Here is a 113503-nt window from a genome sequence, read left to right on the forward strand (position 1 = left end):
TGCGTTCCTGGGCCTGACAACCCTCATGTATTCGACGGCGCGCTGGGAGCGTGCAGGCGTCTACTTTTTGCCCTTGTTCCAGTTCTTGCTTATGGGGCTGAACGGCGCCTTCCTTACCGGCGATCTGTTCAACCTCTTCGTGTTCTTCGAAGTCTTGCTGGCCGCATCCTACGGGCTCATGCTGCATGGTTCCGGCGAAAATCGTGTGACCTCCGGCATGCACTACATCGCCGTCAATTTGGTGGCGTCACTGCTGTTGCTCATTGCCATTGCACTTATTTATGGCGTTACCGGCACGCTTAATATGGCCGACCTGGCCGCACGGGCGGGCCATCTGGGCGGCGGTGATCGTCGCCTATTTGAGGCGGCGGCAGCTATTCTGGGCGTCGCCTTCCTTATCAAAGCCGCCGCGTGGCCGCTCAACTTCTGGCTGGCGCCTGCATACGCCAACGCTTGCCCCCCAGTTGCTGCCGTATTTGCCATCATGACCAAGGTCGGCATCTATGCCCTGGTGCGGCTGGGTTCGCTGCTATTGCCCACAGGCGCCCCGGCTGCCTTCGGCGGCGACTGGATGTTTCCGGTCGGGCTGGCCACCCTGCTGTTCGGTACCATCGCCCTGGTGGCCGCCTACCAAACCGAGCGCATTGTTGCTTATTGCGTCATCATTTCGTCCGGCACACTGCTATCGGCACTAGGCATGCCCGGCGTTACCATGACCGGCCCGGCACTGTTTTACCTGGTCAACTCGGTACTGGCCACAGGCGCCTTCTTTTTATTGATTGAAATGGTTGAGCGCACCCGCAGCTTTGGGGCCGACGTACTCGCCGTCAGTATGGACTTGTTCGACCTGGACGACCCCGAAGAGTCATTTACCGAAACACAAACGCCTGTCGGGGTGGCTATCCCCGCGGCCATGGCCTTTTTGGGTATGAGCTTTATTGCCTGCGCCTTGCTGATCACCGGCTTGCCACCGCTGTCGGGTTTCGTCGCCAAGTTCTCATTGCTGTCGGCCGCACTGCAAACCTCGGAAACTGCACCCGATATCGAAGCCTGGCTGTTGATGTCCGTCGTGTTGTTATCTAGCCTGGCCGGCATCATTGTGCTGGGCCGCACCGGCATCAGGTTGTTTTGGGCCAACGAAACCCAAACGCCACGGCTGCGCATCAGCGAGGCCACACCGGTTGCCGCGCTTATTCTCGCCTGCGTCGGACTTGCAATATGGGCCGGCCCCGTGCTTAATTTCATGAACGACACGGCTGTGTCGCTCAGCGTGCCCGAAAGCTATATCAATGCGGTACTTAACCACGACACGGTGCGTACGCTAGGCAACGGAGGCAAACCATGAAGCGCATCAAACGCGTCGTCAACTGGTTGATGCTGCCGACCTTGCTGCTGGTGCTGTGGCTGCTGCTCAACCAAACCCTTGCATCGTCGCAAATTGTATTGGGTGCGGTGGTATCTCTTTTACTGGCCTGGGCCGCCATGCGCTTGCGCCCGTTGCGCTCGACCCCGAAAAAACCGTTAACCATTATCCGGCTCTTCTTCAGCGTGGTCGCCGACATCACCCTGTCCAATATCGAAGTCTTCAAAATCATCTGGTTCAAGCCACAAAGCCACACGCCGGGGTTTATCCGCATCCCCCTCGACATGAAAGACCCGCATGGCCTGGCTGCATTGGCGTGCATCCTGACCTACACCCCAGGCACAGTGTGGTCCGGGTACTCCGACGAAAGCGGCGTACTGACCCTTCACGTACTTGACCTTGAAGACGCGCAACACTGGATCGACCTGGTTAAAAACCGCTACGAACGCCCTCTCATGGAGATTTTCGAATGATGGACACCGTACTGATTTGGGCCGGCACTTTTGCCCTGTTCTGTTTTGCGCTGGCGTTTGCCGCCGCCACGCTACGCCTGATGCTGGGGCCGACACCGCAAGACCGCGTTCTGGCCGTCGACACCATGTTCATTAACGGCATTTCAATTGTCTTAGTGCTGGGGGTCCATTTTGCGACCAGCGTGTATTTCGATATCGCCCTGCTGATGGCGCTGTTCGGTTTCATCAGCTCAACGGTCATGGCTAAATTCCTGTTTAAAGGCGAGGTCATCCAACCATGAATTCTCTACCTTTATGGGCCTCTATCCCGGCCACCTTGTTATTGATTGTCAGCGGAGTGCTTACGCTGTCCGGGTCGTTGGGACTACTTCGCTTCAAGCGGTTTTATTCACGCATGCATGCGCCTACGCTGGGTAATACGCTTGGCATTACGTTTGTGTTGTGCGCGTCGGCACTTGTGTCCAGTGCGTTACAACAGCGTCCGGTTATTCACGAATTGTTAATCACCTTCTTCCTTATTGTGACTTCGCCCATTACCGCTATCGTGCTTATGCAAGCCGGTGTGCGGCGCGATCCACGTCAACCGGTATCAGAAGAATAGGTTTCAGGCTGCCTTCCAGGTAGTAGGGCACCCACGTTCGGTTACATTTTTGCTTTACGAGGCGCAAGCCATGTGCAAAGATCAATACCGTGTTCAACTTGCGGAGACACCCATGCGTATCAAACGCCTTTTGCTGATTATGCTGACAGCCGCCGCTGGTAGCGCCCTTAACCCGGCCGCTGCACAGGGCCTTAGCCCCGAGGCGCAATATCAGCAAGATCTGCTGCGTTGCGAACAAGAACAGTCAATGGTCGACATTGAAGCCTGCAAAAAAGAAGCGGGTGCGGCGTTGCAAGCGACGAAAACCAATGCACTAGGCAACGGCCAAGGCGCCAACTATCAGGCCAACGAGCGTGCCCGCTGCATGGCGCTACCCGAGAGCCAGCGCCAAGACTGCCTGTTGTTGTTATCCGGGCAAAACACGCAGGTTAAAGGCAGTGTGACCGGGGGTGGCGTACTGCGGGAAACCACCATTACGATTCCGGCCCAGCCTTCAACGCCCTCGCAGGCGCCCATGCCGCCTGCCGCACCCGAAGCGGCCACGCCCAGTGCTATCCGGCCTTAATACAGTACAACCCATATAAATAGGGCAGGGCCTGCATGCGCAGGCCCTTATAGCTCCAGCTGCATGCCCATTTCAACCACCTGGTTGGGCGGGATTTTATAAAATCGGGTACTGCGCGCGGCATTGCGCGCCATCAGTGCGAACAACAGTTGGCGCCAGCGTGCATACAGTGGCTGCTTGCGCACCACAATAACCGTCTGGCGCGACAAGAAATACGACGTCAGCATGGGCTCGAGCTGGATTTCGGGGTGTTCGCCGGCCAACTGGGCCAATAACTGGGGCACATTGGGCTCTTGCTTAAAGCCCCAGCGTGCAATCACCTCGTACGAACTGCGACTCAGCTTGTTCAGGGTGTAGCGTTCGGTATACGACACGTACGGCACATCGGCGGCGGCTACGGTAACAAACAACACTTGCTCGTGCAGCACTTTATTATGCTTAAGGTTGTGCAACAGTGCCGGTGGCACCGTATTCACAATCATGCTCATGAACACGGCGGTGCCCGGCACACGCGTGGGTGGGTACTGCTCCAACCCTTCCATGAAAGCTTTCAGGGGCTGCTGATCACCGGCCAAAGTCCGATGAATCTGGTCTCGCCCGGTTTTCCAGGTCAGCATCAAGGTCAGCAATACCAACGCCACGCCCAGCGGCAGCCATCCGCCGTCAAAGATTTTCTGGGTGTTCGCGGTAAACAGCAAAATATCAAGCAACAAGAACAGCGTCAGCAATACCAGCCACAACACACGCCGACCACCGCTGGCTTTACCTGGCAACACCGCAAAAGCAAGCAACGACGTCACCAGCATGGTGGCGGTGACAGCAAAACCGTAAGCACTGGCCAGGCTGGCCGACGAGCCAAACCCAATAATCAGCACCAGCACAGCAAGAAACAGGGCCTGATTAACGCGAGGCAGATAAATCTGCCCTTCCTCTCGGGCCGAGGTGTGCAAAATTTCCATGCGCGGCCAGAATCCCAGCTGAATCGCCTGGCGCGTGACAGAAAAAGCACCCGAAATCACCGCCTGCGAAGCAATGACGGTCGCCGCCGTTGCCAACACCACTAACGGAATCAGCGCCCAGGACGGCGCCATCAGGAAGAACGGATTACGAATGGCTTCGGGCTGGGCAATAAGCAAGGCACCTTGCCCAAAGTAGCACAGCAAAAGCCCGGGCAACACCACCATAAACCAGGCACGCCGTATGGCCGGCCGCCCATAATGGCCCATGTCGGCGTACAGGGTTTCGGACCCTGTCAGGGCCAGCACAACGGCCCCCAGCAACAAGTAGGTGGCCAACGGAGCCTCGCCAATCAGATTCCAGGCATAAATCGGGTTGATGGCCAGCAATATTTCGGGGGTTTGTGCAATACGCCAGGCGCCCATCGTGCCCAATACCGTAAACCAGAACAGCATGATGGGCCCGAAAAACTTGCCTATAGCGCCAGTGCCGCGACGCTGCACCATGAACAAGCCCACAATAAGGCCGACAGAAATAGGCACAACCCAATCGTCGAGTGTGTGTGACACAACCCCCACGCCTTCGATAGCGGAAAGTACCGAAATGGCAGGCGTGACGATGCTATCGCCATAAAAAAGACAGGCGCCGAACAAACCCATGACCGTCAATACCCAGCGCTTTCGCCCGGTGGCACCGCGCAAGGCCAGTTCCATCAGGGCCAGCGTACCGCCCTCACCCCGGTTATCGGCCCGCAGCATTAGCGTGACATACTTGAGCGACACCACGAACATCAGCAGCCAAAACAGCAGCGACAGAACACCCAGGACTTCAGTAGCGCCAAAACGGTCAAACCGCGAAACGGATTCGCGAATGGTATATAACGGGCTGGTGCCAATATCACCATAGACAACGCCGAGGGCGCCAATAATAAGCGCGGCGCCCGGCGAGTGCTTGCCATGAGACAAACTTTCTTCTTGAATTGGCTGAGTCATAAATTAAAAACTAGTCGTGACGGCTTAAGTTGGCCCCTTTGCGCGGCCCAGGAAAGACGACCCCGATCCGCGTGCCCGCAAAGTCGGGGCGACTGCTCAGACTCAGCCAGGCGCCGTGCGCAGAAGCAATTTCTCGCACGATGGCCAACCCCAGGCCGGAGCCCTCGGTGGTGGCACTATCAGACCGATAAAACGCCTCGAACACTCTGGCCTGATCGACGAGGGCGATCCCGGGGCCGTCGTCTTCGACAGAAAAAGACGGTGGGTTTGCCGTAACGTGCAAAGTAATCTGGGTTGCCCCTTTGCCATACCGTAAGGCATTATCGATCAGATTCCCCAGCAGCTCTTCAAGCAACAGCGGGTCACCATCAATCCATACCGGTGTATCCGGTGCGTGTAAGTTTAATTCAATTTTATGTTGCAGTGCAGCAGGAACCCATTCGCCCGCCGTTTCACGCACCCACTCGGCCAGGTTAATGCGCTGAAAAGACTCGTGCACGGCCAGCGTCGAATCGGCTCGCGCCAGCACCAGCAACTGTTGACCCAACCGAATCATGCGGTCGGTAACGGCTTTGATGCGTTCGGCGCGCTGGCGAACATCAGGCGGCAATTCGCCCGCCAGCATCAGCTCACATTCGAGTTTAAGCCCACTAAGCGGGGTTCGCAGCTGATGCGCAGCTGAACCAATGAACCGCTTTTGCGCCTGCATCGACGCATTCAAGCGCAACAACAAATCGTTAATGTGATTGACGACGGGTGCAATCTCGGTGGCCACCCCGTCTACCCGTAAGGGCTGCAAGTCGTCTATCGAGCGTTCGCGAATTTCTTCGGACAATGCATTAAATGAGCGCAACCCGCTGCGGACACCCGACACCAGCACCCAGGCAATAAGCGCGACCAGCAACACCTGGCCGGCCAGCATCATCCAGAAAATGTCGCGCAAGACCCATACCGCCAGATTGATGCGGCTGGTAATCACCCAGGTTACGGTAAGGTCGACGGCCACCAGGGCCATGATAGGCGGGAGCAGCCTGAGAGTAAGGTGCCGCGCCAGCGAACCGCGCGGCAAAATACGACGAAAGAGAAGCTGTTCAGGCCGCTTCAACGTCAAGCAGATAGCCGAAGCCGCGTACCGTCTGGATACTGACGCCTGTACCCTCGAAGCGCTTACGCAGACGGTAAATATAGACTTCGACAGCATTTTCGCTGAAATCGGCATCCCAGGCCGACAGCGAATTGACGATCTGGCGCTTGGTCACAACACGGCCGGCACGCGCCATCAGCATTTCGAGTACGGAAAGCTCGCGTACCGACAGGTTGATGCGGTCGCCACGGATGCGTACTTCACGCCCCACCGTATCGAACGTCATGGGCCCAACCTCGAGCTGAGGCTGCGCCTGCCCGGTACGGCGCCGCGCAAAAGCCCTGACGCGTGCGGCCAGTTCAGCCAGCTCGAAGGGCTTGGTCACGTAATCGTCGGCGCCAGCGTCCAGCCCGGCAACACGGTCTTCAAGGCCGTCTCGGGCCGTAAGAATAAGCACCGACACCTGATTGCCACGCGCCCTTAACTGACGCAAAACGTCGAGCCCGCTGATATCGGGCAAATTCAGGTCAAGCAGCAGCAAGTCGTAATCTTGCTTGTCTAGGGTTTCGAGTACCGTACCGCCGGCCGAAAGCCAGTCAACGGCATAACCCTGCCCTGCCAAAAACTCGTGCAGGGCATGACCTAATGTGGTGTCGTCTTCAATTACCAGAACTCGCATGCGCAGATTCTAGCCCTTTTTCGGATGGACGGGTAACGAAACCGACCTTTTGAAGACCTGCTTGCTTGGCGCCCGCCATTACTTTGGCCAGCACTTCGTAGCGTGTGTCAAGGTCGGCGCGGATGTGCAGATTGGGCTGCGGATCTTTGCGCGCCTGCTCGGCCATCAGCTCGGGCAGGGCCTCGAGGCCAACGGGCGACTCGTTCCAGAACACCTGACCGACACCATCAATGGCCAGGTCAATAGCGTCTGGACGCTGCTCTACCGGTTGCGACGACGCCTGCGGTACGTTGATTTTGATCGAGTGACTGAGCAATGGCGCGGTCACGATAAAAATTACCAGCAACACCAGCATGACGTCGATCAACGGCACCATATTGATTTCGGACAGCGTTTGCCCACCACCCTTGTTGTCGAAACTGCCAAACGCCATGATCAGGCTCCTTGGTGACCAGAATGAGAACTGACGAGCGCCATACTTAGATACCCTTGCCCTTGACCTGCTGCCCTGTCGACAGGAATGTGAACAGATCATGTGCGAAAGCGTCGAGCTGTGCCAGATACACCCGATTAGTGCGCACAAATGCGTTATAGGCCAACACAGCAGGGATCGCCACCGCCAGGCCCAGGCCGGTCATGACCAGCGCCTCGCCCACCGGGCCTGCGATACGATTCACCGACACGCCATCAGACAAGCCAATGCCAATCAGGGCGTGGTACACGCCCCATACCGTACCAAACAGACCAACAAACGGCGCGGTTGAGCCAATCGAGGCCAGAACAGTCAGACCGTTTTCCAGTTTGGCGGTCTCTTCGTCGATGACTTTGCGTATGGTACGCGTGACAAATGCGCTGGTCGAACCCTTTTCTTCGAGCCGAACCGCACCGTATTTAACGTGGTGATTACGTGCATGAATGGCATGGCTGGCCAAATGCGAAAACGGCTCGGCGGCACCATGCGTGGCGATCTCGTTTTCGACTTGCTCTAGCGAACTGGCAGCCCAGAACTGTTGCAGGAACCGGCTGGACAACCGACGAATGCGCCAGTTAGACAGCGACTTCACAAAAATAAGATACCAGCTGACCAAGGACATCAACACCAGAATGGCAAACAGCGTCTTGCCGACGACGTCGGTTTGCGCCACAAAATGCAGCATGCCTGGCGGCTCGGCGGCGACCGGCGCGGCACCGCCGCTTTGCAAAAGTTGCGCGGTGCCCTCAATGATAGCGGCCCCTTCTTGTGCCGCCTGGCCCGCACCGGTCACGGTCGCAGCGTCTTGCGCCACCTGCGCAAGCAGTACCCATGCGGTTTGCAGTAAATCAGACATACGTGTTCCTATAGGACAAAATCAAAAGGGATATCGGCCAGCGCCGGCAAAGCAACGCCGTTTTCTTTGTAGGGTTTGAAGCGTGCTGACTTGGCGGCTTGCAAGGCCGCATCGTCAAGCCGGCTATGACCGGAGGACTTCCGCACACTGACCTGATCGACACTGCCGGACGGCGAAATCAGCACCCGCACAATGACGCGCCCCGTTTCACCCCGGCGCACAGAAAGGCGCGGGTAATCGGGAACAGGTCGGCGCCCGGCGTAATCGACCTGGCTGACAAAGCGAGGACGATCTGGATCGACAGGTGCAGCAGGCGCTTTGGGGGCTGCGGCATCGGGCGCTTTGCCTGTGGCAGGCGCAGGGGCTGCGGGCTCAGCCACCGGCTTGGGTTGTGGCTTGGGCTGTGGTTTAGGTTGCGGCTTGGGCTCGGGTTTAGGCTTGGGCTTTGGTTTAGGTTCGGGCGCGACCATTTCAGGCTCAGGAACCGGCTCGGGCTCGGGTTCTGGAATAGGTTCTGGCTCCGGCTCTGGAATAGGCTCCGGTTCTGGTTCTGGTTCTGGCTCCGGAATAGGCTCGGGCTCTGGCTCTACAACGGGCTCTAGTACCGGTTCGGTCATAGCGACGTCTGTGGGCGCAGGCTCGACAAACTCTTCGGCAATTTCAACAAACTGAATCGCTGCCGTATCAGGCAGCTCGATGTCGGGTTCGTGATCGGATGACAGCCATATGGCCGCAGCAACAGCCAAATGCACCCCCACCATACCGCCAATGGCAGCAACTTTCAGAAAAGCAGAGTGATATTCAGGACCAGCGGAACGCAGCGGCATTGGCGACAACAACGGTAAACGAAATGGGAACAACCTAAAAAGTACAACAGGTTAAATCGACGAAAACAGGACGATTCGCACACAAGCCAATAACAATAACAAAAATGCGAATTATTCGCAATAAAAATATCGCCAAATTCCCGTGGTCATCAACTATTTCAATTCATCTTTGACGTGGCGACATCTTGCGCTGAAGACCAAGGCAAACCCATGCGCGCGTCTCTTAACGCGCCAAACACGAAGCCTGCACCGTCCTACTGAATCAACCCGGTCAACCGCTTGACGTCGTCTTCAACACACGCACCAAGCCCTTCAGTTGCGTTTGCAGATGCTCGACCTCTTCATCGCTGAAACCATCCAACATCTCGGCCTCGATACGCGCTACATCATGGTCGCACTGCCGCATTAAGGCTAACCCAGCGTCAGTCAGGCCTATAGGTATCACCCGCCCCTGCACGGCTTCGGCCTGGCGCGCGATCCAGCCTTTATTAACCATGACATTGACCATTTCGTTAGCCGACTGCGGCGAGACCAGCGACCGCTCGGCCAACTGCGCATTGGACAAATGGCCATGAGTGCGAAACACGGAAAGCGCCGTATATTGAGCAGCTGTGATGCCATGGTCTGCCAGACGCTCGCGAATTTTACGGCTTAGCATCCGATCGAGACGACCGATTAAATAAGCAATGCCGGTGGGCCGCTCTGCAGCCCCCAATTTATTTGTACTCATTATTGTTCTTCTGCTGGTTAATGAGAGTTGCCGGTTGGATTAACAAAATGTAGTATAAGACCTATGTCAGGTAATCTGATATACCGCCAACTGGTTTACGCACTAAAAATCAGTTGGCAAGACATCATAAAGCACAGGGACAACCCTGCTCATCCTCGAGGAGACACAACATGAAACGTATGCTTAAAGGCACCCTGCTGGCTACCGCACTGGGTATGGCATTGGCCACTGGCCCCGCACTGGCCGAAATTAAAATTGGCGTCGTATTGTCGCTCACAGGCCCAGCCTCTGGCCTGGGCATCCCCGTAAATACGGGCTTTGCGCTCTGGCCCGACAACATTGCCGGCGAAAAAATCACCTTTATCACCCTGGACGACGGCAGCGATCCGGCCAAAGCTCAGAAAAACGCCGAAAAACTCATCACCGAAGATAAAGTCGACCTGATCATCGGCTCCAGCACAACCACACCAGCTATTGCCATGGGCGAAGTCGCTGCAGCCGGCAAAACGGTTCAGCTGGCAGCTGCACCTGCCGAATTCCCCGAAGGCAAAGGCAGCTGGACATTCCGCCTACCCCAATCAACCTCCGTCATGGCGGGTGGCGTCATCGAGCACATGAAAGCCAATGGCGTTAAATCATTTGCGTTCATTGGCTACAACGACGCTTATGGCGACCTGTGGCTGCGCGACTTAAGCCGCCTAGCCGAACAAGCTGGCATCAAAATCACCACAGCCGAGCGCTACGCCCGCGCCGACACCAGCGTTACCGCGCAAGCACTTAAAGCTATTGGCACTAAACCCGACGCCATTCTTATTGTGGCCTCAGGTAGCGGTGCAGCCATGCCCCACACCACTGTGGTCGACCGCGGCTTTAAAGGCAAGGTCTACCAAACCCACAGCGCGGCCTCGCGCGACCTGATTCGCCTGGGCGGTAAAGCCGTCGAAGGCTCTTTCGTAGTGTCGGGCTTGGCGGTACTGCCCGAAGGCTTGCCCGCAGACCACCCGTCCAAAAAATTGGCCACTGACTTTGTCAACGCCTACGAGGCCAAAAACGGCCCCGGCACACGCAACCAGTTTGCAGCGCACGCCTACGACGCTTACCTTGTCCTGGATAAAGTCGTACCCGTTGCAATGAAAACGGCCAAACCAGGCACGCCAGAGTTCCGTACGGCACTAAAAGACGCCCTTGAAAACTACGGCAGCATCCCGGTTACTCAAGGTGTACTTACTTACACCAAAGACGACCACTTTGGCTTTGACGACAAAGCCCAAATGATGCTGACCATCAAAGACGGCGCCTATGCCGCAGCCAAGTAAGGCGTGCTGGCTTTGCAAGGCCGGAATCAAACCTGGCAACTTGCCGGGCGGTAGTTAAAACCGCCCGACTTTAAAAGGCGTGCTTCGCGCCGCCTAACCACCCCATAAGCGTAATAGCTTATGGGGTTTTTCATGGCCTCACGCGTTTCTTTTCACGTTCGTTGAAGTTGTGCACCAACGCCGTAATATAGGCCGTAAAGATCGGAAACGTCGTCATGCCCACGACCGCCAACACGGCAGTGCAAATCTTGCCTATCGTTGTGACCGGAATAATATTTGAGCCCACCGTGGTCACGGTCATAGACGCCCACCACAAGGCGTCAGGATACGACTTGACCAAGGGGTTAACCCTGGCCTCGAACACATAAAATATAAGCGTCTGGAAGTAGCTGATGGCGAAGAACAAGGCCAAGTACACAATGAACAGGCCAGAAATGCGGTTGCTGACCACCATTTTCACCAATACCGCCAGCGCAATCCCGCCCCGCACTATCGGCAAGAAGTGGATCACATACAGGGTTTCGCTCGAAAAATCGAACGCAAAGTAATCCACCAGCCAGGCATAAGGCACCGACAACAAGATAAGTATGAAATTTCTGGAGAAAAACCGCCACCGATCGCGTGCCGTGACCAGCAATAATAAAAAATCAAGCAGGAAGTAAAGACACACCCCCAACTGAATACGGGTGTAAATAGTCTCCCCCGAGAAGGTGGCATTGGTCAGCGCCTCGAACGAAATACTGGTAATCAAGACCAGCGAGGCCGCTACGCCCAGTAAATTCAACACCTTGGTCATGACGGTTTTCCAGCGAGGTTCTGTGACGTTCATGGCAAGATAAATTTCAAGCGCAAAACAAGCCAAACCGAAAAACAGCCCATGGCTTTGTTGCAAATTAAACGGGCATAAAAAAACCACTTGGTAACCCAAGTGGTTTTATTTTTTACAACGAAGCATTGGTGGGTGCTACAGGGGTCGAACCTGTGACCTACGCCTTGTAAGGGCGCCGCTCTACCAACTGAGCTAAGCACCCCTTTGTGCCTGCCAACTTGCTCAAACTTTACTGCCTGAACCTGCTGGCCTTGGGGCCACTTCACTTCGTGTAACGCGAAAAGAATTATAGCCAACTTTTTTTTGTTTTGCAAATGGCTTTGCCGGCTATTTTCAACAATTAGTTGACGGCATCTTTAAGCGCTTTACCAGGACGGAACTTAGGCACACGTGCTTTCTTGATTTTGATGGCTTCGCCAGTGCGGGGGTTGCGGCCTGTGCGCGCAGCGCGCTCGGAAACAGCAAAAGTACCGAAACCAACCAACGTAACGGTGCCCTTCTTTTTGAGCGTAGTTTTTACCGCACCAATAAAGGCCTCGAGGGCGCGGCCGGCGTCGGCTTTGGACAGGTCGGCTTTGGTGGAAATGTGCTCGATAAGCTCTGTTTTGTTCATTAAGGAGTACCCCTGAAAATTATTATCGCCGGGCGGCAAAATGCCCTGCCCGACACCCCGTTGAAAAAGACAGCACCTGGGCGCTGTTTACCGCATCTGCATACTGCCAGACACCAAAGCACAAGGCTTTGGCAAGGCCAAACTGCATTAGGCCTTTGAAAAATAGGCATGTCAAGAAGAAAATACCCGAAAACCCGCACGGCCATTGACTTTCAGGACAGTATTTATGCACCGTAATATAAAACCAGCCTTCGCCAAATACAAGACCTGAAACGGCCCATACGCATAAAAATTTTCGCAGTTAATTGCCGGCCAATGCCTGCTCGAAATCCTGAATCAAGTCGGCAGTGTCTTCAATGCCCACCGAAATACGCAATAGGTTGTCTGCAATGCCCATCAAGGCGCGCCGCTCCGGCCCCATCTCGTAGTAAATGGTGTGAGCGACGGGCAAAACCAGCGTACGGGTATCGCCCAAGTGGGTCGCCAGGACCAGCACACGCAACCTGTTCAAAAACTCGAACACATCCAGATCATCTGACAATTCGACGGCAAGCAAGGCCCCAAAGTGCTTGCCACCGAATAGGTCGGCGGCCCGATTATGCTGAGCATGCGAGGCCAGCCCAGGGTATTGCACGCGATTGACAAGCGCATGTCCTTCTAAATAGGACGCCAGCGCCATGGCATTGGCACTGGCTTTTTCCATACGCAACGCCAGGGTCTCGGCGCCCACCGCGATACGGTGCGCCGCATCGGACGACAATGTCGCCCCCATGTCGCGCAAACCCTTTTTCTTGATTTGCGTCAGGCCCCACGAGGTCGGGTTACCTTTGCGATAGGGCTCGGCGATGTTGGGGTAGGCAGACCAATCGAACAACCCTGTGTCGGTAACAGCACCACCCAAGGCGTTACCGTGCCCGCCTGTGTATTTGGACAACGAGTTCACCACCAGCGAAGCGCCGACATCGATACCGCGGCACAGCCAGGGCGTTGACAGGGTACTGTCGAGCACGTACACCAAATTCTGTTCGCGACACCATTGGCCAACACCCCTAAGGTCGGCAATTTGAGTGCCCGGGTTGGCAATAGATTCGGTGAATACCATACGAGTCTCGGGGCGGCGCGCAGCCTTGACCTGTTCAATATCGGTGGCGTCAACCAGCGTCACGATGACACCGAGGTCGGACAGCGTCCCCAGCAAGCTGTTGGTATTGCCGAAAATATACTGGCTCGAAATAAGGTGATCGCCCTTTTTAAGCAACGTAAAAAAAGTAGCCGTCAGTGCCGCCATGCCTGTAGCAAACGAAACACTGTTAACTCCACCTTCCATTTGCGTCACTTTGGCTTCAAGCGCTGCGGTCGTGGGCGTACCCTGTCGGGCATACGTGAAGCCCGGCTTACCCTGAAATACGGCCGCCAACTCGCGTGAATCGGCATAAGCGTATTCAGACGACGGGTGTAGCGGCTTGTGCACCCCACCGTGCTCGACGCCACCGCGTCGGTCGGAGTGCAATATGGTGGTGGTGAATCCGTTGCTAGACATGAAAAACACTAAAAAATAAAAAATTATGCAGTGCGCTGGCGTACGGTTTCGTAAAGGCAGACCGCGCTGGCCACACTGACGTTAAGGCTTTCTACCGAACCGGCCATCGGTATGGTGACCAGTTCGTCGCAGGTTTCGCGGGTCAGGCGGCGCATACCCTCGCCTTCGGCACCCATGACCCAGGCCATGGGGCGACGCGCATCGACAGCATATAAATTACTGCTGGCCTGATCATCGGTACCCACAACCCAGATATCGCGATCTTTCAATTGCCGAAGCGTACGAGCAAGGTTAGTCACCATCAAGTACGGCACCGTTTCTGCACCGCCACAAGCCACCCGCTGTACCGTTGCATTGAGCCCGACCGCGCGATCTTTGGGTGCAATGACGGCATGAACTCCTGCCGCATCGGCTGTACGCAGACACGCCCCCAGGTTATGCGGGTCGGTCACCCCATCGAGCACCAGAAACAACGGCGTTTCTCCGCGGTCTTCAAGAATGTCGAGTACTTCGTCGATATCGACGGCCAACGGGTTGTCTTCGGCTAGCGCCACAACACCCTGATGCCGCGTACCTTTGGCCAGGCCATCAAGACGCTCGGCAGGCACAGACACCAGCTTTATTTTTGCAGCTTGCACCTGATCGATAAATGACTGCATGCGCTTGTCGCGCCGAGACGCCTCGATGTAGATTTCTTTGATGGTGGCGGGCGCGTGGCGCAACCGCGCCACGACTGCGTGAAAACCCGCCAAAACCTGATGGGACGCCATAGTATTCCTTGAGTTAGCGACTCAGAACATGTCAGCGTCGGCGACCGGTTTTTTTGGCCGGGGCAGCCGCTTTACGCGCATTTCGTTTAGCGGCGTCGCGGCGCTGGCGGGACGTTGTACCGCGCAACTCGACAGGCTTTGCCGGTGCTGCCTTTTTGGCACGCCGGGCTTCGGTACGTGGTTCGGCCGCTTTCTGCAGCTCTTTGAACGTTGTGCCTTTAACCAGACGAAACTCAATGCGTCGCGCTTCGAGATCGACCCGCGCCACCTGCACCTGCACTGCGTCGGTCAGACGATACCGGATACCGGTACGCTCTCCTCGCAACTCGTGCATGGCCTCGTTGTACTGGAAGTAGTCGGACCCTAACTCAGAAACATGCACCAAACCCTCGACAAACAAAGTGTCGAGCGTGATGAACACCCCAAAAGTCGCCACACCGGTAATACGACCGCTGAAAACTTCGCCAACATGTTCTTTGACAAACCAGCATTTTAGCCATGCTTCGACATCGCGAGAGGCCTCATCGGCCCGACGTTCGCGCGCTGACAACAAAACACCGAGTTTTTCCCAGATACCGTGTTCGCGATCTTTTTGCGGCAACGAAACCGCTGCGGCCACATCGTCAAGGTCGGGAACATAACGCTTGCCCTGCATGATCGACTTGATGACCCGGTGCGTCAGCAGGTCGGGGTAGCGGCGAATCGGCGACGTAAAGTGTGCGTAATGCTCGTAGGCCAGGCCAAAGTGCCCGGACTCTTCGGGGCTGTATATGGCCTGCTGCATCGAACGCAAACACATGGTCTGAATAACTTCGTAGTCGGGGCGCCCCCGCGCGGCAACCAGCAACCGCGCGTAATCATTGGTTGAAGGGTCGCTGCCCCCGTCAAGCGCCAAGCCGATGTTGCGTAGATAATCGCGCAAGGCCTGAAGTTTTTCGGGCGTGGGGCCCTCGTGAACACGGTACAGCCCAATACGCTTATTACGCTTGATGAAATCAGCCGCGCAGGTATTAGCCGCCAGCATGCATTCTTCAATCAATTTGTGCGCATCGTTGCGCTCGTAGGCCACAATTTTTTCGATGCGGCCCAGCGGGTTGCAAATGATCTTGGTCTCGACCGTGTCAAAGTCGATGGCCCCACGCTTGACCCGCGAATCGGACAGCAAATGATAAAGATCATACAAATGGCGCACATGAGGGTAAATGTCACCTAACGCTTGTGCAGCCGGCCCCGACGGCTGCTGCAATGATTCCCAGATATTGGTGTAAGTGGTGCGGGCATGCGAGTGAATAACGGCATCGTAAAACTGATACGCCGATACCGTACCGGCTTTGGCCCCGCTGGCCACAATGACCATATCGCAAACCAGCACCAGGCGATCTACATGCGGGTTAAGCGAACAAATGCCATTAGAGAGCGACTCGGGCAGCATGGGTATTACGCGCCGCGGGAAATAAACGCTGGTCCCCCGTTCGAGCGCGTCGTCGTCGAGCGCATCGCCCGGGCGCACATAATGACTGACATCAGCAATAGCCACCAACAAACGCCAGCCCGGCTTGCGACGTTTTTCGGTACCCAGGTCGACAGGCTCGCAATACACCGCGTCATCAAAGTCGCGAGCGTCTTCGCCATCGATGGTAATAAACGGCACATCGCGCAAATCGACGCGACCTTTGAGTTCGTTGCGCTGTACGGTCGCGGGCAAATTACCTGCCCGCTTCAGGGTCGCATCGGAAAATTCGTGTGGCACATCGAACTTGCGCACGGCAATTTCAATTTCCATGCCCGGGTCGTCGATTTCGCCAAGCACCTCGACAATGCGCCCCAAAGGCTGGCTGTGTCGCGTAGGTTGCTGGATGATTTCTACCGTAACCACCTGACCCGACTCGGCGCCATCGGTTTCGCCCGGCGGTATCAGCACGTCGTGTTTAATGCGCTGGTCTTCGGGCACAACAATATGCGCCCCACGTTCGTACAAAAAGCGGCCCACCAAACGGTTGGTGCGGCGTTCGACAACCTCGACAATGCTGGCCTGCGGGCGGCCGCGAAATTCGCCATCGGTTTTGGCCAAAACGCGGTCGCCATGCAACACTTTCAGCATTTCGCGCGGCGACAGGAACAAGTCTGGGCCGCCGTCGTCGCGTAATAAAAAGCCAAAGCCATCGCGATGCCCCTGCACTCGCCCGGCAATAAAATCCATTTCGTTGTTTACCAACAACTTTCCACGGGCGTTGTACAGCACCTGTCCATCACGCTCCATGGCGCGAATGCGCCGGTCAAAACCCGTAGATACCGGGACCTGCACCCCCATCCCTCGCGCCAGGTCGTCTAGACCAACGGGTTTCGCAACCCCTCGTAAATACTTAAGAATTTCTTCACGGCTAGGTACTTCGGGATCAAAATCCGGCGGCAGCTCAGGCGCATCGCCCACCCCTGTGGGGGTGACGACAGTATCCGGACTTTCGATTTTTTTTCGTTTACTCAAAGGAAAATTTCCCTTTTTAAAATTTTTGAGATATAATTTTGGTCTTGGTTGATGACAACTAACCACTTGGTACCGCAAAGCGCTGCACACCGTAAGGTTAACAGCTCCTAGCTTGCAGTAACGAACCCAAGTACGTTAGCATACAACTGTTAAGCCCAGATGGCGGAATTGGTAGACGCGCATGGTTCAGGTCCATGTGCCGCAAGGTGTGGAGGTTCGAGTCCTCTTCTGGGCACCACCGCTTTACAGAATACCCAGCTAAGCATTTTTGTTTAGCTGGGTTTTTTGTTTTCGGGCGTGCCCTTCGCATCGCGAAGAAACGCCCAACTGGCACAGTTGCCGCCTAAATTAAACGGCTAACCAGCCAGCATATTTACTTAAGTGCTTTCCAAGGCCGCTTTTTCGGCGCGGTCTATCAGCCCATAAACATCGGCAATGCGATTACTGTAGCTAATCGTCGCAAGCTCGCCGGCATCAGAAACGCTACCCAACACTTCGCGCTCCATTTTGGCAATAAGGCCGCGCATGGGGCCGATAATTTGCGGGTTGATGGACAGCATCGCTAAAACCAGGGCATCGAGCGTGACCTGGTTGGCCGCCTGAAGCCCCTCAAGCACGGCATTGATGTCACTGACCTTACCTGCGAAACGCTCTACTTCCTTTTCCATGTCACTTCCTTCGGTTTTTGGCAAAAGTCCGATGGTAATTCATTCGGGCAACGGGATGAACTCGAGATCGTCGCCGGGAATCGCGGCAAAGCGTTGTTCTTTCCAGTCGGCCCTGGCCTGTGCAATACGATCTTTGCGGCTGGACACAAAATTCCAGTCGATGAAACGAGCGGACATGGTTTGGCCACCAATAATGGCGATGCGCGACTCGGCGAGTGCCGTCAACACAATGCCGGGCTCTGCCGAAAACACAGCCATGGCATGTTCAGCAATATGCGTGTCCCCGGCCTTCAGACCGCCTTGCGCCACATACACAGCACGCTCTTGAGCCTGGGGTAAAACGAGCGCTTGACCTGCTTGCATATGCGCCTCGACGTAAAGCGTCTGGGCAAAAGTTTTGACCGGCGACGTCACCCCGTAAGCCTCACCCATCATGACCCGCAGCAACACACCTTCGACAGTAACCGAAGGGATATCTGCAGCCGGATAATGATAAAACGCAGGGTTTATCTCTTCATCGGCCTCGGGTAGGGCCAGCCATAACTGCAGACCATGAAGATTGTGCGCGACCGCTGTCACCTCTGGCCGCTCTCGTTCTGAATGCACAATACCCCGGCCGGCCACCATCAAGTTGATGTCGCCGGGCCGAATAAGCTGTACGCTGCCCACTGAGTCGCGATGGAGAATTTCACCCTCGAATAGATAAGTGACTGTCGCAAGATTGATATGCGGATGCGGCCTGACATTAATGCCCTGCCCCGCCGGAAACCTGACCGGCCCCATATGATCGAAAAAGATCCATGGGCCAACCATTTTGCGCTTGGCCGTGGGCAATACACGTCGCACAGAAAAGCCACCCAGGTCTTTATCGCGAGACGGTACGACCAATTCGACCGCATCACAACCGGCCGAACTCTCGTCATCGTGCTCGTCTCTGTTGGTTTCGATATTCATACGCCTCCCCTTTAATTGCCCCTAACACCAGAAGATCCAAAGCCCGTTCTGGCCATTTTTTTCATCAAACTTAACTGAACGGCTATTTTGCAGCAATATGTCATCGCTGAGGCAAATGACACATAACGCAAAGAAGCGCCTAACTGCCCCCGCTGGGCTCGTCGGAAGGCAAATCGTTCATCGGCTTAAAATATGCTGCACCTAATGTCGACAAGACATCGATAACCCAAACGCATTAAGTACGAGCTTCCCCAGTTCACCGGAGCAACTCATCTTTTTTCTCGACCCCAATACCCCACATCAGGCCTTCGTACACGGTTCACACGATATCGGCCTGGTGCTACTCGCCGTCGTTGTTTCAGTCTTTTCAGCCACCATGGCGCTACAAACCGCCAGCATGGCGGCCAGCACACAAAGCCGGCTGTATCGGCATATCGGCCTTGGCGCAGGTGCCATCGCGCTGGGTGGCGGCATCTGGACCATGCACTTCATTGGCATGCTTGCTTTCGAATTGCCTGCGCCGGTGCGCTACGACACCACCATTACGTTGCTTTCTGTCGTACCTGCCCTGCTTGCGTCGTGGTGGGCGCTGCACTTGCTGAGCCAGTCGTACGTTTCGCGCTCGCGACTGATTGCTGGCGGCGTACTGGTCGGTGCAGGCATAGGCGCCATGCACTACACCGGTATGGCAGCCATGCAAACGCCATTACAAATGCGTTACGACCCGGCCATGTTCGGGCTATCGATTGTGGTGGCGGTCGGTATGGCCATGCTGGCGTTATGGGTCAGGTATGGTTTGCGACGCACTTCGCTTGGCCGCACACCGCGCCTGATAATTAGCGGCTTGGTCATGGGCCTAGCCATTGCAGCCATGCACTTTACCGGTATGGTGGCCGTGCGGTTCATTGGCGACCCAATGCCCACCCAGGGCGGTATCCTGCTCAATACGACCTATGCGTCGTTGGCCTTATCGTCATTTACCATTACCGTAACGGTCATGGTCGTAGCCGTCAACGGACTCATTCGCGCATACGATCTGAACCGTCGCATACAAGAAGGCAGCTCCCGTCTACAAGCCACGCTCGACACCGCCGTTGACGGCATTATCACCATCGACAGCAAAGGGATTATTCACGACTTCAACCACTCGGCCGAGCGCCTGTTTGGCTGGCGTGCAGACGAAGTCATTGGCAGCAACATCAAAATGCTGATGCCCGAGCCTTATCAGTCGGCTCACGATGGCTATCTGCACAACTATCAATCTACCGGACAGGCCAAGGTTATCGGTGTAGGGCGCGAAGTCGTGGGGCTGCGTCGTGACGGCTCTCATGTACCGTTGCGCCTGGCCGTCGGTCGCGTCGACCTGCCCGGCCAGTTGCTGTTTGTAGGCTTTGTCACCGACATCAGCGATCGCCACACGCTTGAGTCTTCGCTACGCGAAGCGGCGCAGCGCGCCGAACAAGCCGCTGCGGCAAAAAGCACGTTTCTGGCCACCATGAGCCACGAAATCCGCACGCCCATGAACGCCATTATTGGCTTCACCGATTTATTGCTGCAAACCAGGCTCGACGCGATACAACGCAGCCACCTCAATACGGTACGCGACTCCTCACGCTCGCTGTTAAGACTGCTTAACGACATTCTGGACACAACCAAAATGGAAAAGGGCCGTCTGGAGCTGGAGCACACCGACTTTTCGCTCAGAGCGCTGGCAATGCAGATCGAATCATCTTTACGACTGAGTGCTACCGCCAAGAAGCTTGCGCTGCACACGCAAATCCAAGATGACATGCCGGAGTACTATCGCGGCGACCCATTACGCGTACTTCAAATCCTGACCAATCTTGTCGGTAACGCCATCAAATTCACTGAAACGGGCCGAGTCGATATCGCGTTCTCCTCAGCGGCGGGGCAAATCCACATCACAGTCAGCGATACAGGTATCGGCATGACGCCAGAACAGGTTGGACGGCTCTTCCAGCCATTCACGCAGGCCGATGCATCCATAAGCCGCCGCTTTGGCGGCACAGGCCTAGGGACAGCTATTTCGCGGCAACTGGTCGAGCTGATGAACGGTACCATCAGCGTCGAAAGCGAACTAGGCAAGGGAAGTACATTTCACGTCACGCTTCCCCTGCCGGTAGGGCAGGCACCCCATTTGGCCGACGAACCGCGCCCCGCCCCAACGCTGCCTAAACTGCATATCCTGATTGCAGACGATGTCCCGCAAAACCTCCAGTTGCTCGGTCTGGTCCTAGAAAATGCGGGACATAGTACGCGTCGGGCCGTCGACGGCAACGACGCCGTCGAGCAATACCGAAGCAACAGCTTCGACATCGTGTTAATGGATGTGCACATGCCTGGCGCCGATGGTCTTCAGGCCACCCGCCTGATTCGTCAGCACGAGCGCGAAACCGGGCAAACCAGGACACCCATCATCGCCCTGACGGCAAGTGTAATGGCCGACGACCGAGAAGCAGCCGCCAAAGCCGGCATGGACGGTTTCGCACTAAAGCCGCTCGACCCGCCCCGCTTGTTTACCGAAATAGCGCGTGTGCTCGGCACCAAACCAGCGCACGACGTCGCCAGCGCCACATTGCAAAAACCGACCACAAAAGCTGTTATTGATACCCAAGCCGGTATAAAGCTGTGGGGTACGCAAGCAGACTATGAGCTCGCCCTTCACAACTTTGTGCGCAATCTGACTCAAACCGAACCGCTGCCTCAAGAAATACCTGAAAACGCAGACTGGGATGCACTACGGTTCCATCTGCACCGCCTGAGGGGTGTTGCCGCTAATCTGGCGCTGCCCGCATTGTCGACCCTGTACGGCCAACTCGAAGACCTGATAGTTCAGCAACAGCATGCCGTTGTTCGACAACGCTTTTCTGAGGTCCACAGTGCGCTTGAACAGCTACGGTCCCAATTGCCCAAAGCCCCCGAGCAAGCCGACAACCACACCAACCTCGCTGCATCGTCAAAAGACATGCAACAAGCCCTCATGCGCTTGCACGGTGTCGCAATGCGCTGCGAGTTCGACGACGCCCTGCTAGGCTTGGTCTGCTCCCACCTTGAGCAGCGCGGTGCCCGCGACGATGCCGGCGCATTGCGAGATGCCATGAACGCCTTCGAATTTACACAAGCCACCGAAATTATCCAAAGACACCTTGGCGCATCGTCCCTCGACGACAAGAACATAGCGGAAACATAAGTATGCAAGACAGCCAAGACCAACGCCCCACCCTGCTTCTGGTTGACGACGAACCGGCCAACTTGCAGGTTTTGCGTCACACCCTACAAGCCGATTACAGGCTTTTATTTGCCCGCGACGGGAAAGCCGCCCTTGATCGCGTGCACGCCGACCGCCCCGACCTTGTGCTGCTTGACGTCATGATGCCCGGAATAACGGGCTATGAAGTATGCACAACACTTAAACAAGACCCCCGGACAACAAACATACCCGTCATTTTCGTAACGGCACTGGCCGATGCCGAAAACGAACAAAACGGCCTGGACATCGGCGCCGTCGACTACATCAGCAAGCCGTTTAACCCGTCGGTGGTGCGCGCCCGGGTTCGCACCCACCTTTCTTTGGTGCAGGCTCAAGAGCTAATGACGACTCGCCTGCAAATCGTGCAATGCCTGGGGCGTGCTGCCGAATATAAAGACAACGAAACGGGCATGCATGTTGTCCGGATGAGCCAATATGCACGCACGCTTGCAAAAGCCATGGGCTTTCCCGATAAAGAGGCCGACGAGTTGCTGCACGCCGCACCCATGCACGACGTTGGCAAAATCGGCATCCCCGATGCCATCCTGACCAAACCCGGAAAACTGTCGGACGACGAATGGGCCGTCATGAAGCAGCACACCATCATTGGTGCCGAAATCTTGGGCCAACACCCTTCGGGTCTGCTTAATCTGGCCGCTACCATTGCGCGCAGTCATCACGAACGCTGGGACGGCACCGGCTATCCTGACGGCCTCAAGGGTGAAGATATCCCGGTGGCCGCGCGCATTGTTGCGGTCGCCGACGTTTTCGATGCGCTGACCAGCGAAAGACCATACAAACACGCGTGGTCAGTCGACGATGCCCTGGACTTTATGCGCCAACAAAGCGGTCAACACTTCGACCCGACGGTGGTCGAAGTCTTTATCAGGAATTTGCCGGAAATTCTGGCTATACGACAGAGATGGGCAGATACGGCCTGACTATTGGCTTAGATGTGTGGCACACCAATCCCATACAGCGCTAGCGGCACTGTTTACATGCATATCGCGCTTGCGTACCAGGTAAAAATCGGGCGCCACGGTTTTGGTGACGTCGGTCATTTGCAACAAGCGGCCCGCCGCCAGATCGGCGGCGACAAAAGCCCTGCAGGCCAACGCCACCCCTTGCCCCGCCATCGCAGCATCCAGCGCGAGTGCGGTCTGGTTAAACACCAGGCCCGGTAACTTTTCTGAGACGCCAAGAAATTTCGGCCAATGATTATGTGCGTCGTGCAACAAAGGCAACGACCGCAAGCGAGCAGACTCAAGCGGCAACCGCAACCCTGTTGCCAGATGCGGGCTGGCCACTGCCACCAGCGATTGCCGGAAGAGCAACCTGGCCTCAAGGTCGGGCGCAAATGGTGGCCTCGTCAAACGCACCGCCAAATCAACTTGATCGCGGTCGAAATCTGACAATGACTCTGTCGCCAGCGTACGCAAATCAATACCAGGCAGGGCCGCATTCAGTTCAGCCAAACGCGGAATAAGCAATTTGGTAGCCACGGTAGGCGTAACACTGATAGTGACCGTGTCGGGCCTGGCCTGCAACTGCTGGGTTGATTCGGCCAACGTGTCGAACGCCCGCGTGACCTCGGCCAGATAGCCTGCCCCTGACGGCGTCAGCGCCAACCCCCGAGGCAAGCGCCGAAACAGCACAACACCCAAATGCGCCTCGAGGCCCCGTACCTGCTGCGCCACCGCGCCCTGTGTGACGCCGAGCTCGTCGGCAGCCGCACGAAAGCTGAGTCGCCGACCCGATACCTCAAAGGCCCTCAGCGCATTCAGCGGAGGCAACTTTCGACGTGATTGCATAACAGTCTCTGGGAGTAGTTTTTCTACACTTTATTGCGTTTATTCTTCGCGCGCAAATTAACGTCATTACACCCATAATTAAAAGGTAAAAACATACTGATGGAGAACAAAATGTCTGTAGAAAAAGTAGCAGTAATTACAGCCGGTGGATCTGGTATGGGCGCTGCGGCTGCCCGCAAGCTGGCGCAAGACGGCTACCGGGTAGCGATCTTGTCGTCGTCGGGCAAGGGCGAGGCGCTGGCACAAGAGCTCGGCGGCATCGGCGTAACTGGCTCAAACCAAAACAATGATGATGTACAACGCGTCGTCGACCAAGCCATGGCGCGCTGGGGACGCATCGACGCTCTGGTCAACTCTGCAGGGCATGGCCCACGCGGGCCCATTCTTGATATCTCCGATAACGACTGGCACAGCGGCATGGACGTTTACTTTTTGAGTGCGGTCAGGCCTGCAAGGCTCGTCGCCCCAATCATGGCCGCACAAGGCGGCGGCGCCATTGTCAATATTTCTACAGCCTGGGCTTTTGAACCTGCTGACATGTTCCCGACATCAACCGTCTTTAGGGCCGGGTTGGCCAGTTTCACCAAGATTTTTGCCGACACCTATGCCGCCAAGAATGTGCGTATGAACAACGTACTGCCCGGCTGGATCGACAGTCTGCCCACAACTGATGCGCGACGAACCAGCGTACCCATGCAGCGCTATGGCAAGGCTGAAGAAATTGCGGCCACCATTGCCTTCCTGCTTTCAGACGGCGCAGGCTACATTACCGGCCAAAATATCCGCGTCGACGGCGGCATCTCGCGCTCAGTTTAATTGAAACCAAAAGTAACTTAAGTGGCTTTATATCCTTATACAGTCCACAGTGTTCGAGGGGATACTTTTCCCTTTTAACTAGGAAATTCAATTGACTACAGAAATCGGTATCGTGAAATGGTTCAACAACGAGAAAGGGTTCGGCTTCATCATGCCTGAATCCGGTGGCAAGGACCTCTTCGCTCACTACAGCGAAATTCAAGGTTCAGGACACAAATCGCTCGAAGAGAACCAGCGCGTGTCTTTCGTTGCAACGCAGGGCCAAAAAGGTCCTCAAGCGTCGAACATCCAGATTCTCTAATTACCCCCCGCGTCTTAACGGGCGCATTGCGGTAATTATGCAGGACCCAAGCCGGCCCCATTGAAACAATCGGGCCGGCTTTTTATTTGCATGGCAAGCAAGCCGCTATAATGAAAGACGAGGACGACCTCACCCATTACGGGCACTTATACCGGGACGACCCGACACTTAAGGAGCCGCCATGGCTTGGGGTCTGTTGATTGTTGCGGGTATTTTTGAAGTCGTCTGGGCTTACTCAATGAAGCTTTCAAACGGGTTCACCAGGTTACTGCCATCTGTGGTCACTCTGGTAATGATGCTCGCCAGTTTTTCGTTATTGGCGCTATCTATGCGTACCCTGCCGCTGGGTACGGCCTACACTATCTGGACAGGCATCGGCGCCATAGGCGCATTTGTCCTGGGTATTGTTATGCTGGGAGAACAGCTCAGCGCCACACGAATTCTCGCCGCTATACTCATCGTCAGCGGCATCGTACTCATGAAGCTTTCTTCGGCCGACTAACCTGCCTTGAAAAGGCGTTTTTCTGAACCTTATGAACACACCATCGTGGGGCTATGAGCGCCCCGACTGTATTGGGGACCACGCCCTGGCCTTGTTTATCGATGATATTCAGCGCGTGCTCGATCATTACATGCAAACATCGGGCGCGCCTGAAACACGTATGTTTCAGGCGCAAGCAACAGCCAATAAATTACTTAAGGCTTACGAGAACAACGCCCGAAAAACGACGGCCTTCACTGGCCAATCTATCGAGATAAAATCGGTCAGCACCGGAGAATCCGCACCCCAATGGGTACCGCTGTTCTCGCCGGGCCTCAAACAAGCACTTAAAAAATTACTTGACCGCAGCCAGGGTACAACAACCCACTAACTCGCTCGGGGCTTAAGTAAGTGTGTATTTGGCCAAAGCCCTCACCAGTACATAAGCCCCTCTTAATCTCTTTATGTCCTCAGATACAGCACCGACACAAATCAGCCCCTACGACCAATTAGGTGGTGAAGACAAAGTAAAAGAACTGGTCGAACGCTTTTACGACCTGATGGAACTGGACCCGGCCTACCTGGCGCTTCGCGCCGCGCACGGACCCGAGCTGGCTCAAGCACGTGAGCGCTTGTTCTGGTTTTTATGCGGGTGGCTGGGCGGCCCAGCGTACTACATGGAAAAAGTCGGCCACCCCATGCTGCGCGCCCGCCATTTACCGTTTTCTATCGGCATTATCGAGCGCGACCAATGGGTCGCATGTATGGCTCAGGCCATGAAAGACGTCGGCATACCCGAAACGCTTAGTGAATCACTGAAAAACGCCTTCATGAGTACGGCAGACTGGATGCGCAACCGGCCCGAGTAATAACAAGTGCCTGATATTAGATTCAACCCTTTGTGTTTCTGATCGTCAGACTAACCCAGGCCACTCCCCCTAAAGTAAGCAACGCCGACACAACGCTGTGCAGGCTCATTGTTTCATCGAGCAGTGCCACACCCATCACGGCACTGATAACGGGCACCGATAACTGCACGGCGCCTGCGCCGATCGCCGTCATCCGCACGCGAACCCAATACCAGACGGCATACCCCAACCCCGATGCCACGCACCCAGACAACAAGGCGTACACGACACCCATTGCATCGGTGTTCAATTGTTGCACTTGGGTCAGTACAAGCACGGCGGCTAGAGGCAACGCCCAGATAAAGCTGCTTGTCGTACTGATAATAGGCGCACCTTGCGAGCGCGCCCCAACAGCGAAAAAACGCCCCACGCCGAGCCGGCCAAAGCCATCAGCACCGCAGCCGACAAGGGAGGTGCCGATGCGGACGGCACCAGAAAAGCGACCAGCCCACCAAACGCGAGTAATAAACCAAGGACGCTGGCGCGTTCGCCTTTATAAAGCCCGTACGAAATCATCAGCAACTGCGCAGACGCGAAAAGAACCAGAGCGCCGGCACCTGTGCTGATGTCGCGATACGCAAAGGAAAACGCGGCCGCATAGATAAAAAGCGTCAGCGCGGACCATCCGCCCGACCGAAACGATGTGGGCTTACTGCCCTGCCATCGCAAAATGACGAACAAGGTCAGTGCCCCCGATGCCAAACGTATAGCCGTAAACGACGCGGGATCGATGTCTGTTGTAGAGAAAGCCGCCCGGGCCAATAAGGAATTGGCCGCAAAGGCCAACATGGCCAGCAAAGTCAATAAACCAACCAGCGGCGTCATGCGGGCTGAACAACCGTGTGCGGCCCGGTTTTTAGATATACCGTCGCACCTTCAGGGCCAGCAATGATGTCGGGGTAGCGACCCGCCGGCAAACGCAACCAGGCGCTTTCACGATAAGTTTGGGCCCCTTCAGTCAATTCACCTTTCAGCACAAAGGCCTCGGCGCCGTCGACTTGGGCCGGCAGCAGAACCGCACCCGCATCGAGACGAAGCAACCTGACCGATTCGATGTCGTCGGCAAACAAAGGACACTCTGCACGATCCGCGCCTTGCTGCCACGCGTTCGGATCGTTGGTATTGACGCGTACAAAGCTTCGCTCAGTGGGCCGCATTTGCCACAGTTTTACAAAAATAACAGCGCCCTCGAGACTGGAGGGCTGGTGCCTGGAGCCGGGCGGGTTGCGCATATACCAGCCCGCTGGGTAGTGATCGTTGTCCTCTGAGAAAACACCAGACAGCACTAAAACCTCTTCGCCGCCCGGATGACTATGCTGAGGAAAAAAGGAGTTGGGGGCATAACGCACAATGCTGGTCGCACGGGCTTTTTCGGCACCGACTCGGTCAAGCATAATGCGTTCGACCCCGCCTTGCGGGGACGCCACCCACTGTTGCTGCTCTGGCAACACCCACGCACGGCATGAAAAATCTGCGTTTATCAGCATAGACAGCAGATTAGTCGCGTGAAAAGGGGCGACCGTTAAAGTCGACCGTAACCAAGTTACCGTCAAGCGCACCCATACCTGGCGCATTGGTGGGCATACCTGGTGCGGCAACGCCTTTTACGTCGGGGTTGAGCAATAACTTGCGTACGGCGTTAACGGGGACATGGCCCTCAATCACCTGGCCCGTTTCTTCGACGACCGCCGTATGGCACGAGCCCAGCGCAACAGGCACGCCTAGTCGGGCTTTATGCGCCGTGACGTCGGGCGTCTTGACGGCAACCACATCAAAGCCCTGTGCTTTCATGTAGTCGACCCACCCGCCGCAACAGCCACAATTCGGGTCTTGATAAACCGTCAGCTTGCCCTGGCCGGCATGTGCCATACCGAAGGCGCTTAATAAAGCGGCTAATGCCATTAATTTTTTCATCATGTATTACCTCGAAATAAGCTGTTCGTGATTCCTGCTAATCATAGGCCGATATTTTCGAAACCTAACCATAGCGTGCAAGTTTACGGGTCATGCAAGACATGCCTACAGAATTCGATTATCGAGGATAAAACCACAATTGACCCAGAAAATTCCAGTACAAACCCTCCAGACTCCAAGACAAAATATATTATTCTGTTTCATTTTCTGCTAGATTGACGACCTGCAAAAATATAAAGATCACCATGGCCCTTCGTTCAGTGGCTCAAAGCATATTGTTCCGGCTGGTCGTTGTGGGCCTGAGTCTGATACTTATCGGTTCGACGGTACGTTACTTTGCCATATCCGAATTCTTGCGCGACGACATGACCGAGGTCGTTTCCTCGCAGCAAATGTCGTTGGCAACCTATGTGGCCAACGACATCGGTCATAAAATTTTGATGCGCCAGTATCGGCTGCAACAACTGGCCAATACCCTGACCCCGACCAACGTCGAACATGACGCCGATCTGGATCGCGCCTTTGGCCGGTCCGCACCCTTTGAAGCCCTGTTCTCGGCCGGGCTGCTATTAACCACCACTGACGGCCGGGTATTACGCGACACCACGACATTTAAATGGCGCGGCAGGCCTTTATCGCTCGTCCCAGACAAAGTACTTCACGGCGTATCTGAACAGGCCGCCCACATCGGCAAACCACTTGTCATCGCCGGGCAGATCAGCCCCATTTTGCCCATGACGCTGGCCCTGCTCGACCAAGACAGGGTCCCTTGGGGTTACCTGACGGGTTTCACTATTCTGAACAGCCCGGACTTTATGGGCAACCTGATGCAAGCCCGCCTGGGCAGCACGGGCAGCGGCTTTTTGCTCATTTCGCCTGACGACCAAATATTTATCGCGTCCTCCAATCCTAAAAAAGTGCTCACGGCAACACCACCGCCGGGCGTCAACCTTTTGCACGACAAGGCCATGCTCGGCTATCGGGGCACCGGCGTGACCATCAACGCCCACGGCGTCGAAGAAATATCCGCCACGGTATCCGTGCCCAATACCCCTTGGTTCGTCGTGTCGGCCATTGCCACTTCCGAAGCGCTGGACACAGTTGAGCGACTTAAAAGTTACCTGTTACGCAACACGCTTCTGACGGTTTTTTTCTTGTTTGCCTCGTTGGCCGTGGTGGTCCCTTTTACCTTGCGCCCGCTAACGCAAGCCACGCGCCAGGCCGACAAAATGTCCAAAGGGTTGGCACCGCTTGCGCCACTCTCTGGGGCCGGCAAAGGCGAGGTCGGCGTGTTGATCTCTGCCTTCAACCGCTTGCTGCTCAAGCTTCAAGACCAGCAAAATGAATTATCACGCGCAGCGCACCATGACTCGCTCACTGGGCTGCCCAACCGGCGTCTGCTGGCCGAAAACCTTAAAAATGCATTGGCGATGGCGCGCCGTAACCGTGACAGCTTGGGGCTGATCTTTATTGACCTCGATCAATTCAAACCCATCAACGACACGCTGGGTCATGAAGCCGGCGACAAAGTCTTGCAATTGGTAGCGCAACGCCTGACTGGCCTTATTCGCGAAAGCGACATCATCGCCCGGTTGGGTGGCGACGAGTTCGTTATCTTGCTTACTCAATTGGGGGCCGAAGCCCAAGCCAGGCAAGCGATAGAAAACACGGCCAACCAGGTCATCAGCACACTTAAGCAACCTTTCGATGTGGCTGGCACCCATTGCGAGCTGGGCGCGTCGTTGGGCGCAGTGATCGGCGATGGGCAAAACAAAGCCAGTGATCTGATGCGCTGGGCCGACCTGTTGATGTATCAGGCCAAGGCCAAGGGTAAAGGCCAGTACATCGTCAAATCCTCCAAAGAAATGTCAGACACCGGCTTGCTCTAAAATGGCGACGACGCCCCGCTGAGCCGGGCCTTTCGTTTACCTTTCAGACATTCATGGCCGCTTCCCACGACATCCGCCCCGACCAGTCGGTCGAGTTGCTCAAGGCGCTTCACATTTTGACGCGCGACGGCAAAATGAACCAGGACAGCCGACGCAAATTAAAACAGGTCTACCATCTGTTTCAGTTTATCGAGCCCCTTTTGAAAGACGTCAAACAGCACCACGAGACCATCAACCTGGTCGACCACGGTGCAGGCAAGTCGTACTTGGGGTTCATTTTGTATGACTTGTTTTTTAAACAGCTCAACGACACGTCTCACATTTACAGCATTGAAACCCGCGAAGACCTCGTCACCAGCGCAACCGACCTGGCGGCACGACTGGGCTTTGACGGGATGTCGTTTCTAAACCTGTCTGTCGCCGAGTCTATTTCGGCCCGTCAATTACCCGAGCGTGTCGATGTGGTTACCGCACTGCATGCCTGCAATACCGCCACTGACGACGCCATTCGATTCGCCCTCGAAAAAAAATCGCGGCACATTGTGCTGGTGCCCTGCTGCCAAGCCGAGGTCGCCAGTATCTTACGTAAAAATAAAGCGGCCATGCTGTCTTCTGGCGCACTGGCCGAACTGTGGCGCCACCCCATTCATACCCGCGAATTTGGCAGCCATACCACCAACGTACTGCGCTGCCTGCAACTGCAAGCACACGGCTACCAAGTCACCGTCACCGAACTGGTAGGCTGGGAGCATTCCATGAAAAACGAACTGATTGTCGCCAGTTACACCAACCAGCCTCGTCGAAAGCCGGCTGAGCGGCTGATGCAGTTGCTGACTACATTGGGGTTGGAAGAGCTGCACGAGCGTTTTTTTACTTCACCTATTCAACACTAAGAAGCCACCATGCGCCTGGATAAATTCCTTTGCGAAAGCACCGACCTGACCCGATCATTGGCGCGACGCGTCTTATCGTCCGGTGAGGTTACCGTTAACGGCGAAGTGGTCGACAAAGGCACTTACATTGTTAAAGAGAGTGATGTTGTTGAATGGGAAGGCGAGACGCTATCGCCTGTCGGGTTGCGTTACCTGATGCTGAACAAACCGGCTGGGTACGAATGCGTATTAAAGAACAGCCAGTACCCTTCGGTCATGGATCTGATCGACGTCGAAAAGCGCGATCGCCTGCATACCGTCGGACGCCTGGATGTCGATACAACCGGGTTAATTCTGATCACCGACGACGGGCAATGGACACACCGGATTATTTCGCCCAAGCACCAATGCGACAAGGTTTACCTGGCCACATTGGCCGAACCCCTGAGCGACGATGCCGAGCGACGCTTTGCAGAAGGCATCTTGCTTGATGGCGAAACCAAACCGACGCTGCCGGCTCAAGTCGAGCGCGTCAGCCCCACCCTGGCCCGGCTCACGATCCAGGAAGGCAAATACCACCAGGTTAAACGTATGTTTGCAGCCCTGGGCAACTTAGTTACTGCATTACACCGCGAACGCATTGGCCCGCTGGCACTCGATGCCGATCTAGCCGAAGGGGAGTCGCGGTTTTTAAGCGCCGAAGAAGTAAAGGCCTTGGCGCCCTAAGTGGTTTTTTGTAGGTCGCAGCGCATAAAGACATGGGTAATGCCCGCTTCCTGATACGGGGCGCCCTGCGGCTTAAAACCAAGACGTTCGTAGAATGACTGAGCGTGACACTGTGCCGATAGTTCAACACTGGCATGACCACGCTCACGTGCAGCACTCATCAGCGCGCGCATCATGCGCTCCCCAATTCCATACCCGCGCAGCGGTTTCAAAACCGCAATACGGCCGATATGACCATCTGGCAGCAACCTTCCCGTGCCAATGGCACGTCCATGGGTATCCTGCACCACCACATGAAGCGACACCTCATCGAAGGCATCGATTTCAAGAGATTCAGGAACGCTTTGCTCGATGACAAAAACAGTGTGACGCACCTCGCGGGCAAGCGCACTAAGGTCGGTCCATGCCCCCATCTTCAGCGTCAGGGACGCTTCCGGGGCTTCAATGACTATATCCAAGATTGAAAGACTTCAAAATAAAGGGACAGGCGCCCCATTGACCAGACGGGACCTGACCGCGTTACTCACGGCTGTCATCATCGTCTGACTCATCATCGGGGCGGCGTTCTGAACCGCTGGGTTCGGGCCTGAACTGCGCGGCCTGCCCAGGCGCAGGCTGCAAACTGTCGGTCGTGTCGTCGGCAAACCCAGACAGTATAAAAAAAGCGCTACGACGTCGCTGATGGATTTGACGCATATGCAAGGGGTAACATTTCATAGGTAGCCTTCGCCCGAAATGAATCGCCTATTATCGTGCCACGTTTAACCGACAATGACCAGCCTGGGTTAAGCTGAACCTATCCTCTTCAGTCCAGTTGCCCGCAACTGGCTCATGAAACAGCGCAGGCTGGCTTGGACTCAACGGAAACACAGGAATTATTTATGCCTCATTTGCTCACCCGTCATACCGTGTTTTATCTGGTCATTCTTGGCACGTTGATATTCAGTCTGCTGGCGCTAATGCATAACCAGGCGTGGTGGGTAGCGGCAGTCATATGCCTCTGGCTAAGCCTGTTGGGCATCTACGACTTGAATCAAACCCGGCATGCCATTCGGCGCAATTATCCGGTTATCGGCAACTTGCGCTATTTCTTTGAATTTATCCGACCTGAAATCCGGCAATACTTTATTGAAAGCGACAAAGACGAGCTGCCTTTCTCACGCGCTGAACGTTCGCTGGTGTATCAACGCGCCAAGCACGATATCGACAAGCGCCCTTTCGGTACGCAAAACGATGTTTACGGTAACAACTACGAGTGGATCAACCACTCCATGAACCCGGTTCATATCGACAACAGCAACTTTCGCGTCACCATAGGCGGCCCAGACTGCAGCAAACCGTATAGCCTTTCAGCCTTCAATATTTCAGCGATGAGCTTCGGCGCCCTGTCGGGCAATGCCATACGCGCGCTCAACAAAGGCGCTCAGATGGGGCAATTCGCTCACGATACCGGCGAAGGAGGCATTAGTCTTTATCATCTCGAATACGGCGGAGATCTGATCTGGAATATCGGATCAGGCTACTTTGGTTGCCGCGATGCAGCAGGCAACTTTTCCGAAGAGGAATTCGTCAAACGCGCCACCCATGACAATGTCAAAATGATAGAGATCAAGCTGTCACAGGGGGCCAAGCCCGGTCATGGCGGCATGTTGCCGGGGGCCAAGGTCACTGCCGAAATCGCACGCGCCCGGGGCGTGCCCGTGGGGCAAGACTGCAATTCACCGGCTCGTCACAGCGCCTTCGACACGCCCACCGAGTTACTTGCATTCATTGCCCGACTGCGCCGCCTGTCGGGTGGCAAGCCCGTCGGGTTCAAACTATGCATTGGTCACCCCTGGGAATGGTTCGGCATCGCCAAGGCCATGCTCAAAACCGGCATCACGCCGGACTTCATTGTCGTCGACGGCGCCGAGGGTGGCACCGGGGCGGCGCCCATTGAATTTGTCGATCATGTCGGCACGCCGCTGCGCGAAGGCCTTCGCCTGGTTCACAACACCTTGGTCGGCATCGGGCTGCGCGACCGCATCAAACTGGGTGCTTCCGGAAAGATCATCAGCGCCTTCGATATGGCCCGCATTATGGCGCTGGGCGCCGACTGGTGTAACAGCGCTCGAGGCTTTATGTTTGCCGTCGGCTGCATTCAAGCCCAGGCGTGCCACACGGGCGCCTGCCCCACCGGGGTCGCAACGCAAGACCCAAAACGTCAAAAGGCCCTGGTCGTTGAAGACAAGTCGGTCCGCGTACAACAATTTCACGACAACACATTAAAGGCACTGGCCGAATTGCTCGGTGCGGCGGGGCTGCGCCACCCTACCGAACTGCGTCCTCACCACATCGCGCGCCGGATCTCCAGCAGTGAAGTCAAGGTTTTGTCGGCTTTGTTTCCCGACCTGGAGCCGGGAGAGATTCTCGAGGGCAAATTCCGCCAGACTATTTTTCGAGTCGCATGGCCCATGGCCCGGGAAGACTCGTTTGACCCGGCCTACAGCCTGAGTGCAGCCCTGTCTGGCAATACGGCCAACACCATTGATTGACAACACCCGCTAGCACGTCGACGCATGTCAGCATGCAGTTACATAAATCAGTAGTAACACTAGGTTGAAGCCACGTAATGACCGCAGTAAAGTGAACTCACTGCCCTCAGGGGGCAGCTTAGCCACTCTCCGAAGCGGCTCTTGAATGCACCTGTTCTATCAGGTGTCACTGCCATCGTGGCAGTAAGGCCCCGCCAGAAGGCGGGGCCTTTGCATTAGTTAGCTCAGCAAGCTTTCAGCTAGCAACAAAGCCGCCTCTGAAGCCGCGACCCGCCCCTCGTCAGTGGCTATTACCCAAACCTCAACCGAACTGTTTGCGGTATGAATTGCGCAGGCCTGGCTGCCGCTGGCTTCTTGGTTAAGCGTAAGGTCAATATCAATGCCAAGCCACGCCAATCGCCCACAGACATCGGCGCGCAACGTGGCGTCGTTCTCGCCAATCCCGCCGCTAAACGCCAATACATCAAGACCACCCAAACACGCCGTAAGTCCACCCGCCTCGCGCACTATCCGATACGTAAACTGCTTTAGGGCCTGCAGCGCATTGGGTGAGCCGTTTGCCCGCAGCGTGCGCACGTCGGCCGAGATACCCGAAACCCCCAACAAGCCGCTTTGTCGGTACAGCAAGGTTTCAATCTGGGCGTGAGTCCAGCCCTGCTCCATCAAGTACAACAACACCCCGGCATCAAGCGAACCACTGCGGGTGCCCATCATTAAGCCGTCGAGCGCAGAAAACCCCATGGTAGTGGCAATACTTTGCCCTTGGCGCGTTGCGCACAGGCTGGCCCCATTGCCCAAATGTGCCATGATGACACGCGCATTGGCGTGGGCCGATTGCCGCTGCAGCACCGACATAATGTACTGGTACGACAGCCCATGAAAGCCATAGCGACGCACCCCTTGATCTAAAAGCTTGCGGGGTAAGGCAAAGGCATAATCGACTTCGGGCAATGTGGCATGAAAGGCGGTATCGAAACAAGCCACCTGCGGCACTGTCGGAAACGCCTTTCGGAAACGACGGATGCCTTCAATGTTATGTGGCTGGTGTAAAGGAGCCAGCGAGTTGAACGACACGAGCCTGGCCAGAATATCGTCGGTCACCAACACACTCTGGGTAAACTGCCCACCACCATGCACCACCCGATGGGCAACGGCCTCGATTGACGCGGCCTCTGCCAAACCTGACAACAGCTGACGCAAGCGTTCCAGAGCCGCCTCGAAGGGGCCGATACCCGCGGGTACGGCCAGCGGCACTTGCTCATTTTTGCCTCGATACTTCCACCGCATGCTGGGGCAGCCATCGGGCTCGAGCCCCTCGATGCAGCCCGACAACACAAAAGGCTGCACCTGACCGTCATGCAGCGGATGCAAAGAAAACTTCAACGACGACGAACCTGCATTGACCGCGAGAATGGCCATAACCCACCTTAAAGAAGCACACACTTAACCCGGTTGGTACGCAAGCACAACCAGGCGTATAAACCCGTTCAGCCAAGCTTCCAGGCATTTTCGGCCCGACGCCGCTTTATGTCGCGCGCCGCCAGTACAGCCAACACGGCGGAAGCGACCCGCGCCATCGGCCCATCGGCCCGACTGGTCAGTGCGATGGGTACACGTGCCCCGAGCACCAACCCAGACCCGCTCGCCCCCGCCAGATATTCAAGCTGCTTGGCCACCATGTTGCCGCTTTCCAGGTCGGGAACGGCCAGAATATCGGCCTGCCCCGCGACCTCTGATGCAATGCCCTTGATACGCACCGCGTCTGGCGAAATGGCGTTATCAAAAGCCAGTGGCCCGTCAAGGCGACCGCCTTTGATTTGCCCTCGATCGCTCATTTTGCACAAGGCAGCCGCGTCGATGGTTGACGGAATAGCGGGCGTGACGGTCTCGACGGCCGACAAAATCGCGACGCGCGGCTTATCTACCCCAAGCACTCGGGCAAAATCGATGGCATTCTGGATGATGTCGGCCTTTTCAAGCAGCGTAGGACGAATATTGATCGCCGCATCGGTGATCAGCAATGGCTTGGGGTACAACGGCACGTCGAAACGAAACACATGCGACAACCTACGCCCCGTGCGCAAGGCGGGCTCAGACAACACCGCCTTAAGCAGCTCGTCCGTGTGGAGACTGCCTTTCATCAAGATATCGACGTCTTGACGAGCGGCCATTGCTGCGGCTTTTTCGGCGGCGGCATGGCTATGTTCGACGGACACGATTTCAACACCCGACACATCGAGCCCTGCCTCTTGGGCGACACGCCTTATACGGCCCTCAGGGCCGATAAGCACAGGCACAATTAAGGCATGGCGCGCCGCGTCAAGCGCACCGCTTAACGACTCACTATCGCACGGGTGCACAACGGCGCAACGCACGGGTCCCCCCCCTTTCACCCGCGCCAGCAAATCATTCAGCCGAGCTTCAGGGTCAAAAAGCTGAATATGGGGTGCGCTGACGCGAGGAACGCGCACCTTCTGATCAGGCGCCAACAAGCGTGCAGTCCCTTTCAGCACAGCGTCTCCGGTCTGATTGGTAACCAGGCAATCCATGACGACGTGCTTTTTAGGGTCGACCTTTTCAAGCACCGTGGCCACGACGGTCAGCGTATCGCCAACACGCACTGGCTTGATGAATTTAAGGTCTTGTCCAAGGTAAATCGTGCCAGCACCCGGAAAATGCGTGCCAAACAGCGCTGAAATCATCGCAGCGCCCAACATGCCGTGGGCAACGACCCCATGAAACATCGACGCGTTCGCATAGTCGGCATTCAGGTGCGCAGGGTTGATATCACCAGACACGGCGGCAAACGCCTGAATATCTTCGGTGGTAACGGTACGTACCAAACGTGCGCTCTGCCCGACCTTAAGCTCGTCGAAGGTGACGTTCTCCATCCATTCAGAATCAGTATCGCGGTGCATAGGCAGACAGGCTCTTACAAAAAGTTGATCAGCAATATAAACGCCACCATACCGAAATCAACGGCTGATTGTAAGAACCCCGCGTGACAAACTGATTGACAAACCTCAAGCCGGTAAGCCAATCTGCCGCAGCCGTCGCCGGTCGTTTATACTGCAGCGCAGCATCAAAACATGCACAAGGAGATACTGACATGACGATTTCAACGGTAGGCATCATTGGTGCCGGCACAATGGGTAACGGCATTGCACAAGCGTGTGCCGTATCCGGTATTAATGTAGTAATGGTCGACATTTCTGACGCAGCCGTCGAAAAAGGTCTGGCTACCATTACAGGCAGTCTCGACCGCCTGATCAAAAAAGAAAAAATTACCGAAGCCGACAAAGCTGCGGCATTGGGGCGTATCAAAGGATCAACGCGCTACGAAGACCTAAAACCGGCGCAAATGGTCATTGAAGCAGCCACCGAAAACTACGAGCTGAAAGTCAAGATTTTGAAGCAGCTCGACGAGATGCTTGAAAGTGACGTCATCATCGCCACCAACACATCGTCCATTTCCATTACCCAATTGGCCGCCGTCACACAACGCGCCGACAAATTCATTGGCATGCACTTCTTCAACCCCGTGCCCATGATGACACTGGTTGAGCTGATTTTAGGCCTGCAAACAGCCGACACGACACACGCCCGGGTTAAAGACCTGGCCGAGCGCCTGGGTAAAACGCCGATCACCGTCAAGAACGCCCCCGGTTTTGTAGTTAACCGTATCCTCATCCCGATGATCAACGAGGCATTTTTCGTACTGGCCGAAGGCCTGGCGTCTCCGGAAGACATTGATGCCGGCATGAAGCTGGGTTGCAACCACCCCATTGGGCCTCTGGCGCTAGCCGACATGGTCGGCCTGGACGTTTGCCTGGCGGTTATGGAGGTTTACCTGAAAGAGTTTGGCGACAGCAAGTATCGCCCGTGCCAGCTGTTGCGCGAAATGGTTGCCGCCGGGCGCCTGGGCCGTAAAACTGGCCATGGTGTGTATACCTACTAAAGACAGTAAGTTTGCCGGGGTCGTTAAGGCCATGACTCCGGCAAATTATTGGGCCCTTACCGCAGGCAACTTTTGATTAAAGGTTGCGCATCAATAAGTAAGCGGCTGTGCCCATCACAATGCTTAGCAATGTGTTGCGGGTCCGCCACTGCAGCACAATCACCAAAAGTACGGCAATACCTTCTTGCCAGATGCCGGCGGGGTTTTCGCGGGTGGCGCCCACCATCGTATGCAGCAACAGCAGCGTCATCACAGACAAGGGCAGTGTGGCCCCCAGTTTATGTACCAAACCCTGACGACGTAACCAGCGGCCCGCTACAAAAGGCAAGGCTCGCAAGGCAAAAGTCACACCGGCCATAACAGCAATCACTGCCCATACATAATCTGTATCAGACATTGCGCTCCTCCGCCCTGCTTGGCGCCGGCTTAACCAACACACCAGCCAGCACGCTTAAACCAATGGCAATCACCAGCGCCTGCCCCGGCGCAAGCACATACGCCACGCCATAACCCAGCACCGCCACCCAAATAGGCCAGACCACGCGCTTTGCGCGCCATTGCTCTACCGCCAGCACAGCGAACAAGGCCGCCAGGACAAAATCAAGACCGGACAAATCAAGCTGCACCACGGCGCCCGCCCAAACCCCTAACGCCGTGCCGCCAACCCACCAACATTGGTTCAAGGCAGACAACAACACCATTTTTTGCCCACGCAATTGTTCGGGCAGCGCCGTCAGCACGGCATACGTTTCGTCGGTCAGTGCAAACATGCTGTACCAACGCCGCCAGCCCGCCAAAGGCACCGCCTTAAGCAAAGAAATGCCGTAGAACACATGACGCAAATTGACGACCAGCGTGGCCAGCGCAATGGCCCCCACCGGCAGCCCAGCCGCCAGCATAGGCACCATCATGAATTGTGCTGCTCCCGCATAAACAAACACGCTGGCAGCAATGGCAAGCCACGGGCTCCCTCCGGCTTCAACAAACAAAAAGCCAAAGACAATGCCCAACGGTATATAGCCCATCGCAACAGGCGTGGTCAGTTCGGCCAGGGTTGGCGCAGTTTGACGTGCAGACATAAACGCTAATTAGCCGTTCAGGCGTTGAAGATGTACCGTGGCCTCACCCGCGTCGGAGGACACCCATAAGGTGTCATCTTGAATATTGATGTTAAGCGTCATTTTTCGCTCGGCCAAGGCAGCCAGGGCCTGGGTGCCGTCTACATCAAACATAAAAGCGCGCACTTTCGGGTTACGGGCCAGTTTATTTTGCACCCCCTGCCACCACAGGGTCGCGTTACGGCCATAAGCCATAAGCACCACCGCCTCAGAACGGCCACACGCCTTGAGCACACGACGCTCGTCGGGTAGCCCGGCTTCAACCCACAACTCAATAGCGCCAGTAAGATCAAGACGCCACAAATCGGGCTCATCGGCTTCCGACAAACCTCGCGTAAACGCCAGCGTATCGGCATCGTCGGCGTACAAGGCGTAGGCCAACAGCCGCACCATCATACGTTCATCCGTTTCCGACGGGTGCCGCGCCAGCGTTACCGCATGGCTGGCATAATACCCGCGGTCATTGTCGGCAATATTAAGGTCGGCTTTATAAACAGTGGCACGCAACGCCATGATGCAACTCGAAAAAACAACGGGCGCCCAGTGTATCGCAAGGCAGCCGTCAATGCCCTTGAGCACGATGCGCAAGGCCTTACGTTTTGGTCACGATACGGCGATTAAAATAGCGAATCGGCCCACCTCAAAGAGATCGTGACCTTGAACCCGCTTCACCCTAAAAAACTACTGCTTACCAAATGGACTGCGGTCAAACCCATCGCCAAAAACAAGCATTTTTTGGTGATTAAAGTCGTTGAGCCCGACCCGCCGGAAACGGCAATAACGTGGGTTGAAATTGAAGCGGTGTACTCAAAAGCCGTAAAAACCATCGCGTGGCGAGACTTGAAAGATACAACTCAATGGCGTCAGGGTTGGGTGTAGCCGCGCAGAAAACAAGACAAACAACCCATTAAAAAATACGGCCCTTAAACACTTTCTATAAAGTTCAAAACGGTGTCCGCAAAAATGTCGGGGCACTCAAAAGGCACCAAGTGCCCGCTTTGCAACTCAACATAGCGCGCCCCAGTAATGGCTTCGGCCAGATCCTGGGCGTGCGCCTTGGGCACCATAAAATCATTGGCACAGCCGATAACCAACGTTCGCGCCCGTATCTGCCCAAGATACTCCCGAACGTCCAGGCGTCGGTCTAAATCAATTTGGCGGGAAATGCCGTCCCAGCGGTTTGACGTGCATATTGCGTCGATCCAACTCTGAATATCGCCGGGCGCCATAGCGTTCAGAAACTGCGGCGAAAACCCGGTAAGCAAAATGACCTTGGCAAATGCGCGCGGGTCGTCTTGTATGAGTTGCAACCAGAGGTCGGACTGCATACCCAACCGGCTTTGCCCCCCATATGCAAACCCCGCTACCAGAACAAGAGAGCGAACATGCTGCGGGTACTGCGCAGCAATATAAATTGCAACCGCAGCCCCCAGCGAATACCCCACCAGATCGAACTTGCCTAGTTCGGCCGCACCAACCCCTGACATGACCTGCTCTGCCAGTGCTTCTACCTGCAATACGCCGCCATGGTCCTGCGTCTTTCCCGACCCAGCGTAGTCAACCCTCACAACCTGTCGACGTGCGGTAAAACGCCCCATGAGATGATCCCAATTGCTGTGCAGATCGCCGCCTGTTCCCGAAATCAACACCAAGCCTTCGCCCTGGCCATCGACCTGATAAGAAATATTGGCCTGAGCAAGCCGCACCATCGCTGTCATTCTGTTAACGCCTGTCAATTGTTTGCCATGCCCGCGCCAGTGGCTTGCAGACACAAAAAAGCATCCTTAAATCACCCTTCTGACCGCCCTTCATTCAGGCGTGTATTATCATCTTGAGCACGAACATCGACAATCTTTAACACAGACTGCCGATAATCGTACTGACAACGACGGCCAAACACAGACTCTCAGCGGTGCCTGGCATGTACCCGCGACCAAACCCAAGCACAAACACCCTGCGCCCCATGGAATCAAAGATCAAGACCGTCGTTCCGATATACGTATCACTTGTCTTGATCTGGGCGCTGACGCCGTTATCTATCGTCTGGAGCGTTGCCGAAATCCCCAAGCTCTGGTCGCTAATGTTGCGCTTTTGCCTGGCCGCACCGATCATTGCCCTGGTTCTGGTCGTGATCAGGGTAAAACTGCCCCTTACACGCACCGCCTTGCACAGTTATCTGGCCGGATCATTCAGCCTGATTGTCTCGCAGACATTTACCTACCTGGCCACGGGCTATCTGTCGTCAGGCATGATTGCGCTGATGTTCGGATTTGCGCCGATTGTGGCCGGCTTGATTGCCTACCTGCTCTACCGGCAACGGTTAACGGGCATACAGTGGCTTGGCATGGCGGTGGCCATTATGGGCTTGTACACCAACACCATGGCCGACGAAGAAGCACGCCTCGACACCGTAGGGCTGGTGCTGATGTTCTGCGCCATACTCACCTACGCGATCTCCATTTTCTGGGTGAAGCACATCAATGCGCGCATCCCGCCTATCGCACAGGCATCGGGCTCCATCTTTGTCTCAACCCTCATCTCGTTCTGCTTTCTGCCTTTTATTTGGGCTGAAATGCCCGCGACCATGCCAGGCGCGCGATCAATGATGGCCATCGGCTATCTGGTCATTGCCTCATCGGTATTGGGGATGTTTTGTTACTTCAACCTAATGCAAAAAATTTCGGCCACCACGTTGTCGCTAGCTACCGTATTGACGCCCATGCTGGCCATAGGCTTTGGTATTTTGCTTAACAATGAACCTTTCAAGATCAACATCGTGATTGGCACCGCATTGGTCATTGCCGGACTACTGCTATATTTTTACCGTGACTTGGCCGCCTTACGGACAAAGCAATAGCGACACAAAATTACATGCCATTGTTAGCCGCCGCCGCTGGCGTATGATGGCTCATCAACCCCAACCGGACATCATCATGTCAAATACACACCAAGACACCGACCCCGACGAAGCCGCCCTGATTGAATGGTGCATTCAAGTTGAAGAATTATTCGTTGCAGCGGGTGTGCCCCGCAAAGACGCACAGCAATACATCGAAGACGAAGCCGATTGGCTGACAGACATGTTCTATGACGGCCTGACCCCCGAAGAAGCCGCTAAAGAAGCGCTGGCGTAAGCCCGGACCGCGCTTCCCTTGCACCGCCCCCTAGCAATTACCTGCCCACGTCTTTTGCGACCACCGATCGCAAAAGCGTGGACTACCGCGCCTTTTGCTATTAAAAACATAGCATTTTATTTGCATCGTCAACACTTTCCTTACTGAATCTAACAGACAGATACCAGGAAGAACTTGAATAAATCGACAGCTGAGTTATAAACACATGCGCAAGCACAATAAGACATTAATCGTATTTTTTGATCTTATCTTGCATTAAAACACTACATTTTGTTGACATCTTCTTGAGCCCGATCCTTTCTGTTCATTTCTATATAAGTTGAAACATGTTGAAAAAACTATTCTTATCTATCCTTGTCATGCTTTCGCTTTCAGCCTGCGAAACCATACAAAGCGCTGGAACCGACAAGTACAGCCCAGCCGCGCTTAAAGAAAACCTGAAAGTTGGCGTGACTACACCTGACGAAGTTCGCCGCATTTATGGCGAACCGGACATGCGCAGCGATGACCCTGACGGCCCACGGCACTGGATGTACTCTGTCGACGATACGAAAAACGCTTTGATCGACTCAGCCATAAGCTTTATACCGGTATATGGCGCATCTACAGCCAAGAATGCTGTCACTGAATCGCGCCAACTATTTGTTTACTTTAAACAAAATCGCGTGAGCGATTACGCGCTGAACGCGTCCAAGCGCTGATTACGTCGCGTCAAATACCCGTGCTTGCACGGGAGTAAGGGTTCAAGAATTCCGATATCCCGCTGCTGATGCAGCGGTTTTTTTTATGACGAAGACAAAAGTACCTGTACCGGGTAACTTGCAGTCTTATGAGCCAGTCCGTTTGACCTGCTCGACCGGAAAGCCAAGGGTAGCCGCATAATCTAGCAGCGCATTGACCGCAGCATCATCCGCCTCTTGCGTACGGGAGAGTACCCAGAGGTACTGACGATCGGGCGTACCAACAAGTGAATACTGGTAATCGCCTTGCAATTTGATGATCCAGTAGTCGCCCCAAACCATGGGTAGCCAAGATGTCCAGTCAGGCGCAAACCGAATTTTCAAGATGGCTGAATTGCGAGGGTCAACCGAACCCGACAACTTGCCTATGCCTTGCACTTTTTTTGTACCGCCATCCTTTGCGCGACATTGATTGGTAACGCTGATGGTCTCATCGGGATTAATTTTGTAATCTGCCCGAACATGACTCACGCAATCTTCTTGAAAACGATTGGGCAAGCGCGCCTGCTCGTACCATGTGCCTGCGTACTTATTAAGATCTACATCCGCCTGGGTCGGCAAACTTTGGTTCGACGTGGCGCATCCAGCTAGCATTAAAACCAGCGACATCGCAAAAATTTTCTTCATTGAGAATCTCCTGTTGCGTACCCTAAAAGAATACCTCACCGGAATACGCCTGGCGCGTGTCGATTAAAGCGGTCGCGACTTATCCACACAAACTGTGAATAACCCAATGGATAACCGCATAACAACTGAAAAAGACGTAAGCAGCACACTGAATTAGGTTGGCGTGATCGATTCGGAGTCACGAGTATTCACTGACCCTTATTCAGCTGGAATACGCCTAAAGTGTGTTGCGAAAATTGCGAAGGCCCAGGCTATTTTGAGTTGGCGCCCGTCAGGCTTTTAATGTCCGCGAGCTCTTGTCGCAAGACTTCAAGCTCTTCACGTTCATGAGTCAGCTTGCGCTCGAGCTTTTTAACTTTATCCAGGCGACCTTCTTTCTCTTTCTCGCGCATGTCGTCGAGAATATCGTTTATGTCGTCCTGCTTCTCATCGATCTCCTTTTCCTTTTCGGAGATCAGGCCCGCATCGGTGCAATGAGCTTGAGCTGCAGACATCGCCCGCTCGAGGCCCATAACGCGCCCCTGATTGCCGGCCTCTTTGGCGTACCTTATCTGGGTTTCGATTTCCGCGATTTTCCGAGCACATGCCGGCTCTGATGCCAACGCAGGCCCAGAAAACCCAAGCACCAAAGATAACGTTATCGTAAGTCTTATCATGACAAGTGCGCCTAAAGTAATGTTGTCATAGACCATAACACTTTAAGGCAACTGCGGCCACGCGAGGCATCGAAAATGAAAGCCCGGCTGAAGCATTTGCATCAGTCACCTGAAATGAGCAGATTCTGTAGGCGATTTACATGATACGTTCACCCAAACATTAAAATTCCCGCCCATGACTACGCTAATTCTCATTCTCGTTATGCTGGTTGCCGTGCTTTTGAGCGGGGTGTTGGTTCGTATATTGCATTTTTCAATTCCACTGCCATTGATGCAAATTGGTTTTGGTTTCTTGATCGCAGCGAACTTTGAGCGTGGCATCGAGCTTGAGCCAGAGGTTTTCTTTTTACTATTTCTTCCACCCCTATTGTTTCTCGATGGTTGGCGCATCCCTAAAAATGGCCTGTTTCAGAACAAAATGGGCGTATTCCAGTTGGCTTTTGGATTGGTTTTTCTGACAGTTTTTTGTCTGGGTTACCTTCTGCATTGGATAATTCCGTCCATGCCGCTGACAGTAGCTTTTGCTCTGGCGGCTATTGTGTCCCCTACGGATCCGGTCGCGGTCAGCGCAATAATGCGGCGAGTCGTTGTGCCTCGAAGGATTATGATCCTGCTGGAAAGCGAGTCATTGTTCAATGATGCCAGCGGTCTGGTTGCGTTTCGTTTTGCGGTTGTTGCTACCGTAACGGGCGTCTTTTCTCTGACTTCAGCAGTTACGTCGTTTGTCTGGCTCGCTGTAGCTGGGCTCGCAACGGGCGTCGTTGTCACGTTGTCGGTTAGCTATGTTCGAAGCGTGTTTGTCAGTCGTCACGGCGAGGAGTCCGGATCTGAAGTTCTCTTAAGTCTTTTGTTGCCCTTCATGGCGTATTACCTGGCAGAGCAGATCGGTGCATCGGGCATTCTGTCTGCCGTGGCTGCAGGGGTAACAATGAGCTATTCGGAAATGTCGGGGCGAGCCTTAGCCCAGACGCGCGTTCATCGACATGTCGTCTGGAGTTCTATTCAATTCATTCTGACAGGGCTGATGTTCGTTTTACTGGGTGAGCAGTTACCAGGCATTATGCGAGGTGCTGCCGAGGTATTAAAACAAGTAGGGCATCACCATTGGGTCTGGCTGGCTGTTTACCCCATAGTGACGTGTCTGGCGCTTATTGCGATACGGTTTTCCTGGATCTTTATCACCGCACAGGTCGGACGTTTCGTGCGGCCAAAACGTGATGAAAATATCCGGGATATGGATTTGCGAATGATGGCCGTCTTGTCGCTTGCGGGGGTGCGCGGCACGATCACGTTAGCCGGTGTGATGACATTGCCCCTGCTTGTTCAAGATGGGACGGCATTTCCAGCCCGTGACCTTGCGATTTTTCTGGCAGCAATGGTCATTATTTTTTCATTGATTATTGCGAGTGTGGCTTTGCCTTTTTTACTGCGCAATGTTGCTGCATCAGACGAGGCCAATGAGGCAGAGCAGTTGGCTTTGCTTAAAGAGGCGGCCCGTGAAGCCGCTATCAAAAGTGTAGGCCAAACATTGGCACGACATGCACAGGCAGATTCGGCTCTGGTAGAGGTTTACACGTCGGTGGCTGGCCGTATGATGGATGAGTTGAAAGGGCCACTTGAGGTTAATGAGGCGGCCGGGCTTAATGGATCCGCTGCACGTGCCGAGGTCGAACGCGAAATCCGTTTATATGCCCTGCGTGCATCGCGCCAGGCAATTTACGATCTGGCACGACGCGGACTGATCTCGGACGAACTTGCACGTGAGGAGGTGCGGCGTCTTGATTTTTACGAGGTTCGGCTAAGTTGATTCGTGACCTTGGGTGCGAGCTGCAGCATTAACCGTCAATCACAATCGGGGTGGTCCAATCTGTTAGATTCCCCGCTTGTTTACACCGTTAGATTCCCCGCTTGTTTACATCAGGCGGCGTCGCCAAAGCTATTCGTCGACAATCGAACATGAAGGCGAGGCAACATCACCCGAGTTACCAATGATCGGCTCAAATCGAGCTCCGTCGGCGGACTGGTTCATGTTGGAAGCATTAACCTCAATTCCAGCAACTTCAGCCAGCAATGGCGATCGCTCGACCACATTGCAGCAACCCAGAAAACGGGTTCTCGTCGCGCTTCTTGGTGGCGCCAGTCAAACGCTGGAGGCTAGACGGATCCAAGCCCAACATGCCACCGTAGGTAGCCATCTGTCTGGCCGCCTCATTCCTAGCCGTTAACGCCGGGTTCTTAACAACGCCACCTTGTGCACCGGGGACAACAATACCGTTCTTAGTGATTTCATCCGAAGCCATCCGGAACTGGTCATAAGCCGCGCAGTAAACCTCAAGGTTCTGAATGTCAGTTGCAGCCAAAACCTTTTCGCGGCACAGCTCGGGGGCACCTGTCGCCCAGAGTTGCGCGCCGTACACGCCCATCCATTCAGGGCATTCAATATTCGTGACCAGATCAAAGTCTGGTTCGTCTTTATTCAGTTTGCGCTTGCCGGGGTTGCCGGCCAGCTGCTTCTTTGCAACCGGCTTAAGCCGACGCCCGGAGCGTCCGGCTACTCCAGCCATTCGGCCTCCGGTCAAATTTCATAATTCGCGGGTGTAAAAATCTGACTAGGCAGCTGGTGTCCAGAGGCTTGCCCCTGCGGTTCCTCGCCCCCCCCTACCCACCCCGCCGCTTCAGCCCCCTGCCAGCCCGCGCTTCAGCTTGAGTCTTCTTGCGATGACAGTCCTCATTGATTGCCCTGAGGTTGGAGTGGTCATCTGTCCCCCCCTGCGACTCGGGGATGATGTGATCCACTTCAGTCGCCACCAATGGAACAAGCCTCTTCTGGCAATCTCTGCACTGGCATAAGTAACCATCGCGCGCCAAGATGTAATCCCTTAGCCGTCGCCATGGCCGACCGCCTCGTCCAGATTTGCCAGGTGTTTTGCGCCATTGCTTGGCTAGCCCGACGTGCTCATTGCAGTAGCCGCTGGCGTTTCGGTGCAGCGCCTTGCAGTGCCTACATGGTCGCTGGGGTCTTTGGGGCATCTTTCATCAGCAAAAACAAAGGAAGGAAGTGGCGCTGTTTTATCTCTCTTTAATATGTCTTACTTCATCACGCGGAATGATAAAAGTGTCATATTAGGAAGGAGAGAAACTGTATGACTAACTACAACGATAGTTTTTTAATTATTTTCGCAACGATCACAACGATCACAACGATCGCAACAACACTCATCACAATCAAGTTGGCTGGCTGGTATAAAAGAACCCGCAGAAAATCGTTCTTAGCCACTCGTCCCGTTAAAGTAAGGAAGACCGAGGAAAGCACACTTCAAGTATGGCAAGTCGTTTACCAACAAGCCTCCGAAACTCTCCGGGAACAAGTAAAAATGCTAGGAAACGTAAACATTGCCGGCGTAGCTGGATCTGTAGCTGTGATTGGCGGAGCGATACCAGAAGCCAACACTCCTTTTGTTATAGCAGCTGTAATTACGTTTACCTTGGGGCTTTTGATATCTCTTATGCCAATCACAGGGCTGGCTGACAAGTTCAAAGAGGACTTGACCGCGGTAATGAAATCAATGACTGACCAAACGGCCGAAAAACTTGAAGTGCGACATGCGTTCGCTCTTGGCAAGAATTTTTACCCCGGGATTCTTTCACTGTCATGCACAGGCTTGGGAATTTCATGCCTAATCATCGCGCTACTCCCATAACAAGCACTTCTAATAGCACAGGACTTACTCTTTTCTCTTGGCAAACGACAAACACCCAACGGCACTCTTTTCTGGCATTTGATATTTCACACCTAGCTGGTACTAATAATGAACATCTTTCTTCACGGTTTAGCGCTTACGAATTACCGAGGCATAGGCCCAATAAGGCAAGAGGCACAAGAATTTACAACAATAAATTTGTTTGTCGGGCCAAATAATTCCGGGAAGTCAGCTTTTTTAGCTTTTATCGCTGAGCAACTAGATTGTTTCTCGCATCAAGCTCTAGGCTCTAGCATAGGGCGAACCCCGAAGAAAATGCTGAAACAAAACGACCCGCACTTGGGTCATAGTCAAGAGTCGGTGCTCTTTGATTTGTACCTACCCAAGAAAAAAATACATGAAGTGATCCGACAAGAGGCGAAAAAGAATAGCAACGAGTATCTTGCATCACCCGAAAATATAAGACTATTCACGGATAATCTTGCGGATGGATCATTCGTCTGGATTCAGTACGGCGCCCATCCCAGAAGGTTTGTGGCAGCTGGGAAAATTACGAACAATCAAAAATATACCGCGCCCGAAATTATCAACGCCACTAGAGCCATTTGGCAGATTTTCAGGCCCTCATACACCGGTGGCACATTTGATCAAAACTGGCTTCCTGAATCGATTGCCCAAGTACTCCAATCAGAATGTCTAAGTCTACCCAGATCAGTCTACATTCCCGCAATTCGACAAATTGGTGCCAAAGGTGAGCAATACGAGGACACATCAGGCAAAGGCTTAATCGATAAACTGGCAGAAATTCAAAATCCGGGGCACTTAGAAAGACATAAACAGGTCGACTTTGATCAGATAAATAACTTTCTGCGCAGCGTCACCGGCGATCCGAGTGCCACGTTAGAAATCCCTCATGATCGAGAGCACATTCTTGTGCATATGAACGACCGCCTTTTGCCGCTTAGTTCCTTGGGAACGGGTATACATGAAATCATCATGCTTGCTGCGTTTTGCACTTTGGCAAAGAATCAAATCGTATGCATAGAAGAGCCCGAAATACATCTTCACCCTACTCTCCAGCGAAAACTCATGCAGTACTTGGCGGCCAAAACTACCAATCAATACTTCATAGCTACCCACTCTGCCGTTTTGATAGACACTCCTGGCGCAGCAACTTTCCACGTTTCTCTTGTTGATGGGCAGACTACTGTGCGCCCAGCATCCACCCCTTCAGAGCGATACCGAATCTGCTCAGACCTCGGTTACCGTGCGTCAGATATCGTTCAGGCAAACTCGATTATTTGGGTAGAAGGTCCGTCAGATAGGATCTACCTAAAGCACTGGATCGCTGCTGTTGCCCCTGAACTAGTAGAAGGACTGCATTACTCCATTATGTTTTATGGCGGGCGCCTCTTGAGTCATCTTTCTGCCAACGATGAAGAGGTCGAAGACTTTATCAAACTACGTCGACTAAACCGCAACCTAGCCATTATTATTGATAGCGATAAAAAGAGCGCTCAATCGAAAATCAACGATACAAAAAAACGAATATGCGAGGAATTCAACACGAGCCCGGGTGTTGCGTGGGTCACAAAAGGCCGAGAGATAGAAAACTACATACCCGTCGAAATCATTCAGTCCGCGCTAAAGAACATTTATAGAGACTCATTTTCCAAGCTTTGCGCGACGGGTAGATACGACCACATCCTGCGTTTTGAAAAAAGTGCGACATCTCGAAAAAGCTCAACGGCTGGCATCAATGAGAACGCGGATAAGATAAAAGTTGCCAAGCACGCCTGCCTGTCTCCCCCTGACTTTACGATGTTAGATTTGAAAGATAGGGTTAATGAGTTGGTGCGAATGATCAAGTATGCGAATGAGTAATTTGATCGTCATACGGCTGACGACTCAGTTGAACGATTTTTCCCTTGATCGAGGGCCGCGCTATCGACCGTGCGCACAGTCGCGCTCAATCCGAGCGGTATAGACCCGAAGGCCAAGTCGTCATGCGTATACAGACAACTTCCGATATCAAGTAAAGCCCATACTCTCTGAACTCAGCCGACATGGGCGACTTTCAACTTTAAGACTGACTCGGTGAGACACAACCTAATAGAGAGCCATTGTGCCCAGAAAACTACAGCCCCATAACAATGGATGACTAGACGATGTCAACAGATAAAGACACAAAAGATAACAGTACGGAGAAAATGGGTGGACTAACAGCCGACACGACTACGTATGTCAAATTAGTAATAGGCGCATTTATTTTGGCACTATCTGCTTATGGCATTTGGTTCGGCGTCATGCAAGGATTCTCCCTTTCAAAAGATCCTGCATATTGGGCTCAGTTCGGCGATTACCTTGGTGGGACTATAGGGCCAATCGTAGGACTGGCGACCATCGTCTTACTGGTCATAACACTGAATCTGCAAAGAACCGAACTGCGAGAGCAGCGAGAACACTTAGCGCAATCCGCCAAAGAGCTTGCAGAGCAAAACCAAATTCTAATGAAGCAATCGTTCGAACAATCGTTTTTTACTTGGCTTGGTCAGTATCAGAAAACACTCGATCAAATAAGCTTCAGCGGGGGAACGACGATTCATTCACCTGAGCCTACCTTAGTCCCTCATGGAAAAGTTTTGACGTCAACCCACGCGCTCAAACGCATGGCGCAGGTATTAGGCACTCAAGGATGTAACCTATGCATTAACGATGCCCTGCGATCTACGCCTAACCCACATACTGAGCCGCATAGAACCAATCTCAAGAATATTTTCATTTCGTCTTGGCTTGCCATATACCATTCAGACTTAGGCTCTCTTAGAGTGGGGCTGCGTACGCTATACGGGCTTGTTCGGTGGATTGACCAACATGAGTTACTCAGTGAGAAAGACAAAAAACATTACATAAGCATAATAAAAGCTCGCCTAACAGAGGCCGAAGCTCTGATACTTTATGCAAATGGACTCACCGAGGATGGCGCTAAATTTGGTGAATTGCTATCCAAGTACTCAATGTTGACAGCCCTAGATCCGCAACAATACGAGATATTGAGATATCTGCCCTTAAATGAGCCTCAAGCTTTGTAATAAGGCGAAAAGTACCCCCCACACTTGGCGTCCCACTTTCCATGTTTAGGAACGGCGGGAGCCACACAAGGCAGTCTCAGTAACACGGGCAACGACGTCCTGCTCTTCCAAACGAGTCAATTGTTTGCGAAGGCAATCGCGCTCGGTTGGGGTTCGTTGTGTACCATTACAGACATGTCGCAAGATCTGAATCATCCTGAACTCGTGCCCGGGATGATCTACCCGCACGGTAGGCGCGTTCGATAGCCCCCAGTCAGGTTGCTTCATTTGTCTTTTCCAGTAAAAAGCCGCCCGAAGGACAGGTGTTTGTTAAATTCCGAGGAAGAGTAAATATAGGAGAACACGTGAATACAAGAAATTTTGCCCTAATCGGGCTACTCAGCCTTGGTATTCAGGCCTGCAATGTTGCTCAGGCGCAGTACTCACTCTCTAGGGACGACTTCAAGAATCTACGAACGACTAATGGCGACTCGTCACACAACGTGACAGCACCAAGTGCTCAGCAATCACCTCAGGAGAAGTCCGCACGAGACTCTGAATTCAGCAAGAAATTCAATAGGGCCCTATCAGACGCCACGCGAAAGGAACAAGAGGCAAAGGCAGATTCGTTACGCACTCAAATGCAAAGTCAGGAAATGCGTAACAGCACTACTCGCTCACAACGTAACAGCAATACCAATACATCGACAGGTCGCACCCAAATTCAGTTTGACGGAAATGGCGCTACCGCATGCCGCAAGATGGAGTCAGGACAAACGCAATGTGCAACTCAAGGCCAGCGGTAAAAGAGGGAGCGTCAAAGAGTCGCCCCGCAAATCCGTATACTCAGTGGGAGGGGAGTAAAGATGATCCTGCAGAACAAGAACAAAGAGCCCGCGAAGCTTGATTAGCTGGCGGGCTTTTTGCCCGCCCCCCGGCGCGAGACAACACCTGTTCGGCCTGGCCAACTACGGTACGGCCTTGCTCGTTGAATGCCCCGAGAGCCCATAGAAAACAAAAATCGGCTTCAATCAGGTGAGCGTGGTCTGGGTTATGCAATGGCCCGTCATCAGCCAAGATCGTGACTTTTACCCAATCAGCAAGATCTGGTGCAGGCGGCAGAGTCGTATAAAGCGATTCAAGCAGATGCTCGGATAAATGCGACCGCCTGGTAGTCATTTCTGCATCGCAAATGAAAAATCGCCCCTTGTGGCGGAGTTACGCGTCAGATAGCCTGTTATTCTTTTCATTACGCTCGAGTCAGAAGCGTTATAACGAGGGATTCTAGGCTCTGGTGATTCCCCATGACCTCGTATGAATGGGCGATAAGTATTGCGCTGTTTCTGCTCGCAATTTCTCTCTTCTGCATTGCGTATGCAATTACCAAAGGTGTTGCGCTCCATCGAAAGAGGTTCTTTCGCGAATCGCGCGATACCTACGACGTACCCGCGCCAGTTCGAGAGCAGGTCGTACACGTATGGATCGCTCTTTTTAACAAAACCATCGACAGGCACGATCAACTCACCAACTATCTGCGCATTACGACCACTGCAGCTATTGGGGCTGGAGTAACCCTACTAGCTCAAGACAGGATCCACCTAGCCAAGCCAAAACTAGATGGGCTATTGACGATGCTCTGGTTCAAGACGGAGTTTTACGAAAATGGACTCTACGCCTTTATAGTTCTTGGCGGCGCTCTTTTCGTATTATTGGGCCCTACAGAGCTTCTTGCGAACCATCCTCGAAATCTTGCCAATAAGATCGCAAAACGCTTCAACGCACGATGCGATGATGTAGACGAGCTCCCATGTTTCACCTTGCCATTTCAATATTTCTTGTGGCAACTCATCGCATTTTTAGCACTAATAGCTGGCAGTGCCATGCTGTTTTCATCTATCAAGCCCAAAGAGCCCCAACCCCAATCAGCCATCCTAGTCCCACAGCATACAAGTACGAACTCATCACCGGATTCGCCAACGCCGCCCCTTTCGCGACGCTCTAATCCCGACCCTCGACCATAGTCAGAGGCTCGCCGTGGGCGCAACAACCAAGAGTAAGGCGCTCCTGGGCGTAGCTGTAAGACAGCATGAAGGTCATCCGCCCCAGCAATCGATGTTTGCGTCTCGGCCCATACTGGACTCAACAAAAGAATGAGCCCCAGCCAGATCAATGAGCCCGGGGGGGCAAAGGCTGCAGCGCCACACGGAATCTTGTAGCGGTGCCATCCTTAAACCGCTCGAGCACCGTGCAAATGCAAAAACCCCGCCACGTGCGGGGTCGGTTTTCTCAAGGCGCAATAGCCCTGGACGTATTGTCACACTTGGCGTCCCACTTTCCAAGCGCTCCATGTCTCACTTTCCATGTGTAGGCATGATGACAGCCACGAGCGGCCGTCTCAGCGACACGGACAACGACGCCCTGCTCTTCCAATGAGTCAATTACCCTCATAATGCCCTTGCGAAGGCGGTCGCGCTCGGTTGGGGTTCGTGGAGCTCCATTACCGACATGGCACACAATCTGAATCATCCTGAACTCACGCCCGGGATACGCCGCCAGCAGATCAATCACCTCTTTCACGTACTTCAAGCAAACCTCCTTTGAACGCGGTCTTTGAACAGGCCCAAGTACAACTTGCATTCATTATCAGACAAATTCACGCCAGTAATTACGTAGATCCAGCGGCGTGCGGCCAATTGGCGGGCATCTGATGCCAAGCCGCCGAACATGCCTTTCTTCTGAGGAAATTCGGCGCTAATGACCATGCCCTCGTGATGGGGAAGCCGCTTGTGCATGCCCCCTACGATCATCGCATGATCGATCTGGATGGGCCTGTAATCGTCTTCCCATGACACTTACCTGGCCATATTCCCCACGGTCTCGCCTGACCAGCACCAGCGCACCCAATGCCAGAGGATATCGTCGGCAGTCAGTGTTCTACCTGTTGTCTGACTCATCTGGCGACTCCTTAAACAACGCTTTCAACTTGCGCGCGGCCTCAGCTTATCGACCTTCTTTGAATAGATCCACTTGGCGTTGGCGCATTTCCTCGAGGCGCTCGGCAACGGCTGACGGATCTCGCATCATCCATTTTGGCAAGTCCATTACGCACCCCTTCCAAATCCGTGTTTGCGCTCCTGGCCGTTTCCAATGCATTTCATTGTTTTTACCGAAGGCTGTGCCTGGCTAATGTCCTGCCCTAGCGGGTGGGGCTTGGCCTTGAATTCTTTTGGCAGGGCCTTGATTCGGGTATTCATCAACCGATCTCCACAACAACCAAGCCTTAACCTTTGATATCTAGGCAGTCATCCAGCGTCCAAAGTCTGAAAATTTTGTCGTCTACGACCAGCGCTTTAGCGAATGCCGTCGACGTAATGCTTGATGGCGCCAATGTAACCATCGATGTCGCGGTTACGCTGATCTGGGATGGCGAATAACGGCGGCGAAACGCCATTCCTTGAATCGATCGGAGACAGCAACCTGCCTGATGGAATTGTTAGCCGACAGATGCACCGCCTGAAGTAATCCAACTTATCCACACAAACTGTGAATAACCTAATGGATAACCCTATGAAAACCAAAAAAGATGCTAGCGACACGTCGAATTACGTTGGCGTGGTCGATTCGGGCCCATTTGCGCCGGTCAAACGCTACGACCTGGGCACACGCTTTTACAACAGCCTGTCGGTACCGGAGATTATCGAAACACCCGACGCCAAGCACACCACGCACCTAGCACCCTTCGCAAACGCGGTCACGTTTTGGTCACACGGGACACCAGAAAACAAAAACGCCACCGGCGAGGGTGGCGTTAGCGTCTTGATAAACAAGGGGAAACTCTGGTGGCGCATCCCTGATTCGAACAGGGGACCTGCGGATTATGATTCCGTCGCTCTAACCGGCTGAGCTAATGCGCCACACTTGAAGACCAAAACTATAGCATAAAAATTTACTACTAAGCAAGAACCTCAATAAAATTTGACGCAAAAAGATCAAATACAAAAAAATACCCCCCGCTGCCAAAACAACGGGGGGTGTCAATACTGGGCCAGCACCCTAAGGTGCCCTGCCCTGATTACTTGCTTTTCATGATTTGAGCCGCTTCGGAAGATGCTGCGGTCAAAGTCGTTACTGCCGGATTATTGCCCTGGAGTGCTTCCTGCAATTTGCGATGGAACATTTCGCGGATTTCGGGGTAATTGTTGATCTTGAATCCACGTGCGGTTTGTGTCGGTGGCTTGGCATAAACCGCAACAAGGCCCTTCCAGTCGCCCAGGTTTTTATAGTAGTCGTCCCCCGTTGCAGCAAATGCTTGCTGGGTTAACGGCAAGAAACCCGTTTTTTGGTACCAGGTTGCTGCGTTATCGGGGCGCGTCAACCACGCCAGAAACTGTGCCGTGGCTTTGTTCTCGGCGTCGGCGTGACCAGACGTTGCCCACAAACCCGTACCGTCAAGAAATGGATTGCCGGGCTGCTTGGTAACCTGCGGGTAATACGGCAAGCCTACAACGCCGAAGCTCAGGGGGCGCGTGTCGATAAACCGCCCCATATTGCTGGACTCGGACATCAGGATCGAGCACTCGTTGTTGGCAAAGCGGTCAATCGCTTTGGGGTCGGCGCCCGGATTGACCAGCAACTCGGTACGCACCCAGCTGATCATGAGCGACAAATGTCGCACAAACGTGATGTCGAATGAGAACGAAGGCACGCCTTTTGTACCGTTGTCACCCGCTGTAAAAAACTGGTTGTTTACAGCCGCCAGGTTCTCAAGGTTGACCGAGACCGACTGGTCGGTGGTTGCCGGGCAATAGCGTGTGGCCTTATTGGCCAGCTCGACCAACTGATCTTGCAGGCCCATCCAGGAACGATCCGGCACTGCGGGCTGCAAGCCGGCCTTTTTAAAGGCTTCGTGGTTGTAATACATGACGGGTACATCGATCATGTATGGGAAAGCCAGCAAGCGGCCTTTAGCGTCGCGCATGCTTAGGTTTTGCGGCGCGACAAACCAATTGGCGTCTTTAATGGGGTACTTGGCCAACAACGTATGCAACGGCATGATGTAGTTGCGATTGGCCAGCGATTCGGGGTCGCGATTATCGTCGATTTGAACCAGGTGCGGTGTTTTGGCTTTAGCACCCACCTGCTTGAGCAGCTCGGGCTCAATTTCTTTGGGGCTCTTGAAAGACTTCAGGTTGACCTTGACATCGTCTTGGTCGCGATTGAATTTCTTGACCAGGTCTTCGAACACCTCGTGGTTATGTTCATTTAAAGAAAACCACACCTGGATGTCTGTTGCGGCGTGTGCTGAACCCGCCCCCAAAACAGATACTGCAACCGCAACTGCTGTCGCGCGCCACGAAGCAGGCGCGCGAAAAAACCGATGTATCGTCATAACGGAATCAACCTAAAAAGGGAAAATCAGGCTCGGGCTTTTGGCCTGAAATAATATCGGCAAGAACCTTGCCAGACCCGACACCCATCGTCCACCCCAGCGTGCCGTGACCAGTATTCAGGTACAAATTGGATATTTTTGTACGCCCGATAAGTGGCACATTAGACGGGGTAGACGGGCGCAGGCCCGACCAAAACTGAACGTTATCAAAATCGAGTGCGGAAGGGAATAGACCCTTCGCCAGAGACACCATATTCTGACACCGATTTGTGTTTAAAGCACGACTATAGCCGGACAATTCGGCGGTACCTGCCATACGCAAGGTATCGCCCAGACGGCTGAACACGACCTTGTGCTCGCTATCGGTGATGCTGACTTCGGGGGCTGCGTCAGGGTTGATGATTTTAAACGTGGCCGAGTACCCTTTGGCCGGGTACACCAGGCACCGTACGCCCACGGGGTTGACCAGGTGTGGCGTAAATGCCCCCAGCGCCGCCACATAGGCATCGGCCGTCACCTCACGGAAAACACCTTCGGCATCAATCACCTCTACGCCCGTAATGCGCCCGCCTTCGGCGCGCAGGCGGTTAACCTGGGTTGAAAACATGAATTCAACACCGGCATGACGGGCTTTTCGAGCCAAGGCGCTGGCAAACATATGAATGTCGCCGCTTTCATCAGTCGCCGTGTAATCGCCACCCACAATGTCATGAATGGCCGGCTCAAGTGCCGGTTCAAGCGCCAGCACTTCATCCACGCTGACTATTCGACGATCAACGCCAAAGTCGCGCATATAGCTGGCCGCCGTCTGCGAAGACTCGAACTGTTCGGGGTCGCGATAAATATTCAGAATACCGCGCGACAAGTGATGGTAATGGATATCAAGGTCGTCGCGCATCGTGCGCAGGGTTTGTAAGCTGTACTCGGCCAGGCTGACCATTGCCCGGATATTTTGCGGCACGCGTTTGGGCAGACATTCGCGTAAAAATGCCAAGCCCCACGCCCACTGGCGCCAATCGGCTTGCGGGCGAAAGACCATAGGCGCGTTGTCGGACATCAGCCACTTGAGTAACTTTAGAGGGGCCTGCGGATTCGCCCAGGGTTCGGCATACGACACTGAAATTTGCCCGCCATTGGCGCGGCTGGTTTCCTGGGCAGGCCCGGGTTCGCGGTCGATAACCACCACCTCGTGGCCCGCCTGATTCAGCCACCAGGCCGTAGAGATCCCAATAATGCCACTGCCCATTACCACTACTTTCATGACGCTTACCTTTGAATGACAGTCTGTTGGCCTTAAACGACGCGCACCCGTAAGGGCAACAAGCGCTTAGCCTTTGTGCGTATCGGCCTGCGACGTAAAGGCGTCGGCGTAAAACTCGGCCTCGGGCAAACCGTTGTCGCGTACAAAATCGCGACGCGCCGATTCGACCATAACCGGCGCACCGCAGGCGTAAACCTGATAACCCGACAAGTCGGGGATGTCTTGCTGCACGGCCTGATGAACAAAACCTGTACGACCCGCCCACTGGTCTTCGGGCTGGGCGTCGGAAATAACAGGCACATAACGAAAGCCCGGCAACGCCTGTTGGAAGCCGTTAGCCAGTTCGTGCATGTATAAATCGGCCGGACGTCGCCCGCCCCAGTACAACACGGCCGGGCGTGTGTTGCCCGTAGCCATCATGCGCTCGATCATGGCTTTAACTGGCGCAAAACCTGTGCCGCTGGCCAGAAACACAATAGGCTTGTCGGTGTCCTCTCGTAAAAAGAACGAACCCAACGGGCCTTCAATACGCAAAATTTCGCGAATCTTCATGCCTGTATCGCCGACCCCGAACACATGATCAGTAAACACACCGCCCGGCATATGGCGAACATGCAGCTCGACACGATTGTTTTCGGACGGCGGATTGGCCATGGAGTAACTGCGTCGTTGCCCGTCTTTAAGAATGAACTCTATGTACTGACCCGCGTAATAACGGAAAGGTTCCGCCGGCGGCAACTGCAGATCAATGACCATGACGTCGTCGCGAATACGATTCAACCCCATGACGCGCGATGGCATTTTGCGGATCTGGATATCACTGGCCATGCGGATTTCTTGCGCCTCGATGAGCAGGTCGGACGTAGGCTTTGCCTGACAAAACAGGGTATAGCCTTCGGCCAACTCTTCGGGCGACAGCATTTGTGCGGGCGACGACCCGGCCTCGAAGGAGCCCGAAACCACCCGCCCCTTGCATGTAGAACACGCTCCGGTACGGCAGCTATAAGGCAAAATGATATCGGCCGCCAACGCGCCATCGAGCACGGTGCTGCCAGGCTCGACATAGAACTCGTGATTCGACGGCTGTACGGTAACTTTGAAACTCATGACGACACAAAAACAGATTAGGTTAGCCCGCTATTTTAAGCCGGGCGAATAAGCGGCTGCTTGACTTTCGCGTCGAGCATCTTGCCCTTGCGCGCACGCTTGCCCACGTATTCGGCCAAGGCCGGTATGTCGAGCACGATATCGGTTTGCTTGTTACGGTAAACCCCGCTGACGCAAACACCCGCAGGCCCGATGGCCGCCCACTGGCTTAGGGTATCACCCTCGTCAAGCCCCATCAAAATTGTTCCCCGGCCACCACCTGACAAGACCTTGAACTCTTCAAGCCCTACGACCAGGAAACGGCCTTTGCGCGTCAGCATGGCCAAATGACTGCTGCCAGACGCAATAGCAAGTGGCTTGAGCATGACGTCTTTGTCTTCAAGCGTGACAAATTGCTTACCTGCACGCTGGCGCGTGCTCATGTCTTTTAACGAGGCGATAAAACCATAACCCGACTGCGTGGCAACAAAATACCGTTGTGCGTCGGGGCCGGCCACCATATGCACCACCCGGCTGCCCTGCTCGATGTCGACCATCGCAGTAATAGGTTGGCCGTCGCCACGCGCCGAAGGCAAAGCGGACACTGGCACTGTATACACACGGCCCGTAGAAGAAAACGCAATCAGGTTCTCAGTGCTACGGCACTCGATCGCATCGTATAGGGCATCGCCCATTTTGAAGCTGAACTGCGCGGGATCGTGGCCGTGCCCCTGCCTTGCCCGCAACCACCCTTTCTGGGAAATAATCACGGTGACGGGCTCATCGACCACTTTAGTTTCAAGCACGGCCCGCTCGGCGGTTTCAATTAGCGTGCGACGATCATCGCCATACTGTTTGGAATCGGCTTCAATTTCGCGAATAATCAAGCGCTTCAATGATGACGGGTTAGCCAGCAACTCTTGCAGCTTGGCCTGCTCTTCTTTTTGCTCGGCAAGCTCTTTTTCTATTTTGAAACCTTCCAGCCGCGCCAACTGGCGCAACCGCATTTCAAGAATATCTTCGGCCTGGCGCTCGCTTAGCGAGAACCGGGTCATCAGCGCCTCACGCGGATCATCGGACTCACGAATGGTCTGGATGACCTCGTCGACATTCAGGTAAACCACCATGCGCCCTTCAAGCACATGGATACGGTCAGTGACCTTATCTAAGCGGAACTGGGTACGACGCGTAACGGTTTGCGTGCGGAACCCCAACCATTCGACAAGCACATCGCGCAATGCGCGCTGGCCTGGACGCCCATCGGTACCAATACACACCAGGTTGACTGAAGCGCTGCCTTCTAGGCTGGTTTGCGCCAATAGGGTGTTGACGAACTCATCGCGATCGATGCGACTGCTTTTGGGCTCGAAAACCAATCGCACAGCAGCCTGCTTACCCGATTCGTCGCGGACCGCATCCAGCAAATTCAGCATAAGCGCCTTGGTTTGCTGCTGCTCGGTGGTCAGGCTCTTTTTACCCGCCTTTACTTTCGGGTTGGTACGGTCTTCGATTTCTTCAAGAATTTTCTGGGCCGATGTTCCCGGCGGCAACTCAGTCACCACCAGTTGCCACTGACCACGCGCCATGTCCTCGAATTGCCAGCGCGCGCGGGCCTTCAAAGAGCCCCGGCCACTGCGATAAACCGCAGCGATGTCTTCCGGAGACGAAATAATTTGCGCGCCCCCGGCAAAATCGGGCCCCGGCACCAGTGCCATCAGTTCATCGTCGTCGAGCTTGGGGTTACGCAACAAAGCCACGCAAGCCTGGGCGATCTCACGCAAATTATGCGACGGGATTTCGGTGGCCATACCTACGGCAATACCCGAAGCCCCGTTAAGCAACATGACGGGCAAGCGCGCTGGTAACAATTGCGGCTCTTTCTGGCTACCATCGTAGTTGGGCGCAAAATCGACCGTACCCTCGTCGAGTTCGTCGAGCAACACCTTTGAAAACGGCGTCAGACGTGCTTCGGTGTATCGCATGGCTGCGGCGTTATCGCCATCGCGAGAACCAAAATTGCCTTGCCCGTCGACAAGCGGGTAGCGCAGGGAAAAGTCTTGCGCCATACGCACCATGGCATCGTAGGCAGCCTGATCGCCGTGCGGGTGATACTTGCCCAGCACATCGCCAACCACACGCGCCGACTTGACCGGCTTGGCGTTGGGCCCCAGCCCCATGGCATCCATGGCATACAAAATACGACGTTGCACGGGCTTTTGCCCATCGGCTACTTCGGGCAAAGCGCGCCCGCGCACCACCGACACCGCATAATCAAGATAGGCTTGTTCGGCGTAGTGGCCCAGCGTGAGCTGTTCGCCGTCGTCGCCGCCGTCAAACAAGCCGGGTTGAGTGTTGTCCATAAAAAGTGTTGTCCTGCTTTATTTAGTTAGACGTCGACATCGGCAAGATTGCCTTTCTCTTCGAGCCAGGCGCGGCGCTGCGCCGATTCGCCCTTACCCATCAGCATGTCGAACATTTCTACGGTGCCTTTCACACCCAGCTCGCCGCACGACACCACCATCAGGCGGCGGGTGTCCGGGTTCATGGTGGTTTCCCAAAGTTGCTCGGCACTCATTTCGCCCAGGCCTTTGAAGCGGCTGATGCTCCAGGACCCCTCGCGCACGCCTTCGGCACGCAACTTATCTTGTACCGCTTCGAGTTCGCCCTGATCGAGACAATACAGCTTGCGCGCCGGGCGCTTACCCAATGCGGGAACATCGACCCGAAACAGGGGCGGCCGGGCAATATAAACGTGCCCCGATTCGACCAGACGGGGGAAGTGCCGAAAAAACAACGTGAGCAACAACACCTGAATGTGGGAACCGTCGACGTCGGCATCCGACAAAATACAAACACGTCCGTAACGCAATCCGGACAGGTCAACGGTGTCATCCGGACCGTGCGGGTCGACACCGATCGCGACCGAGATATCGTGAATTTCGTTATTGGCAAAAAGCCGGTCACGCTCGACTTCCCACGAATTAAGCACCTTGCCGCGCAGGGGCAAAATAGCCTGAAACTCTTTGTCGCGCCCCATTTTTGCAGAGCCCCCGGCAGAGTCACCCTCGACCAGGAACAGCTCGGTACGCGACGCGTCGGAAGACTCGCAATCGGTCAGTTTGCCAGGCAATACGGCAACGCCCGAGCTTTTACGCTTTTCGACTTTTTGCGCTGAACGGGCCCGCGCCTGAGCCTGACGAATAGCGCTTTCGGCTAGTTTCTTACCAGCCTCGACGTTGGCGTGCAAGACCAGTTCGAGCGCGTTCTTAACGTAAGCACTGACCAACCGGACCGCATCGCGACTATTTAAGCGCTCTTTGATCTGGCCTTGAAACTGTGGGTCGAGCACTTTGGCCGACAACACAAAACTGGCGCGTGCAAAGACGTCTTCGGGTAACAGGCGCACCCCTTTGGGAATAAGGTTGTGCAGTTCGGCGAAGGATTTGACCGCATTGAACAAACCGTCACGCAGACCCGCCTCGTGAGTCCCGCCCGCCGGGGTGGGAATCAGGTTGACGTAAGACTCACGCACAACATTACCCTCGGATGTCCAGACCACCGCCCAATGCGCGCCCTCGCCTTCCGAAAAACTGTCGTCGTCGGCGCCGGCATACTGGCGCCCTTCGAAGAGCGGCACAATGCGCTCGGCATCGCCCAGGGCTTCGTCAAGGTAACTGCGCAAGCCATCGGCATATTGCCATTGACGGGTTTCACCGGTTTTTTCAACAGTCAGCGACACTTTGATGCCGCTGAGCAACACAGCTTTGCTGCGCAACGAATGGACCAGTTCGGCCGCCGGAATGACTGCAGAATCGAAATACTGCGGATCGGGCCAGACACGAACGCGGGTGCCGGTTCTTTTTTTAGGTACCGACTGCAGCGGTTGCAAGGGTTCGATAACCTCGCCGTGCCCGAACACCAGACGATGCGTCAACCCGTCACGCATCACATCAACCTCAAGCCGCGTGGACAACGCATTCGTGACCGACACGCCCACGCCGTGCAAGCCCCCCGAGAAGGCATAGGCCCCCCCGGCCTTTTTGTCGAATTTGCCGCCGGCATGCAGTCGCGTAAACACAATTTCAACCACCGGCACCTGCTCTTCGGGATGCAAGCCCACCGGAATGCCACGCCCGTCGTCTTCGACGGAAATGCTGCCGTCGGTGTGCAGGGTCACGCTGATTTGCGTGCCAAACCCTGCCAAAGCTTCGTCGGCAGCGTTGTCGATAACCTCTTGCAGAATATGCAGCGGGTTTTCGGTGCGGGTATACATGCCCGGGCGCTGGCGTACCGGTTCAAGTCCTTTCAGAACCCGAATCGATGCTTCGTCGTAGTGTGGTGTCGTAGCCAAGGTTTCCCCAAAAATCTGGTGGACGAAAAAACAGTATTTTGCCTCAGATCCGCTAACCTGGTAGTCAGCAAAACCCGGCAGATGTTATGCTTAGTATAGTTTTTAGTAACTCAAACCTTTATTTCAATACCATGAGCGAACTCATCAAAAACGTTACCGACGCCAGCTTCGAAGCCGACGTTCTTCAAGCCGACGGCCCTGTCCTGGTCGACTACTGGGCTGCATGGTGCGGGCCCTGCAAAATGATCGCCCCGCTGCTAGACGAAGCGGCCAAGACATACCAAGGTCGTGTTACTATTGCCAAGCTAAACGTTGACGAAAACCCCGACACCGCTGCAAAATTTGGTGTACGAGGCATCCCGACGCTCATGCTGTTCAAAGACGGCAAGGCAGCCGCCACTAAAGTAGGCGCGCTCACCAAGTCTCAGCTTGGCGCCTTTCTCGACGACGCCGTCTAACTCCAACTAACCGTTTTTCACTTGCGCGCAGGCCTGTCCAGGCCTGCCACTAGCTCAACTTCCCTTCTTCCCCTCTCATGCATCTCACCGAACTCAAAGCGCTGCACGTTTCGCAGCTGCTCGAAATGGCTGCCAGCCTGGATATCGACAACGCCAGCCGCCTGCGCAAACAAGAAATCATGTTTGCCATCATGAAGCGTCGCGCCAAACAAGGCGAACAGATCTTCGGCGACGGCGTTCTCGAAGTCCTGCCCGACGGTTTCGGCTTTTTGCGTTCCCCCGACACGTCTTATCTGGCCAGCACCGACGACATCTATATTTCGCCGTCCCAGATCCGCCGTTTCAATTTGCATACGGGCGACTCCATCGAAGGCGAAGTGCGCACACCGAAAGACGGCGAACGCTACTTTGCCCTGGTCAAGGTCGACAAGGTCAACGGCATGCAACCCGAGGCCATCAAGCACCGGATCATGTTCGAAAACCTGACCCCGTTGCACCCCAATCAGGTCATGACGCTCGAACGCGACATCAAAAGCGAAGAGAACATCACCGGCCGTATCATGGACATCTTTGCCCCTATCGGCAAAGGCCAGCGCGCCCTGATCGTTGCCAGCCCCAAATCGGGTAAAACGGTCATGATGCAGCACATTGCACATGCCATTACCACCAATTACCCCGAAGCCACGGTCATTGTGCTGCTGGTCGACGAACGCCCTGAAGAAGTCACCGAAATGCAGCGCACCGTGCGCGGCGAGGTCGTGGCGTCGACGTTCGACGAGCCCGCCACCCGTCACGTTCAGGTGGCCGAAATGGTCATCGAAAAAGCCAAGCGTCTGGTCGAACTCAAAAAAGACGTCGTCATTTTGCTCGACTCCATCACCCGCTTGGCGCGCGCCTACAACACGGTGGTGCCCTCGTCGGGCAAAGTGCTTACCGGGGGTGTCGACGCCAATGCACTGCAACGCCCCAAACGCTTCTTCGGTGCGGCACGCAACCTCGAAGAAGGCGGCTCGCTGACCATCATTGGTACCGCCCTGATCGAAACCGGCAGCCGCATGGACGAGGTCATCTACGAAGAGTTCAAAGGAACCGGCAACTCCGAGGTCCACCTCGAACGTCGTCTGGCTGAAAAACGCGTCTATCCGGCCATAAATCTGAATAAATCCGGCACCCGCCGCGAAGAGCTCCTCATCAAACCCGATCTGCTCCAAAAAGTCTGGGTCCTGCGCAAATTCATCCACGACATGGATGAGGTTGCCGCCATGGAGTTCATCCTCGATAAAATTCGCGCTACTAAAAACAACGCCGAATTCTTCGACATGATGAAGAAATGATTTACCGCCCCTAAGCCTCTCAACCGAGAGGCTTAGTGCATCTTGGCTGTCTTGCGCATCCGGGGTGTATCCACGGGCAGCTTGCCAACAACAATAACAGTCAACAAAAACAAAACGTTTCTTTCTCTCGTTATCAATCACAAAGGCAAACCCTTTGGGTGCGTCTGCGTGAGCAACTTAAGAAAAACAGCCAATGAAACTACCCAGTCTTAACCAGTTCCTGGATCAGGTCCAGGCGCGTGACCCTCACCAGCCTGAGTTTATGCAGGCCGTCAAAGAGGTCATGATTTCGCTTTGGCCTTTCATCGAACAAAACCCCCGCTATGCCGAACAGGGCTTGCTGTCGCGTCTGGTCGAACCCGAACGCGTCATTCAGTTCCGTGTGTCCTGGGTCGACGACAAGGGCCAGGTCCAAACAAACCGCGCCTTCCGCATTCAACACAGCTCAGCTATCGGTCCCTTCAAGGGCGGCATGCGTTTTCACCCCTCAGTGAACCTGTCTATCCTGAAATTCCTGGCATTCGAGCAAACTTTCAAGAACGCACTGACCACGTTGCCCATGGGCGGCGGTAAAGGCGGCTCTGACTTCGACCCCAAAGGCAAGTCCAATGGCGAAGTCATGCGTTTCTGCCAGGCGCTCATGATCGAACTGTATCGCCACCTTGGCCCCGATACCGACGTACCGGCTGGTGATATTGGTGTTGGCGCTCGCGAAGTCGGCTTCATGGCCGGCATGATGAAAAAACTGTCGAACTCGTCGGCCAGTGTTTTCACAGGCAAAGGTCTGACATTCGGTGGCAGTCTGATTCGCCCCGAAGCCACCGGCTACGGTACGGTTTACTTCGCTGAAGAAATGCTCAAGCATGCGGGCAAATCGCTCGACGGCCTGACTGTTTCGGTGTCCGGCTCGGGCAACGTCGCACAGTACGCCATCGAAAAATGCATGCAAATCGGTGCCAAGGTCATCACTGTCTCCGACTCCGACGGCTGCGTAGTAGACCCGGCAGGTTTCACACCCGAGAAACTCGCGTTGCTCATGGACATCAAGAACAACCGCCGCGAGCGACTGACCACCTACGCCAAAGAGCTTGGCCTGACCTACGAACAAGGCAAGCGCCCATGGCACGTGCCCGTCGACGTTGCTCTGCCCTGCGCAACCCAGAACGAGCTTGAAATCGACGATGCTAAAACGCTCATTAAAAATGGCGTCTTGTGTGTTGCCGAAGGTGCGAACATGCCCTCAACCATCGAAGCCGCAGATGCCTTCATCGAAGCGGGTGTACTGTACGCACCGGGCAAAGCCAGTAACGCCGGTGGTGTCGCGGTATCGGGCCTCGAAATGAGCCAGAACGCCGCCCGTTTGTCGTGGCCCCGTGAAGAGGTCGACCACAAACTGCACGCAATCATGCGCGACATTCACGAAAACTGCGTCCGTTATGGCCAGAATGGCAATGCGGTCAATTACGTCAATGGTGCGAACATCGCTGGCTTCGTCAAAGTCGCCGACGCCATGTTGCAGCAAGGTGTTTATTGATCGGAGTCTGACATCGTGAACCGCAAGATTGGGTTGGCCAACGCATAGCCAAGCGCTGCGAAGGCCAACCCCTTCTTTCATTTACGACTGTGGTTTTTATTCGCCCGCTGCGCTTTTTATATTGCCGTTACCGGCGCTTTGCTTGTCGGTAACTTCTTGCAGCCGGGGTTCGTCCCATTTGCCCGTTACCTGGTAATGCAGGGTCATTGCTCGCGATAACGGCGCCTTTAATAGCCACTGCGTCAAAAACGCGCCTACCCCGACAATGGGGTTGATGGCAATGCCCGCCAATGCGGCGCCACTCATATCCAGGTTGGGCACAACCATAGCCTGCAAGTTCAGGGTTTCGTCGACCAAATTAACATCGCCCCCCAGGCTGATATTACCGACAGGCCCTTCGACGCGATAGTTGTTGGTCGTCATCACGCCACGCTCGATGGCCAGCGTGCCCCCAAAAGAGTCGAATGGAAACCCCTCACGGAACATACCGTTGGGGTTCAGATCGAACGTCAACAGACGTTGGATAGACTGGAATGACAATAACTCCAGAATTCTTGCAGATCTTGAATTAACCGAACTGAACCGCCCTTTGCGCAAGTCGAGCTGCAACTGGCCACTGATGTCAGCGCGACTGAAGCGCCAGGGCATATTGCCCCAGCGAATGTTCCCGCTCATCGACCCATTGCCACCCGAGACCGTATCGGGCATGCCCAGACGCTCAAGCAATCCACCGAGGTCGGCAACTTTAAGCTCCGCATCCAGCGACAAACCACGGTCTGGCCCCGACAATTTCCAAAGCCCCGTTCCTTCGAGCTCGGCTGACTCATTCTTGATACTTAAACGATTCAGCTCCCACTGCTTCGTCTGCGGCGTATTCAGGCCCGAGACCATCAGCTGACCCAACGGTTTGCCATACAAGGTGAAGTTGCGGACCTCCAGCGCAAGCTCCGGGATATCGAAATGCTCCAGGCCGGTTTCATCAGGCGCCTGATCGGCCTTAGATGCCTCACCGTCTTGCCCGGCACGTCCCAGGGCTAGGCGCTCGAATTTGCCGTCTACCGCTTCACGTTGGTCCCCATTGGCCTCTTTCCAGAACAAGGTCCCGGCTGTTTCAGTTGCGCTGACATCAATACGCCACTGCGCCATGGGTTGATACGCGGCGGTTAACGTCGCCTTTTCAAGCTCAAGCCCATACACTTTAAGCTGCCCCGCCTGCACTCGAAGTTGGCGTAACGAAGGCAATAAAGGCAGTTTGCGCGAGCCCGTTGTCTTTACAGACGCGCGCCCCGATAGACTGCGATCGAACTCGTCCACGATATCCATCCAGATATCGGCATCAATTTCGGGATAACGGGCATCTACTGCAAGGCCGCGGGCGGGCAACACCGGTGTCTGCCCAACGCCAATGGCCACCGCATCGAAATAAGCCTGGGCGTCGCGAGCGACACGCCGCAACAGGCGCAAGCGGATGTCGTTGGGCAAACTAACGTCAAGACGCGCCGAACCGCCGTCCAAAGGTACCCATTCGGCACGCAACGTACGCTGCTGCTGCGCATCTTTACCCACCGGTTCTGGGAAATCGGCCGACAACCCCTGCAATGTCGATTGGACGGCCATGGCGTAACGACGGGTGGGTAAGCGTCGGACGGTGCCGGTGTAATCTATAGCGCCAGACAACCGCTTCATGCCTTCGAGATCTACAAACTCAGCCAGCGCATTGGCTGCAATGCGCCCCTCAAGAGCCAAACCCTTGCGCCCTCCCCCTATGCCGCCTCGCGCCGCCAACGGCCCACCCAAAAAAGTAGCTTTTAGGTTATCGGTGTCCAGCCCCGTGTCAGAGAAGTTCAGATGCCCGCTCACTTGCTGCAATGCGGGGACGTCCGGATCAAGCACGACCTGACCGCCATCAAATAAAATTTGCCCCTGGACTTTGGTGTCGTCGGTATTCAACAAGGGGACGCGCAACTTCAAGGGTACCTGCCACTGCCCGTCGGCCTGGGCCAGGTCTAGGGCGTTATCAAGCAAGCCACCAAGCGGAGAGTGATGTGCCAATGCCAGATAGGACGATGCTGGTGCCACCGATGCCCCCTGCACCGTCAGTACCGCATCGAACTCGATATTTGGAATGCGCGCCTTCACCTCTGTCAAAGCAATCGCAACATTTTCGGCAGGGCTGACTTGGGCAGATTCAGCAAACAAACGGAGGTCGACCCGATCGAGCATCACCAAGCCTTTCACGTCCGTCAGTCGAGGCCAACCGGGCCCGTTTGCATCAGCCGGCGCATAATCAATATCGGTATCTTCAAAACGACCGGCAATCTGAAACTTGCCCTGATCGGGGGCTTCGCCGAACGGAAAATAATCGAGCGGGCCGGCCAACACGATATCGGCCGATAGCAACTGCCCGGAAATCAACCCATAGCCCAACCATTCGCGCGCGTCAGGGTCGACCGATTTTGGCAAATGCGCGCCAATTTGATTCAGACTGGCCCGATTGAACCGCCCTTTAAAGTCTGCGACACCCGCCGTACCCGCATCACCCTGCTGCCATTGCCCCTGAAGCACCAAATCCATGGCGTCGCTAACCACATGAGCCTGCCGTACCGGCACCACAAAACGTTGCCCGGCGTCTAACTGAAATGCCCCGTCAAGAGCAATACGCTCAAAAGACAACGCGCTCTCGAAGACGTCGGGCATCGACAATTGCAGCTGTTCGGCCCGAAGCCGCCACTGCACTTCATCGCCTTCCACAGCAGGCGTAGGCCGGCTTTGCTCGACACCCAGCGCTTCAAAAATGGCTTTGATGGCAGACCATGGCCCGCCCGCATACACCTGCACATTTCCAGCCTGAATATAGTGGGACTCAAGCTCATCAAGCTGCCATCGGCCTTCGTTGATATGCACATCGGCCGTGATGACGGGCGACTGCCCCGGCAGCACATCAATCCACCATTGGCCCGAAACCTCGCCTTGGGTTAGATGCTGCGGAATATCGATCCAGGGCGCCCACGCCTGTGGCTGCAACTGAGTCATGCGTGTGTGAAGACGCCCGGACCAGGCATCCGGATCCGTGAGTTCTAGGGTTTGATCTTTATACTGAATTTCAGCCGACAAGCTGAGCGCCCCTGCCAGCGCCGCCGGTGCATTAAGCGTCAACGATGCCTGATACCCCTGGCCCGCCTTCATGAACTGCAAGGTCACATCGTCAAGCGTCAAGGGCCGGCCATCGCGCATTTCGTCGCGCCAGCGCAGTGTTGCGTGATCAAGGGCAATGTAGCGTTGCGCCAACAACCATTGGGCAAACGGATGCGGCGTGTCAGATGTACTACCATCATCGGCTTCAAGGGGTTGACCCATAAGCCATATACGGCCATCGGGCCCACGACGGATGTCGAGCGTCAGTCCAGTGGCTTCGAGACCCAGCAGCCTGATCTGCCCGCCCAGCAAACCCAGCCAATGCAATTGCGCGTTAACCTGGGGCAAAGAAAACACCTGCCGCCCCTGGGCGTTGTTCACGGCCAGTTGCTCGACCTGCAGGGATGGATTAAGCCCCGACCACGACGCCGACACCTTGCCTAGCGTGACAGGACTGCCCAGGGCGCCCGACAACTGCTGTTCGATGTAAGGACGCCAGTTGTCGATATTAGGCAGAACCCAGTAACGTACCCCTAGCACCAGGGCGGCCAGCACAAAGTAAAGCACCAGCGCCGTGCGGCCCAGCCAACGGATATAGGGGTAGATCTGACGCACGTGGGAGTATGTTTACCGGAACAGGGGGTTTTGTTGTATCTTTTGGAGTCTTATACCCGAATTATGCCTTAGCGTCTTCAATTACCCCATACCTGGCTGCAATCATGTCCCGTATTTCACTTGCACCGGCATTGCGCTGGTCGGGCGCTTTGCGCCGCAAAACCAGCGCCCACCCCGGCTTCGAATCATGGCTTGAACAGGCCAGCGGCCAATCTGTATCCGCGTCACTTATCGACAGCTGGTTTACCGAGCTGGCAGGGCACGAACTGACGGCCCCTGCCCCAACGCTCGACGTGCTGCGCAAAGCACTGCGCCAGACACGCGAACGGGTGTTCTATACCCTGCTGGTGCGCGACCTCGCCGGCCTGGCCCCACTCGAAGAGGTAGTCGGCGCCATGAGCCACTTTGCCGACCTGGCCATTGCTCAGGCCTACCGGGCAGTGGCGGCAGACCTGGCAGGGGTACATGGCATCCCCCTTGATCCCGCCACAGGCAACCCTCAAGAAATGCTGATCATCGGCATGGGCAAACTAGGCGGACGCGAACTGAATGTCTCGTCAGACATCGACCTGATCATGCTGTACGGCGAAGAGGGCGAAACCGACGGGCGCCGCCGCATCAGTCACCACGAGTTTTACGGGCGCCTCACGCAGCGCATGATGCCGGTTTTGTCAGAACCCGACGCCAATGGGCAAGTTTTCCGCACCGATTTGCGCCTGCGCCCCGATGGCGACTCAGGGCCTCTGGCCTGGAGCCTGGACGCCCTTGAAAATTACCTGATTACGCAGGGTCGCGAGTGGGAACGCTATGCGTGGCTGAAAGGTCGAGTGATTCCTGCCCAGGCATTTGCCGGCAGCAATATGCGCCAGCAAGAGGCCCAGCTCGAGGCCCTTCGCAAACCTTTCGTCTACCGCAAGTACTTCGACTTTGACGCATTGTCGTCGCTTCGGGCCCTGCGCGAACGTATTCGCGAAGACTGGAATCGGCGAGCCAGCCAGCGCAACGGCATCGACGCCACACACAATATCAAGCTCGGCGACGGCGGCATTCGCGAAATCGAATTTGTGGTGCAACTGAATCAGCTGATTCGTGGGGGACGTATCCCATCGCTGCAAAAGCGGGGACTGTTAAAAGCACTACAGCAACAAGTCATTACCGGAGTTATCGACGAAACGCTGGCCAAACGGCTTGAGTCGGCTTACGTATTTTTGCGCCGCACAGAACATTTGTTGCAGTATCGCGAAGACGAACAAACGCATTTACTGCCTCACAACCCGCAGCTTCGCGAAGACTTGGCCACCGCCATGGGGATGACGGTCGGCGAATTTGAAGAAACCCTGGCCGCCCACCGTGCCTTCGTCAATGGTACTTTCCGCAACGCCTTCCGGCTTGCTGGTATGGGGGACGACGGCGAAACTACGGCCAAAGCGCCCGAGCCCGAGCCTGGCACCGCTACCGCAGCCGACGATGCCATGGCCCGACATATCGAAACTCATTTCGGCAGCCCGAACGAAACACTGCTTCAGCGTATCGACAGCCTGCGCCAAAGTCACCGAGTGCGCAGCCTGCCCACCACCAGCCGCCGACGTCTCAAGGCCCTGTTGCCAGCCATTATCGAAACAGCCGCCAAGACCGCCAACCCCGAACAAACGGCGCTGCGCCTGCTCGAACTGATCGAACAAATCGTGCAGCGCAGCCCGTACCTGGCGCTGCTGGCCGAATACCCCGAGATTCTGGCCCGCGTCGCCCGGATTGTGGGTGCCAGCCCGTGGGCGGCGCAATACTTGCGTCAGTATCCGCTTCTGCTCGACAGCCTGATCGAGTGGCACTCCCTCATGGCGCCACCCGACTTCGTCGAACTCGCGCAGCATATGCGTAGCGAACTCGATGCCTGCATGCTGCCGACCGGGCAGCCCGACGTCGAACAGCAAATGAACCTGATGCGCGACATCCAGCGTCAGGTCAGTTTTCAGTTACTAGCGCAAGATCTGGGCGGCGTACTCAGCGTCGAACAACTGGCCGACCAGCTCTCGGCGCTAGCCGATATGCTGCTGGCGGAAACCATTCAACGCGTCTGGCCGCTGGTTCAACCCAAGGGTCAGACCGTCTCCCCCCTGCCGGCGCCCCGGTTTGCCGTCATTGCCTATGGCCGGCTAGGGGGTAAAGAAATCGGTTACGCGTCTGACCTCGACCTGGTCTTTGTATACGACGACGATCGCGACGATGCTGGTGAAATATACGCCAAACTGGGCCGCCGCATGGCCTCGTGGCTATCTACCATGACCTCATCGGGCCGTTTGTACGAAATCGACCTGCGCCTGCGCCCCGACGGCGACGCCGGCGTGCTGGCCGTGTCGCTTGATGCCTTTGAACAGTATCAGCTTGAACATGCCTGGCCTTGGGAACATCAGGCTATTACGCGCGCCCGTTTTGCCGCCGGAGACCCGACCGTAGGCGCACGATTCGAAGAAATCAGGCAGCGTGTTTTGCTCTTGCCGCGCGACCCCAACAAACTGCGTGACGAGGTCAAGGTGATGCGCGAAAAAATCGCGGCCGGCCACCCCAACCCCACCGAGCTGTTCGACCTCAAACACGATCGTGGTGGCATGGTTGATATCGAATTCATTACGCAATACCTGGTGCTCTCAACATCGACCGCCCACCCCGAGCTGCTCGACAACCTGGGCAATATTGCCCTGTTAGGTCTGGCCGCACGCGCCGGCCTGATACCGCAACAACTGTCAGCCCAAGTTGCCGATGCCTATCGGGTGTTTCGAAAGGCGCAGCACGAAATGCGACTGCAGGGTAACGATATTGCGCGAATTCCTGCTGATCAGTTCCTGCCTGAACGCGAGGCCGTATGCGCGCTCTGGAAGGCGGTCATTGGTGATTGAACCCAAGCCCCAGGGTAAAACACGCCCGTCGGCGCTGGCCCTTTTGAATTTCCGGCAGCCCGCTTAAAATAACGGTATGACTGACATTAAACGCCCCATCCTCGATCTGCCCGAATCACGCAAGAAAGTCTTGCTGCATTCTTGTTGCGCCCCCTGTTCCGGCGAAGTCATGGAAGCCATGACAGCGTCAGGGATTGATTACGCCATTTACTTTTACAACCCCAACATCCACCCTGACCGCGAATACGACATTCGCAAAAACGAAAACATCCGTTTTGCACAAGAGCACGGTATAGAATTCATCGATGCCGATTACGACCGCGACAACTGGTTTGAACGCGTCAAAGGCCTGGAAAACGAACCCGAACGCGGCGAACGCTGTACGCAGTGTTTCGATATGCGCTTCGAGCGCACCGCCCTGTATGCCTACGAAAACGGTTACGACACCATCACCAGTTCGTTGGGCATTTCTCGCTGGAAAGACATGAACCAGATCAACGGGTGCGGCGAACGCGCAGCAGCGCGCTACCCCGGCATGTTGTACTGGACATACAACTGGCGTAAAGGCGGCGGGTCGGCCCGCATGATCGAAATCAGCAAACGCGAAAACTTCTACCAACAAGAATACTGCGGCTGCATCTATTCGCTGCGCGACACTAATCGCCACCGCAGGGCCCAGGGCCGCGATCCCGTGCAAATCGGCGTCAAGTTCTACGGTCGCGAAGAAATCCTCTAGGCCAAATCGCTATCGACCTCAGCCGAGGTCTGTATCGCACTCGAACGCTGCCGGGTCGGGCCGCTCAAACGCCCTCATTCAGCCGGTCATATTTATGCCAAAAACATCGGGCGCCCTGGGGCGCCCGATGTTTTTGGGTAAAGCCGGTGTTACTGCAACGTACGTTCGAACACAAACTTGTCATCCTGCCAATCGACCGGAATCACGTCTTTGGGTCCGAACTTGCCTTCCAGCAACAAACGTGCCACCGGGTTTTCAATGTGCTGCTGAATCGCCCGTTTCAACGGCCGGGCACCAAACACGGGATCAAAGCCTGTTCGAGCCAACTGCGCCAACGCCGCATCCGACACCTCCAGACGCATCTCTTGCTGAGCCAAACGCTGCTGCAAGCGCTGAATCTGGATCTTGGCAATAGACTCGATGTGTTTGGCATCAAGGCCATGGAACACCACAACTTCATCGATACGATTCAGAAACTCGGGACGAAACGACGTTTTGAGCTCCTCCCAGACGACCTCTTTAATGACCTCATAGGGCTGCCCGGCCATACTCTGGATATGTTGCGATCCTAGGTTCGACGTCATCACGACAACCGTATTACGGAAATCGACTGTACGCCCCTGACCATCGGTAAGACGACCGTCATCGAGCACCTGCAACAACACGTTAAAGACATCCGGGTGGGCCTTTTCTACCTCATCCAGCAATATCACACTGTAGGGTTTGCGACGCACCGCTTCCGTCAGATAGCCTCCCTCTTCGTAACCGACATAGCCCGGAGGCGCACCGATAAGGCGAGCCACCGAATGCTTCTCCATGAACTCGCTCATGTCGATACGAATCAGATGCTCTTCAGAGTCGAACAAAAAGTCGGCCAATGCTTTGGTGAGCTCGGTTTTACCCACCCCCGTCGGCCCCAGAAACAGGAACGAACCGTAAGGACGCGACGGATCGGACAAACCCGCACGCGAACGGCGAATAGCGTCGGCCACCAGACTGACTGCTTCGTCTTGCCCAACCACACGGCGGTGCAGATGGTCTTCCATACCCAGCAACTTGGCGCGCTCGCCCTGCATCATTTTAGACACGGGTATGCCGGTGGCGCGTGCCACCACTTCAGCGATTTCTTCGGCGCCCACCTGGGTGCGCAGTAAGCGTGGCTTGTCTGTTTCGGCGGTCTTATCGCCGTCGCCGCTAGCCTCGGCCGCCTTCAGCCGTGCTTCCAGCTCGGGCAATTTGCCGTACTGCAGCTCGGCCAGCTTGTCGAACTGACCCTTGCGTTGCAACTCGGCCATCTCGGCGCGCGTACGCTCGATTTCCTCTTTCACCGACTGTGATCCCTGAACGGCCGCCTTTTCGGCCTTCCAGATTTCTTCGTAATCGTTGTACTCGCGTTGCAGCTTTTCAAGCTCGTCTTCAATCGCTTTCAGGCGGCGCAACGAACCCTCGTCGGTCTCTTTCTTGACAGCCTCACGCTCGATTTTGAGCTGAATAATGCGACGATCCAGCTTGTCCATGACCTCTGGCTTGGAGTCGATCTCCATACGGATGCGCGCCGCCGCCTCGTCGATCAGGTCGATGGCCTTGTCCGGCAGGAAACGGTCGGTAATGTACCGGTGGGAAAGTTCGGCCGCCGCCACAATAGCCGGGTCGGTAATGGCAACACCGTGGTGCAGCTCGTAGCGCTCTTGCAAACCGCGCAAAATGGCAATGGTCGACTCGACGTCGGGCTCGTTAACCAACACCTTCTGGAATCGACGCTCCAGCGCGGCATCTTTTTCAATGTATTTGCGATATTCGTCGAGGGTGGTCGCCCCAATACAGTGCAACTCGCCGCGCGACAAGGCCGGCTTGAGCATATTGCCCGCATCCATGGCACCCTCGGCCTTGCCGGCACCCACCATGGTGTGGATCTCGTCGATAAAGACAATAATGCCGCCTTGGTCTTGCGATAGCTCTTTGAGCACTGCTTTCAGACGCTCTTCGAACTCACCCCGGTACTTGGCGCCGGCCAGCAAGGCCGCCAAATCAAGAGAAAGCACCCGCTTACCCTTCAGGGTTTCGGGCACTTCATTGTTAATAATGCGCTGGGCCAGGCCTTCGACAATCGCCGTTTTACCCACGCCAGGTTCACCGATCAGGACCGGATTGTTTTTGGTGCGACGCTGCAGAATCTGGATGGCACGGCGGATTTCGTCGTCGCGGCCAATCACCGGGTCGAGCTTGCCTTCGCGCGCGCGTTCCGTCAGGTCGGTCGTGTATTTTTTCAGGGCTTCGCGATTAGACTCGCCTTCAGCGTCGGATACCGTTGCGCCACCCCTTACGGCCTCAACTGCGGCCTCGAGCGGCTTGCGTTGAAGGCCAGCCTCGCGCAGCAAACGCCCAGCTTCACCTTTGTCATCGACCAGCGCCAATAAAAAGAGCTCGCTGGCAATATAAGTGTCGCCGCGATTAGACGCCTCTTTGTCGGTACGCGCCAAAGCGGCCTGAAGTTCGCGGCCAACCTGCACATTGCCGCCGGCCCCTTTGACCTGAGGCAGTGCCTTTATGGCCGTATTCAGGCTAGAAGTCAGGCGACTGGTGGCCACACCGGCTCGCGCCAGCAAACTGCCAGTGCCGCTATCGGTATCGGCCAGCAAAGCCGCAAGCACATGCACCGGCTCGATATACTGGTTGTCATTTTGCACAGCCAAGCTTTGCGCGTCGGCAATCGCTTGCTGAAATTTCGTGGTCAATTTGTCGAATCGCATAATCGTCTTTCACTGTAGGGTAAGAGCATCTGCTCGAATGATGATTAAATAAGGCCTGCCAAAGAAATTTCAAGATGTGAAATGGATAAGTTCAAACAACTGGAAAGTTTTGTCGCGGTAGCTGCGCTGGGTAGCCTGTCGGCGGCGGCCCGAGCCCAGGACATCGCCCCCACCATGATGAGCCGACGTCTGGACGCCCTGGAAGCCCGTTTGGGGGTCAAGCTTTTTGTACGATCGACACGCCGCCTGTCGTTGACCTCTGAAGGTGCGCTTTTTCTGGAAGAAGCCCAGCGCATTTTGCGCGACCTGGCCGAAGCCGAAGCCCAAGTGGCCCAAGGCGGGACGCGCCCCAGCGGCCCGCTGCGAATCAGCGCCCCGGCAGGGTTTGGACGGCGCCACATCGCCCCCCTGCTGCCCGACTTTCTGCAACGCTACCCTGACATCAGCATTACGCTTGACCTGAGCGACCGACTGGTCGACCTGATCGACGAACGCTATGACTGCGCCATTCGTATTGGCGACCTGGACAATTCGCAATATGTGGGCATACGGTTGGCCGACAACCGCAGGGTGATCGTCGCCTCGCCCGACTACCTTAACCGTTTCGGCCGTCCCAACACGCCCGACGATCTGGTCAACCACAATTGCCTGTCGTTCGGCACCCAGGGCAACCAATCGCGCGGGTGGCTGCTGAAACAAGAAGGCCACGTCAAAGCATACCGGGTCAAGGGCACCATGAGCAGCAGCGATGGCTCGGTACTGCACGCATGGGCGCTGGCCGGATGCGGCCTGGCATGGCGATCGTTGTGGGAAGTACGCCAGGACATCGATGAAGGCCGCCTGGTCACCGTGCTTGACGAATTCGCCGCTCCGCCCAACGGTATCTTTGCTCTTATGCCCGAACGCCGACATATCCCCCCCCGATTGCAGGTTTTTACCGACATGCTTAAAGTCACGTATGCGCAAACCAGCTACTGGGATTCACACTAAGCATTAATTTTTAAAGCATGTACAATGATCAGACAATCTGCCCATTAGCTTATGCCATAGAGCTATGTGCATATGCCAGCCGCGCATAATCAGTCTGTTTCCTGTATGCAGAAAAAAATCCCGCTGACATCCGATTCCCATCGCTGTTCGACCTGCATGCTTAATAGCCTGTGCCTTCCGGTGGGGATGTCAACTGTCGATATTGCTCGTTTCGAAGAAGTCGTCCAAGAGCGCATACGTATCCCAAAAGGCGACACCCTGTTTGCAACAGGCGATCCAGCCCATGCCATTTACGGCATTCGGTTGGGCTCGATGAAAACCCAACTCGAAGACGCAACCGGCCATATCCAGGTCACCGGCTTTCTGTTGCCTGGCGAAATCGTCGGGCTCGACGGCTTCCTGGAAGGCAAGCAGCTTTCGCACGCCATTGCTCTTGAAGACACCGAAGTCTGTGTTGCCCGGGTCAATGAAATTGACCGCGTTATTGCACATGTGCCGGCGTTACAGCACCAGTTGCGCAGGCTGACCAGCCAAGAAATCAAAAGGTCGCAGCAATTAGTCATGGCGTTGGGCGTGCTGCGCTCCGAACAGCGCCTGGCCGCGTTTTTGGTCAATATGTCGCAACGGCTTTCCATTTTGGGGTATTCGTCAACCGAATTCATTTTGCGCATGAGCCGCGAAGAAATCGGCAGTTACCTGGGCCTGACTTTGGAAACCGTCAGCCGGCTGTTTTCGCGGTTTGCCAAAGAAAACCTCATTCGTATTCATCAGCGCGAAGTCCAGTTGCTCGACTTGCCAGCCCTGCGTGAACTTGCCGGCAGCGACTGCGGCTAAGCGAAGGCAGGCTTCACAAACCATCGTCTTTTAGTTTGGCCGGCCCCTCGGGGGGTGCCATGTACAGCGTCAGCGCACTCGACAACGCCGTGACCACCCAAAAAATAAAAAAGCCTGCGGCATAAACAACCTCGCGGCTGAAATGCATTGAACCGAACACGGCGATGTCTAAAGGGTCGATCAGCGCAAATACTGCGGCACTGCCCGCCCCGGCCAGCAAAAAAGACGGCCATAAAATCCACATTAAAGAATAGCGGTTCATGGCTTGCCCCTTACGTCGTTTTGCGTGGCTGCCGGCGGTGTCTGCAAGGTGCGGTCTGGGCCTACCCGCTTGACGACCAAACCCTGCCGAACGCCCCCATCGGTAATAGCTTCGCCGCTAAAGTGTTTGACCGCCAGCGCAATAGTGATGGCACACCCCACCAACGCCAGAAACGGCCCGGCCATAATGATCCAGGGCCAGGGTTCTTTCCACCAGGGGTTTGTTGTCTTGTTTTGCTCAGTCATGGCTCCACCTGATTATTGTTCGAGTTTACTGAGGTACGTAAAAGCTGGTTTTTTCAGCAACGTTGCGCGGTGCAATTTCCGGGTTTAGGTCGGAAACGATAATTGAAATATCGTGCATGCCCGGCTGTACCTGACCGGCCGGCGCGCGCACGATAACCGGCACCAGTCGGTTGGCCGACCCCTCGACGTAAAAATAAGAGCGTTGTGCGTTTTCGGCCAGCGCAATCGATAACCCTGGCAGGCCATCAGCCCGCAACTGCAAGGTCAGCGGCGCCTCGCTGGTATTCATGATCTGCAAACGGTAAACGTTTTCTATCAGTCCGCCAGCCACTTCTCGGCCCAGCGCCCCACGGTCACGGATGACATCAACCTTAAGCGTCTCGCGAACCACCAGCGCATACAAGAAGCCCGCCATAATGACAACCAGTAAGCCGATGTAGAACAGCACGCGCGGGCGAAACACGCGCTTGCGCGCTTCGGCTTGAGTCAAGCGTTCGGTGATTGCCGAGCCCGATGTATAACGTATCAGACCCTGCGGGTATTCCATTTTGTCCATCACCTGATCACAGGCATCGACACACGCCCCGCACCCTATGCACATATACTGCAGGCCGTCGCGAATATCGATGCCCGTGGGGCAAACCTGCACACACAGACTACAGTCGACGCAGTCGCCCATCCCGGCCTCTTTATGATCGATACGCCGCGAGCGCCCGCCGCGCGGCTCGCCTCGGACGTGGTCGTATGTGACCACAAAGGTATCGTCGTCGACCATAACGCTTTGAAACCGCGCATAAGGGCACATGTACTTGCACACGGCTTCGCGCATAAAGCCGGCATTACCCCACGTGGCAAAAGCGTAAAACACCATCCAGAACCACTGCCAGGGCCCTAGCGACAGCGCCAAAAGGCCTGCGCCCAGCTCGCGGATAGGCGCAAAATAGCCAATAAACGTAAAACCCGTCCAGAAGGCAATAAGTACCCAGACCAGATGCTTGGCCGCTTTCAGCCTGAGTTTTCGCAGTGTCCAGGGTTGCTCATCGAGACGGATGCGCGCCAGGCGATCGCCCTCGATTTTGCGTTCGACCCACATGAAAATTTCGGTGTAGACGGTTTGAGGGCAGGCATACCCACAAAACAACCGACCTGCGATGGCGGTAAACAAAAATAGCGACAACGCCGACAAGACCAGTAAAACGGCCAAATAAACGACGTCTTGCGGCCACAGCACCATGCCAAAAATGTAAAACTTCCGCGCCCCCAGATCGAACAATACTGCCTGACGCCCACCCCACTCCAGCCAGGGCAGCCCGTAGAAAATGATCTGGGTAAAAAACACCATGATGATGCGCCAGCGGGCAAAAATACCGCTGACCGAACGCGGGTAAATTTTGCGACGCACATCGGCCAGCGCTTGCTCGACCTGGGGCGACGCCCCTTTGGACACCGTCGCCTCGACCCTGGGCGGCTGCCATGCCGGGATCGGCTGATCCCCGGTCAGGGGTTCAGTTGAGACGACGGGTTTCTTGTCCATGATGCTTCCGGTTAGTTATTAGACAAACCCCAGACATATGCTGTCAGCATACGGATCTGCTCTGGCGTCAGGATGCCCTCTTGTGCAGGCATCTGGTTGTTCCGACCGTTCATGATGGTTTGGACGATAGTTGCCGCCGAACTGCCGTATAGCCAAACGTCGTCGGTAAGGTTGGGCGCCCCCAGGGCCTGGTTGCCCTTGCCGTCAACCCCATGACATGCAGCACAGAACGTTTCGAAGCCACGCTTGCCGGGGACCACCATCAGCGGATCGCTGGCCAGCCCCGACAACGACCTGACATATTGTGCGATAGCTGCGGCCTCGTCGGGCTTAACCTGGGCCGCCATGGGCGGCATGATGCCGTGACGGCCTTTGGTAATGGACTGCATGATTTGCTCGGGAGAGCCGCCGTACAGCCAATCGTTATCGGTCAGGTTGGGAAAGCTGGGCGCCCCCTTGGCGTCAGAGCCGTGGCACTGGGCACAGGCATTCAAGAACAGACGCTGACCGATCTCGCGGGCCTGCTGCTCTTTGGCGATCTCGGGAATCGACATGGCTTCGTAACGCTGATACACGGGCCGGATTTTTTCGGCCAGCTCGGCTTGCGCCTGCTTCACGGACTCGGCGGATGAGTAATTCAGTATCCCCGGGAACGTGCCCAAGCCGGGGTACAAAACCAGATAGCCCAGGCTGAACACACAAAGCAAGACATAAAACACCGTCCACCAGCGCGGAACGGGGTTGTTAAGTTCGGTTAGATTGCCATCCCAGACGTGGCCGGTATCGTCTACCTGCTTGACGTCTTTGCCAAGCCACCGACGTTGCGTAAACAAGAGCCAGACGCAAAAGGCGATACCCAGCAAGGTAACGCTGGTAATGAAATACCCCCAGAAACCACTGAAAAAGTCACTCATGAGAATCCCCTTTTGACTGACGGCCCAACGGTGGCGTGCTGCCGTTGTCTTCGGTGGCAGCCTCATCGGGCAGCGCAAATGGCAGCATGGCCGCTTCTTCGTTGGCTTTGGCGCGACGCTTGGAAAACGCCCAGAACACAATGCCTATAAAGGTCACCAGTGCAATTAAAGTAACAATGCCGTTAAGAACGCCCATGATCAGCGACTCCCTTCTGCCACGGCCTTGGCGGCAGCTTCGCGACCGGCAACGCCCAAACTCTGTAAATAAGCCACCATGGCATCTTCTTCGGTCTTACCTTTAAGTTGCGCCGGTGCCGCTTCGATTTGCTCATCGGTATAAGGCACGCCAAGCACACGCAGGGCGCGCATACGTGCCTGCACATCGACGCCTTCCACCTTGTTCTGGGCCAACCACGGGTACGCCGGCATGTTCGACTCTTTGACCAGATCTCGGGGGTTACGCAAGTGCACACGGTGCCATTCGTCGGAATAACGACCGCCTACACGCGCCAGATCGGGCCCTGTGCGCTTGGAGCCCCACAAGAAGGGATGGTCGTACACGAACTCGCCCGCCAAAGAGTATGGGCCGTAACGCTGAACTTCGGATTGCAGCATACGGATTTGCTGCGAGTGGCAACCGACGCAACCCTCACGAATGTAGAGGTCGCGCCCCACCAGTTGCAGGGCCTCGTAGGGCTTGACGCCCTCGGTAGGCTGCGTAGTGGAATGCTGGAAGAACAACGGGACGATCTGAACCAGACCGGCAATACTCACCACCAGAATACTTGCGATGATCATCCAGCCAATATTGGTTTCGAGGGTGTCGTGACTGAAAAATTTCTTTTTCTCGTTGGCCATGTTGTTTCTCCTTATGCCGATGCAGCGCCAGTCACGGCTTTGTCTGAAGCGGGCCCAACCAGCGCAGGATCAGTGCTGTCTGGGTTGTACAGATAAACCCGAGGATTTGGCCTGGGCTGGCCCACTACCGTTTTGAACGTGTTCCAGGCCATCAACAACATGCCCGACAAGAACATGATCCCACCCAGCAAGCGGATGAAATACAAGGGATAGGTTGCCTTGACCGACTCGACGAAGCTGTAGGTCAGCGTGCCGTCATCGCCGGTGGCGCGCCACATCAGGCCCTGCATGACACCCGCAACCCACATCGATGCGATATACAGCACAACACCAATGGTGGCGAGCCAGAAGTGCAGCTCGACCTGCTTCATGCTGGCCATTGCGGTGCGACCATACAAACGAGGGATAAGGTAATAAAGCGACCCGAAAATCGTCATGGATACCCAGCCCAGCGCACCCGAGTGCACGTGGCCGACTGTCCAGTCGGTGTAGTGCGACAGGGCGTTAACCGTGCGGATCGACATCATCGAACCTTCGAAGGTGGACATCCCGTAGAACGAGAGCCCCACCACCAAAAACTTGAGGATCGGGTCAGTGCGCAACTTGTACCAGGCGCCAGACAAAGTCATGATCCCGTTGATCATGCCGCCCCACGAGGGCGCCAGCAGAATCAAGGAAAACACCATACCCAGGGCTTGGGTCCAGTCGGGCAGCGAGGTGTAGTGCAGATGGTGAGGGCCGGCCCACATATAGGTAAATGCCAGTGCCCAGAAGTGCACAATCGACAGACGATAAGAGTAAATGGGGCGTTCGGCTTGCTTGGGCACAAAGTAATACATCATGCCCAAAAAGCTGGTGGTTAGGAAAAAGCCCACCGCATTATGACCGTACCACCACTGCACCATGGCATCTTGCACGCCCGCATAGGCCGAATACGATTTCCACATCGAAACCGGGATTTCGATGTTATTGAAAATGTGCAAAATGGCGATGGTCAGAATGTACGAGCCAAAGAACCAGTTGGCCACGTAAATATGGCGCACACGGCGTTTGACAATCGTGCCAAAGAACACCACCGCGTAAGCCACCCAGACCAGGGTAATGAGGATGTCGATGGGCCATTCGTATTCGGCGTATTCTTTGGTGCTGGTGAAGCCCATGGGCAAGGTTAAAAAGCCCGCCAACAAACAGGCCTGCCAACCCCAAAATGTAAATGCCGCCAGCTTGTCGGAAAACAGCCTGACCTGACAAGTACGCTGCACCACGTAATAAGACGTAGCGAACAGGGCAGTACCGCCAAACGCAAAAATGACGGTGTTGGTGTGCACCGGCCGCAAACGGCCATAGCTAAGCCATGGCGTATTGAAATTGAGTTCCGGCCAGAAAAGCTGCGCCGCAATCAATACACCCACCGCCATGCCAATAACCCCCCAAAATATGGTCATGATGGTGAACTGCCGCACCACACCATAATTGAAGGTCTCGGCCTGTTTCCCCAGCGTGCCGGAAGTGCCCATGAGAATCCCCTAGTTGCGAAAAGTAAAACGAATATTGTTGTTAATTAAATTTTGTCGTCCGTCTGGCCGGCTTCGTCAGGCGGCGCAGTCGCATCATCATCTTCGAGAATTGACCGCGCAGCCTCGTCGGCATCGTCGAACTGGCCTGAAAAAATAGCCCACCAAAATGCAATACCGATGACAACCACCAAAACCAGCGAAATGGGCAATAACAAATACAACGCCCCCATGGTATGGCCTTAACCCTGAACTGCAGCTGACAGCGGCAATACCGGCGGCACCGACATTCGTCGGTAAAGGCGCCAGGCATTGGCGGCAACAGCAAGCGATGACACCAGCATGGTGATCGCGGCCAGCCAAGGCTGGACATAGCCCATGGCAGCCAACGGCGTCAACAACAGATGCCAGGCCATAGACCCGTAAAGACTTTGATTGGCGGTGCGACGGGCGGCCTCTACCAGAGCGTTGAGTTCGGCCGGGGTCAGGTCAGCGCGTTCGAGGGCGACGGCATGGGCGGCCGATACGGCCGTGGGTACCGACATGGCCAAAGCGCACGGGCAACTGATGACCAGTAAAGCCACTGTGACAGCCACCGCGTGTTCGGGCGCATAAGAAATCCAGATGGCGCCCACAACAAAAGCCAGACCCAGTTGCGCAATGGTGAACCACAATGCAACGCGATCGGCCCCCACCGACATCAGTGCGCGGGCCGATTCGATGCGCTGATGAGCAGGCGCTGTTTGCCTGCCCGCCGGGCCAGCCGTCTGACGAGCGCAGAATTCGAGGTAGCGGGCCGTTAACAAAAAGGCCACAAACATGGTGACCGATTCGAAGTAGACCTCGCCTCGGTTGACCCAGGTTGCATAAGCGCTGGGAATGAACGCAGCCAGAATCCCCAGAGCGACAGGGACATCCATGCTGACCGACGCCTGGCGCAACCGCGAAAAAGCCCCCCGCCACACAGGCCAGGCGCAGTACAAGACGACAGGAACGGTCAGAACCAGGCTAAGCCAATTGAGCAGCACAATGGCCTCATCGAGGAACGACAAGTCTTCGGGTGACATGGGCCGATGACGCACATAGCCCGGGAAGGCGAACATCATGACTTGCATCATGCCCAGCCAGGCCAGGCCCAGACGCGCAAGCATATGACGCCGATCGTTGCGATCGGCATCGGACAGATTTTTAGGCGGTGCAAATAACGTCCAGGCTGACATGTTTAAAACTGTACATGAAAGATAGGTTTAGATGCTTGATCAAAATCAAGACCCGCTACAATGCAAAAACTTCGGCCTATAGGGGCCTGATCACTGTTTTTATATTGTCACCATGAGCCATTCCGACCTTGTTAACGCGCCGCTGGGCCATGACGTTGTCTACCCCACAACTTACGATGCCTCTTTGTTGTTCCCGATTGCGCGGGCCAACAACCGCGAAAGCCTGGGTAATCTACCCGCCTGGCATGGCGCAGATATCTGGACGGCCTACGAATTGTCGTGGCTAAACGCAAAAGGCAAGCCCGTTGTGGCCATGGGACGCTTTACCCTACCCCACAGCACGCCGTTTCTTATCGAGTCAAAATCTTTCAAGCTCTACCTGAACTCGTTCAACGAAACCCGCTTTGAAAGTATTGATGACGTCAAGAAGCTGATGCAAAAAGATCTGGATGCGGCCAGCGGCGGCGAAGTGCAGATCGAGATAGCGCCTTTACAAGCCGGGCTCGAGGTTTCTTGCCGCGCCATGGCGGGCGACAACATCGACGATATTGATGTAGACATTACCCGCTACCAGCCCGCCCCAGACTTGCTGCGGTGCAACCCAGAGCAAATCGTAACTGAAACACTGACTTCCGACCTGCTGAAGTCAAACTGCCCTGTAACCGGCCAACCCGACTGGGGTAGCGTGCAAATAGAATATACGGGGCCCCAACTAGACCGCGCCGCCCTACTGAAATATATCGTATCGCTGCGTCAGCACAACGAATTTCATGAGCACTGTGTCGAGAAAATGTACTGCGACCTTTGGCACCTGTGCAAACCCAGTGCATTACAGGTTTATGCACGCTACACGCGCCGAGGCGGGCTAGACATCAACCCCTGGCGCAGCAGTCACCCAACGGCACAGGTTTCGGTGCAGCGCACACCGCGCCAATAACTCCCGCTTTATTTTTAGCGCCGACGTTTAGCCGCTACGTGCTGCGGTCGAGCGGCCAATAACAAGGGCTGCTGCGGCCGCAATGACAAATGCCGCTGCACCGCCTATCCAGGGGCCTTTGACAAACCCCAGGTCGAGCATAATACCGAACGCAAGCGGCGCCAGCGATGCGCCGACATCCATGCCCGAGTAGACCAGGCCATAAACGGTGCCGGTGGCCCCTTTGGGCGTAATTTTTCGAATGAGCATATCGCGCGAAGGCGTGGACACACCGGCGCAAAACCCACCTATCGCCACAACCACCATGGCCATCCAGGGGGTGACAAGGCCCGAGGCCAACACCACGAGCAATACACCAGCTAGCACCAGTGACCCGGCAATAGTAAGTTCGGTACGCGGATTGGCACTGACCAAGAAGCCACCCGCGATCATGCCCAAGGCCGAGGCCAGCATATAGGCAGACAGCGCCGTACCGGCCAGAACGGCATCAATATCGTAGACATCGCCCAGCATGGGGATGCTGTAATTCTGAACCGCAGACAAAGACACGGACGTGAGCGCAAAAAAGAAAAACGCACCCCACAACGCCGGCTGCCGGGCCAACGTTGCCAAAGTTTGACCTACCGACTTGGACGCCAGCGACCCCTCTTTGTGCGCCTGACCGACCACGGTCTGTTCAACATTTTTACCCGCCAGCAATTCGCGGCCACGCCAAACAAACACCAAAACAATCGCTACCAGCACGCCGGCACCAATGGCCGCGACACGCCAGTTGGCCAGATAAATAAGCGCCGACATGAAGAGTGGCGTGAGTGCCCAGCCCAGGTTGCCCGTAAAGCCGTGGGTACTGAACGCATGACCCAATCGGCGCGCGCTGACCCGATGGTTCAGGATAGAGTAATCAACGGGATGAAACACTGAGTTGCCAAACCCGCCGATGAGCGCCGCCAGCACCAACATGGCGTAACCATTAGCCAGCCCGATAAGCACGCCAGCCACCACAAAACTGGCCAGCCCGAAACGCAGCACGGGCGTAGGGCCGATGCGGTCGACAATAAACCCGGACGACGCCTGCCCGATGCCCGACGCCACAAAGAAAATCGCCACCAGCAGGCCCAGTTGGCTGTAACTGAACCCGAACTCAGTATTCAGTGCAATGAATAATGTGGGAAAAACAAGCTGGAAAAAGTGCGAGCAAGAATGCGCCGCACCGATAAGCGTGATGATTTTCCAGTCGCGACGCTGAATTTGGGGCGAGTCGGCGAAATGCTCGACGGTTGTGGTGGTCATGACGTTAACTGAAACGATAAAAAATGATTGTGCTCGATCGGGTCATGCACCCGACTTGGCGCGAATTTGCGGCCAGGCACGGCGCAAGTAATAAAACATTGACCATACCGTAAGAATGGCGGCCACAATAATCAGCACCTGGCCCGCCCAATGTAGTGGCAAGCCATACAAGGGTTGCCAGAATAGTAGACACGGTATGGCGACCATTTGCGCTGCGGTTTTGAATTTACCCAACCAGTGCACGGCGACACTACCGCTCGCGCCGATTTTGGCCATCCATTCGCGCAGGGCCGAAATCGTGATTTCGCGGCCAATGATGATCAGCGCAATAAACACGTCGACTCGCTGCAGGTCGAGCAAGACCAACAACGCCGCAGATACCATGAGCTTGTCGGCGACCGGATCGAGAAAGGCGCCGAATGACGACGTTTGATTCCAGCGGCGCGCCAGCCAGCCATCGAACCAGTCGGTCAGGGCTGCGACAATGAACACGACCGCCGCAGCGGTATCGCGCATGGGTACCGACAGCCAGCTTTCGGGCACATAGTAAAACGCAACGAACAGCGGGATCATGACGATCCGCAGCCACGTCAGCATCATTGGGAAATTGGTCGGCATAGGCTCAATACTAACTTATCGCAGGGCGAAATAAATGCGTTCGGCTAACTCGTCGGAAATCCCGTCGACTGACCGCAGGTCATCGATACTGGCGGCGGCAACGCCCGAAAAACCACCAAAACGGGCCAGAAGCTTTTGTCTGCGCTTGGCCCCGACCCCTTCGATCTGTTCCAGACGCGAAACATTACGTGCTTTGGCACGCTGCGCACGCATACCCGTAATAGCAAAACGGTGCGCTTCATCGCGAATTTGCGCAACCAGCATCAATGCGGCAGATTCTACCCCTAAAGCCACGGGTGGGCGGCCGTCGACAAAAACCAGTGTTTCCAGGCCCACCTTGCGCCCCTCGCCTTTGGCCACACCGACCAACACCTGAGTATCAAGCCCCAACTCGGCAAATACCTGCCGGGCGACCTCGACTTGCCCCTTGCCACCATCGATTAATACCACACTGGGCATCTCGGCTTGCCCGTCAGCCACACGGGTAAAACGCCGCGTCAGCACCTGGCGCATGGCGGCATAATCGTCGCCCGGCGTAATGCCGGCAATGTTGTAGCGCCGATACAGTGATGGCTGCATTTCGTGATGACGAAACACCACGCAAGACGCTTGTGTCGCCTCGCCTGCCGTATGACTGATATCAAAGCACTCGATATGCAAGGCGTCCAGTGCTGTTTCGTCCGTGTCCAGGCCTAACGCCTCGGCGAGCGCCAGGGTGCGTGCCGCCCGTGCGCCGGATTCGGTCAGCATACGGGCCAGCGCCATTTCGGCATTTTTAGTGGCTTGCTCCAACCACGATTTGCGCACGCCTTGCGGCCGAGTCAATACCTTTGCTTTCGTTCCGGTTTGCGCTTGCAGCAAAGGCATAAGGTCGGGGTCTGACAACGCATGAGAACAAACAATAACGGCAGGCATGGGGCGATCGAGATAATGCTGAGCCATAAACGCCGACAGGACTTCGCCGGGCGCATCGCCGTCGGTATGCGTAGGGAAAAAAGCCTTGTCTCCCAAGTGGCGACCACCACGCACCATCGCCAGATTGACACACACACGCCCCCCGGCCGCGACTACTGCGATCACATCAACGTCGTCAGTGCCAATCTCTTCCATGGTTTGCTGCTGCAGCACCCTGGCCAACGCGCCCATCTGGTCGCGTAATACGGCCGCTTCTTCAAACGCCAATTGCTCGGACGCCGACAGCATGCGGCGCTCGATGTCGGCCATGACCTCGGAAGCCTTGCCGTCAAGGAAACGCACGGCGCGCTCGACATCGGCCTGATAGGCGTCAATGCTGATGGCACCGACACAGGGTGCCGAACAACGACCAATCTGATTGAGCAGACACGGGCGCGACCGATGGGCATAAACACCGTCTTCGCACGTACGCAAGCGAAACACCTTTTGCAGGATCTGAATGGTTTCGCGTACGGCCCAGCTGTTTGGGTAGGGCCCGAAATACCGCCCTTTTCCGGCCGTGCTGCCCCGGTAATAGGCAATACGCGGCGCCTCATGACCGCTGACATGCAGGTACGGATACGACTTGTCGTCGCGGAACAAGATGTTATAGCGAGGGTGCAGCCGCTTAATCAGGTTGTTTTCAAGCAGCAGCGCTTCGGCCTCGGTGCGCGTCACCGTGACTTCGATCCGGCTGACCCGCGCCACCATATGGGCAATGCGCGGGCTGGCCAGATTTTTCTGGAAATACGACGACACCCGCTTTTTGAGGTCGCGCGCCTTACCTACGTACAACACCTCGTCGTTTTCGTCGATGTGACGATAAACGCCAGGCAAGTTGGGCAGGTCAGCCAGAAATGATTTCAGATTGAAGGTCTCGGGCATACTGATAACGGGCCTGACTTTGCAACGTAGCCCAATCGGGCGACACAACACGGGGCATCAGCGCGCGAATGCGTGCAATGGATGATTCTGACGACGTATGCTCAAGCCGCCCCAACAGCTCGTCGGCCAGGTCTGGGCGATTACACACCAGCACCATATCGCAGCCCGCCGTCAGTGCGGCATTTGCCCGCGCCAGAATATCGCCAGCGACGGTAGCCCCTTCCATTGTCAGATCATCAGAAAACACCACACCGTTATAGTTCAGATGCTCGCGCAAAATGGTGTTGATCCAGAACGACGAAAAACCTGCGGGGTTCGGGTCAACTTGCGAATAAATGACATGTGCCGGCATGACAGAAGGCAGCACCATATCGCCCAGCCAGCCATACGGAGCGGCGTCTTCACGCATGATGTCTTCCAAGGGCCGGTCGTCGACGGGAATTTCGTGGTGCGAATCGGCTTGCACGTAACCATGACCCGGGAAGTGCTTGCCGCAAGCGGCCATACCCGACAGCATCAAGCCCTGAATAAGCGCGCGCGCCAGCATAGCCACAATTTGCGGTTCGCGATGAAACGCGCGGTCGCCAATAACCTGGCTGCCGCCATAGTCGAGGTCGAGCACCGGTGTGAAGCTCAGGTCAACACCACAGGCGCGTAACTCGGCGCCCAGCACATAGCCTGTTTCGGTAGCCAAACGCATGGCAGCCAACGAGTCATCCATCCAGATTTCGCCCAGGCGACGCATGGACGGCAACGGCGTAAACCCGTCGGACTTGAAACGCTGTACACGCCCGCCTTCGTGATCGACGGTAATGAGCAACGGTTCGTTGCGTGCGGCATGAATGGCCTGACATAACGCCGTCAATTGCTCGCGACTTTCGAAGTTGCGCGAAAACAAAATAACCCCGCCCACCAGCGGATGCTGCAAACGCTCAAGTTCGTGGGCTGTCAGGGCACACCCCTGAACATCGACCATCACTGGGCCGGGAGGCAAAATCACTGCCATTATGAAGACTCCTGCTGCCTGGGGGCAGATTGTGTTTCGACCACCACAAACGCAGTGACCATATCTTTTTCATCGCTGACCGACACATGGGCCGCGCCAAAACGCGCCGCATACCACGATGCCAGAGGTTCGTTCAGCAACACCTGAGGCTTACCCCCCGGCGCGTTAATGACCTCCATTTGTCGCCAGCTCATGGGGCTGTGCATACCCAGCCCGATCGCCTTTGAGAAAGCCTCTTTGGCTGCAAAACGCGTGGCCAGATAACGAATGCCACGCTGAGGATCGCGAGATTTTCTTCGCTCAAACACCGGCAACTCGTGCTCGCCCAAAATACGCCGGGCAAAGCGCTCGCCGTGGCGGCTATACGCCGCGGCGATGCGATCGACCCGAGCAATGTCGGTGCCAATGCCGGCAAGGGCTGTCGGCGCGCCGGTTCCGGCCACGTTCAAACCTATTGCCCCTTGAATACCGGGGTGCGTTTGGCCATAAACGCCGCTACGCCCTCGGCGTAATCATCGGTATAACCCAGCTCACGCATCAGGTCGCGTTCTAGGTCAAGCTGCTGATCGAGCGTGTTGTTAAGGCTTTGGTTAATGGCCTGCTTGGCAGATGCCAGACCTTTGGTGGGCGCCGCAGCAAAATGAACCGCCAGAGCATCAAGACGCGCGTCGAAATCTTCGTCGGCCACGCACTCCCAGATGAGCCCCCACTGGTCGGCCTTGCGGGCGGTGATTTTATCGCCCAGCAACGCCATACCCATGGCGCGCGCACGCCCCACCAGGCGCGGCAAAATGTAGGTGCCGCCCGTGTCGGGCAGCAGCCCCAATCGGCAGAACGGTTCGATGAAACTGGCCGACTCGCGGGCAATGACAATATCGCCGGCCAATGCCAGATTGGCACCCGCGCCAGCAGCCACCCCGTTTACACCCACAATCACCGGCATGGGTAAAGCCCGCAGGCGCCTGACCAACGGCGCATAATTCTTTTCAATGCTTTCACCCAGATCGACCCTGGCCTGACCCGGCGTTGCCACACGCGCTGACAGGTCTTGCCCGGCGCAAAAACCGCGGCCGGCACCCGTGAGCACCAAGACCCGGGCCCCCTGAGTTTCAACAACAGTCAGCGCCTGACGCAAGGCCTCATGCATCTCGGCCGTAAAGCTGTTGAGCTTGTCGGGGCGGTTTAACGTGATACGGGCAATGCCGTCTTGCAACGTAAAGAGAATGCTGGAATCACTCATAAACGATATCCGTCAGATCTTGATAAAGTGTTCGCGGTAGTGTTTAAGCTCTTCGATAGACTCGTAGATATCGGCCAGCGCCTCGTGGCGGCTTTTCTTGACAAAGCTTTTATACACTTCGGGCTTCCAGCGCTGCGCCAACTCTTTCAGAGTCGAAACGTCGAGGTTCCGGTAATGGAAAAACGCCTCGAGACGTGGCATATACTTGACCAGAAAACGGCGGTCCTGGCCCACCGTGTTGCCGCACAGGGGCGACTTGCCCGGGCTGACATGCTTGGCCAAAAACGCCAGAAGCTCGGTTTCGGCCTCTTCTTCGTTAATCGTCGACGCCTTCACCTTGTCGGTAAGGCCGCTTTTGCCGTGAGTCGCTGTATTCCATTTGTCCATGGCATCAAGAATCTCGGTGCTCTGGTGTATAACCATGACCGGGCCCTCGGCCACCAGGGTCAAGTCGGCTTCGGTCACCACCACTGCCGCTTCAATAATGCGTTCTTTCTCAGGGTCGAGACCTGTCATTTCCAGGTCGAGCCATACCAATCGCTGATCTTTATTAACCGCCATATAATCAATCCTTAAAACGCTGATTTTCGCATACCTGCGCGGAGCCTATGTTTACACTGCTGTTTCTGGTCTTTCTGTTTGCCGACATCACCCTGCGGCTGTGGTTGGGCATACGCCAAATCCGGCATGTCGCGCGTCATCGCGGCGAAGTGCCCCCCGAATTCTTCGACCGCATCAGTTTGCGCAGCCACCAACGTGCAGCCGACTACACCCACGGCAAAGTTCAAATCAGCCTGGTCGAAACCATTACCGAGGCCGCCGTACTTATTGGCCTGACGCTTTTGGGCGGGCTGCAGTTCATCGACCTCAAGCTCGGGCAACTGATCGACCACGAAATGTGGCGTCAGCTGGCGCTTATCGGCAGCATCTTACTGGTTATGGGCATCGTCGGCCTGCCCTTCACATTGTGGCGCAAGTTCGGCCTGGAAGCCCGTTTTGGCTTCAATCGCATGTCGTTCGGGCTATTTGTCAGCGACACTCTAAAAGGCCTGTTGGTGGCCGCTGTCTTGGGGCTGCCGCTGGCTGCCGGTGTGTTGTGGCTTATGGGTAATACCGGCGCCTACTGGCACTGGTGGGCCTGGGGTGCCTGGGTAGTATTCAATGTCCTGGTGATCTGGCTATTTCCCACCGTTATCGCGCCACTGTTCAACAAATTCACGCCACTCAACGACCCCGATCTGTCGCAGCGTATTCATGCGCTGGCGCAGCGCTGCGGCTTTGCCATCAGCGGTCTGTTCGTCATGGACGGATCAAAGCGATCTGCACACGGCAACGCTTACTTCACTGGTTTCGGCCGGTCACGGCGCATTGTCTTCTTCGATACCCTGCTGTCAAAACTTACCGGTGACGAAGTCGAAGCCGTGCTCGCACACGAACTGGGTCATTTCAAGTACCGGCATATTGCAAAGCGCCTGGTCGTCAGTTTTGTCCTGGCTCTGGTGTTTTTTCAAGTACTGGGCTGGTTGTCGCAACAAGTCTGGTTCTATACCGATCTGGGCGTCATCCCTCAGCTGGGTCGCCCCAACGATGCGCTGGCACTCATTCTGTTCTTCCTGGTCATGCCAGTCTTCACCTTCTGGATCACCCCACTGGTCAGCCTGATGTCGCGTCGAGACGAGTTCCAGGCCGACCAATTCGCCGCGCAGCAATCTTCAGCGCAGGCCCTTATTTCGGCCTTGGTCAAGCTTTACGACGACAACGCCGCTACGCTTACACCCGACCCGGTCCACTCTGCGTTCTACGACAGTCACCCACCCGCCGCCCTGCGTATCAAAAAGCTAAAGCATGCCCACTGAACCCACTGTCCAGGGGCGCGTCGTCGCCGTACATGGCCGCCATTTCGGCGTCGAACTGCCCGACGGCCAGGTCCACAAATGTTTCCCCCGCGGGAAAAAGGCCGATGCCGCCGTGGGCGACTATGTACTCGTGCGCTTTCAGGGTAACGAAGAAGGTGTGATCGAAAAGCGGCTGGATCGCAAGAATTTGCTGTATCGGTCCGACGAAATGCGCACCAAGCAATTCGCCGCCAATGTCGACTTGCTATTGCTGGTCGTCGCCACAACACCGGCCTTTTCCGATGACTTGATCGGGCGAGCCTTGGTAGCGGCGCGGGCAGCCGATATTGACACAGTCATCGTTCTGAACAAGGCCGACTTAACCGAAAGCCTGGCCGAGGCGCGTGCGCGCCTGGCACCGTTTCGCGATGCAGGTGTCCCCATCATCGAGCTCAGCGCCCTTGACGCTGAACAGACCAAAACAAAATTGCTAGACCATATTGGCGGCAAAACCGCGCTGTTGCTGGGGCAAAGCGGCATGGGTAAATCTACCCTGCTCAATGCCCTGGTACCCCATGCGGCGGCCCACACGCAAGCACACTCGGTAGCGCTTGACGCTGGTAAGCACACTACTACGGCCACCCGGCTTTACCATCTACCGCAAGGCGGCGACCTGATCGACTCGCCCGGCTTTCAGAATTTTGGTTTGTTTCATCTTGACCCCACGGCCATCGAAGGCGGGTTTGCCGAATTTGAGCCTTTTCTGGGGGACTGTCGTTTTTATAACTGCACGCATCGCCACGAGCCGGGTTGCGCTATTTTGGCGGCCAAAGCCGCCGGCAACATCAAGCCCGAACGCCATGCGCTTTACGAACGCATTTTGGCCGAAAACGAGGCACAGCAACGGTATTAGCCTGACTGGCTGCGCCAGATGCCTAACGCCCCGCAAGCAGTTTATGCGCCGCAGCCAAATGATGGTACAGGTTACGCACCAATGCGGCGGTTGCGCCCCAAATAAAATATTGCCCCCAGGGCATTGAATAATATAAACGCTGGCCACCGCCGGGCAATTCGGCCCGATGCAGGCGATGATTGGCTGGGTCCATCAGAAAGGCCAATGGCACTTCGAAGACTTCAGCCACTTCGGTGGCGTCAGGTTTGAATACAAAGCCCGGTTGCACCAAACCAATGACCGGCTCCATCGAAAACCCAGTCGCCGTCAAAAAACACGGGTGCGTGCCTATGGTTTGAACAAAATGCGGTTCGACGCCGATTTCTTCATGGGTCTCGCGCAGGGCAGCCGCCAGCGCATTGGCATCGGTAGTTTCGATACGCCCGCCTGGAAAACTGATTTGCCCTGCGTGATCGTACAAATGAGCTGCCCGACGTGTAAATATTACATTCAGGCTGCCGTCTCTTTCTACCAGTGGCATCAGCACCGCCGCTTGCACCACCTGGCTAAGCACATCGGCATCGATACGAAAAGCATCGGAAAACACCGGCTCGACTTCCCACGGAACGGACTGTGAAAAAGCAGCCTTGATGAAATCGGGATGGAGTGCCTGCTCGGGTAAGGAACCGAGCGCCGAAAGCGGGGGCAACACCGGCTGGATTTGAGGATCAAACCCCGGCGTAATGATTTTGCGCTTGCGCGCCGGCAATGGCGGAGGATTTTCTGACATGACAAAAAACAAAGGCACCGCTCGGGTGCCTTTGCTTGACTGGCTTTACGCCAAAACTGACTTGCCTGCTTAAGAAGCAGCTTTGTCGGCTTTGCGAACCAGCTTTTCTTTGATGCGAGCAGACTTACCCGAACGGCTACGCAGATAGTACAGTTTAGCACGACGGACATCGCCACGACGCTTGACTTCGATAGAAGCGATTTGAGGCGAATACAGCTGGAACGTACGCTCGACGGCTTCGCCGGACGAGATTTTACGTACGATGAAAGAAGAGTTAAGGCCACGGTTACGACGGGCGATAACAACGCCTTCGTAAGCCTGTACGCGCTTGCGGTTACCTTCGACAACGTTAACGTTGACGACAACGGTATCGCCAGGGGCAAATACGGGTTTGGCTTCGCCGTTTGTCAGGCGGGCGATTTCTTCTTGTTCAATTTGTTGGATGAGATCCACGGTAGGCTCCGATAAACATCATGAAAGGCGCATTGTTGTTTGGTACGGGAAAAAGACCAGCCTTAACCTGTAAAACAGGGGCTGCCAGCCAACTTACCCAAGGTGCTGCTAACGCCGCCAGAGGATGCAAGTTGCAAAGCCCACGATTATATAGCCTTAGGTGAAAATTTGCAAAATAAACAGCAGCTTGCAAAGCCACACCTAGAAGCCGCCGGCCGCGCCCAACCACATTAAACCCGGAATTGTTGCGCCCCAAAGAGCCACCAGAAAAATGTCGGCCAATATGGCCCCACGGCTAAGCCCGGCACCGCGTTTAAACCGCGCCGTACTACCCTGACTAAACCGAGACACGGACGTTTTTGATACGTTGTTCATGCTGACCCCCTGATATGGACACATGATGCAAAGCCTATTTGCATGCACCGAATACTGTTTTTTTGTACAGCTAAATTTACTGTACAAAAAAACAGCTTAGTGCGCAAGCAGTTTTACAACCCTGTGCCGTAACGGGTGGCTGAACATTGGGGGATACCCACAAGCCTCTGTCGCATTTACACCAAACACGCAAGAAAAAACCCCGCCGGGCATACGTGCCAGACGGGGCTCAAGGCTTGGCAGCCGCAGGACAAGCCTGCCTGCTGCCGGGCAAAACAATTTACAGCGCGTTGGCTAATTCGGGGACCGCCTGGAACAGGTCAGCCACCAGGCCGTAATCGGCCACACCGAAAATCGGTGCTTCGGCATCTTTGTTGATAGCCACGATGACCTTGGAGTCTTTCATGCCGGCCAGATGCTGGATAGCCCCGGAAATACCGACGGCCACATACAACTGAGGCGCGACGATTTTACCGGTTTGACCCACCTGCCAGTCGTTAGGCGCATAGCCTGCGTCGACCGCAGCGCGGGATGCACCCAATGCGGCACCCAGTTTGTCGGCTAAGGGTTCGAGAATCTTGAAGTTCTCGGCGCTGCCCATACCACGACCACCTGACACTACAGCGGCTGCACCGGCCAGCTCAGGACGATCGCTCTTGGCCAATTCGCGACCTACAAACGACGACAGTCCGGAATCGGCTACAGCAGCAGCCGATTCGACGACAGCCTGGCCACCTTCGGCAGCCACAGGATCAAAAGCTGTCGTGCGCACCGTGATGACTTTGACAGTATCTTGCGACTGCACTGTAGCGATGGCGTTGCCGGCGTAGATTGGGCGCGTGAAGGTGTCGGCAGATTCGACAGAGATGATGTCGGAGATTTGTGCGACATCGAGTTTGGCCGCAACGCGAGGCGCAACGTTTTTACCATTGGCCGTTGCGGGGAACAAGATGTGCGAGTAGGACGAAGCCAATGCCAGCACTTGTGCGGCCACGTTCTCGGCAAGCGCCTCGGATAACGAGGCGCCGTCGGCGGCAATGACCTTGCTTACGCCAGCCGCTTTGGCAGCCTGCTCGGCAACGGCCTGAACGCCCGCGCCAGCAACCAGCACATGGACGTCACCGCCGATTTTCTGGGCCGCAGCAATCACGTTAAGCGTTGCGCCCTTGAGTTGGGCATTATCGTGTTCAGCAATAACAAGTACAGACATGATCAAACCACCTTCGCTTCATTCTTGAGTTTATCGACCAACGCAGCCACATCAGCCACCATCACACCAGCGGAACGCACGGGCGGTTCGGTGACTTTCAGTGTCTTCAGACGCGGCGCAACGTCGACACCCAGTTCTTCGGGCGTGACGGTGTCCAGCGGCTTTTTCTTAGCCTTCATGATGTTGGGGAGTGTTACATAGCGTGGCTCGTTCAGACGCAGATCGGTCGTCACGATGGCTGGCAGTTTCAGCTCGATGGTTTCGAGACCGCCGTCGATTTCGCGCGTTACCTTGACTTTGTCGCCTGCGATCTCAACCTTGCTGGCAAACGTGGCCTGAGGCCAGTCGAGCAGCGCGGCCAGCATTTGACCGGTTTGGTTGGCGTCGTCGTCGATAGCCTGTTTACCCAAAATCACCAGTTGCGGCTGCTCTTTATCGACCAAGGCCTTGAGCAGTTTTGCCACAGCCAGTGGCTGCAGTTCGGCGTCGGTTTGCACCAACACGGAACGGTCAGCGCCAATCGCCATTGCGGTACGCAAGGTTTCTTGTGCCTGCTGAACGCCGCAAGAAACGGCCACAACTTCTGTCGCTGCACCGCTTTCTTTAAGCCGTGTGGCCTCTTCGACGGCGATTTCGTCGAAAGGGTTCATCGACATCTTGACGTTGGCAATATCAACGCCGGTTTGATCAGACTTGACGCGTACTTTGACGTTGTAATCAACCACACGCTTGACAGGTACTAACACCTTCATCGAGCTTCCTCCGGGGAATTGAACATAGACCGCCCTGTTGCTATGCGCTATTTGGCACAGTGACACCGCAGCACTACTAAAAAATAATAAAAACCGAACTATTCTACAACTTTGCCAAAACCTTCAAGTGGGCGACTACACTTCGGCCCAAAGCCGACAGACTGTAGCCCCCCTCTAGGAAGCTGACAATACGGCCCTGCGCGGAATGCTCAGCAACCGACACAATTTGCTGGGTGATCCAAGCATAGTCTGCTTCGACCAGCCCCAACTGAGCCAACTCATCTTCTCGGTGGGCATCGAAACCCGCCGAAATAAATACAAACTGCGGCTCGAATGCGAACAAATCAGCCATCCAGCGATCTTCGATCAGTTTCCTGACCTGCTCGCCAGACGCATAAGCCTCGACCGGTATATTTAACATATTTTTGGGCTGATTTTGAGTGTGTACGTTAGGAAAAATTGATTCCTGGAAAAAACCACACATCAAAACCCGATCGTCACCAGCGAACATTTCTGCGGTTCCGTTGCCATGATGCACATCGAAATCGATAATTGCAATACGTTCAAAATCATATTTTTCGAGCGCATACGCTGCAGCTACCGCAATATTATTGACAAAACAAAACCCCATCGCCAGGCCTGGGCGCGCATGATGCCCCGGCGGACGGACGGCACAAAACGCGTTCTGAGCATGACCCGCCATGATGCTGTCGACGGCTAGAATGCCCGCCCCTGCAGCCTTGCGCGCCGCATCAAGCGTATGCGGATTCAGGAGTGTATCCGGGTCAATCTCGAAATACCCGGTATCGGGTACGCTTCGCTTTAAAAACGACCAGTAATCAGTGGCGTGCACACGCAAAATGTCGGCATCGGTGGCATCGATAGCATGTTCGTGCAAAAGCAGACCATCTATACCGCTGGACAGCAACTGATCGTTGATAGCGTCCAGACGTTGCGGACACTCTGGATGCCAGTCTCCCATTTCGTGCAGGTGGCAAGCAGGATGAGTAATATATAGGGTCTGCATAAGGATGATTATGTTCAAAGCCGCAAGACTTTTGCAAGCCGCCCCCATTTTCGCATTTTTTACCGGCTGCGCTTCTGTACCCCCCGCTATCAATACCGCCCAGGCCGACGCAACCACATCACGTCAGGAAACCTTAGCCACCGCGCCGTACGCTGTACAACTTAGGGCGTCACTGGCGCCATCCATTAAAGCCGGTCAGTCGGTGCCTGGTTCGGGCCCCTTCATCACGCCCGAAGGCCAGTTGCAGCCGGATATTCAAGCGTATGCGCGCGAAGTCGCTGCCACGCGGAACGTCCCCCAAGAACACGTCGAGAAACTATTGCTTCTGGCGCGCGTCGACCCGCAGGTTGTGCGCCTCATGACACCTTCGGGCAAACGCATCAAGCGCAGTTGGGTAACGTACAGGCAACGCTATGTCGAACCCGTCCGCATCAAACAAGGCGTAACGTTCTGGCAAAGTCACAAAGCAGAAGTCGACCGAGCTGCAGCGCAGTACGGCGTACCGCCATCGATCCTCGTTTCAATTATTGGTGTCGAAACCCTATACGGGCGCTATACCGGAAATTTTTCGGTGCTCGACGCGCTGGCAACACTGGGGTTTCGCCACCCCGACGTCAATCGTCCCGAGCGCAGCCAACTGTTTCGCGACCAACTGGCTGATCTGATCGAGCTCGATTACCGTGGTGAATTGAATGCCACCACAGCAACAGGCTCTTTTGCCGGCGCCATTGGGTTGCCGCAGTTTATGCCAGGCAGTTTGCGCCGGTTTGCCGCCGACGGCGACAACGATCGACGCATCGACCTGCACGACAGCATTCCCGACGCGTTGGCATCAGTAGGAAAATTTTTGCGTCTGCATGGCTGGGAGCCCGGTTTACCCGTGTTTGCGCCCGTGCAACTACCGCAAAACGCGGCTCAGTGGGTTGACGGCGGGCTTAAACCCACGTTGCGCTGGCAGCAACTTGAACAAGCTGGCGCCTACGTTGCCCGAAGCCCTCGCACAACCATGGCCTGGACCCAATACCCGGTAGGCGTGATCGACCTGCTCGACGAACCTCGCGGCATGGCAGAATACCGCGTAGCCACGCCCAACTTTTTCGCACTGACCGAATACAACCGCAGTTATTTTTACGCCACCTCGGTGGCCGAGCTTGCGCAAGAGCTGGCCGACAGAATGGGCTATGGCGCCCCCGACGGCACACCCGCGCAGTAAACAAAAACAAGCGCGGGTGCTAACGCAAAGACATGGGGCTAACGCTAAGGCGCTGGGTTGAATACGCCCGTTGATAAATAGCGGTCGCCCCGGTCGCACACAATGAACACAATGGTAGCGTTTTCGACACGGGCGGCCACCCGCAAAGCGGCCACCAGCGCACCCGCTGAAGAAATACCACCAAAAATCCCCTCTTCGGCGGCCATGCGCCTTGCCATGGCTTCAGCTTCGGCTTGTTCGATCAGCTCGAAGGCATCGACCTTAGCAGGGTCGTATATTTTGGGTTGATACGCTTCGGGCCATTTGCGAATACCCGGAATTTGCGAACCAGGCGCAGGCTGTGCACCCACCACCTGGATGGCTGGGTTTTGGCTACGCAAATAAGTTCCCACCCCCATAATGGTGCCCGTCGTACCCATTGCGCTGACAAAATGCGTGATTTCGCCGCCTGTTTGCTCCCAGAGCTCGGGGCCTGTGGATTCGATGTGCGCACGGAAGTTGTCGGGGTTGGCAAATTGATCGAGCACTTTGCCCTTGCCTTCTGCCTGCATCTGCATGGCAAGGTCGCGGGCATATTCCATACCACCTTCGCTGGCCTTGGTCAGAATAAGCTGCGCCCCATATGCCGTCATAGAGGCACGGCGTTCGAGCGAAAGGTTGTCGGGCATGATGAGAATCATCTTGTACCCGCGAATAGCGGCCGTCATGGCCAGCGCAATGCCGGTGTTGCCACTGGTCGCTTCAATCAGCGTGTCGCCCGGCTGAATTTCACCGCGCTCTTCGGCACGACGGATCATTGAACTGGCGGCACGGTCTTTGACCGAGCCCGCCGGGTTATTACCCTCGAGTTTTGCCAGAATGACATTACCGCGGCTGTCGCCCAATGCACCCGGAATACGCTGCAGACGAACCAGGGGGGTGCGACCGATGGTGTCTTCGATGGTCATGTATGTTTTCATAGCCGAAATCATACACCGGCGCCCGAACCCCGCCAAAAGGCTATTAACGGATTTTATGTCCCGGTTTCAGGGCCACGGTGTTCACCGTGCTTTTCTCGCGGTCTGCAACTTCAGAGGCATTCAGGCCACCCTGCACCGTCAGGCCGGCCGACCTTAGCGACGCCACTTTGGCTGGACCGATGCCTTTCACACGATCTGACAGATCCTCGAACGATTCATAACGACCACCACGGGTTCGCTCTTCAATGATCGTACGCGCTGTTTTAGGGCCTATCCCCTTGATGCCTTCGAGCTGTGCAACATCGGCCGCGTTCACATCGACGGCATAAACCGTATTGGCAAAGGCCGAGCCCAGCAACACCAGGCACACCCCAGCCTGCATGACAGCCTTTCTTAGCGTCGTACCAGACGGCATCGGCGACCCGGCCTCTGGTTCAGACCAGGTCCCGCACTGATCGGCTGCAACCGGCACCGCAACGGTAGATTCTATAAACGGATTCATGACACCCCCAATAAAAAATAGACACTGAAGCGAAACTTCAGTGTCTATCGTGGGGCCTATGCGAAAAAACGGGCAGACGTACTGAACGAAAATATCAGTGCGTAAAACTACGCCATTACCTTTTACTCAGGTGTCTTGAACGCACGGCAACCCGCCTGCCGACTAGCGGCTTTTACTACAGGCGGCCATTCTTGAGCATCGAACGAACATAAGCCGACACACCAGTTTGTACATCGGTGAACGGCTTGTCGTAACCCGCCGCACGCAATTGCGATAAATCGGCCTGGGTGTGGCTTTGATATCGCCCTTTAAGGTCTTCGGGGAAAGGGATGTAATGGATGTATTGCTGGTCAACCAAGTCGCGCAACGAAAGCTCGGCCTCCCCTCTTTCGGTACGCATGGTATTGACCACCGCTGCAGCAACATCGTTGAACGGCTGCGCCCGCCCGGTACCACAATTGAAAATGCCAGACACTTCGGGATGATCGAGAAAGTGCAAATTGACAGAAACGACATCGTCAATAAAGATAAAGTCGCGCTGTTGACCGCCATCAGGATAGCCATCCCAGCCGCCGAACAGCCTTACATGGCCCTCGGTACGGAACTGGTTCATATTGTGAAAGGCCACCGACGCCATGCGCCCTTTGTGCTGCTCTTGCGGGCCATACACGTTAAAGTAGCGCAACCCAACCACAGGCGCCTTAAGGCGCTCGAGGTGGCGCCGCAATACTTGATCGAACAAGAACTTTGAATAACCGTAAACGTTAAGCGGCGACTCGTACAACGGGTTCTCGGTGTACACCGGCCCGGCACCGTACACTGCCGCCGACGACGCATAGATAAAAGGCACCTTGTGCTGCTGGCACCAGCCAAAAAGCTCAAGCGTGACCTTATAGTTGTTGTCCATCATGTAGTGGCCGTTGCGCTCGGTGGTATCTGAACACGCGCCCTGATGGAAAACGGCCTCGACGCCGGCAAGACGCCCGGCCTGCAACTGCTGCCGGAAATCGTCTTTGTGCAAATAGTCGGCAATATCAAGGTCGACCAAATTACGGAATTTATCGCCTTCGGTCAGGTCATCGACCACCAAAATATTGGTAATGCCGCGCGCGTTAAGGCCTTTGACAATATTGCTGCCGATAAAGCCGGCGCCGCCTGTGACAATAATCATTCGAGTTCTCCTGCGGTAACTACCGATGTCCCTAGTTTGCCGACGGCCACGCCGCCAGCCCGATTTGCCCAGCGCACGGCGTCGTCCCATGCCAACCCGGCCGCCCGCATCACCGCCAGCGTCGCCAGTACAGTATCGCCGGCCCCGGAAACATCAAACACCTCGTGCGCCATGGCCTCAACGTGAAAGCGATGACCATCCTGAAACAAGGTCATCCCTTGTTCGGAGCGCGTGACCAGCAACGCCTCTAGGGCGAGATCCTGGCGCAACTTCTGTGCCCGAGTCTCAAGTTCGTGCTCCGACGACCAGCGCCCGACGGCATCTTGCATTTCGGCACGGTTAGGCGTGATGATGGTCGCCCCTTGATAGCGCTGGTAAGCATGCCCTTTGGGGTCGACGAATACGGGTATGCCTTTTGCACGGGCCGCCTGAATCAACAACTCGACTTGCGCTAGCACCCCTTTGGCATAATCTGACAACACGACAACATCGTGATGCGCCAGTTGTGCCGCAAACAGGGCATGGATTTGGGTCAGACTGTTGGCCGAAGGCTGCTCTTCGAAGTCGATACGCAATAATTGCTGCTGACGGCCTAGCACACGCATTTTAAGCGTGGTGTGCAGCAAAGGGTCGACCACTAACCGGGCCGCAATCCGGTCTTCAGCCGCAAGCGCCTCGACCTTTAGCCCGGCCTCGTCGTCGCCCACCACGCCCAGCAACGTCGCCTGGGCACCGAGTGCAGCGATATTCCGGGCGACGTTTGCCGCACCGCCCAACCGGTCTTCACGGCGGGCGACGCGCACAACGGGCACTGGAGCTTCGGGCGAAATGCGCTCGACCTCGCCAAACCAGTAGCGATCAAGCATGATGTCGCCAACAACCAGCACCCGTGCGCGCTGAACATCGGCCATGGGAAATGTAGTCATCGAATTTCTTCCAGACGTCGGGGCGGGTAGGTCTCCCAAGCATTACACCCCGGACATTGCCAATAATAATGACGCGCCTCGAACCCGCAATGGTTGCAGGCATAACGATCGAGACGCTGGGTATGTTTGTGAATCAAGCTGCGCAACAGGCTCAGGTCGGCATCGGGCGCAATAGCGGTACCTGTTTTGGGGGTATCGTCGCTCGCGAGTTCGGCCTCGAGCAGCCGGTCTAGCCCCAACAACGAAGGGTGTGCGCGAAGCGCCTCGCGCGCAAACGCCCAAGCAGGCACGTACCCTTCTTGAACGCGCAACTCGCGAAACACCACATTAAACATGTCGAGCGTAGGGTGGCGCATGTAATGTGCCTTGAGCAATGCCAACGCCTGACCGGCCTGATTTGTCGCCCGACACACGTTGAGCAAATCGTTAGCCACCAGACCGGCGTATTCAGGCGCCTGTGCCAAAACGGATTCGAGCCAGGCACGCTCTTGCGCGGGCTGCCCCGATGCACGCGCTACGGCGGCGCGCAACATGGCAATACGTGCCTGCGACGCTTGGCTGACATGCTTTGCCGCCAAGGCGTTCGCCGCGTTGTCGGCGGCATCGAGCGCTGCAATGGCAACGTCGATTGCCGGTGGCTTGGACGACAACGCCGTTTGGGCCTGTTCGCACTGATAATGCACCAACTGAGGTACCGGCTCGTCGACCAGCGCCCTGAGTTTTTTAACAGCCTCGATGGCTTTGGGCCAGTCGTGCTCCGATTCGTAGATACGGATAAGTGCACGCACCGCCGCCACCGAATAGCGCGCCGTATTCTGCACTTGCAAAAACGCCTGCTCGGCGCGATCGAGCATACCGGCCTTCAAGAAGTCTTGTGCCAGCTCGTGCTGGGCATGTTCGCGCTCGGCCTGCGGCAGGTCGGCCCGCGCAAGCAGGCTTTGATGCACGCGAATAGCGCGTTCCATTTCGCCTCGCCGTCGAAACAAGCTACCCAAGGCAAAGTGCAGCTCGGTCGTTTCGGGGTCGAGCTTGGCGACTTCGACGAAGGCGTCAATGGCCCGATCGGGCTCTTCATTGAGAATGAAGTTCAGACCCTTGAAATAAGAGTCAGGCAAGCTTCGGGTTTCGGACAACATCTGGCGGATGTCGACGCGCGCGGCGACCCACCCCAAACCAAAAAGTACCGGCAGCGAAATCAGCCACCACGGTTCAAAGTCCATGAATCAGGCCTCGGGAACAACAGGCTTTGGGCCCGGATTTAAAGGGGAGACAACGGCGCAACGGCGTCGGGAGAGATAGGCGCATGCGCCACTTCTGGAGTAGCAGAGGCCTGAAGACGAGACACCTCGCGTTCGAGACGCTTGATTTCGCGACGACGACGCAACATGGCCGGCACAATGGCCAACAGCGCAAAAAGCACGCCCACCACAAATGCTGCCAACATGACCACAATAAGCGGCACGCCGGCCACGACATGATCGGCATAAAAATTAACATCGACCGGGCCTGTGTTTTTAAGCGCAAACAACAATACGACAATAAACACAACCAAGCGTAACGCCCACACGAGGTATCGCATGACTGACCTCCAAAAATCAGGAATGCCCAATTGTAATGGGAATAATGACCCCGAAAAAACAAAACCCCCGGCTTTTTGGCCAGGGGTTTTGTTTGATGCGAAACAAGCGCGGCGTTAGCCGTGCATGATGCGATCGAATTGATGGTCTAAAGTGAACTCGGCAGATTCGTCATTTTTACGGCCTTCTTGCTCGAATGCCGCGTCGACACGCTCGCGCAGTTCTTTGCCGGCTTTGAAGTGAGGGACCTGTTTTCCAGGCACCATCACTTTCTCGCCAGACTTGGGGTTACGCCCCACGCGCGGTGAACGGGTCGATAACGAAAAACTGCCAAAGCCACGGATTTCGATGCGCTGGCCATTGGACAAAGCCTGGGCCATGGCATCGAGCACCGTTTTGACGGCGAGATCGGTGTCCCGCAGCGCGAGCTGCGGGTACCGACTCGCCAGAATGGCGATCAGCTCTGACTTAGTCACACCAATTAACCGTCGTCGCGTGCTTGGTCGAGCTTGGCCTTGAGCAGAGCGCCCAGGTTGGTTGTACCCGACGAAGCGCTGGCTTCAGACATGCGCTGGAGCGTGTCGGCAGTTTCAGCGTTGTCACGGGCCTTGATCGACAACTGGATCGAGCGCGCTTTGCGATCGATGTTGATGATCATGGCTTCGACGTTGTCACCAGCATTCAAAGCTGTAGTAGCGTCTTCGACACGGCCTGCCGAGATTTCGGAGGCACGCAGGTAACCTTCGACGTCGAGCGACAGCGTAACGACGGCACCCTTGGCTTCAACCGACTTAACGGTACCAGGAACAACCGCACCTTTGTCGTAGGTAGCAACGAAGTTGTTGAAGGGGTCGCCTTCAAGTTGCTTGATACCCAACGAGATGCGCTCTTTGTCGGTATCGATGCCCAGAACAACAGCTTCGATTTCGTCGCCCTTTTTGAAGTTGCGTACGGCTTCTTCGCCAGTTTCGGACCAAGACAGATCGGACAAGTGCACCAGACCGTCGATACCGCCAGGCAAACCAACAAACACGCCAAAGTCGGTGATGGACTTGATCGCACCGCTGACCTTGTCACCACGCTTGAAGTTCATGGAGAACTCTTCCCATGGGTTGGCGCGGCACTGCTTCATGCCCAGCGAAATACGGCGACGGTCTTCGTCGATTTCCAGAACCATGACTTCGACTTCATCGCCCAGCGTAACCACTTTGCGAGGATCGACGTTTTTGTTGGTCCAGTCCATTTCGGAGACGTGCACCAGACCTTCGATACCGGCTTCGACTTCAACGAATGCGCCGTAGTCGGTCAGGTTAGTGACTTTGCCGAACAAGCGGGTGTTTTGCGGGTAGCGACGTGCCAGACCGATCCAAGGATCTTCGCCCAGTTGTTTGACGCCCAGCGAAACACGGCTCTTTTCTTGATCGAACTTGAGCACTTTGGCTTCGACTTCCTGACCAACGGTCAGAACTTCGGAGGGGTGACGGACACGGCGCCATGCCATGTCGGTGATGTGCAACAAACCATCGATGCCGCCCAGGTCGACGAATGCGCCGTAGTCGGTGATGTTCTTGACAACACCCTTGACAATTGCACCTTCGCTGAGTGTTTCGAGCAGTTTCTGACGCTCTTCACCCATGCTGGCTTCGAGGACGGCACGACGCGACAGCACAACGTTGTTGCGCTTGCGATCGAGCTTGATGACCTTGAATTCCATGGTCTTGCCCTCGTAGGGCGTGGTGTCTTTGACCGGACGCAGGTCGACCAAAGAACCGGGCAAGAAGGCACGGATACCGTTGGTCATGACTGTAAGACCACCTTTGACCTTGCCTGTAATCGTACCGTTAACCAGCTCGCCGGACTCGAGCGCTTGCTCGAGAGAGAGCCATGCCGAAAGACGCTTGGCGCGATCACGCGACAGAATTGTGTCGCCATACCCGTTTTCGAGGGAGTCGATGGCCACGGAGACGAAATCGCCTGCTGTAACTTCGAGCTCGCCCTGATCGTTCAGGAACTCTTCAAGGGGGATCAGCGCTTCGGATTTAAGACCGGCGTTGACAACGACAAAGTTGTGGTCGATACGAACGACTTCTGCCGAAATAACTTCGCCAGACTTCATGTCTTGGCTTTTTACACTTTCAGCAAACAGATCGGCAAAGCTTTCACCGCCAAGAGCGGCAGCAGGGGTTAGCGTTGAGGACATTAAATTAAATCCATAGGCCAAAATGGCCGGTAAATACACACCGGGGCAAACCATTTACCCCAGCGGAGTTGACAAAAAATACCCCCGGAACCTACCAGAAAACTACCTGGTATACGTGCCGGAAGCACCTCTATTCGACCAAAGGTCGAGTACTGCATTAACGGTTTCTTCGATGCTTAAATGCGATGAATCGAGGGTAACCGCATCGGGCGCGGCCGCAAGCGGCGCATTTGCCCTTGACTGGTCTCGGGCATCGCGTGCTTCAAGATCCCGTGTTAAGTCTGCTAGGTTAGCAGGAAACCCCTTTTCGATCAACTGCTTACACCGTCTTTGTGCCCTTGCGTGCACATCAGCCACCAAAAAAACTTTTAATGGTGCATCGGGGAACACTACCGTACCCATATCGCGACCATCTGCGACCAGCCCCGGCAGCTGACGAAAAGCGCGCTGGCGCCCCAAAAGCGCCTCACGCACCCCCCCCAAGGCAGCAATTTGCGAGGCAAACAGCCCAACGCTCTCGGCACGGATAGCCTCGGTAACATCCTGACCCGCCATAAATATGCAGCCGTCGACAAAACGCACATCGAGTCCTGCGGCAATTTTTGCCGCACCGGGCTCGTCGTCGGGCGCAACGCCCTGACCAATGCACGCCAAAGCAGTCAAACGATACAGCGCGCCACTGTCGAGCACCGTCCAACCCAACGCATTGGCCACACGCTGGGCGACGGTACCTTTACCCGACGCCGTCGGCCCGTCGATTGCGATGACTGGAACCGCACACGCTTCACTCATTTATTCACCAATTGACTGAACACTTTGAAGTAGTCTGGAAAGGTTTTGCTGACACAGTCAGGGTCTTGAATGGTGACCGGCACCGGACCAAACGAGGCCAACGAGAAGCACATGGCCATGCGGTGGTCGTCGTAGGTCGCAATGCTGGCCGAACGCCAGTCACCAAACGATGCCGGTGGTGTTATGCGCAACCAGTCGGGCCCTGACTTAACGCTGGCCCCAAGTTTTTCAAGCTCGGTATGCATGGCATGGATACGGTCGGTTTCTTTAACGCGCCAGCTGCCAATATTGCGTAACGTACAAGTGCCGTCGGCAAACAGCGCCAGAGCCGCCGCCGTCATGGCCGCATCGGGGATCAGGTTGAAATCAAAATCGAAGGCGCGCAATTTTTGGCCGCTGGCAACGTCGATGCCACGGGCCTCAATGAAATTGTCATGGCGAACGATTGTCGCCCCCATCGCCTCAAGCGTATCGGCAAAAGCGACGTCGCCCTGAATGCTGTTGACACCCACGCCATGCACCCGAACCGGGCCGGCGCCTATGGCACCCATGGCCAGAAAATAGGACGCAGAAGACGCATCGCCTTCAACGTCGATGAGGCCAGGCGCGATATAGGCCGCACCCGCCGGAATCGTGAACCGTTGCCAACCATCGCGTTCTACAACAACACCAAACCGCGCCATCAGATTCAGCGTAATCAGGATATAGGGCTTGGAGATAAGCTCGCCCTCGACTTCGATGACAACTGGCAACCCGGCCCGCCCCGTATAAATGGGGGCCGCCAACAGCAAGGCCGTTAGAAACTGGCTGGACACATTGCCTTTGATTCGCACAGGCTGGGCGGCATTGATCTTTGCGCTGGATATCGCCAATGGCGGATAGCCTGGGTTCCCCATGTAGTCAATAGCGGCGCCCAACTGTCGTAACGCCTCGACCAGATCGCCGATGGGGCGCTCATGCATACGAGCTACGCCCGAAAGGCGATACTGCCCGCCCATCAGGGCCAGCGCAGCAGTTAACGGACGGAAAGCAGTACCTGCATTGCCTAGAAAAATATCGATATCGTCACGTTCGAAGGGTATGCCACCTGTAATTTCGACCTCTGTCGTTGCCACCCGATCAAGCGACACACCCAGCTTCATCAAGCCGGCAAGCATGACCCGGGTGTCATCTGAGTCGAGCACACCGCGAATAAGCGTAGTGCCACGTGCCAAAGCAGCAAGCAGCAACACGCGGTTCGAAATACTTTTGGACCCGGGCAAAACCATATCGCCAGAGGCGTGGTTGACCGGCGACAACAACAAATCGGGACTGGCCGTCATGACAAACCGCTCCTGCTACCCCAAAAACGACGCGCCAATGCAGCACGCTCGAGCAAATCAAAAAGTTTCACGCCATCGCCATCAGCCAACGCCTGCTCGGCCTGAGCCAGCACATCGCGCACCTGAGCGACCTCGGATAATACGGCCTGCCGATTGGCAAGGAAAATATCGCGCCACATTTCGGGCGAGCCCGCTGCAATACGCGTGAAATCACGAAAACCAGTGCCTGCCAAACTTAAACGCAAGTCGGCATCGTTGGCTGCAGCAACCTGGGCCATAAACACTGATGCCAGAAAGTGCGGCACATGACTGACCGACGCCAGCACGGTATCGTGTGCGGCGGCGTCCATGTTCAAAACACGTGCACCGCAGTGCTCCCAAAGCTGGGTTAACCAATGGCGGTCTTGAGGCGTATTTTCGGGCAGCGGCGTAAGAATGACATTTCGCCCCCGATACAGTTGCGCGTCGGCGGCCTCAGGGCCTGTACGTTCGGCGCCGGCTATGGGGTGACCCGGAATAAACTGCGCTACCCGGTCACCCAATGACTGATAAGCCGCTTGGACTACATCGACCTTGGTGCTACCAGCATCGGTAATGACGGCCTGCGAGCTCAACGTGGGCAACAAACCAGCCAGCAACGCGGGAAATGCGCCCACTGGTGCAGCCAGAAAGATAAGATCGGCCTGCGCTGCGGCTTGTGCCAGCGTGGCCACTTCGTCGATTAACCCCAAACGCTTGGCCAACGCCAGGGGACCGGGACGGCGCCCCACCCCCAATACCTTGTCGACCAGGCCTGCCTGGCGTAAGGCCGCCGCAAAAGACCCCCCAATCAGGCCAACACCAACAATTGCCAGCACGCCCACCCTGGGCGTGCGCTGCACCTCTGGGTCAGTCATCAAGCTGCGCCCTTAAATATGTACCGGGTAGGAACCCAGCACCTTGAAGAACGCGGCTCGTTTCTTGAGCGCTGCCAGCGTTGCCTGAACTGCCGGCTCGGTATGGTGGCCAAGCAGATCAAGATAGAAATAGTATTCCCATTGGCCAGTACGCGCCGGGCGGGATTCGAGACGAGACATAGACACGCCATTCTCGGCAATAGGCGCGAGCATCTCGTAGACAGCACCGGCCCGGTTGGGCACCGCAAGGATAAGACTGGTTTTGTCTTGCCCGGAAGGGAGCGTATCTTGTGCGCCGACTGCCAGGAAGCGCGTGCGGTTTTGCGGGTCGTCTTGAATGCCGGCAGCCACTACCTTAAGCCCCCACGCCTCGGCCGCAACCGCACCGGCAATAGCGGCAACGCTAGGGTCTTCAGAGGCAAGGCGTGCCGCCTCGGCATTACTGGAGGCCGCATCACGAGACAAGGCGGGATAATGCTGCGTCAGCCAGCCCTGGCACTGAGCCAGCGCCTGCGGATGCGCCATGACACGCATCACGCCATCGAGCGTACCCGAACGCGTCATGATGCAATGGTGGATGCTCAGCGAGCGCTCGCCCAGTACCTTTAGCGGCGAATTCAACAAAAGATCAAGCGTGCGATTGACCGCACCTTCGGTAGAGTTCTCGACAGGCACCATGCCCACATTGGCCTGCCCTGCCTCGACAGCACGGAAAACCTCATCGAAGGAAGCACAGGGCAATTTGGTAATGGCATGGCCAAACTGTTCCAGCGCGGCTTGTTCTGAAAACGAACCCTGAGGGCCCAGATAAGCCACCGTCAGGGTGCTTTCGAGCCCACGGCAAGCAGAAATGATCTCTCGCCAGACCGACTCAATGCCAGCCTCGGTAAAGGGGCCGGCATTAAGCTGTTGCAAGTGGCGAATGAGACTGGCCTCGCGCTCGGGCTTGAGTACTGGGCCGTCGGCATCAAACGCCGCCTTGACCTGTCCCACCGCCTGAGCGGTTTGGGCCCGTCGGTTCAACAAGCCCAGAATGTCTTGATCGATACGGTCAATTTCTTCGCGCAAAGGCTGAAGCTGGCTTTGCAAAGTGTTATCCATGACGGCGTTCGAATTCCTTCATAAATGTAATCAGGGCCTGGACGCCTTCGAAAGGCATCGCGTTATAGATAGAAGCCCGCATGCCGCCCACGCTTTTATGCCCTTTTAGCTGCAATAACCCGGCGGCATCGGCCTGCGCCAAGAACTCGGCGTTAAGCGACTCGTCGACCAAAAAGAAGGGAACGTTCATGCGCGACCGGACGTCGGGGTGGACACGATTTTGATAAAAACCGGAGCCATCGATGTATTGGTACAGCGCCTGCGCTTTACGAATGTTTTCTTGTTCGATAGCCTCAACGCCACCCTGGGCCAACAACCACTTAAACACCAGCCCAGCCATGTAAATGGCATAGGTAGGCGGCGTGTTGTACATCGAGTCGTTCTTCTCGACGTTAACGTAATCGAACGCCGACGGACACGTTGGCAATGCATGACCGATGAGATCGCGGCGAATAATGAGCAAAGTGACGCCGGCTGGCCCCGCATTTTTCTGGGCGCCCGCGTAAACCACAGCGGCTTTGGAAAAATCGATGGGACGCGACAAGATATGCGATGAGGCGTCGACGACCAACGGCACACCGGCTGCGCCCAGCGCAGCCAAATCGGGCCACTGCGTGAACTCGACACCGCCGATAGTTTCGTTGCTGCAAAAGTGCACATAAGCTGCATCGGACCTGATTTGCCATTGGTCTGCCGCTGGAAACCAGGTGTACGGCGCCTGATGACGGCCGTCGATAACCGCTTCGCTGGCGCTGGTGGCCGCAACCGCCGCATCGCCGTACTTGCGCGCCTCTTTGGCCGACTTTTCGGACCAGGCGCCCGACACGATATAGTCGGCCTTGTTGGCCCCGTTACGACCAATAAGGTTTAACGGCAATATGGCGTTCTCGCCTGTGGCACCGCCCTGCAAAAACAACACGGCGTAGTCATCGGGCACACCCAACAAGGCGCGCAAATCGGCCTCGGCCTGATCGCGAATGTGCATGAACTGCTCGCCGCGATGGCTCATTTCCATGACCGACATGCCGCTGCCTTGCCAATCGGTCATCTCGGCAGCCGCCTGTTGCAACACCTGAAGCGGCATCACCGAGGGACCCGCAGAAAAGTTCCAGGGTCGCGTCATACCTGCTCACCACCGTCGTTGTCTGAAGCGTCTTCGGCGTTTCCGGCATCGTTGCCCTGCTCACCTGCGTCGGTAGGCGAGTCAACGGCATCTTCAGCCACCAAACCCTCAACACCCTCTTCATCAAGATCGGCCTCGTCATCGGCATCGCTCTCGACAACACGGCGCACGCCAGACAAGTAGCTGTCTTCGTCGATATTGATGAGCGTAACGCCCTGCGTGGCGCGGCCCATTTCACGAA

The 113503-nt window shown here is 55.6% G+C and carries 115 protein-coding genes and 3 tRNA genes (2 of these 118 running past the window's edge); 39 read left to right on the top strand and 79 right to left on the bottom strand.

Annotated elements, in window-relative coordinates; translation table 11 throughout:
* From PuT2_RS07095 to PuT2_RS07115, 5 genes are all read left to right on the top strand, one after another.
* Positions 1 to 1345: the 3' portion of a monovalent cation/H+ antiporter subunit D gene (locus PuT2_RS07095; RefSeq protein ID WP_093970328.1), read on the top strand. It extends 290 nt beyond the left edge of the window; the window shows 1345 of its 1635 coding nt (coding positions 291-1635); the start codon falls outside the window, past its left edge; the stop codon is at positions 1343 to 1345.
* Entirely contained in the window at positions 1342 to 1836 is a 495-nt protein-coding gene (locus PuT2_RS07100) for a Na+/H+ antiporter subunit E (protein ID WP_093970329.1), read from the top strand. Before PuT2_RS07095 ends, PuT2_RS07100 begins: the two co-directional genes overlap by 4 nt.
* A complete protein-coding gene (locus tag PuT2_RS07105) occupies positions 1833 to 2117 on the top strand; it encodes a K+/H+ antiporter subunit F (RefSeq protein WP_173862518.1) in 285 nt (94 codons plus the stop codon). The genes PuT2_RS07100 and PuT2_RS07105 overlap by 4 nt, the downstream gene beginning before the upstream one ends.
* Positions 2114 to 2437: a monovalent cation/H(+) antiporter subunit G gene (mnhG, locus tag PuT2_RS07110; protein WP_093970330.1), complete on the top strand. Its 324-nt coding sequence runs from the start codon at positions 2114 to 2116 to the stop codon at positions 2435 to 2437. The genes PuT2_RS07105 and mnhG overlap by 4 nt, the downstream gene beginning before the upstream one ends.
* Before the next feature lie 112 nt (positions 2438 to 2549).
* The gene (locus PuT2_RS07115; RefSeq protein WP_143516118.1) at positions 2550 to 3002 is read left to right on the top strand and encodes a hypothetical protein; all 453 of its coding nucleotides are present in this window, start codon (positions 2550 to 2552) and stop codon (positions 3000 to 3002) included.
* A 47-nt stretch (positions 3003 to 3049) separates the two neighbouring features.
* Here the strand turns inward: PuT2_RS07115 and PuT2_RS07120 are convergent, their stop codons facing one another.
* The 7 genes from PuT2_RS07120 to PuT2_RS07150 form a co-directional block, all read right to left on the bottom strand.
* Entirely contained in the window at positions 3050 to 4951 is a 1902-nt protein-coding gene (locus PuT2_RS07120; RefSeq protein ID WP_093970332.1) for a potassium transporter Kup, read from the bottom strand.
* 10 nt (positions 4952 to 4961) lie between these two features.
* Positions 4962 to 5966 (bottom strand): HAMP domain-containing sensor histidine kinase, encoded by a 1005-nt coding sequence (locus tag PuT2_RS07125; protein ID WP_233575016.1) that lies wholly within the window; start codon positions 5964 to 5966, stop codon positions 4962 to 4964.
* 76 nt (positions 5967 to 6042) lie between these two features.
* Positions 6043 to 6714, bottom strand: coding sequence for a response regulator transcription factor (locus tag PuT2_RS07130; RefSeq protein ID WP_093970334.1), 672 nt, complete (start codon positions 6712 to 6714; stop codon positions 6043 to 6045).
* Entirely contained in the window at positions 6695 to 7147 is a 453-nt protein-coding gene (locus PuT2_RS07135; protein WP_093970335.1) for a biopolymer transporter ExbD, read from the bottom strand. The genes PuT2_RS07130 and PuT2_RS07135 overlap by 20 nt, the downstream gene beginning before the upstream one ends.
* Positions 7148 to 7193: 46 nt before the next feature.
* A complete protein-coding gene (locus PuT2_RS07140) occupies positions 7194 to 8042 on the bottom strand; it encodes a MotA/TolQ/ExbB proton channel family protein (protein WP_093970336.1) in 849 nt (282 codons plus the stop codon).
* A gap of 8 nt (positions 8043 to 8050) precedes the next feature.
* Positions 8051 to 8869 carry an energy transducer TonB gene (locus PuT2_RS07145; RefSeq protein ID WP_254046964.1) on the bottom strand — a complete coding sequence of 273 codons (819 nt, stop codon included), beginning with the start codon at positions 8867 to 8869 and terminating at the stop codon, positions 8051 to 8053.
* A 271-nt stretch (positions 8870 to 9140) separates the two neighbouring features.
* Positions 9141 to 9599 (bottom strand): MarR family winged helix-turn-helix transcriptional regulator, encoded by a 459-nt coding sequence (locus PuT2_RS07150; RefSeq protein WP_093970337.1) that lies wholly within the window; start codon positions 9597 to 9599, stop codon positions 9141 to 9143.
* A 170-nt stretch (positions 9600 to 9769) separates the two neighbouring features.
* Between PuT2_RS07150 and PuT2_RS07155 the strand changes: the two genes are divergently transcribed.
* Positions 9770 to 10915: an ABC transporter substrate-binding protein gene (locus tag PuT2_RS07155; protein ID WP_093970338.1), complete on the top strand. Its 1146-nt coding sequence runs from the start codon at positions 9770 to 9772 to the stop codon at positions 10913 to 10915.
* Between the two features lie 130 nt (positions 10916 to 11045).
* On the opposite strand, the gene PuT2_RS07160 is transcribed toward PuT2_RS07155, so the two are convergent.
* The 6 genes from PuT2_RS07160 to rnr form a co-directional block, all read right to left on the bottom strand.
* Positions 11046 to 11744, bottom strand: a complete 699-nt coding sequence (locus PuT2_RS07160) for a potassium channel family protein (protein WP_254046965.1) — start codon at positions 11742 to 11744, stop codon at positions 11046 to 11048.
* A 126-nt stretch (positions 11745 to 11870) separates the two neighbouring features.
* Positions 11871 to 11946: transfer RNA gene (locus tag PuT2_RS07165), tRNA-Val, on the bottom strand.
* 138 nt (positions 11947 to 12084) lie between these two features.
* Entirely contained in the window at positions 12085 to 12357 is a 273-nt protein-coding gene (locus PuT2_RS07170; RefSeq protein ID WP_093970339.1) for an HU family DNA-binding protein, read from the bottom strand.
* Positions 12358 to 12658: 301 nt separating this feature from the next.
* Complete coding sequence (locus PuT2_RS07175; RefSeq protein ID WP_093970340.1) at positions 12659 to 13897, bottom strand: cystathionine gamma-synthase family protein; 1239 nt, start codon at positions 13895 to 13897, stop codon at positions 12659 to 12661.
* 23 nt (positions 13898 to 13920) lie between these two features.
* The gene (rlmB, locus tag PuT2_RS07180; protein WP_093970341.1) at positions 13921 to 14667 is read right to left on the bottom strand and encodes a 23S rRNA (guanosine(2251)-2'-O)-methyltransferase RlmB; all 747 of its coding nucleotides are present in this window, start codon (positions 14665 to 14667) and stop codon (positions 13921 to 13923) included.
* A gap of 31 nt (positions 14668 to 14698) precedes the next feature.
* Positions 14699 to 17152, bottom strand: coding sequence for a ribonuclease R (gene rnr / locus PuT2_RS07185; RefSeq protein ID WP_371596507.1), 2454 nt, complete (start codon positions 17150 to 17152; stop codon positions 14699 to 14701).
* Between the two features lie 153 nt (positions 17153 to 17305).
* Between rnr and PuT2_RS07190 the strand changes: the two genes are divergently transcribed.
* Positions 17306 to 17390: transfer RNA gene (locus PuT2_RS07190), tRNA-Leu, on the top strand.
* Positions 17391 to 17529: 139 nt separating this feature from the next.
* On the opposite strand, the gene PuT2_RS07195 is transcribed toward PuT2_RS07190, so the two are convergent.
* Together PuT2_RS07195 and PuT2_RS07200 are read right to left on the bottom strand one after the other, a co-directional pair.
* The gene (locus tag PuT2_RS07195) at positions 17530 to 17820 is read right to left on the bottom strand and encodes a hypothetical protein (protein WP_093970342.1); all 291 of its coding nucleotides are present in this window, start codon (positions 17818 to 17820) and stop codon (positions 17530 to 17532) included.
* A 39-nt stretch (positions 17821 to 17859) separates the two neighbouring features.
* Positions 17860 to 18774, bottom strand: a complete 915-nt coding sequence (locus tag PuT2_RS07200; protein ID WP_093970343.1) for a pirin family protein — start codon at positions 18772 to 18774, stop codon at positions 17860 to 17862.
* A gap of 376 nt (positions 18775 to 19150) precedes the next feature.
* Between PuT2_RS07200 and PuT2_RS07205 the strand changes: the two genes are divergently transcribed.
* Positions 19151 to 21985, top strand: coding sequence for an MHYT domain-containing protein (locus PuT2_RS07205; protein ID WP_093970546.1), 2835 nt, complete (start codon positions 19151 to 19153; stop codon positions 21983 to 21985).
* A 2-nt stretch (positions 21986 to 21987) separates the two neighbouring features.
* Complete coding sequence (locus tag PuT2_RS07210; RefSeq protein WP_093970344.1) at positions 21988 to 22986, top strand: two-component system response regulator; 999 nt, start codon at positions 21988 to 21990, stop codon at positions 22984 to 22986.
* Here the strand turns inward: PuT2_RS07210 and PuT2_RS07215 are convergent, their stop codons facing one another.
* A complete protein-coding gene (locus PuT2_RS07215; RefSeq protein ID WP_093970345.1) occupies positions 22987 to 23856 on the bottom strand; it encodes a LysR substrate-binding domain-containing protein in 870 nt (289 codons plus the stop codon).
* A 111-nt stretch (positions 23857 to 23967) separates the two neighbouring features.
* Between PuT2_RS07215 and PuT2_RS07220 the strand changes: the two genes are divergently transcribed.
* The 5 genes from PuT2_RS07220 (at position 23968) to PuT2_RS07240 (ending at position 26323) form a co-directional block, all read left to right on the top strand.
* The gene (locus PuT2_RS07220; protein WP_093970547.1) at positions 23968 to 24672 is read left to right on the top strand and encodes an SDR family oxidoreductase; all 705 of its coding nucleotides are present in this window, start codon (positions 23968 to 23970) and stop codon (positions 24670 to 24672) included.
* Between the two features lie 91 nt (positions 24673 to 24763).
* Positions 24764 to 24973, top strand: a complete 210-nt coding sequence (locus tag PuT2_RS07225) for a cold-shock protein (RefSeq protein WP_093970346.1) — start codon at positions 24764 to 24766, stop codon at positions 24971 to 24973.
* A gap of 181 nt (positions 24974 to 25154) precedes the next feature.
* Positions 25155 to 25475 carry a multidrug efflux SMR transporter gene (locus PuT2_RS07230; protein ID WP_093970347.1) on the top strand — a complete coding sequence of 107 codons (321 nt, stop codon included), beginning with the start codon at positions 25155 to 25157 and terminating at the stop codon, positions 25473 to 25475.
* A 31-nt stretch (positions 25476 to 25506) separates the two neighbouring features.
* A complete protein-coding gene (locus PuT2_RS07235) occupies positions 25507 to 25845 on the top strand; it encodes a hypothetical protein (protein ID WP_093970348.1) in 339 nt (112 codons plus the stop codon).
* Between the two features lie 73 nt (positions 25846 to 25918).
* A complete protein-coding gene (locus PuT2_RS07240; RefSeq protein ID WP_093970349.1) occupies positions 25919 to 26323 on the top strand; it encodes a group II truncated hemoglobin in 405 nt (134 codons plus the stop codon).
* Between the two features lie 22 nt (positions 26324 to 26345).
* Here the strand turns inward: PuT2_RS07240 and PuT2_RS16195 are convergent, their stop codons facing one another.
* Genes PuT2_RS16195 through PuT2_RS07255 form a run of 4 tightly spaced genes read right to left on the bottom strand, consistent with a single transcriptional unit; the run spans position 26346 to position 28276 of the window.
* A complete protein-coding gene (locus tag PuT2_RS16195; protein WP_371596511.1) occupies positions 26346 to 26732 on the bottom strand; it encodes an EamA family transporter in 387 nt (128 codons plus the stop codon).
* Positions 26645 to 27187: a hypothetical protein gene (locus PuT2_RS16200; protein WP_371596513.1), complete on the bottom strand. Its 543-nt coding sequence runs from the start codon at positions 27185 to 27187 to the stop codon at positions 26645 to 26647. Before PuT2_RS16200 ends, PuT2_RS16195 begins: the two co-directional genes overlap by 88 nt.
* Positions 27184 to 27849 (bottom strand): cupin domain-containing protein, encoded by a 666-nt coding sequence (locus PuT2_RS07250; RefSeq protein ID WP_093970350.1) that lies wholly within the window; start codon positions 27847 to 27849, stop codon positions 27184 to 27186. The genes PuT2_RS16200 and PuT2_RS07250 overlap by 4 nt, the downstream gene beginning before the upstream one ends.
* Before the next feature lie 10 nt (positions 27850 to 27859).
* Complete coding sequence (locus PuT2_RS07255; RefSeq protein ID WP_093970351.1) at positions 27860 to 28276, bottom strand: DUF411 domain-containing protein; 417 nt, start codon at positions 28274 to 28276, stop codon at positions 27860 to 27862.
* A gap of 245 nt (positions 28277 to 28521) precedes the next feature.
* Here PuT2_RS07255 and PuT2_RS07260 point away from each other — a divergent pair, with 245 nt between their 5' ends.
* Genes PuT2_RS07260 through rsuA form a run of 3 tightly spaced genes read left to right on the top strand, consistent with a single transcriptional unit; the run spans position 28522 to position 31763 of the window.
* Complete coding sequence (locus tag PuT2_RS07260; RefSeq protein ID WP_093970352.1) at positions 28522 to 30165, top strand: diguanylate cyclase domain-containing protein; 1644 nt, start codon at positions 28522 to 28524, stop codon at positions 30163 to 30165.
* 53 nt (positions 30166 to 30218) lie between these two features.
* A complete protein-coding gene (locus PuT2_RS07265) occupies positions 30219 to 31058 on the top strand; it encodes an SAM-dependent methyltransferase (RefSeq protein WP_093970353.1) in 840 nt (279 codons plus the stop codon).
* Positions 31059 to 31067: 9 nt separating this feature from the next.
* The gene (gene rsuA, locus PuT2_RS07270) at positions 31068 to 31763 is read left to right on the top strand and encodes a 16S rRNA pseudouridine(516) synthase RsuA (RefSeq protein WP_093970354.1); all 696 of its coding nucleotides are present in this window, start codon (positions 31068 to 31070) and stop codon (positions 31761 to 31763) included.
* On the opposite strand, the gene PuT2_RS07275 is transcribed toward rsuA, so the two are convergent.
* Together PuT2_RS07275 and PuT2_RS07280 are read right to left on the bottom strand one after the other, a co-directional pair.
* Positions 31760 to 32221: a GNAT family N-acetyltransferase gene (locus PuT2_RS07275; protein WP_254046966.1), complete on the bottom strand. Its 462-nt coding sequence runs from the start codon at positions 32219 to 32221 to the stop codon at positions 31760 to 31762. The genes rsuA and PuT2_RS07275 overlap by 4 nt on opposite strands.
* Positions 32222 to 32282: 61 nt before the next feature.
* Positions 32283 to 32480 carry a hypothetical protein gene (locus PuT2_RS07280; protein ID WP_093970356.1) on the bottom strand — a complete coding sequence of 66 codons (198 nt, stop codon included), beginning with the start codon at positions 32478 to 32480 and terminating at the stop codon, positions 32283 to 32285.
* A gap of 164 nt (positions 32481 to 32644) precedes the next feature.
* On the opposite strand from PuT2_RS07280, the gene PuT2_RS07285 reads away from it, so the two are divergent.
* A complete protein-coding gene (locus PuT2_RS07285; RefSeq protein ID WP_093970357.1) occupies positions 32645 to 34297 on the top strand; it encodes an FMN-binding glutamate synthase family protein in 1653 nt (550 codons plus the stop codon).
* A 219-nt stretch (positions 34298 to 34516) separates the two neighbouring features.
* Here PuT2_RS07285 and PuT2_RS07290 read toward each other — a convergent pair whose 3' ends face one another.
* Together PuT2_RS07290 and PuT2_RS07295 are read right to left on the bottom strand one after the other, a co-directional pair.
* Positions 34517 to 35716, bottom strand: coding sequence for an acetate/propionate family kinase (locus PuT2_RS07290; protein WP_093970358.1), 1200 nt, complete (start codon positions 35714 to 35716; stop codon positions 34517 to 34519).
* Positions 35717 to 35784: 68 nt separating this feature from the next.
* Positions 35785 to 37215: a bifunctional enoyl-CoA hydratase/phosphate acetyltransferase gene (locus PuT2_RS07295; protein ID WP_093970359.1), complete on the bottom strand. Its 1431-nt coding sequence runs from the start codon at positions 37213 to 37215 to the stop codon at positions 35785 to 35787.
* 191 nt (positions 37216 to 37406) lie between these two features.
* On the opposite strand from PuT2_RS07295, the gene PuT2_RS07300 reads away from it, so the two are divergent.
* Positions 37407 to 38255 (top strand): 3-hydroxybutyryl-CoA dehydrogenase, encoded by an 849-nt coding sequence (locus PuT2_RS07300; protein ID WP_093970360.1) that lies wholly within the window; start codon positions 37407 to 37409, stop codon positions 38253 to 38255.
* 76 nt (positions 38256 to 38331) lie between these two features.
* On the opposite strand, the gene PuT2_RS07305 is transcribed toward PuT2_RS07300, so the two are convergent.
* The 3 genes from PuT2_RS07305 to PuT2_RS07315 are packed head-to-tail and all read right to left on the bottom strand — an operon-like array spanning position 38332 to position 39886.
* On the bottom strand, positions 38332 to 38652 hold the full coding sequence (locus tag PuT2_RS07305) for a branched-chain amino acid transporter permease (RefSeq protein ID WP_093970361.1): 321 nt from the start codon (positions 38650 to 38652) through the stop codon (positions 38332 to 38334).
* A complete protein-coding gene (locus tag PuT2_RS07310) occupies positions 38645 to 39334 on the bottom strand; it encodes an AzlC family ABC transporter permease (protein WP_093970362.1) in 690 nt (229 codons plus the stop codon). The genes PuT2_RS07305 and PuT2_RS07310 overlap by 8 nt, the downstream gene beginning before the upstream one ends.
* A 9-nt stretch (positions 39335 to 39343) precedes the next feature.
* The gene (locus PuT2_RS07315) at positions 39344 to 39886 is read right to left on the bottom strand and encodes a YaeQ family protein (RefSeq protein ID WP_093970548.1); all 543 of its coding nucleotides are present in this window, start codon (positions 39884 to 39886) and stop codon (positions 39344 to 39346) included.
* A gap of 138 nt (positions 39887 to 40024) precedes the next feature.
* On the opposite strand from PuT2_RS07315, the gene PuT2_RS07320 reads away from it, so the two are divergent.
* Positions 40025 to 40252: a TIGR02450 family Trp-rich protein gene (locus tag PuT2_RS07320; protein WP_370318064.1), complete on the top strand. Its 228-nt coding sequence runs from the start codon at positions 40025 to 40027 to the stop codon at positions 40250 to 40252.
* A gap of 44 nt (positions 40253 to 40296) precedes the next feature.
* On the opposite strand, the gene PuT2_RS07325 is transcribed toward PuT2_RS07320, so the two are convergent.
* Positions 40297 to 41091: an alpha/beta fold hydrolase gene (locus tag PuT2_RS07325; RefSeq protein WP_093970363.1), complete on the bottom strand. Its 795-nt coding sequence runs from the start codon at positions 41089 to 41091 to the stop codon at positions 40297 to 40299.
* 203 nt (positions 41092 to 41294) lie between these two features.
* On the opposite strand from PuT2_RS07325, the gene PuT2_RS07330 reads away from it, so the two are divergent.
* From PuT2_RS07330 to PuT2_RS07340, 3 genes are all read left to right on the top strand, one after another.
* The gene (locus PuT2_RS07330; protein ID WP_199722952.1) at positions 41295 to 42230 is read left to right on the top strand and encodes a DMT family transporter; all 936 of its coding nucleotides are present in this window, start codon (positions 41295 to 41297) and stop codon (positions 42228 to 42230) included.
* 76 nt (positions 42231 to 42306) lie between these two features.
* On the top strand, positions 42307 to 42507 hold the full coding sequence (locus PuT2_RS07335) for a hypothetical protein (protein ID WP_093970550.1): 201 nt from the start codon (positions 42307 to 42309) through the stop codon (positions 42505 to 42507).
* 326 nt (positions 42508 to 42833) lie between these two features.
* Positions 42834 to 43208 (top strand): outer membrane protein assembly factor BamE, encoded by a 375-nt coding sequence (locus PuT2_RS07340; RefSeq protein WP_093970365.1) that lies wholly within the window; start codon positions 42834 to 42836, stop codon positions 43206 to 43208.
* A 126-nt stretch (positions 43209 to 43334) separates the two neighbouring features.
* On the opposite strand, the gene PuT2_RS07345 is transcribed toward PuT2_RS07340, so the two are convergent.
* Positions 43335 to 43874 carry a lipocalin family protein gene (locus PuT2_RS07345; protein ID WP_093970366.1) on the bottom strand — a complete coding sequence of 180 codons (540 nt, stop codon included), beginning with the start codon at positions 43872 to 43874 and terminating at the stop codon, positions 43335 to 43337.
* 251 nt (positions 43875 to 44125) lie between these two features.
* On the bottom strand, positions 44126 to 44530 hold the full coding sequence (locus PuT2_RS07350) for a DUF1090 domain-containing protein (RefSeq protein WP_158214021.1): 405 nt from the start codon (positions 44528 to 44530) through the stop codon (positions 44126 to 44128).
* Between the two features lie 202 nt (positions 44531 to 44732).
* On the opposite strand from PuT2_RS07350, the gene PuT2_RS07355 reads away from it, so the two are divergent.
* Positions 44733 to 46337, top strand: coding sequence for a Na+/H+ antiporter (locus PuT2_RS07355; protein WP_254046967.1), 1605 nt, complete (start codon positions 44733 to 44735; stop codon positions 46335 to 46337).
* A gap of 253 nt (positions 46338 to 46590) precedes the next feature.
* Here the strand turns inward: PuT2_RS07355 and PuT2_RS07360 are convergent, their stop codons facing one another.
* Together PuT2_RS07360 and PuT2_RS07365 are read right to left on the bottom strand one after the other, a co-directional pair.
* The gene (locus PuT2_RS07360) at positions 46591 to 47094 is read right to left on the bottom strand and encodes a phage terminase small subunit P27 family (RefSeq protein ID WP_093970369.1); all 504 of its coding nucleotides are present in this window, start codon (positions 47092 to 47094) and stop codon (positions 46591 to 46593) included.
* Between the two features lie 94 nt (positions 47095 to 47188).
* A complete protein-coding gene (locus tag PuT2_RS07365) occupies positions 47189 to 47560 on the bottom strand; it encodes an HNH endonuclease (RefSeq protein ID WP_093970370.1) in 372 nt (123 codons plus the stop codon).
* A gap of 113 nt (positions 47561 to 47673) precedes the next feature.
* Between PuT2_RS07365 and PuT2_RS07370 the strand changes: the two genes are divergently transcribed.
* The 3 genes from PuT2_RS07370 to PuT2_RS07380 all read left to right on the top strand — a co-directional run bounded on the left by PuT2_RS07370 (position 47674) and on the right by PuT2_RS07380 (position 51323).
* Positions 47674 to 48231: a hypothetical protein gene (locus tag PuT2_RS07370; RefSeq protein WP_093970371.1), complete on the top strand. Its 558-nt coding sequence runs from the start codon at positions 47674 to 47676 to the stop codon at positions 48229 to 48231.
* A gap of 108 nt (positions 48232 to 48339) precedes the next feature.
* A complete protein-coding gene (locus PuT2_RS07375) occupies positions 48340 to 50115 on the top strand; it encodes an AAA family ATPase (protein WP_093970372.1) in 1776 nt (591 codons plus the stop codon).
* Between the two features lie 284 nt (positions 50116 to 50399).
* A complete protein-coding gene (locus tag PuT2_RS07380) occupies positions 50400 to 51323 on the top strand; it encodes a putative phage abortive infection protein (protein ID WP_093970373.1) in 924 nt (307 codons plus the stop codon).
* Between the two features lie 825 nt (positions 51324 to 52148).
* Here PuT2_RS07380 and PuT2_RS16205 read toward each other — a convergent pair.
* The gene (locus PuT2_RS16205) at positions 52149 to 52481 is read right to left on the bottom strand and encodes a putative metallopeptidase (protein ID WP_370318051.1); all 333 of its coding nucleotides are present in this window, start codon (positions 52479 to 52481) and stop codon (positions 52149 to 52151) included.
* Positions 52482 to 52606: 125 nt separating this feature from the next.
* On the opposite strand from PuT2_RS16205, the gene PuT2_RS07385 reads away from it, so the two are divergent.
* Entirely contained in the window at positions 52607 to 53323 is a 717-nt protein-coding gene (locus tag PuT2_RS07385) for a hypothetical protein (RefSeq protein WP_093970374.1), read from the top strand.
* Between the two features lie 561 nt (positions 53324 to 53884).
* Here the strand turns inward: PuT2_RS07385 and PuT2_RS07395 are convergent.
* The 8 genes from PuT2_RS07395 to PuT2_RS07425 form a co-directional block, all read right to left on the bottom strand.
* On the bottom strand, positions 53885 to 54154 hold the full coding sequence (locus tag PuT2_RS07395; RefSeq protein WP_233574938.1) for a hypothetical protein: 270 nt from the start codon (positions 54152 to 54154) through the stop codon (positions 53885 to 53887).
* 498 nt (positions 54155 to 54652) lie between these two features.
* Positions 54653 to 54778, bottom strand: coding sequence for a hypothetical protein (locus tag PuT2_RS16165; RefSeq protein WP_255416192.1), 126 nt, complete (start codon positions 54776 to 54778; stop codon positions 54653 to 54655).
* Positions 54779 to 55139: 361 nt separating this feature from the next.
* A tRNA-Met gene (locus PuT2_RS07400) sits at positions 55140 to 55216 on the bottom strand.
* Positions 55217 to 55374: 158 nt separating this feature from the next.
* Positions 55375 to 56691 (bottom strand): extracellular solute-binding protein, encoded by a 1317-nt coding sequence (locus tag PuT2_RS07405; protein WP_093970375.1) that lies wholly within the window; start codon positions 56689 to 56691, stop codon positions 55375 to 55377.
* 7 nt (positions 56692 to 56698) lie between these two features.
* Positions 56699 to 57952 carry a D-amino acid dehydrogenase gene (locus PuT2_RS07410; protein WP_093970376.1) on the bottom strand — a complete coding sequence of 418 codons (1254 nt, stop codon included), beginning with the start codon at positions 57950 to 57952 and terminating at the stop codon, positions 56699 to 56701.
* Positions 57953 to 58018: 66 nt separating this feature from the next.
* The gene (locus tag PuT2_RS07415) at positions 58019 to 59059 is read right to left on the bottom strand and encodes a CDP-6-deoxy-delta-3,4-glucoseen reductase (protein ID WP_093970377.1); all 1041 of its coding nucleotides are present in this window, start codon (positions 59057 to 59059) and stop codon (positions 58019 to 58021) included.
* A gap of 35 nt (positions 59060 to 59094) precedes the next feature.
* Positions 59095 to 61398 carry a DNA topoisomerase IV subunit A gene (gene parC / locus PuT2_RS07420; protein WP_093970378.1) on the bottom strand — a complete coding sequence of 768 codons (2304 nt, stop codon included), beginning with the start codon at positions 61396 to 61398 and terminating at the stop codon, positions 59095 to 59097.
* A 26-nt stretch (positions 61399 to 61424) separates the two neighbouring features.
* Positions 61425 to 63311, bottom strand: a complete 1887-nt coding sequence (locus PuT2_RS07425; protein WP_254046982.1) for a DNA topoisomerase IV subunit B — start codon at positions 63309 to 63311, stop codon at positions 61425 to 61427.
* 209 nt (positions 63312 to 63520) lie between these two features.
* Here PuT2_RS07425 and trxA point away from each other — a divergent pair, with 209 nt between their 5' ends.
* The 3 genes from trxA to gdhA all read left to right on the top strand — a co-directional run bounded on the left by trxA (position 63521) and on the right by gdhA (position 66715).
* Positions 63521 to 63847, top strand: a complete 327-nt coding sequence (gene trxA / locus PuT2_RS07430; protein WP_093970551.1) for a thioredoxin TrxA — start codon at positions 63521 to 63523, stop codon at positions 63845 to 63847.
* 77 nt (positions 63848 to 63924) lie between these two features.
* On the top strand, positions 63925 to 65181 hold the full coding sequence (gene rho / locus PuT2_RS07435; RefSeq protein ID WP_093970380.1) for a transcription termination factor Rho: 1257 nt from the start codon (positions 63925 to 63927) through the stop codon (positions 65179 to 65181).
* A gap of 193 nt (positions 65182 to 65374) precedes the next feature.
* Positions 65375 to 66715, top strand: a complete 1341-nt coding sequence (gdhA, locus tag PuT2_RS07440; protein WP_093970381.1) for an NADP-specific glutamate dehydrogenase — start codon at positions 65375 to 65377, stop codon at positions 66713 to 66715.
* 96 nt (positions 66716 to 66811) lie between these two features.
* Here the strand turns inward: gdhA and PuT2_RS07445 are convergent, their stop codons facing one another.
* The gene (locus PuT2_RS07445) at positions 66812 to 70465 is read right to left on the bottom strand and encodes a YhdP family protein (protein WP_093970382.1); all 3654 of its coding nucleotides are present in this window, start codon (positions 70463 to 70465) and stop codon (positions 66812 to 66814) included.
* A 101-nt stretch (positions 70466 to 70566) separates the two neighbouring features.
* Between PuT2_RS07445 and glnE the strand changes: the two genes are divergently transcribed.
* Together glnE and PuT2_RS07455 are read left to right on the top strand one after the other, a co-directional pair.
* Complete coding sequence (gene glnE, locus PuT2_RS07450; protein ID WP_371596578.1) at positions 70567 to 73359, top strand: bifunctional [glutamate--ammonia ligase]-adenylyl-L-tyrosine phosphorylase/[glutamate--ammonia-ligase] adenylyltransferase; 2793 nt, start codon at positions 70567 to 70569, stop codon at positions 73357 to 73359.
* Positions 73360 to 73435: 76 nt separating this feature from the next.
* A complete protein-coding gene (locus PuT2_RS07455) occupies positions 73436 to 74095 on the top strand; it encodes an epoxyqueuosine reductase QueH (RefSeq protein WP_093970384.1) in 660 nt (219 codons plus the stop codon).
* Between the two features lie 149 nt (positions 74096 to 74244).
* On the opposite strand, the gene clpB is transcribed toward PuT2_RS07455, so the two are convergent.
* Positions 74245 to 76845, bottom strand: a complete 2601-nt coding sequence (clpB, locus tag PuT2_RS07460) for an ATP-dependent chaperone ClpB (RefSeq protein WP_093970385.1) — start codon at positions 76843 to 76845, stop codon at positions 74245 to 74247.
* An 81-nt stretch (positions 76846 to 76926) separates the two neighbouring features.
* Here clpB and PuT2_RS07465 point away from each other — a divergent pair, with 81 nt between their 5' ends.
* Both PuT2_RS07465 and PuT2_RS07470 read left to right on the top strand, forming a co-directional pair.
* Positions 76927 to 77835: a LysR family transcriptional regulator gene (locus tag PuT2_RS07465; RefSeq protein ID WP_093970386.1), complete on the top strand. Its 909-nt coding sequence runs from the start codon at positions 76927 to 76929 to the stop codon at positions 77833 to 77835.
* Between the two features lie 105 nt (positions 77836 to 77940).
* Positions 77941 to 78669, top strand: a complete 729-nt coding sequence (locus PuT2_RS07470) for a helix-turn-helix domain-containing protein (protein ID WP_093970552.1) — start codon at positions 77941 to 77943, stop codon at positions 78667 to 78669.
* 13 nt (positions 78670 to 78682) lie between these two features.
* On the opposite strand, the gene PuT2_RS07475 is transcribed toward PuT2_RS07470, so the two are convergent.
* From PuT2_RS07475 to PuT2_RS07515, 9 genes are read right to left on the bottom strand one after another with little or no spacing between them, the layout of a single operon-like run.
* Positions 78683 to 78931 (bottom strand): hypothetical protein, encoded by a 249-nt coding sequence (locus PuT2_RS07475; RefSeq protein WP_093970387.1) that lies wholly within the window; start codon positions 78929 to 78931, stop codon positions 78683 to 78685.
* Entirely contained in the window at positions 78928 to 79176 is a 249-nt protein-coding gene (locus tag PuT2_RS07480; RefSeq protein WP_093970388.1) for a hypothetical protein, read from the bottom strand. Before PuT2_RS07480 ends, PuT2_RS07475 begins: the two co-directional genes overlap by 4 nt.
* 25 nt (positions 79177 to 79201) lie before the next feature.
* Positions 79202 to 80710, bottom strand: a complete 1509-nt coding sequence (ccoG, locus tag PuT2_RS07485) for a cytochrome c oxidase accessory protein CcoG (RefSeq protein ID WP_093970389.1) — start codon at positions 80708 to 80710, stop codon at positions 79202 to 79204.
* A gap of 11 nt (positions 80711 to 80721) precedes the next feature.
* The gene (gene ccoP, locus PuT2_RS07490) at positions 80722 to 81624 is read right to left on the bottom strand and encodes a cytochrome-c oxidase, cbb3-type subunit III (RefSeq protein ID WP_093970390.1); all 903 of its coding nucleotides are present in this window, start codon (positions 81622 to 81624) and stop codon (positions 80722 to 80724) included.
* Positions 81617 to 81820, bottom strand: a complete 204-nt coding sequence (locus PuT2_RS07495; RefSeq protein ID WP_093970391.1) for a cbb3-type cytochrome c oxidase subunit 3 — start codon at positions 81818 to 81820, stop codon at positions 81617 to 81619. Before PuT2_RS07495 ends, ccoP begins: the two co-directional genes overlap by 8 nt.
* Positions 81821 to 81822: 2 nt before the next feature.
* Positions 81823 to 82482: a cytochrome-c oxidase, cbb3-type subunit II gene (ccoO, locus tag PuT2_RS07500; protein WP_093970392.1), complete on the bottom strand. Its 660-nt coding sequence runs from the start codon at positions 82480 to 82482 to the stop codon at positions 81823 to 81825.
* An 11-nt stretch (positions 82483 to 82493) separates the two neighbouring features.
* Complete coding sequence (gene ccoN, locus PuT2_RS07505) at positions 82494 to 83999, bottom strand: cytochrome-c oxidase, cbb3-type subunit I (RefSeq protein ID WP_093970393.1); 1506 nt, start codon at positions 83997 to 83999, stop codon at positions 82494 to 82496.
* A 44-nt stretch (positions 84000 to 84043) separates the two neighbouring features.
* Entirely contained in the window at positions 84044 to 84229 is a 186-nt protein-coding gene (gene ccoS / locus PuT2_RS07510) for a cbb3-type cytochrome oxidase assembly protein CcoS (RefSeq protein WP_093970394.1), read from the bottom strand.
* Positions 84230 to 84238: 9 nt separating this feature from the next.
* A complete protein-coding gene (locus PuT2_RS07515) occupies positions 84239 to 85216 on the bottom strand; it encodes a hypothetical protein (RefSeq protein ID WP_093970395.1) in 978 nt (325 codons plus the stop codon).
* A 112-nt stretch (positions 85217 to 85328) separates the two neighbouring features.
* On the opposite strand from PuT2_RS07515, the gene queF reads away from it, so the two are divergent.
* The gene (gene queF / locus PuT2_RS07520) at positions 85329 to 86153 is read left to right on the top strand and encodes an NADPH-dependent 7-cyano-7-deazaguanine reductase QueF (protein ID WP_093970396.1); all 825 of its coding nucleotides are present in this window, start codon (positions 85329 to 85331) and stop codon (positions 86151 to 86153) included.
* Between the two features lie 27 nt (positions 86154 to 86180).
* On the opposite strand, the gene PuT2_RS07525 is transcribed toward queF, so the two are convergent.
* From PuT2_RS07525 to orn, 7 genes are read right to left on the bottom strand one after another with little or no spacing between them, the layout of a single operon-like run.
* Entirely contained in the window at positions 86181 to 87443 is a 1263-nt protein-coding gene (locus tag PuT2_RS07525) for an MFS transporter (protein WP_093970397.1), read from the bottom strand.
* A 42-nt stretch (positions 87444 to 87485) separates the two neighbouring features.
* Complete coding sequence (gene pgsA, locus PuT2_RS07530) at positions 87486 to 88061, bottom strand: CDP-diacylglycerol--glycerol-3-phosphate 3-phosphatidyltransferase (RefSeq protein WP_093970398.1); 576 nt, start codon at positions 88059 to 88061, stop codon at positions 87486 to 87488.
* Positions 88062 to 88076: 15 nt separating this feature from the next.
* The gene (gene uvrC, locus PuT2_RS07535; RefSeq protein WP_093970399.1) at positions 88077 to 89900 is read right to left on the bottom strand and encodes an excinuclease ABC subunit UvrC; all 1824 of its coding nucleotides are present in this window, start codon (positions 89898 to 89900) and stop codon (positions 88077 to 88079) included.
* The gene (nagZ, locus tag PuT2_RS07540) at positions 89863 to 90906 is read right to left on the bottom strand and encodes a beta-N-acetylhexosaminidase (RefSeq protein ID WP_093970400.1); all 1044 of its coding nucleotides are present in this window, start codon (positions 90904 to 90906) and stop codon (positions 89863 to 89865) included. The genes uvrC and nagZ overlap by 38 nt, the downstream gene beginning before the upstream one ends.
* The gene (acpS, locus tag PuT2_RS07545; protein WP_371596530.1) at positions 90906 to 91349 is read right to left on the bottom strand and encodes a holo-ACP synthase; all 444 of its coding nucleotides are present in this window, start codon (positions 91347 to 91349) and stop codon (positions 90906 to 90908) included. The genes nagZ and acpS overlap by 1 nt, the downstream gene beginning before the upstream one ends.
* Positions 91350 to 91357: 8 nt before the next feature.
* Positions 91358 to 92146, bottom strand: a complete 789-nt coding sequence (gene paaG / locus PuT2_RS07550; RefSeq protein ID WP_093970402.1) for a 2-(1,2-epoxy-1,2-dihydrophenyl)acetyl-CoA isomerase PaaG — start codon at positions 92144 to 92146, stop codon at positions 91358 to 91360.
* Between the two features lie 12 nt (positions 92147 to 92158).
* Complete coding sequence (gene orn / locus PuT2_RS07555) at positions 92159 to 92707, bottom strand: oligoribonuclease (RefSeq protein ID WP_093970403.1); 549 nt, start codon at positions 92705 to 92707, stop codon at positions 92159 to 92161.
* Positions 92708 to 92754: 47 nt separating this feature from the next.
* Between orn and PuT2_RS07560 the strand changes: the two genes are divergently transcribed.
* Together PuT2_RS07560 and rsgA are read left to right on the top strand one after the other, a co-directional pair.
* Positions 92755 to 94002, top strand: a complete 1248-nt coding sequence (locus PuT2_RS07560; RefSeq protein WP_093970404.1) for a M48 family metallopeptidase — start codon at positions 92755 to 92757, stop codon at positions 94000 to 94002.
* Complete coding sequence (rsgA, locus tag PuT2_RS07565) at positions 93992 to 94894, top strand: ribosome small subunit-dependent GTPase A (protein ID WP_093970405.1); 903 nt, start codon at positions 93992 to 93994, stop codon at positions 94892 to 94894. Before PuT2_RS07560 ends, rsgA begins: the two co-directional genes overlap by 11 nt.
* A 22-nt stretch (positions 94895 to 94916) precedes the next feature.
* On the opposite strand, the gene PuT2_RS07570 is transcribed toward rsgA, so the two are convergent.
* From PuT2_RS07570 to PuT2_RS07590, 6 genes are all read right to left on the bottom strand, one after another.
* Complete coding sequence (locus PuT2_RS07570; RefSeq protein ID WP_093970553.1) at positions 94917 to 95663, bottom strand: CoA pyrophosphatase; 747 nt, start codon at positions 95661 to 95663, stop codon at positions 94917 to 94919.
* A 69-nt stretch (positions 95664 to 95732) separates the two neighbouring features.
* Complete coding sequence (gene rplS, locus PuT2_RS07575) at positions 95733 to 96116, bottom strand: 50S ribosomal protein L19 (protein ID WP_093970406.1); 384 nt, start codon at positions 96114 to 96116, stop codon at positions 95733 to 95735.
* A gap of 201 nt (positions 96117 to 96317) precedes the next feature.
* Positions 96318 to 96491, bottom strand: coding sequence for a hypothetical protein (locus tag PuT2_RS15825; RefSeq protein ID WP_158214023.1), 174 nt, complete (start codon positions 96489 to 96491; stop codon positions 96318 to 96320).
* Between the two features lie 280 nt (positions 96492 to 96771).
* Positions 96772 to 97701 (bottom strand): electron transfer flavoprotein subunit alpha/FixB family protein, encoded by a 930-nt coding sequence (locus PuT2_RS07580; RefSeq protein WP_093970407.1) that lies wholly within the window; start codon positions 97699 to 97701, stop codon positions 96772 to 96774.
* Between the two features lie 2 nt (positions 97702 to 97703).
* Entirely contained in the window at positions 97704 to 98453 is a 750-nt protein-coding gene (locus tag PuT2_RS07585; RefSeq protein WP_093970408.1) for an electron transfer flavoprotein subunit beta/FixA family protein, read from the bottom strand.
* Positions 98454 to 98556: 103 nt separating this feature from the next.
* Positions 98557 to 99480: a histone deacetylase family protein gene (locus tag PuT2_RS07590; RefSeq protein WP_093970409.1), complete on the bottom strand. Its 924-nt coding sequence runs from the start codon at positions 99478 to 99480 to the stop codon at positions 98557 to 98559.
* Positions 99481 to 99490: 10 nt separating this feature from the next.
* Here PuT2_RS07590 and mltB point away from each other — a divergent pair, with 10 nt between their 5' ends.
* Complete coding sequence (gene mltB / locus PuT2_RS07595) at positions 99491 to 100693, top strand: lytic murein transglycosylase B (RefSeq protein WP_093970554.1); 1203 nt, start codon at positions 99491 to 99493, stop codon at positions 100691 to 100693.
* A gap of 44 nt (positions 100694 to 100737) precedes the next feature.
* On the opposite strand, the gene cysM is transcribed toward mltB, so the two are convergent.
* The 14 genes from cysM to gyrA form a co-directional block, all read right to left on the bottom strand.
* Complete coding sequence (cysM, locus tag PuT2_RS07600) at positions 100738 to 101652, bottom strand: cysteine synthase CysM (RefSeq protein WP_093970555.1); 915 nt, start codon at positions 101650 to 101652, stop codon at positions 100738 to 100740.
* Between the two features lie 43 nt (positions 101653 to 101695).
* On the bottom strand, positions 101696 to 102154 hold the full coding sequence (locus PuT2_RS07605) for a DUF655 domain-containing protein (RefSeq protein WP_093970410.1): 459 nt from the start codon (positions 102152 to 102154) through the stop codon (positions 101696 to 101698).
* A gap of 175 nt (positions 102155 to 102329) precedes the next feature.
* Positions 102330 to 103325 carry an ADP-glyceromanno-heptose 6-epimerase gene (gene rfaD / locus PuT2_RS07610; protein WP_093970411.1) on the bottom strand — a complete coding sequence of 332 codons (996 nt, stop codon included), beginning with the start codon at positions 103323 to 103325 and terminating at the stop codon, positions 102330 to 102332.
* Positions 103322 to 104251, bottom strand: a complete 930-nt coding sequence (gene rfaE1, locus PuT2_RS07615; RefSeq protein ID WP_093970412.1) for a D-glycero-beta-D-manno-heptose-7-phosphate kinase — start codon at positions 104249 to 104251, stop codon at positions 103322 to 103324. Before rfaE1 ends, rfaD begins: the two co-directional genes overlap by 4 nt.
* The gene (gene lapB / locus PuT2_RS07620; RefSeq protein WP_093970413.1) at positions 104248 to 105471 is read right to left on the bottom strand and encodes a lipopolysaccharide assembly protein LapB; all 1224 of its coding nucleotides are present in this window, start codon (positions 105469 to 105471) and stop codon (positions 104248 to 104250) included. The genes rfaE1 and lapB overlap by 4 nt, the downstream gene beginning before the upstream one ends.
* Positions 105472 to 105509: 38 nt before the next feature.
* Positions 105510 to 105830 (bottom strand): lipopolysaccharide assembly LapA domain-containing protein, encoded by a 321-nt coding sequence (locus tag PuT2_RS07625; protein ID WP_093970414.1) that lies wholly within the window; start codon positions 105828 to 105830, stop codon positions 105510 to 105512.
* Positions 105831 to 105944: 114 nt separating this feature from the next.
* Entirely contained in the window at positions 105945 to 106304 is a 360-nt protein-coding gene (locus tag PuT2_RS07630) for an integration host factor subunit beta (RefSeq protein ID WP_093970415.1), read from the bottom strand.
* A gap of 5 nt (positions 106305 to 106309) precedes the next feature.
* Positions 106310 to 108028 carry a 30S ribosomal protein S1 gene (gene rpsA / locus PuT2_RS07635; protein WP_093970556.1) on the bottom strand — a complete coding sequence of 573 codons (1719 nt, stop codon included), beginning with the start codon at positions 108026 to 108028 and terminating at the stop codon, positions 106310 to 106312.
* A 102-nt stretch (positions 108029 to 108130) separates the two neighbouring features.
* Positions 108131 to 108820, bottom strand: coding sequence for a (d)CMP kinase (gene cmk, locus PuT2_RS07640; protein ID WP_093970416.1), 690 nt, complete (start codon positions 108818 to 108820; stop codon positions 108131 to 108133).
* Positions 108817 to 110142, bottom strand: a complete 1326-nt coding sequence (gene aroA / locus PuT2_RS07645; protein WP_093970417.1) for a 3-phosphoshikimate 1-carboxyvinyltransferase — start codon at positions 110140 to 110142, stop codon at positions 108817 to 108819. Before aroA ends, cmk begins: the two co-directional genes overlap by 4 nt.
* Entirely contained in the window at positions 110139 to 111038 is a 900-nt protein-coding gene (locus tag PuT2_RS07650; protein WP_093970418.1) for a prephenate dehydrogenase/arogenate dehydrogenase family protein, read from the bottom strand. Before PuT2_RS07650 ends, aroA begins: the two co-directional genes overlap by 4 nt.
* A gap of 12 nt (positions 111039 to 111050) precedes the next feature.
* Positions 111051 to 112139: a prephenate dehydratase gene (pheA, locus tag PuT2_RS07655; protein ID WP_093970419.1), complete on the bottom strand. Its 1089-nt coding sequence runs from the start codon at positions 112137 to 112139 to the stop codon at positions 111051 to 111053.
* Entirely contained in the window at positions 112132 to 113262 is a 1131-nt protein-coding gene (serC, locus tag PuT2_RS07660; RefSeq protein ID WP_093970420.1) for a 3-phosphoserine/phosphohydroxythreonine transaminase, read from the bottom strand. The genes pheA and serC overlap by 8 nt, the downstream gene beginning before the upstream one ends.
* Positions 113259 to 113503, bottom strand: the final stretch of a protein-coding gene (gene gyrA, locus PuT2_RS07665; protein WP_093970421.1) for a DNA gyrase subunit A. The gene runs 2473 nt beyond the window's last position; the window shows 245 of its 2718 coding nt (coding positions 2474-2718); its start codon lies off the right edge, out of view; it ends in the stop codon at positions 113259 to 113261. Before gyrA ends, serC begins: the two co-directional genes overlap by 4 nt.

The sequence above is a fragment of the Pusillimonas sp. T2 genome, from assembly GCF_002236805.1.
Classification (GTDB): Bacteria; Pseudomonadota; Gammaproteobacteria; order Burkholderiales; family Burkholderiaceae_B; genus Neopusillimonas.

Excerpts from the sequence above, each read along its gene's own strand:
- PuT2_RS07100 (WP_093970329.1), top strand. The coding sequence starts at position 1,342 with ATGAAGCGCATCAAACGCGTCGTCAACTGGTTGATGCTGCCGACCTTG.
- PuT2_RS07105 (WP_173862518.1), top strand. The coding sequence starts at position 1,833 with ATGATGGACACCGTACTGATTTGGGCCGGCACTTTTGCCCTGTTCTGT.
- mnhG (WP_093970330.1), top strand. The coding sequence starts at position 2,114 with ATGAATTCTCTACCTTTATGGGCCTCTATCCCGGCCACCTTGTTATTG.
- PuT2_RS07115 (WP_143516118.1), top strand. The coding sequence starts at position 2,550 with ATGCGTATCAAACGCCTTTTGCTGATTATGCTGACAGCCGCCGCTGGT.
- PuT2_RS07120 (WP_093970332.1), bottom strand. The coding sequence starts at position 4,951 with ATGACTCAGCCAATTCAAGAAGAAAGTTTGTCTCATGGCAAGCACTCG.
- PuT2_RS07125 (WP_233575016.1), bottom strand. The coding sequence starts at position 5,966 with ATGGCCCTGGTGGCCGTCGACCTTACCGTAACCTGGGTGATTACCAGC.
- PuT2_RS07130 (WP_093970334.1), bottom strand. The coding sequence starts at position 6,714 with ATGCGAGTTCTGGTAATTGAAGACGACACCACATTAGGTCATGCCCTG.
- PuT2_RS07135 (WP_093970335.1), bottom strand. The coding sequence starts at position 7,147 with ATGGCGTTTGGCAGTTTCGACAACAAGGGTGGTGGGCAAACGCTGTCC.
- PuT2_RS07140 (WP_093970336.1), bottom strand. The coding sequence starts at position 8,042 with ATGTCTGATTTACTGCAAACCGCATGGGTACTGCTTGCGCAGGTGGCG.
- PuT2_RS07145 (WP_254046964.1), bottom strand. The coding sequence starts at position 8,869 with ATGCCGCTGCGTTCCGCTGGTCCTGAATATCACTCTGCTTTTCTGAAA.
- PuT2_RS07150 (WP_093970337.1), bottom strand. The coding sequence starts at position 9,599 with ATGAGTACAAATAAATTGGGGGCTGCAGAGCGGCCCACCGGCATTGCT.
- PuT2_RS07155 (WP_093970338.1), top strand. The coding sequence starts at position 9,770 with ATGAAACGTATGCTTAAAGGCACCCTGCTGGCTACCGCACTGGGTATG.
- PuT2_RS07160 (WP_254046965.1), bottom strand. The coding sequence starts at position 11,744 with ATGAACGTCACAGAACCTCGCTGGAAAACCGTCATGACCAAGGTGTTG.
- PuT2_RS07170 (WP_093970339.1), bottom strand. The coding sequence starts at position 12,357 with ATGAACAAAACAGAGCTTATCGAGCACATTTCCACCAAAGCCGACCTG.
- PuT2_RS07175 (WP_093970340.1), bottom strand. The coding sequence starts at position 13,897 with ATGTCTAGCAACGGATTCACCACCACCATATTGCACTCCGACCGACGC.
- rlmB (WP_093970341.1), bottom strand. The coding sequence starts at position 14,667 with ATGGCGTCCCATCAGGTTTTGGCGGGTTTTCACGCAGTCGTGGCGCGG.
- PuT2_RS07195 (WP_093970342.1), bottom strand. The coding sequence starts at position 17,820 with ATGGAAAAGGAAGTAGAGCGTTTCGCAGGTAAGGTCAGTGACATCAAT.
- PuT2_RS07200 (WP_093970343.1), bottom strand. The coding sequence starts at position 18,774 with ATGAATATCGAAACCAACAGAGACGAGCACGATGACGAGAGTTCGGCC.
- PuT2_RS07205 (WP_093970546.1), top strand. The coding sequence starts at position 19,151 with ATGGCGCTACAAACCGCCAGCATGGCGGCCAGCACACAAAGCCGGCTG.
- PuT2_RS07210 (WP_093970344.1), top strand. The coding sequence starts at position 21,988 with ATGCAAGACAGCCAAGACCAACGCCCCACCCTGCTTCTGGTTGACGAC.
- PuT2_RS07215 (WP_093970345.1), bottom strand. The coding sequence starts at position 23,856 with ATGCAATCACGTCGAAAGTTGCCTCCGCTGAATGCGCTGAGGGCCTTT.
- PuT2_RS07220 (WP_093970547.1), top strand. The coding sequence starts at position 23,968 with ATGTCTGTAGAAAAAGTAGCAGTAATTACAGCCGGTGGATCTGGTATG.
- PuT2_RS07230 (WP_093970347.1), top strand. The coding sequence starts at position 25,155 with ATGGCTTGGGGTCTGTTGATTGTTGCGGGTATTTTTGAAGTCGTCTGG.
- PuT2_RS07235 (WP_093970348.1), top strand. The coding sequence starts at position 25,507 with ATGAACACACCATCGTGGGGCTATGAGCGCCCCGACTGTATTGGGGAC.
- PuT2_RS07240 (WP_093970349.1), top strand. The coding sequence starts at position 25,919 with ATGTCCTCAGATACAGCACCGACACAAATCAGCCCCTACGACCAATTA.
- PuT2_RS16200 (WP_371596513.1), bottom strand. The coding sequence starts at position 27,187 with ATGACGCCGCTGGTTGGTTTATTGACTTTGCTGGCCATGTTGGCCTTT.
- PuT2_RS07250 (WP_093970350.1), bottom strand. The coding sequence starts at position 27,849 with ATGCTGATAAACGCAGATTTTTCATGCCGTGCGTGGGTGTTGCCAGAG.
- PuT2_RS07255 (WP_093970351.1), bottom strand. The coding sequence starts at position 28,276 with ATGAAAAAATTAATGGCATTAGCCGCTTTATTAAGCGCCTTCGGTATG.
- PuT2_RS07260 (WP_093970352.1), top strand. The coding sequence starts at position 28,522 with ATGGCCCTTCGTTCAGTGGCTCAAAGCATATTGTTCCGGCTGGTCGTT.
- PuT2_RS07265 (WP_093970353.1), top strand. The coding sequence starts at position 30,219 with ATGGCCGCTTCCCACGACATCCGCCCCGACCAGTCGGTCGAGTTGCTC.
- rsuA (WP_093970354.1), top strand. The coding sequence starts at position 31,068 with ATGCGCCTGGATAAATTCCTTTGCGAAAGCACCGACCTGACCCGATCA.
- PuT2_RS07280 (WP_093970356.1), bottom strand. The coding sequence starts at position 32,480 with ATGAAATGTTACCCCTTGCATATGCGTCAAATCCATCAGCGACGTCGT.
- PuT2_RS07285 (WP_093970357.1), top strand. The coding sequence starts at position 32,645 with ATGCCTCATTTGCTCACCCGTCATACCGTGTTTTATCTGGTCATTCTT.
- PuT2_RS07290 (WP_093970358.1), bottom strand. The coding sequence starts at position 35,716 with ATGGCCATTCTCGCGGTCAATGCAGGTTCGTCGTCGTTGAAGTTTTCT.
- PuT2_RS07295 (WP_093970359.1), bottom strand. The coding sequence starts at position 37,215 with ATGCACCGCGATACTGATTCTGAATGGATGGAGAACGTCACCTTCGAC.
- PuT2_RS07300 (WP_093970360.1), top strand. The coding sequence starts at position 37,407 with ATGACGATTTCAACGGTAGGCATCATTGGTGCCGGCACAATGGGTAAC.
- PuT2_RS07305 (WP_093970361.1), bottom strand. The coding sequence starts at position 38,652 with ATGTCTGATACAGATTATGTATGGGCAGTGATTGCTGTTATGGCCGGT.
- PuT2_RS07310 (WP_093970362.1), bottom strand. The coding sequence starts at position 39,334 with ATGTCTGCACGTCAAACTGCGCCAACCCTGGCCGAACTGACCACGCCT.
- PuT2_RS07315 (WP_093970548.1), bottom strand. The coding sequence starts at position 39,886 with ATGGCGTTGCGTGCCACTGTTTATAAAGCCGACCTTAATATTGCCGAC.
- PuT2_RS07325 (WP_093970363.1), bottom strand. The coding sequence starts at position 41,091 with ATGACAGCGATGGTGCGGCTTGCTCAGGCCAATATTTCTTATCAGGTC.
- PuT2_RS07330 (WP_199722952.1), top strand. The coding sequence starts at position 41,295 with ATGTACCCGCGACCAAACCCAAGCACAAACACCCTGCGCCCCATGGAA.
- PuT2_RS07335 (WP_093970550.1), top strand. The coding sequence starts at position 42,307 with ATGTCAAATACACACCAAGACACCGACCCCGACGAAGCCGCCCTGATT.
- PuT2_RS07340 (WP_093970365.1), top strand. The coding sequence starts at position 42,834 with ATGTTGAAAAAACTATTCTTATCTATCCTTGTCATGCTTTCGCTTTCA.
- PuT2_RS07345 (WP_093970366.1), bottom strand. The coding sequence starts at position 43,874 with ATGAAGAAAATTTTTGCGATGTCGCTGGTTTTAATGCTAGCTGGATGC.
- PuT2_RS07350 (WP_158214021.1), bottom strand. The coding sequence starts at position 44,530 with ATGATAAGACTTACGATAACGTTATCTTTGGTGCTTGGGTTTTCTGGG.
- PuT2_RS07355 (WP_254046967.1), top strand. The coding sequence starts at position 44,733 with ATGCTGGTTGCCGTGCTTTTGAGCGGGGTGTTGGTTCGTATATTGCAT.
- PuT2_RS07360 (WP_093970369.1), bottom strand. The coding sequence starts at position 47,094 with ATGGCTGGAGTAGCCGGACGCTCCGGGCGTCGGCTTAAGCCGGTTGCA.
- PuT2_RS07365 (WP_093970370.1), bottom strand. The coding sequence starts at position 47,560 with ATGCCCCAAAGACCCCAGCGACCATGTAGGCACTGCAAGGCGCTGCAC.
- PuT2_RS07370 (WP_093970371.1), top strand. The coding sequence starts at position 47,674 with ATGACTAACTACAACGATAGTTTTTTAATTATTTTCGCAACGATCACA.
- PuT2_RS07375 (WP_093970372.1), top strand. The coding sequence starts at position 48,340 with ATGAACATCTTTCTTCACGGTTTAGCGCTTACGAATTACCGAGGCATA.
- PuT2_RS07380 (WP_093970373.1), top strand. The coding sequence starts at position 50,400 with ATGTCAACAGATAAAGACACAAAAGATAACAGTACGGAGAAAATGGGT.
- PuT2_RS16205 (WP_370318051.1), bottom strand. The coding sequence starts at position 52,481 with ATGACTACCAGGCGGTCGCATTTATCCGAGCATCTGCTTGAATCGCTT.
- PuT2_RS07385 (WP_093970374.1), top strand. The coding sequence starts at position 52,607 with ATGACCTCGTATGAATGGGCGATAAGTATTGCGCTGTTTCTGCTCGCA.
- PuT2_RS07405 (WP_093970375.1), bottom strand. The coding sequence starts at position 56,691 with ATGACGATACATCGGTTTTTTCGCGCGCCTGCTTCGTGGCGCGCGACA.
- PuT2_RS07410 (WP_093970376.1), bottom strand. The coding sequence starts at position 57,952 with ATGAAAGTAGTGGTAATGGGCAGTGGCATTATTGGGATCTCTACGGCC.
- PuT2_RS07415 (WP_093970377.1), bottom strand. The coding sequence starts at position 59,059 with ATGAGTTTCAAAGTTACCGTACAGCCGTCGAATCACGAGTTCTATGTC.
- parC (WP_093970378.1), bottom strand. The coding sequence starts at position 61,398 with ATGGACAACACTCAACCCGGCTTGTTTGACGGCGGCGACGACGGCGAA.
- PuT2_RS07425 (WP_254046982.1), bottom strand. The coding sequence starts at position 63,311 with ATGTATACCCGCACCGAAAACCCGCTGCATATTCTGCAAGAGGTTATC.
- trxA (WP_093970551.1), top strand. The coding sequence starts at position 63,521 with ATGAGCGAACTCATCAAAAACGTTACCGACGCCAGCTTCGAAGCCGAC.
- rho (WP_093970380.1), top strand. The coding sequence starts at position 63,925 with ATGCATCTCACCGAACTCAAAGCGCTGCACGTTTCGCAGCTGCTCGAA.
- gdhA (WP_093970381.1), top strand. The coding sequence starts at position 65,375 with ATGAAACTACCCAGTCTTAACCAGTTCCTGGATCAGGTCCAGGCGCGT.
- PuT2_RS07455 (WP_093970384.1), top strand. The coding sequence starts at position 73,436 with ATGACTGACATTAAACGCCCCATCCTCGATCTGCCCGAATCACGCAAG.
- clpB (WP_093970385.1), bottom strand. The coding sequence starts at position 76,845 with ATGCGATTCGACAAATTGACCACGAAATTTCAGCAAGCGATTGCCGAC.
- PuT2_RS07465 (WP_093970386.1), top strand. The coding sequence starts at position 76,927 with ATGGATAAGTTCAAACAACTGGAAAGTTTTGTCGCGGTAGCTGCGCTG.
- PuT2_RS07470 (WP_093970552.1), top strand. The coding sequence starts at position 77,941 with ATGCAGAAAAAAATCCCGCTGACATCCGATTCCCATCGCTGTTCGACC.
- PuT2_RS07475 (WP_093970387.1), bottom strand. The coding sequence starts at position 78,931 with ATGAACCGCTATTCTTTAATGTGGATTTTATGGCCGTCTTTTTTGCTG.
- PuT2_RS07480 (WP_093970388.1), bottom strand. The coding sequence starts at position 79,176 with ATGACTGAGCAAAACAAGACAACAAACCCCTGGTGGAAAGAACCCTGG.
- ccoG (WP_093970389.1), bottom strand. The coding sequence starts at position 80,710 with ATGGACAAGAAACCCGTCGTCTCAACTGAACCCCTGACCGGGGATCAG.
- ccoP (WP_093970390.1), bottom strand. The coding sequence starts at position 81,624 with ATGAGTGACTTTTTCAGTGGTTTCTGGGGGTATTTCATTACCAGCGTT.
- PuT2_RS07495 (WP_093970391.1), bottom strand. The coding sequence starts at position 81,820 with ATGGGCGTTCTTAACGGCATTGTTACTTTAATTGCACTGGTGACCTTT.
- ccoO (WP_093970392.1), bottom strand. The coding sequence starts at position 82,482 with ATGGCCAACGAGAAAAAGAAATTTTTCAGTCACGACACCCTCGAAACC.
- ccoN (WP_093970393.1), bottom strand. The coding sequence starts at position 83,999 with ATGGGCACTTCCGGCACGCTGGGGAAACAGGCCGAGACCTTCAATTAT.
- ccoS (WP_093970394.1), bottom strand. The coding sequence starts at position 84,229 with ATGGGGGCGTTGTATTTGTTATTGCCCATTTCGCTGGTTTTGGTGGTT.
- PuT2_RS07515 (WP_093970395.1), bottom strand. The coding sequence starts at position 85,216 with ATGTCAGCCTGGACGTTATTTGCACCGCCTAAAAATCTGTCCGATGCC.
- queF (WP_093970396.1), top strand. The coding sequence starts at position 85,329 with ATGAGCCATTCCGACCTTGTTAACGCGCCGCTGGGCCATGACGTTGTC.
- PuT2_RS07525 (WP_093970397.1), bottom strand. The coding sequence starts at position 87,443 with ATGACCACCACAACCGTCGAGCATTTCGCCGACTCGCCCCAAATTCAG.
- pgsA (WP_093970398.1), bottom strand. The coding sequence starts at position 88,061 with ATGCCGACCAATTTCCCAATGATGCTGACGTGGCTGCGGATCGTCATG.
- uvrC (WP_093970399.1), bottom strand. The coding sequence starts at position 89,900 with ATGCCCGAGACCTTCAATCTGAAATCATTTCTGGCTGACCTGCCCAAC.
- nagZ (WP_093970400.1), bottom strand. The coding sequence starts at position 90,906 with ATGGCAGTGATTTTGCCTCCCGGCCCAGTGATGGTCGATGTTCAGGGG.
- paaG (WP_093970402.1), bottom strand. The coding sequence starts at position 92,146 with ATGAGTGATTCCAGCATTCTCTTTACGTTGCAAGACGGCATTGCCCGT.
- orn (WP_093970403.1), bottom strand. The coding sequence starts at position 92,707 with ATGGCGGTTAATAAAGATCAGCGATTGGTATGGCTCGACCTGGAAATG.
- PuT2_RS07560 (WP_093970404.1), top strand. The coding sequence starts at position 92,755 with ATGTTTACACTGCTGTTTCTGGTCTTTCTGTTTGCCGACATCACCCTG.
- rsgA (WP_093970405.1), top strand. The coding sequence starts at position 93,992 with ATGCCCACTGAACCCACTGTCCAGGGGCGCGTCGTCGCCGTACATGGC.
- PuT2_RS07570 (WP_093970553.1), bottom strand. The coding sequence starts at position 95,663 with ATGTCAGAAAATCCTCCGCCATTGCCGGCGCGCAAGCGCAAAATCATT.
- PuT2_RS15825 (WP_158214023.1), bottom strand. The coding sequence starts at position 96,491 with ATGAACAACGTATCAAAAACGTCCGTGTCTCGGTTTAGTCAGGGTAGT.
- PuT2_RS07580 (WP_093970407.1), bottom strand. The coding sequence starts at position 97,701 with ATGTCTGTACTTGTTATTGCTGAACACGATAATGCCCAACTCAAGGGC.
- PuT2_RS07585 (WP_093970408.1), bottom strand. The coding sequence starts at position 98,453 with ATGAAGGTGTTAGTACCTGTCAAGCGTGTGGTTGATTACAACGTCAAA.
- PuT2_RS07590 (WP_093970409.1), bottom strand. The coding sequence starts at position 99,480 with ATGCAGACCCTATATATTACTCATCCTGCTTGCCACCTGCACGAAATG.
- mltB (WP_093970554.1), top strand. The coding sequence starts at position 99,491 with ATGTTCAAAGCCGCAAGACTTTTGCAAGCCGCCCCCATTTTCGCATTT.
- cysM (WP_093970555.1), bottom strand. The coding sequence starts at position 101,652 with ATGAAAACATACATGACCATCGAAGACACCATCGGTCGCACCCCCCTG.
- PuT2_RS07605 (WP_093970410.1), bottom strand. The coding sequence starts at position 102,154 with ATGAATCCGTTTATAGAATCTACCGTTGCGGTGCCGGTTGCAGCCGAT.
- rfaD (WP_093970411.1), bottom strand. The coding sequence starts at position 103,325 with ATGATTATTGTCACAGGCGGCGCCGGCTTTATCGGCAGCAATATTGTC.
- rfaE1 (WP_093970412.1), bottom strand. The coding sequence starts at position 104,251 with ATGACTACATTTCCCATGGCCGATGTTCAGCGCGCACGGGTGCTGGTT.
- lapB (WP_093970413.1), bottom strand. The coding sequence starts at position 105,471 with ATGGACTTTGAACCGTGGTGGCTGATTTCGCTGCCGGTACTTTTTGGT.
- PuT2_RS07625 (WP_093970414.1), bottom strand. The coding sequence starts at position 105,830 with ATGCGATACCTCGTGTGGGCGTTACGCTTGGTTGTGTTTATTGTCGTA.
- rpsA (WP_093970556.1), bottom strand. The coding sequence starts at position 108,028 with ATGTCCTCAACGCTAACCCCTGCTGCCGCTCTTGGCGGTGAAAGCTTT.
- cmk (WP_093970416.1), bottom strand. The coding sequence starts at position 108,820 with ATGAGTGAAGCGTGTGCGGTTCCAGTCATCGCAATCGACGGGCCGACG.
- aroA (WP_093970417.1), bottom strand. The coding sequence starts at position 110,142 with ATGACGGCCAGTCCCGATTTGTTGTTGTCGCCGGTCAACCACGCCTCT.
- PuT2_RS07650 (WP_093970418.1), bottom strand. The coding sequence starts at position 111,038 with ATGACTGACCCAGAGGTGCAGCGCACGCCCAGGGTGGGCGTGCTGGCA.
- pheA (WP_093970419.1), bottom strand. The coding sequence starts at position 112,139 with ATGGATAACACTTTGCAAAGCCAGCTTCAGCCTTTGCGCGAAGAAATT.
- serC (WP_093970420.1), bottom strand. The coding sequence starts at position 113,262 with ATGACGCGACCCTGGAACTTTTCTGCGGGTCCCTCGGTGATGCCGCTT.